Annotated in this window: 115 protein-coding genes (2 of these 115 running past the window's edge); 66 read left to right on the forward strand and 49 right to left on the reverse strand. The window is 69.1% G+C overall.

All coding sequences use genetic code 11. The features are described 5' to 3' along the window. On the forward strand, positions 1-37 hold the end of the coding sequence (locus ACFXOO_RS00975; protein WP_394562524.1) for an SDR family NAD(P)-dependent oxidoreductase. Its footprint begins 644 nt before the window's first position; 37 of the gene's 681 nt are visible here — the last part of the coding sequence; the start codon falls outside the window, past its left edge; its stop codon occupies positions 35-37. Positions 38-604: 567 nt separating this feature from the next. After that, positions 605-2,395: a S16 family serine protease gene (locus ACFXOO_RS00980; protein ID WP_378852241.1), complete on the forward strand. Its 1,791-nt coding sequence runs from the start codon at positions 605-607 to the stop codon at positions 2,393-2,395. A gap of 167 nt (positions 2,396-2,562) precedes the next feature. On the opposite strand, the gene ACFXOO_RS00985 is transcribed toward ACFXOO_RS00980, so the two are convergent. Both ACFXOO_RS00985 and ACFXOO_RS00990 read right to left on the reverse strand, forming a co-directional pair. Then, the gene (locus ACFXOO_RS00985) at positions 2,563-3,225 is read right to left on the reverse strand and encodes an SRPBCC domain-containing protein (RefSeq protein WP_378852239.1); all 663 of its coding nucleotides are present in this window, start codon (positions 3,223-3,225) and stop codon (positions 2,563-2,565) included. Position 3,226: 1 nt separating this feature from the next. Continuing rightward, positions 3,227-3,628, reverse strand: a complete 402-nt coding sequence (locus ACFXOO_RS00990) for an ArsR/SmtB family transcription factor (RefSeq protein ID WP_378852237.1) — start codon at positions 3,626-3,628, stop codon at positions 3,227-3,229. Between the two features lie 362 nt (positions 3,629-3,990). Here ACFXOO_RS00990 and ACFXOO_RS00995 point away from each other — a divergent pair, with 362 nt between their 5' ends. From ACFXOO_RS00995 to ACFXOO_RS01015, 5 genes are all read left to right on the forward strand, one after another. Further along, positions 3,991-4,623, forward strand: coding sequence for a GAF and ANTAR domain-containing protein (locus ACFXOO_RS00995; protein ID WP_378836853.1), 633 nt, complete (start codon positions 3,991-3,993; stop codon positions 4,621-4,623). Positions 4,624-4,651: 28 nt separating this feature from the next. Beyond that, positions 4,652-5,392 (forward strand): GAF and ANTAR domain-containing protein, encoded by a 741-nt coding sequence (locus ACFXOO_RS01000; RefSeq protein ID WP_394562527.1) that lies wholly within the window; start codon positions 4,652-4,654, stop codon positions 5,390-5,392. Positions 5,393-5,447: 55 nt separating this feature from the next. Next, on the forward strand, positions 5,448-5,780 hold the full coding sequence (locus ACFXOO_RS01005; protein ID WP_378836858.1) for a hypothetical protein: 333 nt from the start codon (positions 5,448-5,450) through the stop codon (positions 5,778-5,780). 185 nt (positions 5,781-5,965) lie between these two features. Continuing rightward, positions 5,966-6,175, forward strand: coding sequence for a hypothetical protein (locus ACFXOO_RS01010; protein WP_378836860.1), 210 nt, complete (start codon positions 5,966-5,968; stop codon positions 6,173-6,175). A gap of 192 nt (positions 6,176-6,367) precedes the next feature. Continuing rightward, positions 6,368-6,586, forward strand: coding sequence for a hypothetical protein (locus tag ACFXOO_RS01015; protein WP_394562529.1), 219 nt, complete (start codon positions 6,368-6,370; stop codon positions 6,584-6,586). A 49-nt stretch (positions 6,587-6,635) separates the two neighbouring features. Here ACFXOO_RS01015 and ACFXOO_RS01020 read toward each other — a convergent pair whose 3' ends face one another. After that, the gene (locus ACFXOO_RS01020) at positions 6,636-7,430 is read right to left on the reverse strand and encodes a hypothetical protein (protein WP_378836865.1); all 795 of its coding nucleotides are present in this window, start codon (positions 7,428-7,430) and stop codon (positions 6,636-6,638) included. Positions 7,431-7,542: 112 nt separating this feature from the next. Between ACFXOO_RS01020 and ACFXOO_RS01025 the strand changes: the two genes are divergently transcribed. From ACFXOO_RS01025 to ACFXOO_RS01035, 3 genes are all read left to right on the forward strand, one after another. Next, on the forward strand, positions 7,543-11,721 hold the full coding sequence (locus ACFXOO_RS01025; RefSeq protein WP_394562531.1) for a BTAD domain-containing putative transcriptional regulator: 4,179 nt from the start codon (positions 7,543-7,545) through the stop codon (positions 11,719-11,721). A gap of 104 nt (positions 11,722-11,825) precedes the next feature. Further along, positions 11,826-13,136, forward strand: a complete 1,311-nt coding sequence (locus tag ACFXOO_RS01030; protein WP_378836869.1) for an MFS transporter — start codon at positions 11,826-11,828, stop codon at positions 13,134-13,136. A 266-nt stretch (positions 13,137-13,402) separates the two neighbouring features. Further along, positions 13,403-14,776 carry a hypothetical protein gene (locus tag ACFXOO_RS01035; RefSeq protein WP_394562533.1) on the forward strand — a complete coding sequence of 458 codons (1,374 nt, stop codon included), beginning with the start codon at positions 13,403-13,405 and terminating at the stop codon, positions 14,774-14,776. 81 nt (positions 14,777-14,857) lie between these two features. Here the strand turns inward: ACFXOO_RS01035 and ACFXOO_RS01040 are convergent, their stop codons facing one another. From ACFXOO_RS01040 to ACFXOO_RS01055, 4 genes are read right to left on the reverse strand one after another with little or no spacing between them, the layout of a single operon-like run. Beyond that, a complete protein-coding gene (locus tag ACFXOO_RS01040; RefSeq protein ID WP_394562535.1) occupies positions 14,858-15,907 on the reverse strand; it encodes an ABC transporter ATP-binding protein in 1,050 nt (349 codons plus the stop codon). Beyond that, a complete protein-coding gene (locus ACFXOO_RS01045; protein ID WP_394562537.1) occupies positions 15,904-16,794 on the reverse strand; it encodes an ABC transporter permease in 891 nt (296 codons plus the stop codon). The genes ACFXOO_RS01040 and ACFXOO_RS01045 overlap by 4 nt, the downstream gene beginning before the upstream one ends. Further along, positions 16,791-17,666 carry an ABC transporter permease gene (locus tag ACFXOO_RS01050; protein ID WP_378852219.1) on the reverse strand — a complete coding sequence of 292 codons (876 nt, stop codon included), beginning with the start codon at positions 17,664-17,666 and terminating at the stop codon, positions 16,791-16,793. The genes ACFXOO_RS01045 and ACFXOO_RS01050 overlap by 4 nt, the downstream gene beginning before the upstream one ends. Beyond that, a complete protein-coding gene (locus tag ACFXOO_RS01055) occupies positions 17,663-18,865 on the reverse strand; it encodes an ABC transporter substrate-binding protein (protein ID WP_394562539.1) in 1,203 nt (400 codons plus the stop codon). Before ACFXOO_RS01055 ends, ACFXOO_RS01050 begins: the two co-directional genes overlap by 4 nt. 120 nt (positions 18,866-18,985) lie before the next feature. Between ACFXOO_RS01055 and ACFXOO_RS01060 the strand changes: the two genes are divergently transcribed. Together ACFXOO_RS01060 and ACFXOO_RS01065 are read left to right on the forward strand one after the other, a co-directional pair. Next, the gene (locus tag ACFXOO_RS01060; protein ID WP_394562541.1) at positions 18,986-19,702 is read left to right on the forward strand and encodes a TVP38/TMEM64 family protein; all 717 of its coding nucleotides are present in this window, start codon (positions 18,986-18,988) and stop codon (positions 19,700-19,702) included. After that, positions 19,695-20,336, forward strand: coding sequence for a CDP-alcohol phosphatidyltransferase family protein (locus tag ACFXOO_RS01065; protein ID WP_394562543.1), 642 nt, complete (start codon positions 19,695-19,697; stop codon positions 20,334-20,336). The genes ACFXOO_RS01060 and ACFXOO_RS01065 overlap by 8 nt, the downstream gene beginning before the upstream one ends. Positions 20,337-20,361: 25 nt before the next feature. On the opposite strand, the gene ACFXOO_RS01070 is transcribed toward ACFXOO_RS01065, so the two are convergent. Then, positions 20,362-21,852 (reverse strand): dihydrolipoyl dehydrogenase family protein, encoded by a 1,491-nt coding sequence (locus ACFXOO_RS01070; protein WP_394562545.1) that lies wholly within the window; start codon positions 21,850-21,852, stop codon positions 20,362-20,364. Between the two features lie 37 nt (positions 21,853-21,889). Here ACFXOO_RS01070 and ACFXOO_RS01075 point away from each other — a divergent pair, with 37 nt between their 5' ends. After that, positions 21,890-22,534, forward strand: coding sequence for a class I SAM-dependent methyltransferase (locus tag ACFXOO_RS01075; protein ID WP_394562546.1), 645 nt, complete (start codon positions 21,890-21,892; stop codon positions 22,532-22,534). A gap of 35 nt (positions 22,535-22,569) precedes the next feature. On the opposite strand, the gene ACFXOO_RS01080 is transcribed toward ACFXOO_RS01075, so the two are convergent. Beyond that, entirely contained in the window at positions 22,570-23,295 is a 726-nt protein-coding gene (locus tag ACFXOO_RS01080) for an SDR family oxidoreductase (RefSeq protein WP_394562548.1), read from the reverse strand. Positions 23,296-23,344: 49 nt separating this feature from the next. Beyond that, complete coding sequence (locus ACFXOO_RS01085; RefSeq protein WP_394562550.1) at positions 23,345-24,460, reverse strand: SDR family oxidoreductase; 1,116 nt, start codon at positions 24,458-24,460, stop codon at positions 23,345-23,347. Between the two features lie 266 nt (positions 24,461-24,726). On the opposite strand from ACFXOO_RS01085, the gene ACFXOO_RS01090 reads away from it, so the two are divergent. Further along, positions 24,727-25,071 carry a sugar ABC transporter ATPase gene (locus ACFXOO_RS01090; RefSeq protein ID WP_378852213.1) on the forward strand — a complete coding sequence of 115 codons (345 nt, stop codon included), beginning with the start codon at positions 24,727-24,729 and terminating at the stop codon, positions 25,069-25,071. A 1-nt stretch (position 25,072) separates the two neighbouring features. On the opposite strand, the gene ACFXOO_RS01095 is transcribed toward ACFXOO_RS01090, so the two are convergent. Next, positions 25,073-25,471 carry a winged helix-turn-helix transcriptional regulator gene (locus ACFXOO_RS01095; protein WP_394562552.1) on the reverse strand — a complete coding sequence of 133 codons (399 nt, stop codon included), beginning with the start codon at positions 25,469-25,471 and terminating at the stop codon, positions 25,073-25,075. 76 nt (positions 25,472-25,547) lie between these two features. On the opposite strand from ACFXOO_RS01095, the gene ACFXOO_RS01100 reads away from it, so the two are divergent. Further along, positions 25,548-26,198: an NAD(P)-dependent oxidoreductase gene (locus tag ACFXOO_RS01100; RefSeq protein ID WP_378836902.1), complete on the forward strand. Its 651-nt coding sequence runs from the start codon at positions 25,548-25,550 to the stop codon at positions 26,196-26,198. Positions 26,199-26,248: 50 nt separating this feature from the next. On the opposite strand, the gene ACFXOO_RS01105 is transcribed toward ACFXOO_RS01100, so the two are convergent. From ACFXOO_RS01105 to ACFXOO_RS01165, 13 genes are all read right to left on the reverse strand, one after another. Next, on the reverse strand, positions 26,249-27,187 hold the full coding sequence (locus tag ACFXOO_RS01105; RefSeq protein WP_394562553.1) for a sucrase ferredoxin: 939 nt from the start codon (positions 27,185-27,187) through the stop codon (positions 26,249-26,251). A gap of 10 nt (positions 27,188-27,197) precedes the next feature. After that, a complete protein-coding gene (locus ACFXOO_RS01110; RefSeq protein WP_394562554.1) occupies positions 27,198-28,421 on the reverse strand; it encodes a cupin domain-containing protein in 1,224 nt (407 codons plus the stop codon). Next, positions 28,418-28,675: a BatC protein gene (locus tag ACFXOO_RS01115; RefSeq protein ID WP_394562555.1), complete on the reverse strand. Its 258-nt coding sequence runs from the start codon at positions 28,673-28,675 to the stop codon at positions 28,418-28,420. The genes ACFXOO_RS01110 and ACFXOO_RS01115 overlap by 4 nt, the downstream gene beginning before the upstream one ends. A gap of 110 nt (positions 28,676-28,785) precedes the next feature. After that, positions 28,786-29,970: a MalY/PatB family protein gene (locus ACFXOO_RS01120; protein ID WP_394562556.1), complete on the reverse strand. Its 1,185-nt coding sequence runs from the start codon at positions 29,968-29,970 to the stop codon at positions 28,786-28,788. Between the two features lie 141 nt (positions 29,971-30,111). After that, entirely contained in the window at positions 30,112-30,351 is a 240-nt protein-coding gene (locus ACFXOO_RS01125) for a DUF3072 domain-containing protein (RefSeq protein WP_378836913.1), read from the reverse strand. A gap of 183 nt (positions 30,352-30,534) precedes the next feature. After that, entirely contained in the window at positions 30,535-32,442 is a 1,908-nt protein-coding gene (locus ACFXOO_RS01130) for an alpha-amylase family protein (RefSeq protein WP_394562557.1), read from the reverse strand. A gap of 102 nt (positions 32,443-32,544) precedes the next feature. Continuing rightward, a complete protein-coding gene (locus ACFXOO_RS01135) occupies positions 32,545-32,724 on the reverse strand; it encodes a CsbD family protein (protein WP_378836918.1) in 180 nt (59 codons plus the stop codon). A gap of 82 nt (positions 32,725-32,806) precedes the next feature. Next, a complete protein-coding gene (locus ACFXOO_RS01140; protein WP_378836920.1) occupies positions 32,807-33,001 on the reverse strand; it encodes a hypothetical protein in 195 nt (64 codons plus the stop codon). A 22-nt stretch (positions 33,002-33,023) separates the two neighbouring features. Beyond that, entirely contained in the window at positions 33,024-33,650 is a 627-nt protein-coding gene (locus tag ACFXOO_RS01145) for a hypothetical protein (protein WP_378836923.1), read from the reverse strand. Next, the gene (locus ACFXOO_RS01150) at positions 33,638-34,222 is read right to left on the reverse strand and encodes a DNA/RNA endonuclease G (protein ID WP_378836925.1); all 585 of its coding nucleotides are present in this window, start codon (positions 34,220-34,222) and stop codon (positions 33,638-33,640) included. Before ACFXOO_RS01150 ends, ACFXOO_RS01145 begins: the two co-directional genes overlap by 13 nt. Next, positions 34,219-34,614, reverse strand: coding sequence for a hypothetical protein (locus ACFXOO_RS01155; RefSeq protein ID WP_394562558.1), 396 nt, complete (start codon positions 34,612-34,614; stop codon positions 34,219-34,221). Before ACFXOO_RS01155 ends, ACFXOO_RS01150 begins: the two co-directional genes overlap by 4 nt. Then, positions 34,614-34,802 carry a DUF2273 domain-containing protein gene (locus ACFXOO_RS01160; RefSeq protein ID WP_378836929.1) on the reverse strand — a complete coding sequence of 63 codons (189 nt, stop codon included), beginning with the start codon at positions 34,800-34,802 and terminating at the stop codon, positions 34,614-34,616. Before ACFXOO_RS01160 ends, ACFXOO_RS01155 begins: the two co-directional genes overlap by 1 nt. Then, complete coding sequence (locus ACFXOO_RS01165) at positions 34,799-35,323, reverse strand: Asp23/Gls24 family envelope stress response protein (protein ID WP_378836932.1); 525 nt, start codon at positions 35,321-35,323, stop codon at positions 34,799-34,801. The genes ACFXOO_RS01160 and ACFXOO_RS01165 overlap by 4 nt, the downstream gene beginning before the upstream one ends. 143 nt (positions 35,324-35,466) lie before the next feature. Between ACFXOO_RS01165 and ACFXOO_RS01170 the strand changes: the two genes are divergently transcribed. From ACFXOO_RS01170 to ACFXOO_RS01205, 8 genes are all read left to right on the forward strand, one after another. Continuing rightward, entirely contained in the window at positions 35,467-36,039 is a 573-nt protein-coding gene (locus ACFXOO_RS01170) for an RNA polymerase sigma factor (RefSeq protein WP_394562559.1), read from the forward strand. Continuing rightward, positions 36,036-36,626: an Asp23/Gls24 family envelope stress response protein gene (locus ACFXOO_RS01175; protein ID WP_378836937.1), complete on the forward strand. Its 591-nt coding sequence runs from the start codon at positions 36,036-36,038 to the stop codon at positions 36,624-36,626. The genes ACFXOO_RS01170 and ACFXOO_RS01175 overlap by 4 nt, the downstream gene beginning before the upstream one ends. Continuing rightward, positions 36,623-36,940 (forward strand): hypothetical protein, encoded by a 318-nt coding sequence (locus tag ACFXOO_RS01180; protein WP_378836939.1) that lies wholly within the window; start codon positions 36,623-36,625, stop codon positions 36,938-36,940. Before ACFXOO_RS01175 ends, ACFXOO_RS01180 begins: the two co-directional genes overlap by 4 nt. Before the next feature lie 27 nt (positions 36,941-36,967). Further along, the gene (locus ACFXOO_RS01185) at positions 36,968-38,524 is read left to right on the forward strand and encodes an L-serine ammonia-lyase, iron-sulfur-dependent, subunit alpha (RefSeq protein WP_394562560.1); all 1,557 of its coding nucleotides are present in this window, start codon (positions 36,968-36,970) and stop codon (positions 38,522-38,524) included. Positions 38,525-38,595: 71 nt separating this feature from the next. Further along, positions 38,596-39,204, forward strand: coding sequence for a TetR family transcriptional regulator (locus ACFXOO_RS01190; RefSeq protein WP_394562561.1), 609 nt, complete (start codon positions 38,596-38,598; stop codon positions 39,202-39,204). Between the two features lie 33 nt (positions 39,205-39,237). Further along, positions 39,238-39,528, forward strand: a complete 291-nt coding sequence (locus ACFXOO_RS01195; protein ID WP_394562562.1) for a DUF4287 domain-containing protein — start codon at positions 39,238-39,240, stop codon at positions 39,526-39,528. A gap of 50 nt (positions 39,529-39,578) precedes the next feature. Continuing rightward, positions 39,579-40,298 (forward strand): ABC transporter ATP-binding protein, encoded by a 720-nt coding sequence (locus ACFXOO_RS01200; RefSeq protein ID WP_394563169.1) that lies wholly within the window; start codon positions 39,579-39,581, stop codon positions 40,296-40,298. Beyond that, positions 40,295-41,029 carry an ABC transporter permease gene (locus ACFXOO_RS01205; RefSeq protein WP_378836947.1) on the forward strand — a complete coding sequence of 245 codons (735 nt, stop codon included), beginning with the start codon at positions 40,295-40,297 and terminating at the stop codon, positions 41,027-41,029. The genes ACFXOO_RS01200 and ACFXOO_RS01205 overlap by 4 nt, the downstream gene beginning before the upstream one ends. Before the next feature lie 16 nt (positions 41,030-41,045). On the opposite strand, the gene ACFXOO_RS01210 is transcribed toward ACFXOO_RS01205, so the two are convergent. Next, the gene (locus tag ACFXOO_RS01210) at positions 41,046-41,483 is read right to left on the reverse strand and encodes a MarR family winged helix-turn-helix transcriptional regulator (RefSeq protein ID WP_378836950.1); all 438 of its coding nucleotides are present in this window, start codon (positions 41,481-41,483) and stop codon (positions 41,046-41,048) included. Positions 41,484-41,558: 75 nt separating this feature from the next. On the opposite strand from ACFXOO_RS01210, the gene ACFXOO_RS01215 reads away from it, so the two are divergent. The 5 genes from ACFXOO_RS01215 to ACFXOO_RS01235 all read left to right on the forward strand — a co-directional run bounded on the left by ACFXOO_RS01215 (position 41,559) and on the right by ACFXOO_RS01235 (position 47,813). Further along, entirely contained in the window at positions 41,559-43,421 is a 1,863-nt protein-coding gene (locus ACFXOO_RS01215) for a DUF2207 domain-containing protein (RefSeq protein WP_394562563.1), read from the forward strand. Between the two features lie 23 nt (positions 43,422-43,444). Next, positions 43,445-44,071, forward strand: coding sequence for a DUF1684 domain-containing protein (locus tag ACFXOO_RS01220; RefSeq protein ID WP_394562564.1), 627 nt, complete (start codon positions 43,445-43,447; stop codon positions 44,069-44,071). Positions 44,072-44,372: 301 nt separating this feature from the next. Beyond that, complete coding sequence (locus ACFXOO_RS01225; RefSeq protein ID WP_378836957.1) at positions 44,373-45,110, forward strand: YqjF family protein; 738 nt, start codon at positions 44,373-44,375, stop codon at positions 45,108-45,110. Between the two features lie 218 nt (positions 45,111-45,328). After that, a complete protein-coding gene (locus tag ACFXOO_RS01230) occupies positions 45,329-45,892 on the forward strand; it encodes a CGNR zinc finger domain-containing protein (RefSeq protein ID WP_394562565.1) in 564 nt (187 codons plus the stop codon). A 178-nt stretch (positions 45,893-46,070) separates the two neighbouring features. Continuing rightward, on the forward strand, positions 46,071-47,813 hold the full coding sequence (locus ACFXOO_RS01235; protein ID WP_378852184.1) for a long-chain-fatty-acid--CoA ligase: 1,743 nt from the start codon (positions 46,071-46,073) through the stop codon (positions 47,811-47,813). A 12-nt stretch (positions 47,814-47,825) separates the two neighbouring features. Here the strand turns inward: ACFXOO_RS01235 and ACFXOO_RS01240 are convergent, their stop codons facing one another. Further along, positions 47,826-48,635, reverse strand: a complete 810-nt coding sequence (locus ACFXOO_RS01240) for a hypothetical protein (RefSeq protein ID WP_378852182.1) — start codon at positions 48,633-48,635, stop codon at positions 47,826-47,828. 99 nt (positions 48,636-48,734) lie between these two features. On the opposite strand from ACFXOO_RS01240, the gene ACFXOO_RS01245 reads away from it, so the two are divergent. The 5 genes from ACFXOO_RS01245 to ACFXOO_RS01265 all read left to right on the forward strand — a co-directional run bounded on the left by ACFXOO_RS01245 (position 48,735) and on the right by ACFXOO_RS01265 (position 54,007). After that, positions 48,735-49,568, forward strand: coding sequence for an SDR family oxidoreductase (locus tag ACFXOO_RS01245; protein WP_394562566.1), 834 nt, complete (start codon positions 48,735-48,737; stop codon positions 49,566-49,568). Positions 49,569-49,635: 67 nt separating this feature from the next. Further along, positions 49,636-50,472 carry a Cof-type HAD-IIB family hydrolase gene (locus ACFXOO_RS01250; protein WP_394562567.1) on the forward strand — a complete coding sequence of 279 codons (837 nt, stop codon included), beginning with the start codon at positions 49,636-49,638 and terminating at the stop codon, positions 50,470-50,472. A 4-nt stretch (positions 50,473-50,476) separates the two neighbouring features. Further along, positions 50,477-51,199, forward strand: a complete 723-nt coding sequence (locus tag ACFXOO_RS01255) for a DUF1361 domain-containing protein (RefSeq protein ID WP_394562568.1) — start codon at positions 50,477-50,479, stop codon at positions 51,197-51,199. A 118-nt stretch (positions 51,200-51,317) separates the two neighbouring features. Beyond that, complete coding sequence (locus tag ACFXOO_RS01260) at positions 51,318-52,889, forward strand: MFS transporter (RefSeq protein WP_394562569.1); 1,572 nt, start codon at positions 51,318-51,320, stop codon at positions 52,887-52,889. Between the two features lie 125 nt (positions 52,890-53,014). Beyond that, on the forward strand, positions 53,015-54,007 hold the full coding sequence (locus tag ACFXOO_RS01265; protein WP_394562570.1) for a nucleoside hydrolase: 993 nt from the start codon (positions 53,015-53,017) through the stop codon (positions 54,005-54,007). A gap of 10 nt (positions 54,008-54,017) precedes the next feature. On the opposite strand, the gene pgi is transcribed toward ACFXOO_RS01265, so the two are convergent. Continuing rightward, complete coding sequence (pgi, locus tag ACFXOO_RS01270; RefSeq protein ID WP_394562571.1) at positions 54,018-55,697, reverse strand: glucose-6-phosphate isomerase; 1,680 nt, start codon at positions 55,695-55,697, stop codon at positions 54,018-54,020. A gap of 37 nt (positions 55,698-55,734) precedes the next feature. Here pgi and ACFXOO_RS01275 point away from each other — a divergent pair, with 37 nt between their 5' ends. After that, the gene (locus tag ACFXOO_RS01275; protein ID WP_394562572.1) at positions 55,735-56,556 is read left to right on the forward strand and encodes a DNA alkylation repair protein; all 822 of its coding nucleotides are present in this window, start codon (positions 55,735-55,737) and stop codon (positions 56,554-56,556) included. Here the strand turns inward: ACFXOO_RS01275 and coaBC are convergent. Further along, positions 56,537-57,748, reverse strand: coding sequence for a bifunctional phosphopantothenoylcysteine decarboxylase/phosphopantothenate--cysteine ligase CoaBC (coaBC, locus tag ACFXOO_RS01280; protein ID WP_394562573.1), 1,212 nt, complete (start codon positions 57,746-57,748; stop codon positions 56,537-56,539). The genes ACFXOO_RS01275 and coaBC overlap by 20 nt on opposite strands. A 28-nt stretch (positions 57,749-57,776) precedes the next feature. Between coaBC and ACFXOO_RS01285 the strand changes: the two genes are divergently transcribed. Further along, positions 57,777-58,532, forward strand: a complete 756-nt coding sequence (locus ACFXOO_RS01285; protein WP_394562574.1) for an NRDE family protein — start codon at positions 57,777-57,779, stop codon at positions 58,530-58,532. Between the two features lie 230 nt (positions 58,533-58,762). Here ACFXOO_RS01285 and ACFXOO_RS01290 read toward each other — a convergent pair whose 3' ends face one another. Then, complete coding sequence (locus ACFXOO_RS01290) at positions 58,763-59,725, reverse strand: SDR family oxidoreductase (protein ID WP_378852165.1); 963 nt, start codon at positions 59,723-59,725, stop codon at positions 58,763-58,765. Between the two features lie 175 nt (positions 59,726-59,900). Between ACFXOO_RS01290 and ACFXOO_RS01295 the strand changes: the two genes are divergently transcribed. After that, a complete protein-coding gene (locus ACFXOO_RS01295) occupies positions 59,901-60,746 on the forward strand; it encodes a helix-turn-helix transcriptional regulator (RefSeq protein ID WP_394562575.1) in 846 nt (281 codons plus the stop codon). Between the two features lie 58 nt (positions 60,747-60,804). Here the strand turns inward: ACFXOO_RS01295 and ACFXOO_RS01300 are convergent, their stop codons facing one another. After that, the gene (locus tag ACFXOO_RS01300; protein ID WP_378836991.1) at positions 60,805-61,128 is read right to left on the reverse strand and encodes a hypothetical protein; all 324 of its coding nucleotides are present in this window, start codon (positions 61,126-61,128) and stop codon (positions 60,805-60,807) included. A gap of 98 nt (positions 61,129-61,226) precedes the next feature. Between ACFXOO_RS01300 and ACFXOO_RS01305 the strand changes: the two genes are divergently transcribed. Continuing rightward, positions 61,227-64,586 (forward strand): SNF2-related protein, encoded by a 3,360-nt coding sequence (locus tag ACFXOO_RS01305; protein WP_394562576.1) that lies wholly within the window; start codon positions 61,227-61,229, stop codon positions 64,584-64,586. Between the two features lie 31 nt (positions 64,587-64,617). Here the strand turns inward: ACFXOO_RS01305 and ACFXOO_RS01310 are convergent, their stop codons facing one another. Then, positions 64,618-65,793, reverse strand: a complete 1,176-nt coding sequence (locus tag ACFXOO_RS01310; RefSeq protein WP_394562577.1) for an alcohol dehydrogenase catalytic domain-containing protein — start codon at positions 65,791-65,793, stop codon at positions 64,618-64,620. A 229-nt stretch (positions 65,794-66,022) separates the two neighbouring features. Between ACFXOO_RS01310 and ACFXOO_RS01315 the strand changes: the two genes are divergently transcribed. Both ACFXOO_RS01315 and ACFXOO_RS01320 read left to right on the forward strand, forming a co-directional pair. After that, entirely contained in the window at positions 66,023-67,717 is a 1,695-nt protein-coding gene (locus ACFXOO_RS01315) for an alpha-amylase family glycosyl hydrolase (RefSeq protein ID WP_394562578.1), read from the forward strand. Between the two features lie 17 nt (positions 67,718-67,734). Continuing rightward, positions 67,735-69,309: a cation:proton antiporter gene (locus ACFXOO_RS01320; RefSeq protein WP_394562579.1), complete on the forward strand. Its 1,575-nt coding sequence runs from the start codon at positions 67,735-67,737 to the stop codon at positions 69,307-69,309. A 44-nt stretch (positions 69,310-69,353) separates the two neighbouring features. Here ACFXOO_RS01320 and ACFXOO_RS01325 read toward each other — a convergent pair whose 3' ends face one another. From ACFXOO_RS01325 to ACFXOO_RS01335, 3 genes are all read right to left on the reverse strand, one after another. Further along, positions 69,354-69,590, reverse strand: coding sequence for a hypothetical protein (locus ACFXOO_RS01325; protein ID WP_378837002.1), 237 nt, complete (start codon positions 69,588-69,590; stop codon positions 69,354-69,356). 24 nt (positions 69,591-69,614) lie between these two features. Beyond that, a complete protein-coding gene (locus ACFXOO_RS01330; protein ID WP_394562580.1) occupies positions 69,615-70,580 on the reverse strand; it encodes a DNA-3-methyladenine glycosylase family protein in 966 nt (321 codons plus the stop codon). A gap of 73 nt (positions 70,581-70,653) precedes the next feature. After that, positions 70,654-71,427, reverse strand: coding sequence for a winged helix-turn-helix domain-containing protein (locus tag ACFXOO_RS01335; RefSeq protein ID WP_394562581.1), 774 nt, complete (start codon positions 71,425-71,427; stop codon positions 70,654-70,656). Positions 71,428-71,863: 436 nt separating this feature from the next. Between ACFXOO_RS01335 and ACFXOO_RS01340 the strand changes: the two genes are divergently transcribed. The 5 genes from ACFXOO_RS01340 to ACFXOO_RS01360 all read left to right on the forward strand — a co-directional run bounded on the left by ACFXOO_RS01340 (position 71,864) and on the right by ACFXOO_RS01360 (position 73,611). Continuing rightward, positions 71,864-72,163, forward strand: a complete 300-nt coding sequence (locus ACFXOO_RS01340) for a GNAT family N-acetyltransferase (protein ID WP_394562582.1) — start codon at positions 71,864-71,866, stop codon at positions 72,161-72,163. Between the two features lie 60 nt (positions 72,164-72,223). Further along, positions 72,224-72,682 carry a DUF1622 domain-containing protein gene (locus tag ACFXOO_RS01345; protein ID WP_394563171.1) on the forward strand — a complete coding sequence of 153 codons (459 nt, stop codon included), beginning with the start codon at positions 72,224-72,226 and terminating at the stop codon, positions 72,680-72,682. 79 nt (positions 72,683-72,761) lie between these two features. Next, positions 72,762-72,962: a hypothetical protein gene (locus tag ACFXOO_RS01350; protein WP_394562583.1), complete on the forward strand. Its 201-nt coding sequence runs from the start codon at positions 72,762-72,764 to the stop codon at positions 72,960-72,962. Next, complete coding sequence (locus ACFXOO_RS01355; protein ID WP_394562584.1) at positions 72,962-73,222, forward strand: hypothetical protein; 261 nt, start codon at positions 72,962-72,964, stop codon at positions 73,220-73,222. Before ACFXOO_RS01350 ends, ACFXOO_RS01355 begins: the two co-directional genes overlap by 1 nt. Positions 73,223-73,299: 77 nt before the next feature. Further along, positions 73,300-73,611, forward strand: a complete 312-nt coding sequence (locus ACFXOO_RS01360; RefSeq protein WP_378837010.1) for a DUF2277 domain-containing protein — start codon at positions 73,300-73,302, stop codon at positions 73,609-73,611. On the opposite strand, the gene ACFXOO_RS01365 is transcribed toward ACFXOO_RS01360, so the two are convergent. The 3 genes from ACFXOO_RS01365 to ACFXOO_RS01375 form a co-directional block, all read right to left on the reverse strand. After that, positions 73,563-74,573: a hypothetical protein gene (locus ACFXOO_RS01365; RefSeq protein WP_378837011.1), complete on the reverse strand. Its 1,011-nt coding sequence runs from the start codon at positions 74,571-74,573 to the stop codon at positions 73,563-73,565. The genes ACFXOO_RS01360 and ACFXOO_RS01365 overlap by 49 nt on opposite strands. Positions 74,574-74,587: 14 nt before the next feature. Continuing rightward, positions 74,588-75,463 (reverse strand): hypothetical protein, encoded by an 876-nt coding sequence (locus tag ACFXOO_RS01370; RefSeq protein ID WP_378837013.1) that lies wholly within the window; start codon positions 75,461-75,463, stop codon positions 74,588-74,590. 127 nt (positions 75,464-75,590) lie between these two features. Next, complete coding sequence (locus ACFXOO_RS01375) at positions 75,591-76,076, reverse strand: 8-oxo-dGTP diphosphatase (protein WP_378837016.1); 486 nt, start codon at positions 76,074-76,076, stop codon at positions 75,591-75,593. A 122-nt stretch (positions 76,077-76,198) separates the two neighbouring features. Here ACFXOO_RS01375 and ACFXOO_RS01380 point away from each other — a divergent pair, with 122 nt between their 5' ends. Genes ACFXOO_RS01380 through ACFXOO_RS01395 form a run of 4 tightly spaced genes read left to right on the forward strand, consistent with a single transcriptional unit; the run spans position 76,199 to position 82,280 of the window. Beyond that, positions 76,199-77,353, forward strand: coding sequence for an exonuclease SbcCD subunit D (locus ACFXOO_RS01380; RefSeq protein ID WP_394562585.1), 1,155 nt, complete (start codon positions 76,199-76,201; stop codon positions 77,351-77,353). 16 nt (positions 77,354-77,369) lie between these two features. Continuing rightward, positions 77,370-80,507, forward strand: a complete 3,138-nt coding sequence (locus tag ACFXOO_RS01385; RefSeq protein ID WP_394562586.1) for an AAA family ATPase — start codon at positions 77,370-77,372, stop codon at positions 80,505-80,507. A 4-nt stretch (positions 80,508-80,511) separates the two neighbouring features. Beyond that, complete coding sequence (locus ACFXOO_RS01390; RefSeq protein ID WP_378837023.1) at positions 80,512-80,700, forward strand: hypothetical protein; 189 nt, start codon at positions 80,512-80,514, stop codon at positions 80,698-80,700. A 53-nt stretch (positions 80,701-80,753) separates the two neighbouring features. Continuing rightward, positions 80,754-82,280: an MFS transporter gene (locus ACFXOO_RS01395; protein WP_378837026.1), complete on the forward strand. Its 1,527-nt coding sequence runs from the start codon at positions 80,754-80,756 to the stop codon at positions 82,278-82,280. Here the strand turns inward: ACFXOO_RS01395 and ACFXOO_RS01400 are convergent. Beyond that, positions 82,268-82,825, reverse strand: coding sequence for a nucleoside phosphorylase (locus tag ACFXOO_RS01400; RefSeq protein ID WP_378837028.1), 558 nt, complete (start codon positions 82,823-82,825; stop codon positions 82,268-82,270). The genes ACFXOO_RS01395 and ACFXOO_RS01400 overlap by 13 nt on opposite strands. Before the next feature lie 171 nt (positions 82,826-82,996). On the opposite strand from ACFXOO_RS01400, the gene ACFXOO_RS01405 reads away from it, so the two are divergent. The 7 genes from ACFXOO_RS01405 to ACFXOO_RS01435 all read left to right on the forward strand — a co-directional run bounded on the left by ACFXOO_RS01405 (position 82,997) and on the right by ACFXOO_RS01435 (position 91,123). Beyond that, positions 82,997-84,019, forward strand: coding sequence for a LacI family DNA-binding transcriptional regulator (locus ACFXOO_RS01405; RefSeq protein WP_394562587.1), 1,023 nt, complete (start codon positions 82,997-82,999; stop codon positions 84,017-84,019). 125 nt (positions 84,020-84,144) lie between these two features. Next, positions 84,145-85,464 (forward strand): ABC transporter substrate-binding protein, encoded by a 1,320-nt coding sequence (locus tag ACFXOO_RS01410; protein WP_378837033.1) that lies wholly within the window; start codon positions 84,145-84,147, stop codon positions 85,462-85,464. A gap of 112 nt (positions 85,465-85,576) precedes the next feature. Then, positions 85,577-86,569, forward strand: a complete 993-nt coding sequence (locus ACFXOO_RS01415; RefSeq protein WP_378837036.1) for a carbohydrate ABC transporter permease — start codon at positions 85,577-85,579, stop codon at positions 86,567-86,569. After that, positions 86,569-87,495 carry a carbohydrate ABC transporter permease gene (locus ACFXOO_RS01420; RefSeq protein ID WP_378852395.1) on the forward strand — a complete coding sequence of 309 codons (927 nt, stop codon included), beginning with the start codon at positions 86,569-86,571 and terminating at the stop codon, positions 87,493-87,495. The genes ACFXOO_RS01415 and ACFXOO_RS01420 overlap by 1 nt, the downstream gene beginning before the upstream one ends. Next, on the forward strand, positions 87,495-89,846 hold the full coding sequence (gene yicI / locus ACFXOO_RS01425; RefSeq protein WP_394562588.1) for an alpha-xylosidase: 2,352 nt from the start codon (positions 87,495-87,497) through the stop codon (positions 89,844-89,846). The genes ACFXOO_RS01420 and yicI overlap by 1 nt, the downstream gene beginning before the upstream one ends. 81 nt (positions 89,847-89,927) lie before the next feature. Beyond that, positions 89,928-90,494: a hypothetical protein gene (locus tag ACFXOO_RS01430; RefSeq protein WP_378837041.1), complete on the forward strand. Its 567-nt coding sequence runs from the start codon at positions 89,928-89,930 to the stop codon at positions 90,492-90,494. 50 nt (positions 90,495-90,544) lie between these two features. Then, on the forward strand, positions 90,545-91,123 hold the full coding sequence (locus tag ACFXOO_RS01435; RefSeq protein WP_378837043.1) for a hypothetical protein: 579 nt from the start codon (positions 90,545-90,547) through the stop codon (positions 91,121-91,123). Positions 91,124-91,133: 10 nt separating this feature from the next. On the opposite strand, the gene ACFXOO_RS01440 is transcribed toward ACFXOO_RS01435, so the two are convergent. Further along, positions 91,134-93,203, reverse strand: coding sequence for an NAD(+) synthase (locus ACFXOO_RS01440; protein ID WP_394562589.1), 2,070 nt, complete (start codon positions 93,201-93,203; stop codon positions 91,134-91,136). 103 nt (positions 93,204-93,306) lie between these two features. Between ACFXOO_RS01440 and ACFXOO_RS01445 the strand changes: the two genes are divergently transcribed. The 3 genes from ACFXOO_RS01445 to ACFXOO_RS01455 all read left to right on the forward strand — a co-directional run bounded on the left by ACFXOO_RS01445 (position 93,307) and on the right by ACFXOO_RS01455 (position 98,762). After that, positions 93,307-96,915, forward strand: a complete 3,609-nt coding sequence (locus ACFXOO_RS01445; protein WP_394562590.1) for a TM0106 family RecB-like putative nuclease — start codon at positions 93,307-93,309, stop codon at positions 96,913-96,915. A gap of 65 nt (positions 96,916-96,980) precedes the next feature. Then, complete coding sequence (locus ACFXOO_RS01450) at positions 96,981-97,307, forward strand: DUF3467 domain-containing protein (protein WP_378837051.1); 327 nt, start codon at positions 96,981-96,983, stop codon at positions 97,305-97,307. 207 nt (positions 97,308-97,514) lie between these two features. After that, on the forward strand, positions 97,515-98,762 hold the full coding sequence (locus tag ACFXOO_RS01455) for a type III PLP-dependent enzyme (protein WP_394562591.1): 1,248 nt from the start codon (positions 97,515-97,517) through the stop codon (positions 98,760-98,762). On the opposite strand, the gene upp is transcribed toward ACFXOO_RS01455, so the two are convergent. Further along, positions 98,747-99,379, reverse strand: a complete 633-nt coding sequence (upp, locus tag ACFXOO_RS01460) for a uracil phosphoribosyltransferase (protein ID WP_378837056.1) — start codon at positions 99,377-99,379, stop codon at positions 98,747-98,749. The two genes, ACFXOO_RS01455 and upp, sit on opposite strands and share 16 nt — an antisense overlap. Before the next feature lie 57 nt (positions 99,380-99,436). Here upp and tadA point away from each other — a divergent pair, with 57 nt between their 5' ends. After that, positions 99,437-99,904 (forward strand): tRNA adenosine(34) deaminase TadA, encoded by a 468-nt coding sequence (tadA, locus tag ACFXOO_RS01465; RefSeq protein WP_378837058.1) that lies wholly within the window; start codon positions 99,437-99,439, stop codon positions 99,902-99,904. A gap of 111 nt (positions 99,905-100,015) precedes the next feature. Here tadA and ACFXOO_RS01470 read toward each other — a convergent pair whose 3' ends face one another. From ACFXOO_RS01470 to ACFXOO_RS01480, 3 genes are read right to left on the reverse strand one after another with little or no spacing between them, the layout of a single operon-like run. Beyond that, on the reverse strand, positions 100,016-100,945 hold the full coding sequence (locus ACFXOO_RS01470) for an LLM class F420-dependent oxidoreductase (protein ID WP_394562592.1): 930 nt from the start codon (positions 100,943-100,945) through the stop codon (positions 100,016-100,018). Positions 100,946-100,953: 8 nt separating this feature from the next. Further along, complete coding sequence (locus ACFXOO_RS01475) at positions 100,954-101,916, reverse strand: cation diffusion facilitator family transporter (RefSeq protein ID WP_378837062.1); 963 nt, start codon at positions 101,914-101,916, stop codon at positions 100,954-100,956. A gap of 42 nt (positions 101,917-101,958) precedes the next feature. Beyond that, entirely contained in the window at positions 101,959-103,071 is a 1,113-nt protein-coding gene (locus ACFXOO_RS01480; protein WP_394562593.1) for an alpha/beta fold hydrolase, read from the reverse strand. Between the two features lie 91 nt (positions 103,072-103,162). Here ACFXOO_RS01480 and proC point away from each other — a divergent pair, with 91 nt between their 5' ends. Then, complete coding sequence (gene proC, locus ACFXOO_RS01485; RefSeq protein WP_394562594.1) at positions 103,163-104,008, forward strand: pyrroline-5-carboxylate reductase; 846 nt, start codon at positions 103,163-103,165, stop codon at positions 104,006-104,008. Between the two features lie 22 nt (positions 104,009-104,030). Here the strand turns inward: proC and ACFXOO_RS01490 are convergent, their stop codons facing one another. Next, entirely contained in the window at positions 104,031-104,516 is a 486-nt protein-coding gene (locus ACFXOO_RS01490) for a MarR family winged helix-turn-helix transcriptional regulator (RefSeq protein WP_378837069.1), read from the reverse strand. A gap of 139 nt (positions 104,517-104,655) precedes the next feature. On the opposite strand from ACFXOO_RS01490, the gene ACFXOO_RS01495 reads away from it, so the two are divergent. Further along, the gene (locus ACFXOO_RS01495; protein ID WP_378837072.1) at positions 104,656-105,480 is read left to right on the forward strand and encodes a bacteriorhodopsin; all 825 of its coding nucleotides are present in this window, start codon (positions 104,656-104,658) and stop codon (positions 105,478-105,480) included. Positions 105,481-105,489: 9 nt separating this feature from the next. Here the strand turns inward: ACFXOO_RS01495 and ACFXOO_RS01500 are convergent, their stop codons facing one another. Together ACFXOO_RS01500 and ACFXOO_RS01505 are read right to left on the reverse strand one after the other, a co-directional pair. Next, a complete protein-coding gene (locus tag ACFXOO_RS01500) occupies positions 105,490-106,161 on the reverse strand; it encodes a potassium channel family protein (RefSeq protein ID WP_378837074.1) in 672 nt (223 codons plus the stop codon). Continuing rightward, positions 106,154-107,596, reverse strand: coding sequence for a TrkH family potassium uptake protein (locus ACFXOO_RS01505; RefSeq protein WP_378852102.1), 1,443 nt, complete (start codon positions 107,594-107,596; stop codon positions 106,154-106,156). The genes ACFXOO_RS01500 and ACFXOO_RS01505 overlap by 8 nt, the downstream gene beginning before the upstream one ends. Before the next feature lie 68 nt (positions 107,597-107,664). Here ACFXOO_RS01505 and ACFXOO_RS01510 point away from each other — a divergent pair, with 68 nt between their 5' ends. The 5 genes from ACFXOO_RS01510 (at position 107,665) to ACFXOO_RS01530 (ending at position 109,385) form a co-directional block, all read left to right on the forward strand. Next, a complete protein-coding gene (locus ACFXOO_RS01510) occupies positions 107,665-108,075 on the forward strand; it encodes an ArsR/SmtB family transcription factor (RefSeq protein WP_378837079.1) in 411 nt (136 codons plus the stop codon). A gap of 151 nt (positions 108,076-108,226) precedes the next feature. Continuing rightward, a complete protein-coding gene (locus ACFXOO_RS01515; RefSeq protein ID WP_378837082.1) occupies positions 108,227-108,418 on the forward strand; it encodes a helix-turn-helix domain-containing protein in 192 nt (63 codons plus the stop codon). A gap of 150 nt (positions 108,419-108,568) precedes the next feature. Next, entirely contained in the window at positions 108,569-108,667 is a 99-nt protein-coding gene (locus ACFXOO_RS01520) for a 30S ribosomal protein bS22 (protein ID WP_003792170.1), read from the forward strand. Between the two features lie 108 nt (positions 108,668-108,775). Next, positions 108,776-109,069: a rhodanese-like domain-containing protein gene (locus tag ACFXOO_RS01525; RefSeq protein WP_394562595.1), complete on the forward strand. Its 294-nt coding sequence runs from the start codon at positions 108,776-108,778 to the stop codon at positions 109,067-109,069. Positions 109,070-109,115: 46 nt separating this feature from the next. Next, positions 109,116-109,385, forward strand: a complete 270-nt coding sequence (locus tag ACFXOO_RS01530) for a glutaredoxin family protein (RefSeq protein ID WP_378837086.1) — start codon at positions 109,116-109,118, stop codon at positions 109,383-109,385. Here ACFXOO_RS01530 and ACFXOO_RS01535 read toward each other — a convergent pair. The 3 genes in view from ACFXOO_RS01535 to ACFXOO_RS01545 are tightly spaced (each overlapping or abutting the next) and all read right to left on the reverse strand, a layout consistent with a single transcriptional unit that may run on beyond the window. Beyond that, positions 109,382-110,488 (reverse strand): ABC transporter ATP-binding protein, encoded by a 1,107-nt coding sequence (locus tag ACFXOO_RS01535; RefSeq protein ID WP_378852099.1) that lies wholly within the window; start codon positions 110,486-110,488, stop codon positions 109,382-109,384. The genes ACFXOO_RS01530 and ACFXOO_RS01535 overlap by 4 nt on opposite strands. Further along, positions 110,485-111,279: an ABC transporter permease gene (locus ACFXOO_RS01540; RefSeq protein WP_378837091.1), complete on the reverse strand. Its 795-nt coding sequence runs from the start codon at positions 111,277-111,279 to the stop codon at positions 110,485-110,487. The genes ACFXOO_RS01535 and ACFXOO_RS01540 overlap by 4 nt, the downstream gene beginning before the upstream one ends. Next, positions 111,276-111,360, reverse strand: the end of a protein-coding gene (locus tag ACFXOO_RS01545; RefSeq protein ID WP_394563173.1) for an ABC transporter permease. The gene runs 743 nt beyond the window's last position; the window shows 85 of its 828 coding nt (coding positions 744-828); its start codon lies off the right edge, out of view; its stop codon occupies positions 111,276-111,278. Before ACFXOO_RS01545 ends, ACFXOO_RS01540 begins: the two co-directional genes overlap by 4 nt.

Genomic DNA, 111,360 nt, shown 5'->3' on the forward strand with positions numbered 1-111,360 from the left:
GGAGTTTCACAACCGGAACGGTCGAATCGACTACTGAAGCGCAAGCCACGCTCAGACGTGAGCAGCCCGACCTCAACCGCTCGAGTGCGAGTTCGGACTCAGCGCCCTACCGGGCGGGTGCGCCGCCCCGTCGCGGTGGCGGGCAAGGTCTTCTGAGCGACGCATCAGAAGGTTGAGAACTCGGAGATGTACCCGCATGGAGGGGCTGGCATCTACCCAGCCAGCGACCGTAAGAGCGAGACACGATGTCGGGACCACTACGCCCGCGGGTCGGCGACGCAGACGCATTCGTGCAGGCCGTCCGCCATCGCATTCCCTGGTCTGCCGGGTTCACCGATCGTTCTGTTGACATCGGGGGACCCACGCCCGATGATCAGGGATCTGACCCCCGACCCCAACGCATGCTGAGGATCCCTTGAACAGCCGCGCCATCCCCGCCAAGATCCCGTTGTCGCGCCGCCGTCGCCGGAGGAGAAGCAACGCGGCTATCGCCGCGGTGCTCGTGCTGGCACTTTCGGGATGTACTTTCTCGCTACCTATCCCGGTGGGAACAGATGGGGCCCAGGAGTCCGAAGGAACCGGCTTCAAGTCCTCGGAGACGGAGTTGCAGGTCCTGTACGCTGCGGGCGATACCGGCGGTGTGGCTGCGCAGCGCATCTCGGTGAAGCCGTCCGACGACGGCGACCTCTCGATCGACATTTCGGAGGACGAGGTCTCCGGAGTAGGTGAGATGACGCAGGCGGCATCATGGAACGCCGTCTCGGTTGCGACGCTTCTGACCGGAGCACCCCTGGACGTCGCCTACCGCTTCGCCTTCGACGGGATGATTGACGGTCCAAGTGCCGGGGCGATCACGACCGTGGGGCTGCTGTCGCTTTACTACGGGCACAAGATCAGTGACACCGTCACGATGACGGGAACCATCAACCCGATGGGCACGATCGGGACTGTCGGGGGAATTCCACAGAAGATACAGGGGGTCATAGACCAGGGCGACATCAAGACGGTCCTCATTCCCGCCGGACAGCGGAATGTGCCCGACTCCTCGGGCCAACTCGTCGACGTTGTGCAGCTCGGCGCCCAGAACGACGTCGAGGTGAAGGAGGTCGCGGACCTCTACCAGGCGTATCCGCTGTTGACGGGGGAAGAACTGCCGCGGCCGGAGTCGCCGTCCAACCCCGCGATCACCGACGACGCGTACACGAAGTTCAAGAGCCAGACCGACACCATGCTGGCCGCTTACGATCGCGCAGCGGCCGATTTCCTCGCCCTCGACCCGAGTCTTCAGACGGCGGCCGGCACGACCGTGCAGCAGGCTGCGGACTCTGCAGCGCGCGCTCGCGACCTGCAGGTGCAGGGCCTTCAGGGCGGCGCTTTCTTCGAGGCATCGCAGGCAGCCGTGCTGATGGAGGCGTTGACGAGCACATTCCGCACCGTTCAGGACCTCATCACCACCGGTGGCACGGCGATCGACGCGCGTATCGCGGGAGCGTCGAGCGCGGAGAGCGAGTTCACGGCGTTTCTCGATCAGCTCGGTACGTACGATCCGCAGTCGCTCGGCGACGTGGAGGCGCTGACCGCCGCGTACGGGAATGGCTTCGATTCCTACTCGCTGCTGCAGTACGCGACCGGGGCGCTGCAGAATGTCGCGGATTCGATCGCTGCAGCCTCGTACACCTCTTTCGAGCAGCTACTGACGGATGTATTGCTTCCCCTGATCTACTACGACTTCGCCCGGGGCAACCTTGCCTTCTCCAAGGCCGTGTTCGAGATCGGCCGTGACAACGGGGGCGCGCCGATCGCGAAAGACGCGGATCTCGCGGCGATCGGATCGTTCTTCCGCCGGGCCGCGAACGCCGACTGGGCTGCCTTCGAGACCGGCGTGATCCAACCTGCCGCCGAATCGCGCGGCCAATCGAACGATGTGTTCCGCACCGCCCTCGCGGGTGTCGACTTCGACGTCGCCCTCGCCTACACCGCGCAGCAATCGGTGCCATCCATCGAGGCGTATATCGGCGCGGGCGACAACGCCGCCTTTGCCGCGATGGGGTACGGCTATGTCAACTACGCGCGTAATGCCGTCCTGCTGGAGAAGTATTACAACAACGGCGTGCTCGGCGATGACCTCCAACTGATCGACGTCGCGAGCGACACGATCCTCAGCAGCGCCCTTGACATCGGGCGTGAGCAGACCGCGCGGGGTCTTGGGCTGCTCGGTACGAAAGACACCGACGCCGTCCTCGCAACGGGTGCCTACGAGCAGGCGGGCGTCGCACGGGAGGGGGACATCACCGACAAGTTCCAGGCGATCTCGCAATACGCGGGTGCCTTCACGCTCTCCCGGGCCCTGGCCTACGTCGGAGGGTTCCCGCAGGACGGGTGGAACGCGGATTGATGCTCAACGGCCGGGAGTTCTGCGGAATGACAGGCCGCCGTCCCGCCCCTGAGGCCCCGGGCCGGTCTCGAACGGCAGGTCTCTTCGCGCCCTGATCGTGGAGACACCCGGCGCATCGAGCATCCGTTCACGAGGGCGTCATCGGCGAGCGGAATTAGCTTTCGCGTTCACTCGGTCATCGTGGCGCCCGTATAGAACCCGTACGTTGCATCCGCCGCCCGAGCGGCATCATCGGCGGCTGTGCCTGCCGCGATGTGCGCGTCGCGCCAGCCGTCCGCCGCACCCCGATAGAACGCACGGCCCTCGTCGGTGAAGGCCCAGTCCGGCGCGGCCTCAGGATTGTGATCCGACTTCCTGGACAGGTGCAGCGCGAGGCCGAGCAGGCCGCCGTCCCACCCGACACCAGTCGCCCCGGGTCCGAACTGTTCCCAGAATCCCGGCGGGATGTCGGACTCCCGAGACGTGTGCTCGAGCGCGAGGGTGGTCGTCTCAGCGGCGACCGCGGTCAGGCGCACCGTCAGCCAGGTCACGCCGCCGCCGTACTCCCAGGTCACCCGGTAGTGCGCGCTACCGTCCTGCGGTTGCGCGCACTCCAGCACCTCGCCGCCCGCGTTGCCCTCGAGCTGATAACGGCCCCCCAGCCGCAGGTCACCTGAGATCGGCAGGAACCATCGAGGGATCCGCTCAGCGCTCGTGACGGCATCCCAGACGTCGTCGATCGGACTGGGATAGCTCTGCGACAGCGTCTGAGTGAAGAGGCTTTCGCCATCGACTCGTTCGTCACGCAGGCTCCGCGTCACAGCCGCTACCTGGGCATCGACATCCACCATGTCAGTTCTCCTTGTCGGGATTGTCGTCAACGGACACCCCGGCCGGGGCATCTGCCTCGGCCGCATCCGCAGCCGACGTCCTTCGTGTACGGCGCCCTCGGGCCAGCTCGGTGCCGAGCGCATCGAGGCGCGGCTGCCAGAGCCGCCGGAACGGGTCGAACCAGGCGTCGGCTGCGGCGAGCGGTGAGGGGTTGACGGCATACAGCCGGCGCGCCCCCTCGGGGCGGACGCTGGCGAATCCCGACTCTCGCAGGACACGCAGATGCTGCGAGACAGCGGGCTGAGAGATCTGGAACTCCCGCTGAATGACTTCTCCGATATCGCCCGCGCTGAGTTCGCCGTCGGCGATCAGTTCGAGCACGCGACGCCTCACCGGATCGCCGAGGACGTCGAGTGCGTGCATGCTTCATGCTTGCATGAGCACTTATATAAGTCAATATCGATATGAGGGAGCGGTGGACCACCGATTCGCAGAGGAGAACGCACATCCCGGCGAGCTCGTGGTGCGCTTCGTCACCGATCCCGCGGAGCGCGGGCAGGGCCGGAGTCTCGGCGATCGAGCTCATCACGGCCACCGGCTACACGGTCTGGCCACGGAAGGCAGCGACCAGCCGGTAGAGTCAGGCCCACGACGCCCAGCCCCCGCGTCCCGGCACCAGGCGTAACCGCCTCTGCCGACAGGGAAACGAGGGGGTCATGGTCGGAGCGGGGAGCGGTACCGGCGGCGTCGACCAGCCGGGTTCGGTTGAATTGCACGCTGGTTTCGTGACGCGCCTCCCCGTCGATGGAGCGTCGGTATCCGTGGTGACCATCGCAGGCAGCCATTCCACGGTGTCTTCCAGCGATCCGTTGGCCGCCCGTCTCGAGCAGCTTCAATACGACCTCGGAGAAGGACCGCATTTCCGGGTGCTGGACGTGGGCAAGCCCGTGCTGGTGCCCGATGTGCACACCGCCGATCACTCAGGGTGGCCGATGTTCGGACACGCCGTCGTGGACACCGAGGCGAGGGCGCTGTTCTCCTTCCCGTTGCGTATCGGCGCGGCGACCGTCGGAGTCGTCGACATGTACCGCCTCGCGCCGGGTGGTCTTTCCGACCTCGATGTCGCCCACGCACTTGCTCTCAGCGGGGCTGCCGCAGGAAAGGCGGCGGCGTACGCGGTTGCGGATGCGGAGAGCGATGAACGGCAGGATTCGGAGCTGGTGGCGGGCACGCGCCGGCACGTCCACCAGGCGACCGGCATGATGTCCGTCCAACTCGACACGTCGATGACGGACGCGTTCGCCCGGCTTCGCGGGCATGCGTACGTGGTCGGACGGAGCGTGGATGACGTGGCTCGTGACGTGGTCGGACGGACCCTGGACTTCTCCGAGCCCTCGGCAGGTAGCGAGACAGCGTGATCCGCAGGACACTGGACGAAGGAAAGAGATGATGGCCAAGAAATCGCGGGACGCCCGGCTCAGCGAAGCTTTTGTGAAGCTTGCCGACACGTTGGTCGATGACTACGACGTGGTCGACCTGCTCGACACGCTGGTGCAACAGTGCACCGTCCTGGTCGATTCCGATGCGGGCGGGTTGCTGATCGCCGATACGGATGGGTGGTTGCAGCTGATCGCCTCCACCAATGAAGACGCCGAGTTCGTGGAGATCATTCAGCTGAACGCGGGCGAAGGGCCGTGCGTAGACGCATTCGAGACCGGCAAGGGCGTGACGGTCGCGGACATCTCCGAGGAGGATCGGTGGCCGGCGTTCTGTGACGCGGCGACCAAACACGGATTTCAGTCGATGCACGCATTCCCGTTGCGGTTGCGTGGTCAAACCATCGGCGCGATGGGCCTCTTCAGCGTGACCACCGGGGAGCTCAGCGAGCCGGATCTCGCGATCGCTCAGGCGCTGGCCGATGTTGCCACCATCGGTATCCTCCAGGAGCGTTCGCTGCGTGACAGCACCATCGTCACGGACCAGCTGCAACGTGCCCTGGACAGCCGGGTCACCATCGAGCAGGCCAAGGGCGTCATCGCCGCGCAGACCGGCGCTGACATGCACACCTCGTTCACGATCCTCCGCGACTACGCACGCCGCAATCAACTCAAGCTCAGCATCGTCGCCGAAGACGTCGCCGAACGCACGCTCATCATTCCGGCACTCGCTCCCGCGTCCACCGCGTAACCCGCGCGGTCGGTGGTCCGCTCGCAGACTGATCACCCTGCGGTACCGTCGACGAATGACAGGGATGCCCCGTTCCGAGACACCCGACTCTGCGTCGTCGCGTCGCTCGGATGTGCTGGGCGTCGTCGCGGTAGCCATCGGACTCATCGCGTTGCTGCCGTCTTTGGCGATCTTCCTCATCGGGCTGTTGCCCGACATGCAGGCGATCTTCTGGCTCCTCATCGTGACGATCCCGATCCTCGGCATCGGCGGCGTGACGGGACTGCTCTTGGGCGCGATCGGGATCATCGTCGGCGTGAGGCGTCGGTCTCGCTATGTGTGGTCACTCATCGCCGTCGTGCTGGGTGCCCTGATGCTGGTACCCCTCGGACTTCTGTACTTCGGTTAGTCCGATTGGTCGCCACCTCGGGGATGGCGCTCACCTCCACGACCCTCGCCGCTGGATCCGTCGTGGCTCTCGCCCGAAACGAGCGCTCGGAATCTGCGCGTCTCATCGCGTTAACACTGGTGTCGTAGCATCGCCGAAGTACGGCGGCTTCTGAGAGTTCACCCCCGAGAAGAGGAGAAGGTGGCGTGGCGACACCGGGGTACGAGATCAGCGTCTGGGAGCGCTACGCCACGGAACTCGCGCTTGCCTTCTCCGACAACCCCGCGCGCATCCAAGCAGTGCGCGTGGCCTACTTCGGTCATGGGTTCGATGTCGACCTGATCGCGCAACTCAGCGGCTTTCCGATCTGGAGGATCCGTCAGGCACTGCGCGACGGGCCGCATCGAACGGACTGACAGCGTTGCCGGATGTCTGACGGTGACCCTGTGGGCGGGATTCGGACGAGCCATCTCCCTCGCGTGGCGTAATGACGCGCGAGGCGGAGACATGGCATACGCCGGATGGTGTCCGCCGAAATGGGGACAGATGTTTTGACGGTATGTCTGTAGCGTCGATATTGCACAACCCCCTTGTGATCGAGGGGGCACGTGCAGTATGCGGGCGGTTTCCGCCGGGAGGATGCAGAAATGGCGAGCTACATCATCAACGATGACAGTTGCTGCCCGTTCGAGCTCGCGGGCGCGAACACCGTCCGCGATTCCGAGGGCGTGCTCTACTTCACCAACGAGAAAGCCGGAAAATCCGAGACGGTGTTCATCATGAGTGCAAGCGCGGTGCGAAAGATCGTGCGGGTGGACGACGCGTGACAGCTTGCCATGTCGCCGAGCCTCGATGTGCCCGGGACAGGCCGGTTGTTCACGGCGTGACGAAGGTCAGGGTCGCGATCAGCTGCTGAGCGTGGGGAAGGAGAGCGTCGAAGTCCGCGGCGGGAGCGTCGATGATGACGGCGGCGGTGTGGCCCCCTCCGAGATCGAGGGGATAGAAGTGCATCCGCTCTCCGCCACTGATGCCCCACATGTACGCGTCCTCGGCGCCTGCGCGTCCCGCGATGAGAGGCACGAACGGGCCCCATGAACACGATGGGGCCGTGTCGGGATCCAGCTCGAGTTCGATTCCTGCGACGGAGAGATCCCCGATCGCGGCTTCCGTGAGGGAAGCGGTCGTGACACCCGGCAATGCGGATATCCAGGCGATGAGTCCTGCGGCGTCGGTGGGGGCACTCGGGTCGGCCTCCTCCGGACAAGCAGGAAATTCTTGGAGCGCCCCGGCGATGTCCGCCCAGACGTAAACGCCCGGCAAGAAGTCATCGCCGGTGCCGGCGGCATACGGGTCCGCGGGTTGGAACCAGTACGCCGGCGAGTGGTCGAGCGCGTTCGCCCAGTATCCGTCGGCGACGGTGTACGTGAGCTGGCCGGGGGACGACTCGCCGGAGATGGTGAATTGCTCACTGGCATACGTTCCCGGCGCCAGCACGCCGAGGCAACCGCCATCATCTCTCAGGCATCCTTCCGCTGCCGGCTCGGCGGACGTGGACCGGGAAGCGGGCGGCGCGGTGGTCTGTGAAGGAGCGGCGCAGCCTGCAGCGAGAGCCAGGACGGCGGAGGCGACGATGATCTGAGAGGCGGTGCGATGACGGTGTGTTCTGTTCATACCTCGACTCTCGTGCGGGACGATACGCGCCCGATTGCGCACCGATACGCGTGCGATACGCGGCGTCGGCGCTCCGGTTGACCTGGATACCGCGGAGATTCACACTTCTTCCATGGCAGTCGGTGTGCTCGGGCTGCTCCAGGTCGGCGACGTCACGCTCCGACCGCAGGAGCGTCGACTGTTGTGCGCTCTCGTTCTCAAGCGGGGCGCCGCCGCGTCGCCGGGTGAACTCGCCGACGCCTGCTGGGGCGAGTCGCCGCCGGCGACGTGGTATCAGCAGCTGAAGACGTCGGTTGCGCGGATCCGCCGAGCTCTGGGCGGCAACGCGATCTTGACCGATTCGGCGGGCTACTCATTCGGGTGGGAACTCGACAGCGTGGACGCCGTGCGATTCGAACGGCTCGTGAATCGTGCCCGGGAGCACGCGATCCGCGGAGAGGACGACCGCGCGGCCCATGCGTTCGAGCTGGCGTTGGCCCTGTGGCGCGGGAGGGCGTTCGAGGACCTGGAGGACTGGGCTCTCGCTTCGATCGAGGCCGACCGGTTGGCCGAGATACGCGCCACCGCCGAAGAGGAGCACCTGGTGGTGCGATTGCGCCTCGGCCATGCTGCCGACGTTCTTCCCGATGCCCAACGCCTCGTGCGCCGGGAACCGCTCCGGGAAGAGCGGTGGCGGTTGTTGGCCCTCGCCAATTATCAGAGCGACCGCCAAGCAGAAGCGCTGGCGGTGCTGCGTGCGGGACGAGACCGCCTGCGGGCGGAGCTCGGCATCGACCCCGGCAGTCGTCATCGCGAACTCGAGGCGGCGATTCTCCGCCACTCGCCTGACATCGCCGCCCCTGCGTCGCAGATCCGGACGAGCGAGATGTGTCCGTATCCGGGGCTACGCGCCTTCACTGTCGACGACGCCGACATGTTCTTCGGACGCGAAAGTGAGATCGACCTTCTGGTGGACCGCCTCGCGCCCGGGGAGATCACCACAGTCGCGGGTCCCTCGGGCTCGGGGAAGTCATCTCTTGTGCGCGCAGGAGTACTGCCTCGGATCGTCGGGGACGACCGGGCGGTCACCGTGCTCCAGCCCTCGCGGGAGTCGCTGACCACTTTGCGGTCCTGGGATCGGACTGACGCGCTCGCCGACGTGCTCGTGATCGACCAGTTCGAGGAGCTGTGGCGGGAGGAGAAGCTCTTCGTCGACGCGTTCTGCGCAGCGTTGCAGACGGTCAGTGACCGCCGCGCGACACTCATCGTCACAGTCCGCTCCGACTTCCTCGACAGGGCGACCGCGCTGCCCCATATCGGCGGAGGGATCGGACGTAACGTGTTCGCTGTGGGCCCGCTGACCAACAGCGACTTTCGGCGAGCCGTGGAACTGCCGGCGGAACGGGCGGGGCTCCGCGTCGAGCCTGGGCTGACCGAGCTCATGCTTCGAGACGGCGGAAGTCTGGCCACGTCGCTTCCGTATCTGTCTCATGCACTTTCGGAGACGTGGGCCCGGCGCGAGGGCAACACACTCACGGTCGCGGGGTACGAGGCCGCAGGCGGTATCGCCGGCGCGATCGCACAGTCGGCTGAAGATCTCTACACCGAGCTGCCCGCCACCGACAGGTCGATCTGCCAGTCCGTGCTGCTCAGGCTCGTCGAGCGAACAGTCGAAGGCGCATCCGTCCGCCGTGACGCCGAGATCGGTCCGCTGGTCGAAGATCCGCGACGCCGCGAGATCATCGATCTGCTGGTCTCGGCGCGGCTGCTGTCGGTCGACGGCTCGACGATCACACTCACTCATGAGGCGATCGCACAAGCGTGGCCGCGTCTGGATCGCTGGTTGCAGGACAACGCAGACGGCGACCGGATGCTTCGAGATCTCCAGGCGTCCACTGCACGATGGGTGGAGAGTGCGCGGTCGGACGATGAGGTCGCCCGGGGCGCGCGGCTGCACGCCTATCTCGCGTGGCAGCAATCCGCTCGTCCCGACCTGACAGCCACGGAACGGGATTTCCTGGATGCCGGTTCGGCTCGAGAACAAGATGCGATGCGTGTCCTCACCGATCGAGCTGCTCGTGACCGTCGGCGTGTTCGCTCTTTGCAATGGGCGCTCGGCGGAGCGGCGGCATCGCTCATCGTTGCCCTCGTATCGGGCGGAATGGCTCTTGTCCGCGGCAGTGATGCGCTGGCGGCGGAGCGCGACGCGCGTACGACTGCCGTCGCGGCGAGCGCGCGTTCCCTCGTGGAAACCGACCGGGATGTCGGCGCTCTCCTGGCGGCCGAACTGTATCGCCGGGATCCGGACGACCCGCGCGCTCGTGCGGCACTGATGGACGTGCTGGGGGCGCCGACGCTGCCGACGACCAAGATCAGTTTCGCCGGAGACGAGCGACTCTCCGCGACGGCCGTTCCCGGGACCTCGTTGATGCTGGTCGTGATAGATCCGGTCCCCGAGACCGGGGGTGGCACCGCGACACCGCGTGTGGAGATATGGGACGCGGTGAAAGGAACGCGTGAACGATCGCTCGACGCGCCCCTCCCGGTCAACGCGACACAGGTCGACCGCAACATCTTCATCGACCCCCGCGGTGAGCGTGCCATCGTCATCACGCCGGCGTGGTGGGAGGACTATCCCGGTGACTGCTGCATAGCCACGGTATCCGCGATGGATCTCCGCACAGGTGAGGTGACGCGTCCGACAGATGAGCTCGGACTCGCACTCTCGCGGGACGCGGCCATGGCGCCCGACGGCAGTCGCCTGACCCTCCTCGATCGATACTCGGGCGAGCCCGTGTGGGTCGACGCCGTCACTCTCGAAACCGAGACGGCCGCGATGCCCGCGGGCCATGACAACGCGCCGTTCGTTTCGGACGCCATCGCCGCGCTTCCGGGCGGTGACGTCGCGATCGGCGAGCGGGCCGGCATCCGCATCTACGACGATCGGTCCCACGCGACGATCGCCCTCATTCCCCTTCGCGCCGACCTCGCGACGTCGTCGATGGCGGATGCCGGTGACGGACGTCTGCTCGCCGCCGGCCCCGACGGGCTCGCTCTCGTAGACGTCACCACGCGAGCAATCGTCTGGCAACAAGGTTCCGTTCCCAGCAGACCGTGCTCACGCGTTCGGGCGGTTTCACCCGATACGGCATTGTGTGTCGGCAACACCAGTTGGGAACTGCGGTTGAGTGACGGGCTCCCCACAGGTCGATCTTTCGACACGCAAGGCGGATGGACGGCGAATCTCGACGAATTGTCCGACGGTTCGGTGGTCGCGGTCAACCAGCGGGATGCACCCTCTCTGGTTCGGTTCCCACTGGACGGCACCGGACCGCTGACGCGACTCGTCGCGGAAGGGCAACAGGCGGCGGGCGACTTCATCGACGCGCACACCATCATCACCAGCCCCGGCAACGGAGAACTGACCCGCTGGGACATCGCTCTGGATGCTGCCGGGCCAACCCAGGACGGCGACCTCTTCGTCGTCAGCCAAGGGCGCGCGCATCTGTGGACGACCGACCTTGCGGCTACCGTCCTCGCCGACGTGCAGGCGGAGGGAGGCTGGCCGATCACGGGAGACTTCGATGAGCCAGGGGATCAACTGGTTCCCGTCTCCGGGGGTGCAGGCGAACGATCCTTCGCGATCGCGAACGACTGGATCGTGCCCTACGACCCGCGCACGGGCCACATCACCGGGCCGCCCATCGATTTCGAAGGCAAACAGCTTCACTGGCGGTGGGTGATGGTTCACGAGGTGCCGGGCATGGACCGTGCCGTCATCACCTGGTGGGACCGGGAGGACTCGCAGCTGCACACGGCGTCCTTCGACCTCACCACCGGCGAGGAGCTCGATCGCGGGCTGACCGGCGACGTAGCGTCCATTCCTCTGCCCGACACGAACATCCTCAGCGTGAACTACTCCAGTCTCACGCTCAACAACCTCGATCTGGAACCGCTGAAGGTGTTCGCCAAACCCGAGAACTCCGCCAACGTCTTCGAACTCTCGGATGACGGTCGAACGCTGCTCGTCGAAGCTTGGAACGGCGACGCGGCGATCTACGACCTGCCGACGTTCACAAAGATGGGAAAGGACATCGTGGTCGCATCGCCTGATTGGGAATCCGCTCACCTCAGTCCCGACGGCAGCACGCTTGTGACCAATGCGCTGAACGGGGTGTTGGTGTGGGACCTCGATCCCGCGGCGATGCTGAAGGCCGCGTGCCGCATCGCGGGGCGGTCGCTCACATCCGCTGAGTGGGCGACGCACTTCGCCGACGAGCCGTACGCCGATGCCTGTGCCGACCGGCCGTGAAGCCGCCCTCGGCGGGAGACGCTTGACCGGACGGAGTGCCCGGTAGACGTCGCTGAACCCGCGCCGATGAGCGGATCATGCCCACCGTCGGCCAGTCTGTACACATGACACCCGCACCCGCCGGTCCGGCATCGGCGATCGACGACGCCGGGCACGGAGCGGGCGCCGTCATCGTCGCCCAGCTGCTTCTGCGGACCGCATCGGCCGCAGGGGCCTTGGCGCTGGGATCGTACTTCGTCGAGCTGTCCCGCAACGGTGCCCCTGTGGGCGCTCTCCTGCTGGGCGTCCTGTCGGGGTTGAGCTTTCTCGCCGAGCTGATCCTCGCCCCGGCAGCAGGCTCGGCCAGCGACCGCCGCGGACGGCGGGTCTTCCTCGTCGCCGCTCCGCTTCTCGCGGCAGTCGGCATTCTGCTCGCCCCCGGCGCATCCGTGCTCGCCGCCGTCCCCTCGATCGCGCTCGTCGTCGTCGTCGTCGGTACGTCGCGACTGCTCGACGGGGCCGGTGCCGCGATCTCCGCGCCGGCCACGCTGGGACTTCTCGCCGACGCGAGCGACGGCGACAGGATGCGACGCGGTCGGGTCACGAGCCTGTACGAGCTGTCCTCGTCGGGCGGGATCGCGCTCGGCGCCGTGGCCGGACCGCTTCTGTATGCCGGTCTCGGACTGTGGTCGTTCGTCGCGTTGGCCGGGGTCTACATCGTCGCATCAGTACTCGTGCTCGTCTTCGTCCGTCCCAGGGCCGTGACCCGGACCTCGAGGGAGTCCGCATCGGTGCGCGATCGCGTTCGGGTGCTCGCGCAGCCACGATTGCTCGCTTTCCTGCCGGCGTGGATCGCCGTCAACGCGATCCTCGGGACGTGGGTCACATCACAGATCACTTTCGTTCTGGCGGGCGATCGGCGCGCCGCCGGCCAACTGTTCCCCGGCGCGTTCGTCGACAATGAGGGAGGTCTGTCAGCCGTTCTCGGCGTCTACGTGCTCGCTTTCAGTGTCTGCATCGTTGCCTGGTCGTTCTTCATCGGGCGCCTACCCACCGTGCCGGTCCTCTTCGTCACGGTGATCGGTGCGATCATCGCCTCCGTCGGTCTGTTGCTGGCGAACCGCGGGCTGCCCCTCGTCATCGCCCTCCCGATCGTGCTGGTGGGCGTGTTCCTCGAAGCAGGCTTCACTCCGGCGGCACTCACGCACCTCAGCGACATCTCGGCCGAGTATCGCGAGAATCGCGGGCTCATCATGGGTGTCTACTCCGTCGTCGTGGGCGCGGGATACCTCCTCGGCAACGTTCTCGGCGGAGTGTTCGCCGAATGGCTCCTCTTCGACGGGCTTGCACTGCTCACCATCCTGCTGGCAGGAGTCGCGCTGGTGTCGATCGCGACGATGTTCGTGGTGGAAAGACGTCTCCGCGCGCGCGGGTGACCTTTGATCGTCCGCCGCAGGCCAGGTCGGCGCCGATCGGGCTGACGTAGGGCAGAATGCAGAGACATCCGCACTCGTCATCCATCGACGGGCGCGCGAGCGCCGAACCGCCTGCAACGCCGCGGGGCCGGAAGCCCTCCACCTCGGTACGGAAGGACGCCATGCACCTGGCCACGACGCTCAGACGGCTCGAACTCGAGACACGACCCATTCATCCGGATACTCGGCGCGCGCTGGACCTGCGCTGGGCGGAGCTGCCAGACCACGTGAAGACTCCGAATCAGCTGCTCGGCCGCTGCGCCGTGGGTTGCGAGGGAACACACGGCGTGTTCCCCAAATGCGACCTGACGTGCTCGCCCTGCTACCACTCGGCTGATGCCAACAAGGTGCGGATCGACGGTGACCACACGGTCGAGAACGTCAAGAAGCAGATGGACTACCTGCGGCAGGTGAGGGGGCCGCGCGCGCATGCACAATTGATCGGCGGCGAGGTCAGTCTCCTGTCCGCCGAAGACCATGCGCAGGCCCTGCTCGCGATGCGGGCGGTCGGCCGTGAGCCCATGTCGATGACGCACGGCGACTTCGACGACGAGTACCTGCGCGACCTCGTCCTGGACGAGCACGGGAAGCCACGTTTTCAGAAAGTGTCGTTCGCGGCGCACTTCGACTCGCTGATGCGCGGACGGCGCGGGGCCGTCCGGCCACGGAGCGAGGCCGAGCTCAATCCGTTCCGCGAGAAGTTCGCGCAGATGTTCGTCGATCTGAAGCGCGACCACGGGGTCGAGCGATACCTCGCACATAACATGACCGTCACGCCGTCCAATGTCGACGAGGTGGAGCAGGTCACCCGTGATGTTCTGAAGATGCCGTACGACATGATGTCGTTCCAGCCTGCGGCGTTCATCGGAGACGATCGCCGCTGGCGGGAGGATTTCGGCGAGGTGACCATCGACGCGGTCTGGGAGCGAGTCGAGCGCGGCGCGGGTCACAAGCTCCCGTGGCAGGCGACGCAGTTCGGCGACCCCCGGTGCAACCGCTCGACCGTCGGCATCCGCGTCGGGGGCGGGTTCGCCGCGCTCCTGGACCCGGAGGAGCCGAAGGACATCGCGGCCCGGGATCGCTTCCTCGACCACTTCGGCGGGATGATCTTCGGCGACATTCCCCGGCGGATCCTGTTCGTCAAAGTCGTGCGTGCCCTCGCGGCGCACCCGGCTGACATCGTCCCGCTCGTCGGTCTCGCCCGCCGCGTTCTGCGGCGGGCGGGCGGTCTGCCGCGAGTGCTGCGCGAGGCGCGGAGGGGGGAGGTCTCGTTCAAGACCTTCGTCGTCCACAACTTCATGGACGCCGCACAAGTCGATCCCGCGTGGAAACTCATGGAGCAGGGCGTCGTCGCCACCGACCCCCTCCTCAAGGAGACGCAGGAGCGGCTCGGGTCCTGCATGTACGCGATGGCGCACCCCGAGAGCGGGCGCCTCGTCCCCGCGTGCGTGCAGCACTCCGTCCTCGACCCGATCGAGAATGTGGAGCTGCGCCGCCTGCTGCCGTTGCCGTCGCTGAGAGACGGGGCTGCCGCCCAGGTGGTCGCGCGCCCCTCGGGTCTGAGCCCTGTGCGCCAGACCGGCCCCGCGCGCGCCACCTGAACCGGGGGACGCGCGCGCAGCCCGGGGGCGTCACACCACACGACGCCCGTGGCACGTCGGCCGCGCTCGGGTGTCCGGTTCTCAGATCGATACGACGTGCACGGCGTCGGCGGGCAGCGACAGGGTCACGCGGTCGCCGACCACGCACGGCTGCGTCGGCGAGATCTCCGCGCTCAGCAGCACCTCACCGCAGCGGACGCCCACCTCGATGCGGGCTCCCGAGACCCGTGCAGATTCCACGACGCCGGGGACGGATGCTGCGGGAACGTCCGCTGCCGAGCCGCGATGGAGGACGACGTCCTCTTGACGGATGACGAGGATGCCGGCGCCCTCGCATGCACCCGAGCCGAAGGGCACGTCGCCCAGAGCGCTGTGGTGCACGGCGCCCCGAACGGTGCCCGGTACCTCGTTGCGCCCACCCATCAGCTGCGCCGCGCGCAGGCTGCGCGGCCGGCGGTACGCCTCGGACACGGTCCCCTCGGTGAGGAGGACACCGTTCTCGATGAGGGCGATTCGATCCGACACGCGCGACGCCTCGTCCCGGTCATGAGTCACGAGGACGATCGTGGGCGACGCGACGGCCCGCACCGATTCGAGCAGATCGTGCATGTCGCCGCGGAGCGCAGCGTCAAGGGCGCTGAAGGGTTCGTCGAGCAGCAGCACCGCAGGCTCGGCGGCCAGCGCACGCGCGATCGCGACGCGCTGCTCCTGGCCTCCGGACAGCTCGTGCACCCGACGGTTGCCGAACCCGTCGAGCTGCACCATCGCCAGATATTCCGCGGCACGGGCGCGGGCTGCGGCCCGTCCCACGCCCGAGACCCTGCCCGAGAAGGCGATGTTGTCCAGAACCGAGAGATGCGGGAAGAGGAGGGACCGCTGGAAGACCATGCCGACGCGTCTGCGCTCGGCGGCGACGGCGACCATGTCGTGACCCCCGATCCGGACGGTCCCTGCGTCCGCTGTCTCGAGTCCGGCGATGACGCGCAACAGCGTGCTCTTGCCCGATCCGCTCGGGCCGAGGATGGCCGTGCAGGTGCCGGCAGCGACAGTGAGGGAGAAGTCCCGGAGCACCGGCGCACCTGTGTCGGCGAACGTCTTGTCGATGCCCTGGAGGACGAGGTCGGCGCTCATGCGGCGATTCCTCCGCGCGCGCGTCCGGCAGAGGACTCGACGATCGGAACGCCGGAGCGCGCTCGCCGCGTGCGCGACGGGCGCGGCCCGCGGAGCCCCAGCACTGCGACCAGCAGTACGACGGGAGGCACGGTCGCTGCGAGTGACATCACCGCGACGGCCGAATCGTTGCCCAGCCCTGCTGCTGCGCCTGCCACGACCAGCGGAAGAGTGACGAGTTCGCCGCCGCCCACGATCAGGGTGACGATGTAGTCGCTCCAGGCAACGAGGAATGCCAGGAATGCCGCCCGCGCCAATGCCGGCGCGATCATCGGAAGGTGCACGCGGCGCATCACCTGAGCGCGGCCCGCGCCGAGCAGTCGAGCCTCCTCCTCGAACGACAGGTCGTAGGAGCCGTACGCGGCGCGCAGGACGAACGCGGTGTAGGGCAGGGCCATCACCACCAGCACGAGAACCACCCCCGCGATGGAGGGGACATGCACGCGCAGGAGGACGACATTCACGCCCAGCACCGCCGCGAACGGCGGGAGCGCGATCGGCGCGAGGAGCAGCGCCGACACCGTGCGAGGGAACGGCACGGCGCCGAAGGTGAGCGCGCGGGCAGCGAGCGCACCCAGTGGCGTCGCAATGGCCGCGACCACCAGACCGAGGAGAACGGAGCGGCCGAACGCGGGCAGCGCGCCGAACCCGGCGGCATCCTGCAATCCCGCCACACCCCACATGGTCGGCACCGGCGACGGGTAGGACCATGCGTCGGCGAAGGACCACATCGCCAGAGGGAGGAACGGGAGTGCGAACCACACGACGAGGGCGGTCGTCGCCGCGAGGCGGATGATCCGTCCAGGGCCCCGAGGTGAGGTGAGCGTGCTCGCATTCGCACCGGTCACCGCCAGACCGCCGTACGGCGCAAGGCCATGAACGTGCACGCGACGAAGACCAGGGCGATCGCGCTGGTGATGATCGCGACCGCCGCCGCCTCCGGCCGAGACGCCAGCGACACGCCCTGGAACAGCCGCACCGCGAGAACCGGCAGCGGCTCGGGGTAGGTGCGCCCGAGCAGCCAGGAGACCTCGTACGACCCGAGGGCGTAGACGAAGCTGAGGGCTGCGCAGATCACGATGGACGGCGTGGTCAGGGGAAGCAGCACGTGACGGAAGCGACGCCACCGACCCGCGCCCAGCAGCGCGGCCGTTTCGTCATACGTCGCGACACGCGTGGCGAGCGTACCCGTCACGACGAGGGCGACGAAGGCGGACTCCTTCCACGCGAATTCGGCGATGACCGCACCCCAGAGGGGCCCACCCACCCAGGCCGGCCATGCTTCGGGAGCGATGCCGAGCAGCCGCGGGAGAACCCCGGCGTCAGAGAGCAGGAGGCCGATCGTCGCGGCGCCGACGAGGTGCGGCACGGTGACCGTCGTCGCACCCAGAGCGGCGACGAGGCGACTCCCCGCCCGACTCGAGACGATGACGACAGCCGCCGCGGTTCCGACCACGACGGCGATGGATGTGGAAACGGTCGCGATGGCTACCGACACGACGATGGCGGCACCGAGGTCACGAGGATGCGCGAGGAATGCATCGAGGCTCGGTGCCACAGGTCCCGCGATGGGCATCAGGCCGAAGGCCTGCAGCATCGTCGCGATGACCCCGCCGGCCACCACGAACAGCGTCACGAGCACCGCCGGGAGCACGAGCATCGCTCCGCGCAGTCGCTCGGCGGTGGTGCCACCGCGCCGCTCGACGGGCGCGAAGCTCATCGATCGAGGACGCCGGCGCGCCAGCCTTCGTCCAGTGCGGGCACCCACTCGGCGGCGAGCTCGCCGTGGGCATTGCGGGACAGGACGTCATAGCCCGGGACGACGGGGGAGTCGGGCAGATCGTCGAACTGCGCGCGATCGGATTCCGGCAATCCGTCGATGTCGAGGACGGTGAACTGACCCCAGACATCCGGCTGGGCTTTCGCGACCTGCTGATCCACGGAGAGTGCCGTGTTCGCGACGACCATCGCACCGGCGATGGAGTCGGAGTTGGCGGGCAGGCCGAGGAAGCTCGCGTTTCCGACGGTCCCGTCCTCGAGCGTGAGCACCGTGGTCGCCGGGGGGTAGGTGCCGTCAGCGACGAGGTCGGTCAACGTCGCCGGCCCGTAGGTCATGGTGATGTCGATCTGACGGTCGGCGAACAACTGCCCGAGTTCCGCCTCGTTCGCGGGGTAGGTGTCACCCCCGCGCCACAGGCTGGGAGCGAGAGTGCCCAGTCGTTCGTACAGCCGGGGTGCGAGCTCGCTGAATGCCTCGTCGGAGTACGCGGCGGGGACGTTGTCAGCGCCGCCGGACACACTCGCGAGCACCTCGCGCAGGAAGACCGAGCCGGTGAAGTCGGGCGGGGCCGGATATGTGAACCGGCCCGGGTGGGCCTCCGCCCATTCGAGCACTCCTTCGAGAGTGGTCGGCGGATCGGGAATGGCCTCGGCGTTGTACGCGAGCGTGAATTGCGCCTTATGCCAGGGGGCCTCGCATCCATCGACGGGCGTGCCGAAGTCCGACGTGAGCAGCGGGTCGTCGGGGTCGGTGCCGAGGGTCGAAGGCATCAGGTCCGTCCACCCGCACAGCCACGCGTCGGCTTCCTTTCCGGTGCGGAAGTTGTCTCCGTTGACCCAGATGAGGTCGACTGTTCCATCGGAGCGGCCCGCCTGCAGCTCGGTGAACACGCGATTCAGTGCGTCCCTGGTGTCGGTCACGGGAACCCGCTCCAGAGTGACGCCGTACTCGGCGACGGCGGGGGCGAGGATGTCGTCGACGTACGCGTTGCCTTGGTTATCGCCGCCGTACATCCACAGCTGAACCGTCTGCCCTTCGGCATCGGCCAGCACGCTCTCCCAGTCGTCGTAGGTAGTGGCGGAGCTGGTCTCCGGCGCCGCGCACCCGGCGAGGGTGAGGAGCGAAACGCCGACTGCCACAACGGAGGCGCAGCGGGATCGAGGTCCAGATCGGGGCATTGCTTCCTCTATTCAGGACGGCGACCGGCGGTGTCACGTCGGACTAGGGTATGGGATGTCGGAGAGGATGCGTGAACGCTGATGGTGCGCGTGTTCCGTGACGTCTCCTCCGTGCGATGGGCCTGGATCAGGCTGGCCTTCTTCGTACTCTTCGTGGCGCTTGCGGCCGTGGTCGGACTTCTTCTCGTCCCCACCGACCTGAACGAGATACGGGAGTGGGTCGAGGGTCTGGGGCCGGGCGCGCAGGTCGTCTTCGTCCTCGGCTATGCAGCGCTGACACTGACGCCCGCTCCGAAGAACGTGCTCACCATCGCTGCAGGTCTGGTCTGGGGCTTCTGGCCGGCGCTGGGGATGGTGTACGTCGGTGCGCTGCTGGGCGCGGCCGCTTCCTTCGTGATCGGGCGGTGGGCGGGGCGCGAAGCCGTGGAGCGGCTGACGGGTGCGCGGGTCGCGCGTCTGGATGCCGCCCTCGCGAATCGCGGCTTTCTCGCGGTGCTGGGAGCTCGGCTGGTGCCGATCATCCCCTTCACCCTCATCAACTACGGTGCCGGGCTGACGGCAGTGCGCCCGCGAGATTACGCGGTCGGGACGGCTTTGGGCATCATCCCCGGGTCTGTCGCCTACGTCGCCCTCGGCGCGTTCGGCGTCGAGTTCGGACCGCCCTTCTGGATCGCGCTCTCGGTGCTGGGAGTGCTCGCGCTGGCCGGAGTCATCACCGGAGTCATCGTCCGCCGTCGCGGACATCGCGCGGCGGGAAGCTCATCGGATGCTGCTTCCGTGGAGGCCGACGATGCTTGACCGGGCCCTTCGATCATTCCTCGCGCGACCTCTCGGGGCGGCGGCGGCGGCGATCGACCGCCCGGGCGTCACCCCCGACGGTCTGACGATCGCAGGGCTCGTGCTCGGCGTCGCGTCGGCGACGACGGCGGCGCTGCAGCTGTGGGCGGTGGCGCTCGCGCTCTGGCTCATCTCCCGGGTTCTGGACGGTCTCGACGGCACGCTCGCGCGGCGCCGGCGCGGACGTGCACAGCTTCAGGGCGCGCCATCCCCGCCCTCGGAGGCGGGAGGATTCCTTGACATCACGGCCGACTTCGTCGTCTACGGAGCATCGGTGGTCGGGATCGCGATCGGGGCGACCGCGCAGTTCGACGGGCCGTGGTGGCCGTTCCTGCTGGTCCTGTTCGCGTACTACGTCAATGGAACGGCGTTTCTGGCGTTCTCGTCGATCGCCGAGAGGACAGGACGCACGATCGACGACGGGCGCTCGCTGTCCTTCCTCGGTCGCCTCGCCGAGGGGACCGAGACGATCGTGGTGCACGCCCTCTGGCTGATCCTGCCCTTCTGGGCGTGGCAGATCGCTCTCGTGTGGTCTGCCTTCGTCGCGGTGAGCGCCGTTCAGCGCATCGTTGCGGGGTACCTGCGCCTCCGCTGATCCGCGGACGGTGCGGGTCGACGACCTAGCCGCGCCGACGGCGTGCCGCAGAGAGCCCGCGGACGCCGAGACGCACGATGCCCGTGGTCAGCGCGTGCTGCGCATCTTTCACGACAGCGTTCCATCCCGCGTCCGAGTACGTCGGGTAAGCGTGGATCGTCGTGGCGAGGGTGCGCACCGGCGTCCGAAGACGCGTCGCGGTGGTGAACTCCGCGAGCGACTCGCCCGCCCTCGGACCGACGATCACGGCGCCTCGCACCCGTCCGCGACCATCGACGACCACCTTCGTGAAGCCATCGGTATGCCCGTCGGCGATCGCACGGTCGACGTGGGCGTGCTGCTGCACGAGCACCCGCATCTTCCGCCGGTCGGCGTCAGCCGGTGCGACGCCGACCGCGCCGACCTCCGGTGAGGTGAACGTCACCCGGGGTACGACCTCCAGGTCGGCCTTGCGCGACAGTCCGAGCACGGCGTTCGTCGCGGCGACGCTGGCGAACATCCCCGCGGTGTGGGTGAATCGGGGCAACGGCGTCACATCCCCGGCGGCTCGGATCCGTGGGTTCGACGTCCGCAATGCATCGTCGACGACCACGTCGCCGCGCTCGTCGAGCTGCACGCCTGCCGCATCCAGTCCCAGCCCCTCCGTTCTCGCGCTACGCCCGAGCGCCACGAGCGCACGGTCGAAGGCGATGACCGAGCCGTCGCTGAGCAGCGCCGTGCCCGAGTGGGACGAGGCCGCGGGGGTCGCGTCGGAGGTGAAGGACGACACGGTGGCGCTGAGGTGGACGTCGACGCCGTCGGCCTGCAGGGCTGCCACGACCACTCGGGCGGCATCCGGGTCTTCTTTCGGCAGCAGTCGTTCACCACGGTGCACGAGGGTGACGGCGCTCCCCAGGCGTGCCATCGCCTGCGCGATCTCGCATCCGATCGCGCCCCCTCCCTGGATGAGCAATCGCGGCGGCAGCTCCTCCAGATCCCAGAAGGTCTCGTTCGTGAGCATGTCGATGGATGCCGAGCCGTCGGCGTCGCTGCGCACAGGCGTGCTCCCCGAAGCGAGAAGCGCATCGCGGAACTCGATCCGCTGCCCGTTCACGAGAAGAGAGCGCGGACCGTCGAACCGGGCTCGACCCACGAGAGCATGGACGCCGTCTCGGGCGAGCGACTCGGGCGAGTCGACCGGTTCGATGCGATGGATCGCCGTGCGCACGTGCCGCATGACACCCGGGAAGTCCACGTCGATGCCCTGGGTTCGCACGCCGAAGGCCGACCCCTGCCGGGCGGCGTGGGCGGTTGCGGCCGCCGCGATGAGCGCTTTCGAGGGCACGCATCCGGTGTGCAGACACTCGCCGCCGAAGCGTCCTGCCTCGATCAGCAGCACACTCGCGCCCAGTGCCGCTGCCGTGCGGGACCCGACGAGCCCGGCGCTTCCCGCTCCGATCACGACGAGGTCCCATGCGCGACCTGCCGCTTCTTCGGCGTCGAGGGTGAAGCCGGAGCTGCTCGGGGAAGGGATCATCCTCGAAGCCTAGAGTGGAAGCGGAACGGGGGGTCCGATGGCGGCACTGCTGCGACGGTACGGCGTCGGCGCCCGCTGGTACGACGTCCTCTCGGGCGAACGGTGGGTGTACCGGGCCGGACGCCGGGCGGGGGTCGCCTTGCTCGACCCGCGGCCGGGGGAGGTCATCGTGGATCTGGGATGCGGGACGGGCCTCAACTTCCCCGTCCTGAGTGAAGCCGTGGGGCCGACTGGTCTGATCGTAGGAATCGACCGCAGCCCCGACATGCTGGAGATGGCACGCCGTCGCGTCGAACGCGCGGGCTGGGGCGGACGGGTGCGCATCCTCCAGGCGGACGCGACTGCGCTGCGCCCTTCAGACGTCGCTGCGCTCGCCGGTGCCTCGCCCGATGCGTTGCTGGCCACTTATTCGCTGAGTGTCATCGACGGACGTGAGGAGGCATGGCGTCGCGCGTCCGCCAGCCTGCGGCCGGGCGGTCGAGCCTGCATCGTCGACATGCAGCCCCCACGGGGCACGTGGAGAGTTCTCTCGCCCCTGGCGCGGCTTGCGTGCTCAGCCGGTGGAGCCGACATCACCGCCCATCCGTGGCAGATGCTCGAGCGGGACGCCGAGCCGGGCAGCCTGCGCAGGTCGGAGCGGAAGGGCGGCCACATCGTCGCCGTCGCAGGTCGGCTCGCGTAGCCCGCCGAGCGCACCGTCGCCTCATCTGCGCGATGTCACCGCAGTTCCGTCCGCGGGCGGACGACGACGTCCGTCAGATGGACGTCGGGGCTCGCATCCACGACGAACCGCACTGCGCGGGCGACCGACTCCACGGTGATGTACCGCTCGGGCTCGTACGCCGCGCCGGCGGCAGCGATCGACCGCTGCAGCATGGGGGTGTCGGTCTGCCCGGGTGCCACGGTGGCGACGCGGATGCCGTGCGGCGCCTCGTCGATGCGCAGGACGTCGGCGAATCCGCGCAGGGCGTGCTTGGACGCCGTGTAGACGGCGCTTCCCGGCACCGCCTTCGTGCTCGCCCCCGAGCCGATGAAGATCACGGTGCCGCGCGCACGCCGCAGGGGAGCGAGCAGCAGTCGCGTGAGGTCGGCGGGCGCGATCACATTCAGCTCGAGATACGACCGCCACACCTCGGGCGTCGCTTCGTCGATGGAGAGTCCTTGTCCGACGGCGGCGCAATGCACCACGACGTCGACGCGGTCCACCGACGCCGCAAGGGCGGCGCGCGCACCGTCGTCGGTCAGGTCGACCGCAACGGCCGTGATCCCGGGGAGGCGAAGTGCCTCGACCGAGGCGGCCGTACGCCCGACGGCGACCACGTCGTGCGTCGTGGCGAGATCGAGAGCGATGGCAAGACCCATCCCGCTGGTCGCGCCGGCGACGATCGCCACGGGACGCTCCGAGGGCGGCGTCGGGTCGGACGGGTTCGAAGTGTGAGGCATCCGGATCTCTCCTGTCGAAGGCGGGCGCAACCGATCGTAAGGGGCCGACTCAGCCCGCGGGGATCAGGCGTTCGGCGCGGTAGCGGTCGAAGAGCGCGGTGAACGAGTCGATCGTGCGGTGGTACGACGTGAAGCCTGCGAGACGCGACTTGCTGATGTCGGTCACGACCTCGATCTGTCGGCCCAGGTCGGCATCTGTGTGCCACCACGACGCGAGACGGTCGAGCTCCGGCCCGACGAGACCGTGCTCGTCCACGAGGCGCTGCCACGTCGGCGAGGCGTTCGCCATCTGCTGCTCGAGAGGCTGCAGATCGCCGCCCGGACCGACCGGCTCCACGCCGAAGTACTCGGCGATGCGCGCCCACATCCACCGCCAGCGGAAGACATCGCCGTTGACGACGTTGAAGGCCTCGTCCCGCCCCTCAGGAGCCGTGGCCGCCCACAGCATCTGATCGGCCAGGATCGTGGCATCCGTCATGTCCGTCAGCCCGTTCCACTGCGTGAGCGAGCCCGGGAAGACGAAGGGCGTGCCCAGTGCACGGCAGATCGACGCGTAGACGGCGATCGTCAGGCCCATGTTCATCGCGTTGCCGACGGCGTGACCGATCACCGTGTGCGAACGATGGACCGACCAGTGGAACCCGCCGCGACCGGCCGCGGCGAAGAGCTCGTCCTCCTGCGCGTAGTAGAAGTTGGGGGCGTCCAGGCGGGCTTCGTCCTCGTGGAACGGGGTATCGGGCATGCCGCCCTGCCCGTACGCCTCGAACGGACCCAGATAGTGTTTGAGTCCCGTGACGAGGGCGACGTGCTCGAGCGGCGCATGCGACAGGGCGGCCAGGAGATCACGGACCATGCCGCCGTTCACGACGATGTTCTCCTGCTCGGTCGGCTGACGCGACCACGCGGTGAAGAACACGTGCGTGGGGCGCTCGTCGGCGAGTGCGCGCGTGAGGTCCTCGGCGGAGCGCAGATCGGCGGAGAGGGGGCGCACCCCGGAACGTGCGACGCCGGGCTGCCGCGAGAGCGCGATCACGTCCCATCCGTCCGCGGCGAGAAGATCCACCAGCGCGGAACCGCCGATACCCGTCGCGCCGACGACGAGGGCCGTGCGTTCGCCAGGATCGACCCCGGTGCCGGAAGAACCAGATCGGGTTTTGTCGGACATGTCGGGTGCGGGAGCCATGCCCACCCCAACGTGCTCGTCCGGCGTCCATTCCCTGCCGAGCAGATGAGAGCGCGTCCATCTGCAGGAAAGGTGGGACGGCCGTCGCCTCGGGCGGCCGCCGAGGAGACTCCAGCCCCACTGTTCCGGCGAATGACGAGGAACCAGCCTGCGGATTCGCGCCTCGGGCTTGGGGACAGCTCATAGCCTCTCGGCCCCGTGCGGGCAATGGGGCAGCGGAAAGAGACACGGCCCCCCAGACTCGGAAGATGAGCAGCGACGTGGGCGACCAGAGCATCCGAGTGACCGAAGACGCGGAGGCGCTGCAGCCGCTGCGCGACGGCGACACGTCGATCGAGCCGGATGCGGCGGCGGACCCGGCCCAGGCGGAGTGGGATCGCACGACGGCGATCGACGAGGGTGCCGATCCGGAGGATCTCGACATCGAGACCGCCACCGGCGATGACCCGGCTCAGCTCCCCGCCGACGACGACGATGTTCCGGCCTTCGATCTTCCCGGCGACGGACTGCAGCCCGAGACGCAGGGTGCCGGCCCACTGGACGCCGAGCTCGGCGATGACGGACAGGGCGATCTCGCGCCGGAAGACCTTTGAGCTACGCCTGCGCGAGCGTCCCGTCGTAGCGCTCCCGGGATGCGGCCACCTGGCCGAAGTGATCGATCGACCATCGCTCGAGGGCCTTGAGGGGCTCGCGCAAGGTCTGGCCGGCTTCCGTCAAGGTGTACTCGACACGGGGCGGCACCTCCGCGAAGACCGCACGCGACACCAGACCGTCGCGCTCCAGACCCCGGAGCGTCTGAGTGAGCATCTTCTGCGAGATGCCGTCGACCTCACGTCGGATCTCTGAGAAGCGGCGAGGTCCGTCGCTGAGCGTCCCGATGATCAGCACGGTCCAGCGATCGCCGATCCGGTCCAGAAGGCGGCGGCTCGGACATCCCGCCGCGTACGGATCGAGGTCGTCCGCGCGGAATGCGGCGGTGGTCTTGGTTACCAAAAGGTGCCTACTTCCCGAAAGTGACCTTTGCGAATAGCGTAGCGTCCGCACATCGAAAGCACTACGGAGGAACGTCATGACCCGCATCACCGTCATCGGAGGAACCGGCTACGCCGGTAGCAACATCGTCAGAGAGGCTGCGTCTCGTGGCCACGAGGTCGTCTCGTACAGCAGGAATGAGCCGGATGCCGCGACCCGCGTGAACGCGGTCGCCTACGAGACCGGATCCATGCTCGACGCAGACGTGCGCGACCGAGCGGTCGCCGGCGCGGAGGTGGTCGTCTCCGCGCTTTCTCCCCGCGGGGAGCTCGACGGACGACTGGTCGAGGTGGATCGTGAGCTGGCCGCTCTTGCGGAGCAGCGCGGCGTGCGCATCGCCGTGGTGGGTGGCTTCAGCTCGCTCCGCCTCGAGGAGGGCGGCCCGCGGATGGCCGACGGCGACGACATCCCGCCGCAGTTCGCCGACGAGGCGAAGCAGATGAACACCATCCTCACGGAACTGCTCGAGGCGCCGGCATCCGTGGACTGGGTGTTCTTCTCCCCGGCACAGCAGTTCGGCGCCTACGTTCCCGGCGAGGCGCTCGGGCGCTATCGCACCGGCGGCGACGTGGTGTTCACCGACGACGAGGGCGTGTCTGCCATCAGCGGTGCGGACTTCGCGCGGGCGGTCGTCGATGAGATCGAACGGCCCGCCCACCGGCGCGAGCACATGAGCGTCGCGTACTGATCGGCAGAGCACCTCGCATGCGCCGACGCCGCCGGAAGCCTGCGTCGTGATCAGACCGCGGCGGTGCGACGCGTCAGCGTCTCGAGCGTGAATTCCCGCACGGATGCCGGACGCGTCGCACCGCACGTGCTCAGCAGCGGCTCCGAGGCCTGCTCGCGCATGGTCACGGCCACCACGTCGGCACCGTGCCCGAGGTCGACGCGCCAGCGGCCGTCGGCCGCGCGTTCCTCGTGCAGCGGCGGGAAGGCCTCGATCCGCCGGTCGCCGGTGTCGGCCAGGGCGAACGACTGCGCGGCCTGCACGACATTCGTGAGGGAGCTCCGGCCACGGAAGAAGTCGGGGACGATCTCGCCGTTCCGGTAGCGGTCGACGATCGTCGCGGCATCGCTCGCCGGAACGCGCCCGTAGTAGAGGCCGTGGGGAAGCAGGATCATCGTCGCCGCGAACCGATCTCCGCCGAGGTGCGAGCTCTCCCACGTCTCGTCGGTGAACGCGCGCGAGAGCGTCTGCGCCACGGGCCTGCCCCGGACCGCACAGCACTGGTCGTGTCGCGCGTGCGTGCACACGAGCACGACGGGCTGATCGGTCGGCGTGCCCGCGCTGCCGTCCAGGGGGAGGTCGAGCAGGCGCGAAGGGTCGTCGACGACGCCCCAGCGCAGGGACTCGCGACCGGGGCGCGCGTCGGCCAGCGCCCACCGCCACGTCGACTGCGAGCGCCGTTCATCGCCGCGGCGGCCGAACCGACGGATGGCCACCGGTCGGATGCCGGCCGACTCGGCGCGGCGGACGAGCGCGTGCCCGATCTCGGGGTCGAGGCGCGACTGGAAGAACGCATGCGTGCCCCAGGCGCCGTCGATCTCGACGAGGAGCCAGCGCGCACCGAAGCCGCCCGTGCCCGCCAGCGGGTCGCCCCGCTCGAGTGAGCGGTCGCTGCAGGGTTCCCACCCGTCGACAGGACCCGAAGTCGACGGCAGAGCGGTCGCACTCACGCTCGTCGACTCATCTCGGCACCAGCACCCCTTCGCGGAGCAGGCGGCGCGAGATGACGAGCGAGGACTCGGGGTCGAGCCCGGGCAGCCGCCCCGCGGGATGGTCGCTCGTCGTCAGGGTATGGACGGCGGTCGACGCCTCGGCGGGAAGCGCGACGGTCTTCCGTGCCATGACGATCCGCACGGTGCGCTCATCGTCCTCGATGCGCGCGGACAGCTCACCGCGCCAGCCGACGACGGTCTCGGGGTCGAGCCTCGCCATGAGATCCACCGTCGCCAGCGGCCGCACGGGGGCGGGGCGCGTGGCGCGGCGGAGGTCCCGCTCGAGGGATACGCCCACGCGCCCGTCGCGGGCCGCACCGTTCAACAGAGCACCGGCTGCGACGACCGTCGCGGCCAGGTCGTCCGCGAACGACGCGCCGTCGGTGTAGTCCACTCCCAGCGGCAGCGGCGCACGAAGTCGGGCGTCAGCGCCCGCGTCGGCGAGCAGCTGCATCAGCAGATCGTGCCGGGTCGCCGCCCGCACTCCGATCGTCAGATGGATCGAGGTGCCGCCCTGCGCGACCGCCGAGTGGATCCACCCCCGCGGCAGGTAGAGGACGTCGCCCGGTTCGAACACCGCGTCGATGACCGGGGCGGTCGTTGCGCGCTCGGCGACGGCGTCGCGGTGGTCGGTCCACGGCTGGTCGGCGAGCGGATGCGTGTGCACGGGCTCGTGGATCGTCCATCGCTTCGCACCCGCGATCTGGATGACGAAGACGTCGTGCGTGTCGTAGTGCGGGTCGAAACCCCGCGACGACGCGGGCGTGATGTAGGCGTTGACCTGGGCGGGGTGACCGAGATCGCCCACGAGCTGCCGCGTGAACGCCGCGATCGGCTCCCACGTGCGGTGGAGCCCCTGCAGCACGATGGTCGCACCGCCGGCGAACTGCTCGAGCACCTTGGCGGAATCCACCTGATCGCCGATCTCGGCGCCGAACCCGCCTGATCCGGTGAAGAGGGACGGGGAGAGCACCGAGCCTTCGGCGGCCATGCGCACGAACGGGGTGCGCAGACCGCGGTCGGCGATCAGCTCATCCGCGGCTGCCGGGCTGAACAGGTCGTCGAAGCCGCCCGCGTTGCGCGTCAGGAGCGGTCGTTCCCCCCAGTATGCGCGGAAGTCGGTGGTCGAGATGCCCGCGAGACGGGCGAGCGCGGGTCGATCGCTCGACCCGCGCCCGGTGTCGTGGCTCAAGCGGATCCGTCGGCGCCGCCGTCGTGACCGCCGGGGTTGGCGCCGCCGTCAGCGGCGCCCTCGCCGGCGTCGGCCGAGCCGTCGGCGCCGCCGTCGTGGCCGTCCGCGTTGGCACCGCCGTCTGCGGTGCCCTCGCCCGCCGAGGCGGATCCGTCGGCGCCGCCGTCGTGACCGCCGGGGTTGGCGCCGCCGTCGGCCGGGCCTTCGCCGCCGGTCGAGCTCGTCGTGGTGATGTCGTCGTCGTTGATGCTCATGGCAACCTCCGGAGGTGTCGGGTGGCGCGGATGCGCCGACCTCGACGATACTCGCGAGGACGGGCGCGGACGAGACCTTGACACCGTCTGTTCACGCGCTCGTGCGCCGATCAGGTGGGCGTCGCCGTGGCTGCCCGTGCGGCGAGCGCCGCGCCCATGCGCTCGATGGCCTCGCGCATGATGGGACGGGGGAGCGCGAACACGAAACGGGTGTGACCGATGCCGGCTTCGCCGCAGGCCGCGCCGTCCGTCATCGCCACGTGTGCGTTATCGCGGAACCATTCACCCAGGTCGCCGTCGAGGCCGTAGGCGCGGAAGTCGATCAGCGCGATGTAGGTGGCCTCCGGGAGGGACATCCTGGCGTCGGGAAGGTGCTCGGCGACGAGCTCCGCCAGGAGGAGGCGGTTGCCGTCGAGGTACTCGGTGACCTCGTCGAGCCACGGGCGCCCGGCCGAATACGCCGCGGTGTTCGCCAGGACCCCGAGGGTGGCCGTGCCGTGGCCCGCCCAGAAGCCGAACTCCTCCCATGCGGCCGCATCGGCGTCGTTGGAGAGGATGACCTGCGCGCACTTGAGCCCGGCGAGGTTCCAGGCTTTCGAAGCCGAGACGGCGGTGATGGTGTGGGATGCCGCGGCTGCGGAGACCGAGGCGTAGGGGATGTGCCGAGCAGGGGCGTACACGATCGGCGCATGGATCTCGTCCGAGAACACGCGCCCGCCCTTCTGCGCGACGAGATCGGACACCGCCGAGAGTTCCGCGCGCGTGAAAACGGTGCCGAGGGGATTGTGCGGGTTGCAGAGCACCAACATGCCGGCGCCCGCGTCGAAGGCGCGGGCAATGCCCTCGAGGTCCATCCCCATGCGCCCGTCGCGCTCGATGCTCGGTACCTCGATCACCTCCCGCCCGTGCATGGGCGGCACGACGAGGAACGGCATGTAGGCGGGGGTCGGCACGATCACGGCGGACCCGGGAGCCGTGAACCGGTCGATCGCCAGTTCGAAGGCCGCGATCACGTCGGGGACGTGGTGGACGCGCTCGGCCGGCACGTGCCATCCGTAGGTCTCGGCGCTCCACGCGGCGGTCGCGGCGGAGAGTTCGTCGGCGAGCCGCGCGGGGAGATACCCCGTCGCGCCCTGGTCGACGGCCTTCGTGAGGGCGTCACGGATCGGAGGAGCGAGCCCGAAGTCCATCTCGGCGACGAAGGCTCCGATCGTGTCGGGGAACATCGACCACTTGACGCTCCCGATGCCCCGCAGCTGCTCCTGCGTGATCTGGTCGTACTCTGTTCCCGTCATCACCCTCACCCTCGCCCTCGATCTCGCCCTGCCAGGCCGTGTCGCGACCATCCGGAGTCACCATCCGGAGTCATCGACGGTACACGTACAGGAGGGGCACCCATCGGGTGCCCCTCCTGTACGCCGCCGGCCGCGCCGAGCTCAGTCGCTTGCGCGGCCGGTCTTCTCCTGCAGGCGGTCGATCTCCTGGGATGCCTCGCCCTTGGTGATGTCGGCGGAGATCTCCTCGCCGGCCTCCCGTGCCAGGGTGTCGAGGTAGCTCCGCTGCGGGGCGGTCATGGGCTCGTCGCCGGTGACCCAGTCGGACGGGTCTTTGACGGCGGGGTCATCGGACGGGGTGGTTGCTCCGAGCATTTCGCCGGACGTGTTGGATTCAGACATGTGTTCGATGGTAGTGACCGGGCGTCCGCCGGCAGAGGGGTTGACAGAGGTCGGCTGGCTGCTCCTGAATACACGTCGCGCAGAACTCCTCAGGTCTCGGGCTCGTGGGCGCGGTACCCGGCAGAATCCGGACGTCGCCGGTCGGATCTCCGGAGTTCGGCCCACGGTGCCGCGGGCCCACGGTCACGACGATGGGGGAGCGGTCACCCGCAGCCACGCGAAGCCGTGTGCGGGCAGCTGCACTCCGGCCCCGAGGTCGATCGCCGAGCCGGTCAGAATGTCGTGCGCCTCTCCGGCGAATCCCGACAGCGTGAGCGCATCGATGTGCACGGGCTCGTCGCCGACGTTCGCCAGCACCAGGACGCCCGCCCCGCCGACTCCCGGTCGCTGGAACGAGAGCACTGACGCGATGCCGGTGAAGAAGTCGATCAGCTCGTTCCCCGCGAACTCCGGCGTCGCCTGGCGCACGGCGATGAGTTCGGTCATCCGCGCGAAGACACGGCCGGCGGTGGTCGCGGCATCCGTCCGCTGCGCGTAGCGTGCGACCGAGCGGCGCGGGCGGTGCACCCACCGGGTGTCGCCCGCCTCGTGCGGATCGTCCCGGAACGCGTAGTCGTTCGGCTGCGCGACTTCGTCCCCGAGGTAGATCAGCGGGATCCCGCCGGTCGACATGGCGATGGCGTGCGCGAGGATGACGCGGTCCTCCCCGGCCGGGTCGCCGGCCTCGATACCGGCGAGCGACGCGGTGGTTCCGGTCACGCGGGCGTCTCCGGTCTTGGGGTTCTCCTGGAACGGCACGCCGCGCGCGAAAGTGCCCGGCGCCCGGCCGACGTAGAACTCGTTCAGGAACCTGCGGTGGTCGTACGCCGCGAGGCCCAGCTCCGCCGCATCCTCGTCGGCGAACGTCCAGCCGATGTCGTCGTGGCTGCGCACGTAGTTGACCCAGGCGGTCCCCGGCGGCAGCCCGTGGCGGCGCTCGAGGGCCTGCTGCAGCATCCGCGCGTCCCTCGTCGCGAGAGCCTCCCACGTGAGCGCCATCTGCAGCGGGTTGTAGGAGAGCTGGCATTCTTCGGGCGATATGTACTGGATCACCTCGTCGGGGTGGACGATCGCTTCCGATTTGAAAAGCAGGGAGGGCGCACCCATGCGCAGCACGGCGTTGAAGGCACGTAGCAGCAGGTGGGCCTCGGGCAGCGATTCGCTCGGCGTCCCGAGTTGCTTCCAGATGAACGCGACGGCGTCCATGCGCAGGATCTCCACACCCTGATTGGCGAGGAACAGCATCTCTCCCGCCATCGCGCGGAAGACGGCGGGGTTGGCGTAGTTCAGATCCCACTGGAAATGGTAGAAGGTCGCCCAGATCCAGCGCCCGTCTGGGAGCTGAACGAAGCTGCCCGGGTGATCGTCGGGAAAGATTTCGCGGACGGTCTTCTCGTAGGCATCGGGCATCGTGCGGTCGGGGAAGATCAGGTAGAAGTCCTCGAACCCCGGCTCGCCCGCGACGGCCTTGCGGGCCCACTCGTGCTCGTTGCTCGTGTGGTTGAAGATGAAGTCCACCACGAGGGAGATGCCGGCGAGCCGCAGGTCCGCCGCGAGAGCGCCGAGTTCGTCCATGGAGCCGAGGGCGGGGTCGACCCGCCGATAGCTCGAGACGGCGTACCCCCCGTCGCTGTTGCCCTCTGGGCTCTCGAACAGGGGCATCAGATGGAGGTACGTGAGACCGAGCTCCTGGAAGTACGGGATCTGTTCGCGCACTCCCGCGAGCGTGCCGGCGAAGCGATCGACGTAGCAGACGGCGCCGAGCATCCGCTCGCTGAGGAACCAATCCGGGGCGGCTTCGCGCTGGGCGTCGCGGGCCTTGAGTTCGACAGGGCGTGCGTTCCAGGATGCCGCGGCCAGCGCGACCACGTCGGCGAGGGCCTCTCGTCCGTTCGTGTGCTCGCCGTACAGCTCGCAGAAGAGACGGTGAAGCGTGGGGAAATGCACGGCGAACCGGCTCTCGAAGTCGTCGTCGAGCGCCCCCGCCACTTCTCCTGCGACGGTCCTGACGAAGGCCATGTCTGCGGCGGTGTCGTCACTCAGCTGGGTCATGCGTGCTCCTCCGCGGCGGCGTTTCTCCGCCGAGACTAGTGGGTCCGCTGCGGACGCGAAGAAGCCCCGCCCTGGTCGGGGCGGGGCTTCTGCACGGACGGCCTACTTGTCGCCGGTGAGCTTGTCCTTGACGTTGTCCGCCGTCTGCTTGACGTCGGCCTTCGCCTGGTCTGCCTTGCCCTCGGCAACGAGCTTGTCGTTGTTGGTGACCTTGCCAGCGGCTTCCTTCGCCTTGCCGGCGAGTTCTTCCGCGGTGTGCTTGATGCTGTCTCCGATGCCCATGGCATCTCCTTTCTCAGGGTGACCCGGTCGGGTCGTGGTGGGTGGTGCGGGGTCCTGCGTGACCTGACAGGCGTGAGGCGGCTCAGCGCTGTGCGGCGCGAACCAGCTTCTTCGCCGTGCGGCGGGTGGTCTTGCGTGCGCCGCGGACTTCTGAGGATCCCCAGAAGCGCTTGGCGTTCTTCTTGATGTGTCGGTAGCGCGCCCGCCCGGCGCGAGCGCCGAGGAGGTACGCGGCGAAGGCGATCGCCGCGATGAACAGGATGCGTAGGAATGTCATGAGTTTCCTCGGGGGGTGCGGATCAGGCCAGCCGGCGCTGATCGTGTGCGAGCTTCGCCCGCAGTCCGCTGTGGATGGAGATATAGGTCGGAACATCGCTGCCGGTGAGGGTGGCGAGGTTCGTGACCAGGTGATCGACGTCTGCGACGACCTCGCGCGGCGACGTGTTCTGCCGCGGAGTGACGCTGACGTGCATGACCGGCTGACGACGGATGTCGTTCGCCGTCACGTGCGTGACGAGGATGTCCTCGCGACCCGAGAGCGAGTGCGTGATCGCATCCGACGCGAAGGACTCGTTGACGGTCACACGGCCGATCGGGTTCTCGGACCCGCTGGAGCGCAGAACCGTCTTCGAGCGACGTCCCGCCACCGACCGCACGACGGCGACGATGAGCAGCACGATCAGCAGGATGATGAGCGCGAGGACGCCGAGCGCGAGTCCGCTGACGGCGGCCGCCCCCATGGCGGTGGCCGACGCGGCCTGCTCGAGCCAGGACTGGCCGGCTTCGCCCGCTCCGGTCCACACGTCCACGGCCGCCGGCCACACGGTGACGGTGATCAGCGCCGCGCCGATGGCGAGGATGATCAGCCCGATCACGAACAGGAGGATCCTGTTGGCGGCTCGATTGGTGTTGTTCACTTCTCCCACTCGCTTTCCTTGGGTCGATCGACCCGGACGCGCGTCTTGACGGACGGCACGAGCCGGTACTCGGCGATCTCGGCGTCGGCGATGCTCCGCACCTTCGACTCGTCGAGCGGGATTCCCGCTCCCGGCCGCACCGTGACATCGACGCTGCGGTGGGCGACGCCCACCGAGATCTGGTCTCGGGGCAGCCCCGTCTCGTCGCTCAGATGCTGCGCCAGCGCGGCGGCGATGACGCCGTTGTCGACCACGACGGCGCGGTTGTCCCACGTCATCTCGTGCTTCGACAGGCGTCCCGGGGTGATGGCGAGCACCACGAAGATCAGTCCGATGACGGCCAGCACGGCGCCGGCGGTCGCGAGGACCCCGCCGGGCGTAGCCGTGGGAAGGCCCACGAGCCACGCGAGGCCGGCTCCGGGCCCCAGCAGGAGTGCAGGCTGCCCGAGGAGGCGCAGCACGATCTCGAGCCCGACGTAGGCGAGCGCGAGGATCAGGATGATGACGGCCACGAACATCGCGACCGTGCGCGGGGAGTGCGTTTCGCGTCGCACGACGCGGGCCAGTGCAGGACTGGTCATTTCACTCTCCTTCGTTTCGGGGTGGTCGCCCCGGTGATCGTGATGTTGATGCGGTGGATCTCTTTGCCGAACAGATGCGAGAGGCGCTGCTGCAACTGCTCCTGCAGCGCACTCGCACGGTCGAGCACCTTGGGGCCGGCGTTGATCGCCGCGGTGTCTTCCAGATCGGGGATCGGCAGTTTCGTCGACAGGCGCACGGCCATGCCACCGCGATAGTCCGCGACCTCGACGGAGACGTCGCTGCGGCTCACGCCGATCACGGACGCGGATGCCTCTTCCGCGACTTTCCGGAACACCCGCTCCTCGACATCGATTCGTCCGGGGTACGTGGGCTCCCCGGCGGCGGCCCCCGAGGGGCCGCCACCGGCGGATCCGATCTGGTCGACGCGCATTATGACGTGCGCCGACCTGAGAACGCGTTCGCGACGCCACGGACGTCGAGCTCGCCCGAGAGGATGCGACCCACGACCGCGCCGATGGCCATGAACAGGGCGACCAGAAGGAAGCCCCAGAACCCGAACAGGAGCGCGGCCACCGCGAGGACGGCGCCGATCAGGGCGCCGGTGACGGTGGTGCTCACGAGACGCGCGACTCGGTGTCGTCGGTGTTGTCGTCGCTGGGCAGGTGCACGTCGTTGACGGCGACGTTGACCTCGACGACCTCCAGGCCCACCAGGCGCGTGATGGCGCCGGCGACGGCGGCACGCACGTTGGCCGCGACCTCCTGGATCGGGGCCGGGTACTCGACGACGATGGTGACGTCGGCGGCGGCCTGGGTCTCTCCGACCTCGACCTTGACGCCCTGCGTCAGGTCGGTGGCGTTCACCGCGTCGCGGATGGCGCCGAACGCACGAGCGCCGCCACCACCGAGCGCGTAGACACCGGCCACCTCACGGGCGGCGATGCCGGCGACCTTGGCGACGACGCCATCGGCGATCGTGGTGCTGCCGGCGGCGTTCTCGTCCGCGGGGATGCGCGACGACGAGAAGCTGCGGTCGACGCGCGAGTTCGAAGGAGCCTTCGCCGCGGCCGCTGCGGGCGTCGACGAGGGGGTTCCGGTGGCCGGAGCTGCGGGCGTGGTGTTCTGGGCTTCGTTAGCCATGATTGATCCTTTACCTCGTATGTTGGGCCGAGATCAACCGCTCGCGCGGCCGGTCTCGGAAGCGTTACGTTCGCTCTACAGATGAGAGGCGCTGAGGCGCCGATGTGTCACGAAAAAGTCGCGAAAAAGTTTCAGGAGCGTCGATGAGCGAGGATCGCACCGCAGAGGAAGGCTCTCTGGCGCAGGTTCCCGACCGCATCCTCGTCGAACGCGCTCTCGATCAGGACACCCAGGCGTTCGGCGAGATCGTCCGTCGGCACTCGCCTCTCATGCGTGCCTACGTCTCTCGAATAGTCGGTTCGCTGAGCGAAGCCGACGACGTTGTGCAAGAGTCGTTCGTGCAGGCGTGGCGACAGCTGCCGGGTCTGCGGGATCACACCGCGGTGCGCGCCTGGTTGATGAGGATCGCGAGCCGCGAGGCGTTCTCCTTCCTCAGGAAGCGCCCCGACAACGCCCCGCTCGACGGCTACGACGGATACGTGTCCGCCGATGCCCAGCCCGAGGCGCGCGCGATCCGCAACGCACAACTGCACGCCCTGTCCCTCGCTCTGGACAACCTGCCCGAGAACCAACGCCGATGCTGGCTGCTGCGAGAAGTGGCGGATCTCAGCTACACCGAGATTGCGGAAGAAATGGACCTACCCACCAGCACCGTTCGCGGGAACCTCGCGAGGGCGCGGGCGAGCATCGCGACGCAGATGGAGGGATGGCGATGACCGACGACGACTCCACGGTCCTGGACTGCGGGAAGACGATCGACGAACTCAGCGACTACCTCGACCGCGGACGCGAGCCGTGGGATGCCTCGATCGAGACATGCCCGGTGTGCTTGAACGCCCTCGACGCGTTGGCGCGCGTCGCACGACTCTCACGCGACCTGATAGACGACGACGCGACGCAGCTCCCGCCGCCCCCGGAGGGTTGGCTCAAGTCGATCATGGACTCCGTGCACGCGGAACTGCGGGCAGGCCGGGAGCTGCCGCTGCGCCATCCCGATCCGCGCGTTCGCATCACGGTCACGGAGGGTGCCGTGCGCTCCCTCCTGCGCGCGACCGGCGATGCGATCGACGGCCTCTTCATAGGTCGGACCGAGATCATCGGAGACGCCGAGATCGCCGGTGCCCCGATCGAGATCCGCCTCACCGCGACCGTCGGATGGGGCACGTCGATCCCGGAAGTCGCCGACACGCTGCGCGCCCACATCTTCAGCGTGCTCGAAGAACATACTGAACTGAACGTCATATCCGTCGACGTGACCGTGGAGGACATCCACGGTTACGACCACACGAAGGACCGAGCATGAGCATCGTCGTCGACCCCGCAGGCGCCAGCCTGGACGCCACCGTGCTCGCCGTCCCCGGCGTGACGGGACTGTTCCCCGCCCACGGGACGCTGCCGCAGATCCCCGCACGGGTCGCCGCCGTCGTCACGAGCGCCGAGGCTCCGAGCGATGTCTCCCTCGTCACGCGGGGAGACTCGACCCTGATCACCGCGCGGATCTCGGCATCGATGGACACTCCCGTGCGTGAGACGGCCTATCTCGTGGGCGAGCGGCTCGCCGAGATGTTTCCCGATCCCTCCGTGAAGATCGAGATCCGCGTCGCGCGCATCCAGTAACGGCGACCTCGCGGTTAGCCTGGCAGTATGAGCGCCTACATCTCGGCGTTCGAGCTGTTCTCCATCGGCATAGGACCCTCGAGCTCCCACACCGTCGGCCCGATGAGGGCTGCGCACGACTTCGCGGCGCGTCTCGACGCCGACGGCATCCTCGGACGCGTCGCCCGGATCACCTGCACCCTCTACGGATCGCTCGGTGCGACGGGGATCGGGCACGGTACTCCTGACGCGGTCGTCGCCGGGTTGCAGGGGCTGCACCCCGAGACGGTCGATCCGGATGCCGTGCGCGAGGCCTGGACCCTGTGGATCCCCGGCGCCGAGCTGCGTCTGAACGGCCGGCACGACGTGCCCTTTTCGAAGACGGACGTCGTCTTCGCACCCCGGACGCGACTGCCGGGGCATCCGAACGCGATGACTCTCGAGGCCTGGGCTGCTCCTGCTCTCGAGTCGGATCCGGCCGTCGAGCGAGCGCAGCGAGACGAAACGCCCGCGCTGCTCCTCGCAGAGACCTACTATTCGGTCGGCGGAGGGTTCATTCGCCGCGAGGGCGAGGTCTCCGCTCCCGGGTCTCGGCCGTTCCCCCTCGGCTTCCACGACGCCGCGTCCCTGCTGGCACTGTGCGACGAACGCCACATCACGATCGCGGAGGCCGCGCGCCGGAATGAGGAGGCGCTGAGGACTCCCGAGGAGATCGCCGCGGGCCTCGACGCGATCTGGGACGCCATGGCCTCGAGTATCGACGAGGGGCTGCATCACGAGGGCGTCCTTCCCGGCATGCTGCGCGTGAAGCGTCGGGCCGGCGTCATCCGGGCACAGCTCGAGGAGGCCGAGGCCGGCGGTCACCGCGAGTTGCCCGGGGAGTGGTTGGGCGCATTCGCCCTCGCGGTGAACGAGCAGAACGCTTCGGGCGGCCGCGTCGTCACCGCGCCCACGAACGGCGCGGCGGGGATCCTGCCCGCCGTGGCGATGTACTGGTGGCGGTTCCTCGCCGATTCCGGGCTGGGCGAGGGCAACGCCGTCACCCCCCACGGCGAGCTGGTCGGCAGCGCGCTCCTCGGATTCGGCGGCTCCGTCGACGTCTCCTCCGGCGCGCTCGCGAGCGGTGAGCCCGAAGACGAGGATGCGATCGCCGAGGCGAACCGCCGGCGAGGCATCCGTCGCTTCCTGCTCACAGCCACCGCGCTGGGGTCGCTGTTCAAGGCGAACGCCTCGATCTCGGGCGCGGAGGGCGGCTGCCAGGCGGAGGTCGGGTCGGCCTGCGCGATGGCGGCCGGCGGGCTGACCGCGGTGATGGGCGGTACCAATCGCCAGATCGAGAACGCCGCCGAGATCGCGATGGAGCACCATCTCGGCCTCACGTGCGACCCGGTGGGCGGGCTCGTGCAGATCCCGTGCATCGAACGCAACGCGATCGCGGCGTCGACGGCGGTGACGGCCGCCCGGCTCGCGCTGCGAGGTGACGGGTCGCACTTCGTCTCGCTCGACATGGTGGTCGAGACCATGCGGCAGACCGGCATCGACATGTCGACCAAGTACAAGGAGACCAGCGAGGGCGGGCTCGCGGTCAACGTCATCGAGTGCTGACGGCGGCGGGCGAGAACCCGCGGATCACCGAGCACCTCACCCGGATGCGGGCCGCGGTCTAGGCTGACCGCATGCCGGAGTACGCCGTCCCCACTCCGCCGCGACGGCGGGGGCGGCCGAAGGCGGGGGAGTCCGATGCCCAGGCGCGCATCGGCGCCGCTGCGATCGACGAATTCGGCGAGCTCGGCTACGACGGCGCCACGATGCGGGGCATCGCGGTGCGGGCGGGCGTCGATTCCGCGCTCGTGCACCATTACTTCGGCACCAAGGCGGACCTCTTCGCCCACACGGTGGGTGCCCCGATGCGTCCCGAGGTCGACATCCCCGCCCTGCTCGACGGGCCCGACGACGGGCTCGGGGAGCGCTTCGTACGCTACATCCTCGAATCGTGGGAGCGCCCTGAAGTGAGCAAGCGCGGGGTCGTGCTGCTGCGGGCCGCGCTGGGGAACCGGATGACCACGCCGCTCATGGCCGCCTTCCTGCAACGGGAGCTGATCGGCCGCATCGCCGCGCGCGTGGAAGCGCCGGATGCTGCGTTCCGCTCGTCCCTCGTCGCGAGCCAGATCGCGGGCCTGCTGATCGCCCGCTACGTCCTGCAGCTTCCGGCGCTGGCGGAGGCCACCGTCGACGACCTCGTGGAGCGGGTCGGCCAGACGGTGCAGCGCTACCTGTTCGATTGATCGCACGTGCCGCAGAGCGGCGGAAGGAGTCTCATGTCGTTCCAGGCATATCTCGACAACATCGAGGGCAAGACGGGTCTGACGCCTCGGCAGTTCATCGATCTGGCCACGGAGAGGGGATTCGGGCCGGGAACCAAGGCGGGCGAGATCATCGCCTGGCTCGCCGATGATTACGGCCTCGGGCGCGGCCACGCCATGGCGCTCGTCCATGTCATCACGAAAGGTCCCCAGATCGGCGCGACGCACGTCGACTCGGGACGGGCGCACAGCGACCCGTCCGACACGCTGTGGCTCGACGGCACGGCGACGAACCCGGGGACGTGAGGCCGGGTCCCTTGACCTGACCTGGCGGCATCCGGATAATTCATCGCGTGATGAATAAATTCGCGGTCGAGATCGCCGGCCTTACCGTGCGACGAGGGCCGCGGACGGTCTTCGACGGCGTGGATCTCTCCCTGCCGGCCGGCCGGATCACCGGGCTCCTCGGCCCGAGCGGCGGGGGCAAGACCACCCTCATGCGCGCGATCGTGGGCGTGCAGAAGGTCGACGGGGGCAGCGTCACCGTGCTCGGCGAACCGGCAGGATCACGAGGCCTCCGCCGCGACGTCGGGTACGCCACGCAGGCCGCGTCGGTCTACGACGACCTCACGGTCGAGCAGAATCTGCACTACTTCGCCACGGTGCTGTCGGTCCCGCGCCGCGACGTGGCGCGCGTGATAGACGCGGTCGATCTCGGGGACGCCCGGCGCCAGCTCGTCTCGTCGCTCAGCGGAGGCCAGCGCGGGCGGGTGTCGCTCGCGACCGCGATGCTGGGCCGCCCCCGACTCCTCGTTCTCGACGAGCCCACCGTCGGGCTCGATCCCGTGCTGCGCGAGAGTCTCTGGGCGATCTTCCGTGCCCTGGCCGACGACGCGACCACGCTGCTGGTCTCGAGTCACGTCATGGACGAGGCGCAGCGGTGCGATGAGATCGTGCTGATCCACGGTGGAGCGGTCATCGCGCAGACGACTCCGCGCGGTCTCCTCGAATCGACGGGGACGGCCGACGCGGATGCCGCGTTCCTCGCGCTCCTCCAGGGCGGGGTGGGGCGGTGAACCCCGGGCGCACCCTGGCCACGGCCGGTCGTGTGCTCCGTCAGCTGAGCCACGATCCCCGCTCCCTCGCGCTCATGCTGCTGGTCCCGAGCCTGCTGATCGGGCTCTTCGCGTGGCTCTTCGTCGATCAGGAGGGTGTGTTCGACCGATTCGGCGCCGCGATCCTCGCGCTCTTCCCGTTCATCGTGATGTTCCTCGTCACGTCGATCACCACGCTGCGGGAACGGCGGTCGGGCACCCTCGAACGACTTCTGTCCACGCCACTCGGAAAACCGGACTTCATCGTGGGCTACGCGTGCGCCTTCGCGGTGGTGGCGGCGGTGCAGGCACTGGTGACGGTGGCGTTCGCGGTCGGCGTCTGCGGACTGGCCGTCGACGGTCCGCTGTGGCAGCTGGGGCTCGTCGCGGTCGCCGATGCGATCCTCGGCACCGCCTTGGGGCTCCTGGCGAGCGCGTTCGCCCGCACGGAGTTCCAGGCGGTGCAGTTCATGCCGGTCCTGATCTTCCCGCAGATCATCCTCGGCGGGCTGTTCGTACCGCGCGATCAGATGCCCGACGTGCTCCGGGCCGTCTCCGATGTCCTGCCGCTCAGCTACGGGATCGACGCGATCAACGCGGTCACCGCGGGCGAGGGTGGTGCAGAGGTCTCGGGCCCGCTCCTGATCGTCTTCGCGTTCGCGATCGGCGCCCTCATCCTCGCCTCGCTCACCCTGCGTCGCCGCACTGCCTGACGGCGCAGGTCGGCGCTCAGCAGGAACGCGGGGTGCGCAGCTTCGCGGTGAGATCGCGCAGATGCTCGAGTTCGTCGTCGCTGAGCTGCGACATCCGCTCGGCGATCGCCTTGCCGTGGGCGGTGGCGATGCGACGGAACGCGGTGGCCCCGACATCCGTCGCCCGCACGATCGATCCGCGGCCGTCGTCGGGGTCGGCGCACTTCGAGATGAGGCCCCGCGAGACCATTCGATCGACGAGGCGCGAGACGCTCGGCTGGCTGATGAGCATGTTGGCCGTCACGTCACGCAGCCGCGCGGTCATGTCGGGTCCGCGGGTCACCGTGAGGAGCACGTCGTACTCGGCCTGCGACAGCTCGGTGCCGTCGAAGTCGCTGCTGATCTCGTTGAACACCTCGTGCTGAGCGCGGAAAAGACTCTCCCACGCATCCACGGCGAGGCGTCGATCGGTCATGCCACAAGAATATGCCGCGCAGGGCTTCTGCGGCAGGCGCGGGACCCCGCGTCGACCCCGCCTAGGGTGGGAGGCATGAGACGGATGCTGCGACGTCTGGGTCTGGCGATGGCTACCGGTGCGGCATCCGCACTGCTGCTCGCGGGTCCCGCCCTGGCCACGGTCGCGCCGGAGGCGCCCCGCCAGACCGGTTCCACTGCGGCCGCGGTGACCGCGGTCGGCCCGGGGGGTGCGCCCGCGTCCGTCGAGGACTTCACGTTCCAGAGCATGGACGCCGACTACACCCTGGGCCGAGCCGACGACGGGTCGAGCACCTTGACCGTCGTCGAGACCTTCGTCGCCGACTTCCCCGACAGCGACCAGAATCGCGGCATGCGTCGCGCGATCCCCGACACCTACAACGGCCAGCCCCTTTTTCCGCGTCTGGTGTCGATCACCGACGAGAGCGGCGATGCCCGGCCCGCCGAGACGGACTCCGAGGACGGCACCTTCCAGATGACGTCGCGCGCCGACGACTACGTGCATGGGGCGCAGACCTATGTCTTCACCTACACGCTCGAGAACGTCACGTGGACTTTCGACGACACCGAAGCCGAGGAGTTCTACTGGGATGTCAACGGTGTCCAGTGGCCCCAGCCGTTCGGCCGGGTGACAGCCCGATTGCACGTGCCCGCCGATCTCGAAGGCTCCCTCACCGGGAACACGGCCTGCTATGCGGGTTCACAGGGGTCGAACGACCCGTGCGAGATCGGCACGAGCTCCGACGCCGATGGGGGGACCGTGGTCGAGGCATCCGCCACCGGGCTTGCGGCGTATCAGACCGTGACGATGGCCGTCGCCTTCACGCGGGGGACGTTCACGCCCTTCGACTCGTCGTACCTGGCCTCGCCGTGGGGCTGGGTGCAGGCCCTCACCGGGCTGGGCGCCGCCGCCGTCGTCGTGCTCGCCGCCATCACGCGCTCGCGGAAGCTCCGCGATGCGGCGGGGCGACCGACGATCATCGCCGAGTACACGCCGCCGTCGGGCGTGGACGCCCTCGAGAGCGCGGTGCTGCTCGGCAAGCCGGCCAAGGCGATCCCCGCCGAGGTGCTCGAGCAGGCGGTGGTGGGCAGCATCCGCATCGTCGAGGGCGACAAGCGCTGGTACGGCGGCGCTCCGCTGCGCGCCGAGCTGATCGATCCGTCGCGGGCGGACGGTGACGGGCGGATGCTGCTCGACGGGCTGTTCCCCGACCTCGCGCCCGGTGCCGTCTTCGAGTTCGGCCGCTCGGATACGCGCTTCTCGAAGGCCGCGCAGGCGATCCTCGCCGAGGCCGGCACGGAGATCTATGCGCGCGGACTGCGCCGCAAGGTGGGCGCGGGGCCTCGCATGCTGCCGATCGTCCTCTCCATACTTCTGGCGATCGGGGCGGGGGTCTTCGCGATGGTGGCGATCTTCGGCGGAGTGTCGCCGCTCTTCCCCGTCCTCGTGCTGGTCTTCGCGGTCATCGCGGCGTTCGTCGCCATCGGTCTCGTCTCGAACACCCCGCTGACACCGCGCGGCGCAGAGACGCGAGACCACCTTCAGGGTCTGAAGGTCTTCATGGAGTGGGCCGAAGCCGACCGGATCCGGATGCTGCAATCCCCGGCGGGAGCGGAACGCCGACCCGTCGACACCGGTGACCCGCGACAGATGCTCGACCTGTACGAGACCCTGCTGCCGTACGCGGTCGTGTTCGGCCTGGAGAAGCAGTGGGCGGAGCGCCTGGCGGTGCTCTACGGGCCGGATTACACGCCGACATGGTACTACGGCACCGGCGGGTTCAGCGCCGCCGCGTTCTCGAGCGGGATCGGCACGCTGTCGGCGACGGCGTCCTCCTCTTCGTCGACGTCAGGAGGTTCCTCCGGTGGCGGCGGGGCAGGCGGGGGCGGCGGCGGGGGCGGCGGGGGCGGTGTGTGACCGCCGGCGCATAGCCTGAACCCATGGCTCACGCATCCGCTCGCACTGCTCTGGAGACCGCGGACTGGCGCCGCCGCGTCTTCGCGCTCTACGCGGCCGTCCGCGCCGAGGTCGACCCCGAAGACGCGCATGAGCTCTGGCGCATCGAGCGGGATGACCTGATGTCGCGGCATCCGGCATCTCCCATGCTCGCCGACGATCGGCTGCTTTTCGAGGGGCTGCCGATCGCGCCCTACGACCCCGAATGGCGATTCGAGCTGCCCCTCGTCCCGGCTGAGCCGGGCGGTTTCGAGTTCGCGACCGGCACGGACGGCATCGTGCCCTTCGAGCGGATCGGCGTGGTGGAACTGCCGGGCGCTGGCTCGCTCGACGTCTGGCGGCTGATGACGTACGGGGGCGGCATCTTCCTGCCGGTGCGGGATGCGCTCGCCGGTCGCGAGGATGGCACGTACGGCGGCGGTCGCTACGTGCTCGACACCGTCAAAGGCTCGGATCTCGGGGCGGATGCGGCAGCCGGGAGGATCGTCGTCGACTTCAACTTCGCCTACAACCCGTCGTGCGCCTACGATCCGGCCTGGGCCTGCCCGCTCGCGCCGCCGGGCGATGTGCTCGACATCGAGGTGCCGGTGGGGGAGTTCTTCCGCAGCTGAGCGCATGCCGGTGACGACGCCGGTGCGGCTGGGGGTGCGGACGGTGTCGGGAATGGTGAAGGGCCGGTCGGAGAGGCATCCGGCCGGCCCTTTTCCCTTTGCACCAAGAGTGTCCTGCAATCACATGTCCGGTCTCTGCCACAGCAAAACATCGACCGTTCCTGAACTGTATAACGAGAAGATAACGACGGCAAGGGTTTTTCCGTTATCCGTTCGTGATCATCGAAAACCCATAAGATTCGGGTTCTTCCGACGGCCGCGGACGGAGCCATCGACCTCGGCGACGCCCAGACTGGACGTCGTGGACATCTCGAGGACAGCGCCCCCGCTGGGGGGCTCGATCGTAGCGGCGCAGGAGTGGCGACAGGTGGCCTTCGTGCACTGGCGTGCGGCGGTCGAGGACGTGGCCCCGTTGCTCCCGCCCGGGGTCGTCCCCGATGTGTGGGGAGGATCGACGTGGGTCGGGCTCATCGCGTTCCGGCTCGGCGACGCCCGGATCGGACCGCTGCCGCCTTCACCGATCGGCGGGTCGTTCACGGAGGTGAACGTGCGCCTCTACGGCGTGGATGACGAGGGACGCCGGGGAGTGGTGTTCCGGTCGCTCGAGGCATCGAGCCTGCCGGCCGTCCTCGCCGCCCGTGCCCTGTTCTCGCTCCCCTACATGTGGGCGCGCACCGCGCAGCGCCCACGCGTGGACGGGTGGGAGTACGCCGCTCGCCGCATGTCGGCTTCGCCCTCTCGGCGGGGCCCGGGCTTCCGTCTCGGTGTCGCGGTCGATGGGTCGCAGACCGTGGATGACGGGCTCTCGCAGTTCCTCACCGCCCGATGGGGCCTGTTCCAGCGTCGCTTCGGGCGAACACAGTGGTTGCCGAACGAGCACGAGCCGTGGGTGCTGCATCCTGCGTCCGTGACGTCCCTCCACGACGAGCTCTGCGCGGCCGCGGGCCTCCCGGGCATCGTGGACCGCGCGCCGGACTCGGTGCTGTTCAGCCCCGGAGTCGATGCCCGATTCGGCCGGGGGACTCTGCTCGACCGATGATTTCGCTGAGAGCGAACGGGGCGATATCCGTGGCGCCCTGCATGTCGACGCGTCGACATCCGCAGCTGGCGCACTTCGCGTAGACGACAGAGCCGGAGCTCACGCGATGGCGCGATTCGGTCGTCCACGCGTGCTTCGAGCACTCGGCGTGCTCGGTGGGGCGAGGGGAGGACTGCTGCTCGATCGGGCTCACATGTCCACGATGATGTAATGGCCTTATGCACCTCAACCCTTACGGCGAATACGCGGTACTGCTCGCCGCGTCGCTGGCGAACGACTGGCCCGTCGACCGGGCGGGCATCGAGCGGCGCGCGCGCGACTTCGGGATGACCATGGCCTTCCAGCCCGACGGCCGCGATCACGAGCGCACCCGGCGTGTGGTCGACCGGTGGCTCGCGGTCGTCGATGCGGGTGACGGGCGGACGAAGGCCGCCCTGCTGAACGACCTCATGGCTGAAGTCGGCGCGTATCCGCGGATGACGGACCACGACGGCGAGGGGTGGCATCTGCACTACCGCGACGAGGGGCGGGCCCTGCCCGATGTGCTCCTCGCCGTGTTCAGCGTGGGAACGGCGCTCCACCTGACGACGCGGGGAATGAGCCGCCTGGCACGCTGCGAGGCCGGCGCGGCGCCGGGGGACACCTGCCGCGATGTCTTCGTGGATGTGACGCGCAACGGCCGCCAGCGGTACTGCTCGGTCCGATGCGCGAACCGTGCGGCGGTGCGGCGGCATCGCGCGCGCCGACCGACGCAGGGGACCGGGGCGTCGCCCGCCGGGTGACGGGGATCTGCTGAAGAGCGGATGCCTCGACCCGACGTGCTCCGAAATACGGCATCTCTCCGCGTGCCGGCAAGGGTCGATCGCAGCGGCGCGATTCGCGGGCGGCGTGCCGCCGTTCACAGGTCGAGCCCCGCCCGCGGCGTAGGTTGGAGATCCCCGAATACTGAGGAGCCTGCGCATGGATCACCCGGACCCCTCGAACGAACCCGGCGACGTGTCCGCCACCCCGGGCGGCGATGTGTCCCTGGCGGACCGGCCGTGGATCGCGGCCTACGCGGAGGGCGTGCCGGCCGACATCACCCCCGTCGACGAGACCCTCGTGGACATGTTGGACTCCGCCGTCGCGCGCTACGACGGCCAGGTCGCCCTCGAGTTCTTCGGGGCGGAGACGACCTATGCAGAACTCGGCGAGCAGGTCGCGCGAGCCGCGAACGGTCTGCGCAAGCTGGGCGTCGTGGCCGGCGACCGCGTCGCTCTGGTGCTGCCCAACTGTCCGCAGCACGTCGTCGCGTTCTATGCGGCGCTGCGCCTCGGCGCCATCGTGGTCGAGCACAACCCGCTCTACACCCCACGCGAGCTGCGTCACCAGTTCGAGGAGCACGGCGCCGTGGTCGCGATCGTCTGGGACAAGGTCGCCGACGTCGTCGCGGGTCTTCCGGCCGATGCCGCGCCGGGAGCCGTCGTATCGGTGCGAATGACCGACGCGCTGCCGCTGGGCAAGCGCCTCGCGCTGAGGCTGCCGGTCGCGAAGGCGCGCGCGTCCCGCGACGCGATGACCGCCACCCCGAAGGTGAAGTCGGTGATCGAGTGGTCGCGCATCTCCGACGCGCGCCGCCTGCCCAAGAAGTGGGCGCGTCCCTCGCTCGACGACATCGCCCTGCTGCAGCTGACGAGTGGGACCACGGGGCAGCCCAAGGCCGCCATCCTGACGCACCGCAATCTGCGTTCGAACGCCGCGCAGGGACGCGCCTGGGTTCCCGGCCTGGAGGAGGGCAAGGAGGTCTTCGCGGCCGTGCTCCCGCTCTTCCACGCGTACGGGCTGACGCTCTGCCTCACCTTCGCCATCTCCATCGGCGCGCGGGTCGTGCTCTTCCCGAAATTCGACGTGGACCTGTTCCTCCGGGCGGCCCGCGGCACGCCGCCGACCTTCCTGCCTGCCGTCCCCCCGATCTACGACGCCCTGTCGCGCGCGAACGCCGACCTGCGCAGCATCCGGTTCTCCATCTCGGGGGCGATGAGTCTTCCGGTCGCGACGGTCTCGCGGTGGGAGCAGCAGAACGGCGGTCTGCTCGTCGAGGGCTACGGCATGACCGAGACGTCGCCGGTCGCTCTGGGCAACCCCATCGGGCCGACCCGCCGCCCGGGCACGGTCGGCATCCCGTTCCCGAGTACCGAGATCCGCGTCGTCGACCCCGAGAACCCGTCCGAGGATCGCGCGATCGGTGAGGCGGGCGAGCTGCTCATCCGGGGTCCGCAGGTGTTCCAGGGGTACTGGAACCGTCCCTCCGAGACGGCCGAAGTGCTGCTCCCCGGCGGCTGGCTGCGCAGCGGCGACATCGTGACGGTATCGCAGGACGGTTTCGTCACGGTGATCGACCGGGTCAAGGAGCTCATCATCACGGGCGGCTTCAACGTCAGTCCCACCGAGGTCGAGCACGTGCTGACGATGCATCCCGACATCGAGTCGGCTGCCGTCATCGGGCTCCCGCGCTCGTCCGGCGGCGAGCAGGTCGTCGCCGCCGTGACGGTGCGATCGGGTGCGAGGTTCGACGAGGATGCGCTGCGCGATTTCGCCCGGTCGCACCTCGCCGCCTACAAGATCCCCCGCCGGGTCGTGCAGATCGACGACCTCCCCCGATCGCAGATCGGCAAGGTGCTGCGCCGGATCGTCCGCGAGCGACTGATGGACGAGAGCGCGTGACGGCGGCGCCGGCTATCCGCCGGTGAGCAGGGCGACGCCGTCGATCACCGCGCGGTGCGTGAGCGACGAGCCCAGCACGCGGAAATGACCGACGGCCGCCACCTCGACGTTCGTCGCGCCGGTGAGCGCGCTCCCCTCGGGGATGTGCGGGTCGTAGCGCCCGTAGACCGACACGATGCGTCCGTTCACCGACGTCGACCGACCGAGCATCACGATCGTCTCGTCGGTGGGTCGGAACGCCTGGATGCTCGGGACCCGCACCCATTTGGCGAGCCCTGAGCCGCTGAAGGGTGTGCACACGGCCACCATGCCGAGCACACCGAGGGGGCGAGCGGATGCCGCATCCCGTGCGGTCGCGGGCGTCGCGCTCGCGGCGGCGACAGCGGGGTCTTCGCCCGAGGCCGCCGCGCGCGCCGCATCCTGAGCCGCGCCCGTCGTGACCAGCAGATGCTTGCCGATGAGTCCGCCCTTGCTGTGTGCGACGAGGACACGGCCGGCGGGCGGCGCGGGCGATGCGGCCAGGGCCTTCTCGAGCTTCGCCGCGGTGGCCCCGACCGGCAGACGGTTTGTGCGCAGTCCGTGCACGACGCGCACACGGTGGCCCGCGGCGTTGAGCGCGTCGCCCAGCGGCCGGAGGAACGACCAGTGCTCGTACACGCCGGGCAGCAGGACGATCTCGGGGAGGCGCGACGCACCCTCGTTCCAGGCCGTCGGCGCTCGACGGGGCCCGCGCGTCCAGGGCGGCGCGAAGATCGCGAGCTGGCGGGTGCCGGCGTAGAGATAATCCAGGGCCCACCACCACGCATGTACGAGCCACGGCATACGGCGCAGTCTACGTCGCGACCGGAGGCGGGTCGCCTTCAGCGGGAATATCCTCCGCCCGCCCGCGCTATCACCCGTACGTCGTCGAAAGGAAAAATCATGACGAGCAAGGTCTGGTTCATCACAGGGACATCGCGCGGGTTCGGTCGCGAGTGGGCGATCGCAGCCCTCGAGCGAGGAGACAAGGTCGCGGCCACGGCACGCAGCCTCGACGCCCTCGACGATCTCGTCGCACGGTTCGGCGACGCCATCCTGCCGATCGAGCTCGACGTCACGGACCGGGATGCGGACTTCGCGGCCGTACGGCTCGCGCACGAGACGTTCGGCCGACTCGACGTCGTCGTCAACAACGCCGGGTACGGGCAGTTCGGCTTCGTCGAGGAGCTGAGCGAGGCCGATCTTCGCGATCAGCTCGAGACCAACGTGTTCGGCGCGTTCTGGGTGACCCAGGCCGCGCTCCCCTTCCTGCGTGAGCAGGGCGCCGGTCACATCCTGCAGGTGTCGTCGATCGGCGGCATCAGCGCGTTCCCCGGGATCGGCGCGTATCACGCATCGAAGTGGGCGCTCGAGGGCTTCTCGCAGGCGCTCGCCGGCGAGGTGGCGGCGTTCGGCATCCACGTCACGCTCATCGAGCCCGGCGGGTTCTCCACCGACTGGGGCGGATCGAGCGCGCGTCACGCCGACCCTCTCGCGGCGTACGACGACGCCCGCGACGCCATGCAGAAGTCGCGCGCGCAGCGTTCGGCACAGCCCGGCGATCCCGAGGCATCCGCGGCCGCCGTCTTGAAGATCGTGGACGCGGACGAGCCGCCCCTGCGGGTGTTCTTCGGCTCGGCCCCCCTCGCGATCGCGAAGGCCGACTACGCCGGTCGCATCGAGACCTGGGAGAAGTGGAACGACGTCTCGCTGCTGGCCCAGGGCGGCGCCCGCTAGCGACGCGCGCCGGGGAGTGGTCCGGCGCCGGTCCGGCGCGATGTCGGGCCTCTGTGAGGATGGTCTGATGACTCCGAGGCCCGACATCCGCCTGATCGCCGCAGACATGGACGGCACGCTGCTGGACGGTGACGGCGAGGTCCCCGACACCCTGTGGCCGCTGCTCGAGCGCTTGAGCGCTGCGGGGGTGGAGTTCGTGCCCGCTTCGGGCCGGCAGCTGGCGACGCTGCGGAGGACGTTCGGCGCAGCATCCGACCGCATGTCCTTCATCGCTGAGAACGGCACGTTCGTCGTGCGCGGCCACGAAGAGGTCAGCGTCGACGCGATGGACCCGGTCTTCGTCGATGCGCTGGTGCGACGACTCCGGGAGCTCGCGCTCGGTGGCCTCGACATCGGGGTGGTCGTGTGCGGGAAGGAGTCCGCCTACATCGAGAGGGCGGATGCCGCATTCCTCGGTGAGGCCGAGAAGTACTACGCCAGGCTCGCCGTCGTCGACGACCTGCTCGCCCCCGACGACGCCATCCTCAAGATCGCGATCTACGACTTCGGGTCGGCGGAGGAACGGACGGCGCCGGCGCTCGCCGACCTTGCGGAGAGCCACCAGGTGGTGGTCTCGGGACACCACTGGATCGACGTCATGGAGCTCGGCGTCAACAAAGGGGTGGCGCTGCAGACCCTGCAGCGCGCTCTCGGCGTGACGCGATCGCAGACCGCCGCGTTCGGCGATTACCTGAACGATCTCGAGCTCCTCGATGCGGCGGAGTGGTCGTTCGCGATGGAGAACGCGCACGAGCAGGTCGCTGCGCGGGCGGCGCACCGTGCACCGTCGAACCTGGAGCACGGCGTGATCACCACGATCGAGCGGCTCGTCTTCGGGGGTGACGGCGCTCGCGTGAAAAGCTGACGGGGTGATCCTCGTGGCCGTCAGCAGCGTCGTCGTGCTCAACCTCTATGCCGCGGCGCTGATCCTGCTGCGCTCGTGGGTCTACAAGGTGTCCCTGTACCGCCCCATGCTGCTGAACATCGGCTTGTCGTTCGCTCCGGTGCTGCTCGCGCTGACGGCGATCGGCGGGCTGTTCCTGCTCGGCGCCGCCCTCGACCGCCTCGCGGTGATCCCCGGACTGATCGCGGCGACCTTCGTCTGGGGCTACATCGCGGTCGGGACGCTGCTGTGGCTGCTGTTCTTCCCCAATTCGGTCTACCTCATCACCGAGCTGAACTTCAGCCATCGAGCCGAAGAGACACCTGTGCCGCTCTGGTACGACATCGTGCAGACGCTGGCGCTCACGCTGTCGGGCATCGGCAACGCCGTGCTGAGCCTCGCGGTGATCCAGACCGGGGTGATCCTGGTCGTGCTCGACCCCGATGACGCCGGCGCGCCGGCCGCGTCGTGGGTGTTCGCGGGCGTCGTGATCGTCCTCGGCGCCGTCGGGGTCTACATGGGGAGGTACCTGCGCGTGAACAGCTGGGATGTGCGGCACCCCTCATCGATGATCGCGAAGATCACGGGCCACCTGCGGCAGCGCGGCAAAGCGCTCGAGGCCTTCGGTTTCGTCCTGACCCACGCGATCCTGATCGCGCTCATCTACGTCCCGCTCTCCCTGCTCGGGTTCGGGGCACTGCGCGGCTGAGCGCAGCTGCTCGTCGTCGGCTGCCCCTGGCCGAATGTCGGGGGGTCGTGGGACCCTGGAACCGTCACCAGATCCAGCTGTGCCAGACCGAGCTGTGCCGAACCGGGAGTGACCCACGATGTCCGATACGCCCCGCAATGCCTCGACGAGCGAGCCTGACCAGTTCGCGCCGGGGCCGTCGACCCTGCGCAGCTTCTACGGGGTGTTGCTGAACACCGCGATCGCCAACGTCACATCGAGCTATCTGTGGTGGGCGCTCACGTTCTGGGTCTACCTCGAGACGCGTTCGGTGCTGGCGACCGCGATCATCGGCGGCTCGTACATGCTGCTGGTCGCGCTTCTGGGCGTGGTGTTCGGCGTGATCGTCGACCGCACCAAGAAGAAGGCGGTCATGGTCCTCTCGAGCGTCATCACGCTCGCTGCCTATCTCCTCGCCGGGGCGCTCTACCTCGCCTTCCCCGAATCGGTGCTCGTCGATTGGGGCGGTCCGTGGTTCTGGGTGTTCGCCGCGGTCATCCTCGTCGGCGGGGTGGTCGAGAACATGCGCAACATCGCGCTGTCGACGACCGTGACGCTGCTGGTGCCCGGCGACCGCCGCGACCGGGCGAACGGGCTGGTCGGCACGGTGCAGGGCATCGCGTTCATGGTCACGAGCGTGTTCTCGGGTTTGTCGATCGGGCTGCTCGGCATGGGATGGACCGTCGTGATCGCGATCGTCGCGACCGCCCTCGCGCTGACGCATCTGATGTTCGTTCCGATCCCCGAGCGCACCATCGCCCACGTCGAGGGCGCGACGACGTCGTTCGACTTCCGGGGCGTGATCCCCGCGATCGTCGCTGTTCCGGGGCTGCTCGCCCTCCTCCTGTTCAGCACGTTCAACAATCTGGTCGGCGGCATCTTCATGGCGCTGATGGACCCGTACGGGCTCACGCTGTTCTCGGTCGAGCTCTGGGGGGTGGTGCTCGGCGTCACGAGCACGGGGTTCATCATCGGTGGACTTCTGGTCGCCAAGTTCGGGCTCGGCAAGAATCCGGTGCGGACGATGCTGCTGGTCAACGTCGGCATCGCGGTGCTCGGCATGACGTTCGCGATCCGAGAACTGTGGTGGGTCTACGCGCTGGGCATTCTCGTGTTCATGTGCCTGATGCCCATCGCCGAGGCATCCGAGCAGACCATCATCCAGCGGGTCGTGCCGTTCCAGAAGCAGGGGCGCGTGTTCGGATTCGCGGCGAGCATCGAGTCGGCGGCCGCGCCGGTGTCGTCGTTCATCATCGGCCCGATCGCGGAGTTCTGGCTGATCCCGTATATGCGGACCGACGCCGGCGACGACGCCTTCGGATGGCTGCTCGGCCAGGGGGAGGCTCGCGGCATCGCCCTCGCGTTCACCGCGGCGAGTCTCGTGCTTCTCGTGGTCGTGCTGCTCGCGTTCGTGTCGCGGCCGTACCGCCGTCTCTCCGCGGCGTACGCCGCGGCGCCTGCGACGGCGCCGGACGAAGAAGCCGGCGCTGCGGTCGACGGCGAGGAAGCCGGCGCTGCGGTCGACGGCGAGGATTCCGCGTTCGAGGACACTCGCGAGATCCGCGATTCTCGCGGGACCGCCGGCGAGAAGGCGATGGATGCTGCGTCCGAGGGCGCGACCGCGGCCGGGCGCAGCGCCCCCCGCCGCAGCGCCGAGTCCGTCGATCAGTGACCGGCGACGGCCTCACGCCGGTCGCTGCCGCGTCTTCCCTTACCCGAAGGTCTCTTCGTTCGCCCCATCCGGCCGTTCAACGTGCAGCAGCGAGTCGAAACGCGCACCACCTGTAAAGATCGAGCGTGCCCATCCCTCTCGTCATCGACACCGATACCGCCGCCGACGACTGTTTCGCGCTGCTGCTCGGACTGCTCGACCCCCGCGCAGACCTCAAGGCCATCACGATCGTCGCGGGGAACGTGGGGTTCGCGCAGCAGGTCGACAACGCCTTCCTGACCCTCGAGCTCGCCGGTCGCCTCGGCGACGTCCCGGTGCACGCCGGGGCCCACGTGCCGCTCGTCAGCGAGTGGGTCGGCGCGACCGAGGTGCACGGACTCGACGGTGTCGGCGGACAGCGTCGCACCAACGCCGAGCCCGCGTCTGAGGAGCACGCGGTCGATGCCCTCGTCCGCCTCGCGCGCCGCCACGCCGGTGAGCTCACCATCGTCGCCATCGGGCCGCTCACCAATATCGCGCTCGCGGTGCGCCGCGACCCCGCTTTCGCCGCCAACGTCCGTGAGCTCGTCGTGATGGGCGGTTCCCTCAACGGCCGAGGCAATGTCACCCCCGCCGCGGAATACAACATCTTCGTCGACCCGGAGGCCGCGAACATCGTCGTGAGCGCCGGCTTCCCGAGCCTGCGCTTCGTCACGTGGGATCCGCTCACCATCGCATCCACGGTCTTCGGACCCGAGCGCATCGCTCAGATCGAGGCCCTCGACACACCCCTCAGCAGGTTCTTCGTCCGAGCGAACCGGGCGACGTTCGCCTTCGATCACGCCGCAGGTCTCGGTGGGTCGACGCACCCGGACTCGCTGTCGGTGGCCATCGCCCTCGCGCCCGAACTCACCCGCAGAGAACGGCCCTACCGCGTGGCCGTCGAACTGCGCGGCGAGCACACCCGCGGTGCCACGGTCTTCGATTGGCGAGCGGACGCCGTGCCCAACGCCACCGCGATCGAAGAGGTCGACTCCGCCGCGTTCTTCACACTGATGCGCGACCTCCTCGCCCAGCGACCTCACGTTCGGCGCGGACCCGAGGTTCAGCCCGGCTCGGGCGGCTTCGCACGCGCGTGAGGCCGCTCGCCTAGGCCCGGTGCGCGGTGTAGTACTCGAGCAGTGCGCGGGTCGAGGCATCCTGCGAAGCCAGCGCATCGGCGTCACCCTCGATCGCCGGAGCGATCTGCAGGGCGAGCTGCTTGCCGAGTTCGACACCCCACTGATCGAACGAGTTGATGCCCCAGATCGTGCCCTGCGTGAACGTGATGTGCTCGTACAGCGCCACCAGCTCGCCCAGCACCCGCGGCGTGAGCGAAGCCGCGAAGATCGATGTCGTCGGACGATTGCCCGGGAAGGTGCGCGCCGCCACGAGTGCACCCGTCGTCCCCTCGGCCTCCACTTCCTCGGCCGTCTTGCCGAAGGCGAGGGCCTTCGTCTGCGCGAGGAAGTTCGCCAGGAACAGACCGTGCACGTCGCGCCCGGCGTCCTCGAGCGGATACGCGGGATTCACGAAGGCGATGAAGTCGGCGGGGATCAACCGCGTTCCCTGGTGGATGAGCTGGTAGAACGCGTGTTGGCCGTTCGTGCCCGGCTCGCCCCAGAACACCTCACCGGTGTCGGTGGTGACCGGTGAGCCGTCCCACCGGACCGATTTGCCGTTCGACTCCATCGTGAGCTGCTGCAGGTATGCCGCGAATCGGTGCAGCTGCTGCGCGTAGGGCAGCACGGCATGCGACTGCGACCCGAGGAAGTTGTTGTACCAGACGTTGAGCAGCCCCATCAGGACCGGTACGTTCTGCGCCAACGGTGTCGTGCGGACATGCTCGTCGACGGCGTGGAATCCGCCGAGCAGCTCGCGGAACGCGTCAGGACCCAGCGTGATCGCCAGCGAGAGGCCGATCGCCGAATCCACCGAATAGCGTCCGCCCACCCAGTCCCAGAACCCGAACGCGTTCTTCGGATCGATGCCGAATGCCGCCACCTTGTCGAGAGCCGTCGAGACGGCGACGAAGTGGTGCGCCACGGCATCGGTGCGGGATGCCTCGTCCGACCCGATCGCGCCGGAGGACTCGAGCTGCGCCCACAGCCAGTCGCGCGCGAGCCGCGCGTTCGTCAGGGTCTCGAGGGTCGTGAAGGTCTTGGACGCGACGATGAAGAGTGTGGTCTCGGGGTCGAGCCCTTCCGTCTTCTGGGCGATGTCGGTGGGGTCGATGTTCGAGACGAAGATCGCGTGAATGCCGGCGTCGGCGTAGGGCCTGAGTCCTTCGTAGATCATGACCGGACCGAGGTCGGAGCCGCCGATGCCGATGTTCACGACGTGCGTGACCTTCTTGCCGGTGATGCCCCGCCACTCGCCCGATCGCACGCGATCGGCGAAGGCCGACAGCGCATCGAGCACCTCCTGCACATCGTGATCGACGTTCTGCCCGTCCACGACGAGGGCGGGGGATGATCCGGCCGGCCGCCGCAGCGCGGTGTGCAGCACGGCACGGTTCTCACTGGTGTTCAAATGGGCGCCGGCCAGCATGTCCGCGTAACGCTCAGCCACCCCGGTCTGCTCGGCGAGCCGCACGAGCGAGGCGAGGATCTCATCGGTCACGAGGTTCTTCGACAGATCGACGTGCAGGTCCGCAAGGGGGAAGCTGAAGCGCTCGACCCGCCCGGAGTCCTCGGCGAACCACGCGCGCAGATCAGGGGTGAACGAGCTTCGAAGAGCGTCGAGCTCCGACCAGGCAGCGGTGGACGTGGGGTCGATCGGAGAGGTCATGCATCCACGCTAGCGCCGTGCGGCGTAACCTGCACTCGTGTCGATCGAGCTGACCGCAGCGCACCTCGCCGCCCGCCTCGATGCGCTCGGTGACCCTGCCCACGCGGAGATCCTGCAGCGCTTCTTCCAGACGGGGCCGGGCGGATACGCCGAGGGCGACGAGTTCATCGGCGTCCGCGTGCCGGCGACGAGAACCGTTGTCAAGGAGTTCGCGGCCCTGCCCGCGGCGGAGGCCACCGCGCTGCTCGCGAGCCCGGTCCACGAGCACCGGCTCGCGGCGCTGCTCGTGCTCGTCGCCCAGGCCGAACGCGCCGCACGGACGGGCGACGACGACGCCCGTCGCAAGATCTTCGACCTCTACCTGGCGGCCGTCTCGCGGGGGGAGGTCGACAACTGGGACCTCGTCGACTCGACCGCCGAACAGATCGTCGGGCGATGGTTGCGGGAGCAGGATGACGTCGAAGCCTTCGCCCGACTCGATCGGTTGGCCGCGGGACCGCTGTGGGAGCGTCGTGTCGCCGTCATCGCCACCTTCGCGTGGATCAAGGCGGGCGACGCCGAACCGACGCTGCGGCTCGCCGAGACGCTGCTCGGAGACCGCGAGCCGCTGATCCACAAGGCCGTCGGATGGATGCTGCGCGAGGTCGGGAAACGGGTGGACCGCGGCGAACTGCTGGCGTTCCTCGAGGAGAATGCCGGACGGATGCCGCGCACGATGCTCTCCTATGCCGTCGAGCACCTCGCTCCCTCGGAGCGGGCTCGCCTGCGCGCGATTCCGCGCCGACCCGTGCGTTCGACGGGTGAGGCAGGGCAGGCGATCCAGGGGAGGAGTGCGCGCGTCAGCGCTCCCGGACGCTGAGCACGGCGTCCCACAGTGCATCCGAGACCGCCCGCTTGTGACCGCCGGCATCGGCGAGCACTTCGCCGCCCGGCCCGATGATCGTCAGCTCGTTCTCTGTGGACTCGAAGCCCCGTGTCCATCCGACCTCGTTCACGGCGAGCAGGTCGACGCCCTTGCGTGCCTGCTTGCGCCGGGCGCGTGCCAGGAGATCAGCCTGATCGGACGACGTCTCGGCGGCGAAACCGACGATCGTCTGCCCCGCCGGACGCTCCCGCACGAGTGCCGCGACCACGTCCTCCGTCTCGACGAGCTCCAGCGTGAGCCGACCGTCGGGGGACGACTCTTTCGTGAGCTTGCGCTCCGACACCTCGGCTGGGCGGTAGTCGGCCACGGCCGCAGCCATCACGATGACGTCGGCATCGACCGCAGCCGTCCGCGCGGCGGTGGCGAGCTCAGCGGCCGTGCCGACGGTCTCGATCTCGATCGAGGGCAGAGCGGATGCCTCGGCCAGCACTCCCGCGTCGACATGCGCGACGATCAGTCGCACGTCGGCGCCGCGTGCGGCGGCGGTGACGGCGACCGCCGCGCCCTGTCGGCCGCTGGAGCGGTTGCCGAGGAACCGCACGGGATCGAGGGGTTCGCGGGTGCCTCCGGCCGTGACGACCACGCGGAGTCCCGCCAGGTCCCGGCGATGGACGACGGACGCCGCCTCGAGGATCGTCTCGGGTTCCGACATTCGTCCCGGCCCGCTGTCGCCACCGGTGAGCTCGCCCGTCTCCGGCCCCACGATGCGGACCCCCCGCGAACGCAGCACCTCGATGTTGTGCGCGGTGGCGGGATGGCGCCACATCTCGGTGTGCATGGCCGGTGCCACGATCACCGGCGCGGTGGTCGCCAGTAGGCTGGTTCCGAGGAGATCGTCGGCAAGCCCGGCGGTCATCTTGGCCAGGAAGTTCGCCGTCGCGGGTGCGACGATCACGAGATCCGCCGACCGTCCGAGCGCGACATGCCGCACCTTCGCGACATCGTCGTGCACGGACGTCGTCACCGGGTTGCGGCTGATCGCCTCCCACGTCGGCAGACCCACGAAGCGGAGGGCGTCTTCGGTGGGGATGACATGCACGTCGTGCCCGGATCGCACCAGCAGGCGCACGAGATGCACGGTCTTGTAGGCCGCGATCCCACCGGTGACTCCCACGACGACGAACATGCCTCGATCTTGTCAGGAGATTTCTGCAGTGTGCACGGTGATCATCCACGTTCCTGTCTCGAGCGACGAGCCGACGCGGGTCCTCGCGATCCGAGACGAGGACCCGGGCCGGGCATGGGACCCGCTGGGGCGACGGTGGCCGGAAGAGCACCCCGATGTCGTGGGGGTGCGCGATCAACGGTCGGGCGGCGCATGGCTGGCGGCGGACTCCTCGACGGGCCGGTTCGCCGTGCTGCTGAACCGCGCCGACGTCACCGAGCTGCCCGCCGAGGGGCTGCGGTCGCGCGGAGAGGTCGTGCTGGACTCGGTTGCCGGACGGTCGGTCGCTGGACGGCCGCGCATGCACGGATTCAACCTCGTCGAGGTGGCCCGCACCTCTCCCGGTACCGCAGCAGGCACCTCCCCTGACATCGTGGCCGCGATCGTGACCTGGGACGGTGATGTGGTCCGGCGGACTCCGCTCGCGCCGGGCACGCACATGATCGCTCACGACGACATCGACGACCCCGAGACCGCGCGCATCGTCGAATGGCTTCCCGCCTTCGAAGCGCAGGTTCCGGATGCCGCGAGCGCGGAGTGGTGGCGGCCCTGGCTCGAGATCCTCGCGCGGAGCTCCGCCCTCGACCCCACGGACGAGCGGGCGATCGTGCGGGACAACCGGCCGTACGGCTACCCGACGCTCTCGCTGCTGGTCTGCGCCGCGACGATCGCGTCGACGGGCGTGGATGTGCGTTACGGCGAACTCACCGAGCCCGGCCGGTGGAACGCCCTCGAGCTCGGGTGAGACGGTGCGGACGGTGTCGGGGATGGTGAAGGGCCGGTCGGAGAGGCATCCGGCCGGCCCTTTTCCCTTTGCACCAAGAGTGTCCTGCAATCACATGTCCGGTCTCTGCCACAGCAAAACATCGACCGTTCCTGAACTGTATAACGAGAAGATAACGACGGCAAGGGTTTTTCCGTTATCCGTTCGTGATCATCGAAAACCCACAGATCGGCGGCGGCGGACCCGTCCGTCTACCGCCGTACGGGGGACGGCACGACGCCGCTGAGGGTCTCCGACAGCTGCCACAGGCGGGCGGCGTCGTCGACGTCGCGCAGCGGCCGATAGAGGTCCTGCTGAGCGGGAGACCCACCGATGTGTCCGGGACCGTTCGGTCCGTACAGGGTGCCGCCTTGCGCGTCGGGCGCCGTCGCCGCCGCGAGGGCCGGAAGCGCTGCGGTGTCGACCGTGCCCACCAGGATCCCGCGCGCTGACAGCCAACGGATCACACGCACCTGCGGGGTGTCTCCGTCGCGCTGAAGCTCCGGCCGGGCGGCGAGAAGACTGGTCGGCGCGACTCCCGGATGCGAGAGATTGCTCGTGATGCCCCAGCCCTCGGTTCGGCTGCGCCGGTCGAGCTCGAGACCGAACAGCCCGAACGCGATCTTGGACTGCGCGTACGCCTGCATGGCGTTGTAGCGGCGTTCGCTGTTGATGTCGTCCCATCGGATGACCCCGGAGCGCGCGGCGATGCTGATCTGCGACGTGACACGGGCCCGTCCCGCGCTCAGGAGCGGGAGAAGGTGGCCCACCAGCGCGAAGTGACCGAGATGGTTCGTGCCGAACTGGAGCTCGAAGCCGTCAGCGGTCGTCTGCCGGCTCGGTGGGGTCATGACACCCGCGTTGTTGATCAGGATGTGGATGGGCAGGCCCTCCTCGCGCAGAGCGTCGCCGAGGGTCGCCACCGATTGCAGCGAGGACAGATCGAGGTCGCGCACGTGCACGGCGGCGGTCGGCACGGCGGCGCGTATCGACGCGGCGGCGCTTTCGCCCTTCCGGCGGTTGCGCACGGGCATGATGACGTGTGCGCCGGCGGCGGCCAGACGCCGCGCGATGACGAGCCCCATTCCGTCGCTGGCTCCGGTCACGAGTGCCCGGGTGCCGTTGAGGTCGGGTAACCGGATGTCGGCGGTACGAGGTGATCGTGCGGGTGTCATGTCTGCTCCTTGCGGGAAACCGCTGCTGGCGCGGGTCTGCCACCAGCGTGCGGCGGGAGGACGCAGACAACCAGGGCCTGTCGATCCGTGGATTCGGCATCCCCGGATGCGACACCGTGATCGGGGGATCGGCAGGCCGTGGCATCCGCTCACGGAAGAAGGGTAGACAGGAGGAATGAGCACCATCGATCGTCCGGGGCTGGCGGCGTTCCTGCGGAACCGGCGCGAGGCGTTGCAGCCGGAGGACGTCGGTCTGCCGCGTGGCGCGCGTCGCCGGACCGCGGGCTTGCGACGGGAGGAGGTCGCCATGCTCTCCCATATGTCGATCGACTACTACGCCCGTCTCGAGCGCGAACGGGGTCCGCAGCCCTCCGAGCAGATGCTGGGGTCGATCGCCCAAGGGCTGCACCTGACCCATGAGGAGCGCGACCATCTCTTCCTGCTGGCCGGTCACCCGCCGCCCGTGCGCGGTGCGGCCAGCGACCACATCAGCCCAGGTCTGCTGCGTGTGCTGGACAGACTCGATGACACGCCGGCGGAGATCGTCACCGAACTCGGCGAGACGCTGAGGCAGTCACGGCTGGGGGTCGCGCTCACCGGTGACGGTGCGGGTCGCGTCGGACCAGAGCGCAGCATCGGCTTCCGATGGTTCACCGACGCCGACTCGCGTCGGCTCTACGCGCCGGAGGAACACGACTTCCTGAGTCGTCTGTACGCGTCCGGTCTGCGGGAGGTCGCCGCCCGGCGCGGGCCCGACTCCCACGCGGTCCGGCTGTCGCAGCTCCTCCTCGATCGCAGCGAGGAGTTCCGACGCATCTGGGCGCTGCACGAAGTCGGCCTGCGGCCGCACGACGTCAAGCGTTTCGTCCACCCGGAGGTCGGCGCACTCGAGCTCTACTGCCAGAGACTCGTCGACCCGGGTAACGCGCACTCCCTCCTCGTGTACACCGCCATTCCGGGGAGCGAAAGCCACGGGCGGCTGCAGCTGCTGTCCGTCATCGGAGCGCAGCCGCTGCGATGACGACGCCGTCTCAGCGGAACCGCACGGCCGAAGGGACGGGTCCCCGCCGATCGAACGGCTAGCCCATCGACGGCCGATCCGGGCGCGCGCTCCAACCGACACGCTCGAGCCCGAGTTGCAGGCGAGCGGCCTCGGCGGTGGCGGTTGCGAGGGAGACGTGCGAGTAGATGTCGATGGCGAGCGGCGGCGGGTCGGCGAACTTGGGGATCTCGACCTCGGCCCACGCGTGCGCCCCGATCCTCACCCGGGGATGCGCTGTTCCGGCCCCCTCGATCGCGCTGTCGGCGACGAAGGCGACGACGTCGAGGGCGTCGAGCTTCGTGATCGGCGCATCGACGATGATCGAGACGACGTAGAGCGGCTCATCGGTGTTCGCGGTCACGCCCCCATTCTCCCGCGCGGTCGAGGGGGAGGGGCGAGAAGCCGTCACTGCGCCGATGCGTGCGCACGCGCCCCGTCCGGTCGTGAAACGATGGAAGGATGCCCGATCCGCTCGTCCCTCTCGTCGAAGAGCTGACGATCGCCCGCCTGGTCGGGCCCCTGTCGCACAGCCGGGGCAAGGCCTACGCCAGCGGCGGGCGCGTCCATCACCTTCACTGGGACGCGCCCGATCAGCGCTTCACCGCGGACGTGCAGGGCTCGGAGCCGTCGCCCTACCGCGTCTCGGTCACGCTGGCGGGCGCGAACACCACCCGCGTGATGGTGCGCAGGGCGGTCTGCTCCTGCCCGATCGGCATCAACTGCAAGCACGTCGCGGCGGTGCTCTTCGCCGGCAACGAACTGCACCGCGCCGGAGTCGCCGCCCGCGCAACCGCCGATCAGCACGAAGCGGCCGAACCGGGCTGGCGAGGGCTCGTCGCCGCGCTCGACCGGGTGCCGGCGGCTTTCGGCGAGCCGACCAGGCCGCTCGCGCTGCAGTTCGAGCTGCGCCGGCGAGGTGGGGCGCGCCGCCCCGGTCGCGGCGGCCTGACTGCGGGCTCGCCCGCACGCGACGAGACCGCGAAGGACGCGGCATCCGTCGACCGCCTCGCCGTCCGACCCGTGACGACCGGCACGCGCGGCGGATGGGTGAAGGGCGATCTGACCTGGCAGAACGTGGGATACCAGGGCACCGCGGGCGGCTACGACCCCGCGCATGCGCGGTGGTTCGCTCAGCTGAACATGCTGAAGGGGGCGTCGCTCGGCGGCTTCATCGAGTACGGCGCCGACTGGATCACCCTCGACACGTTCGAATCGAGCCTGCTCTGGGCGCTGCTGACCGACGCGCAGGCGCTCGGCATCCCCCTCGTGGGCTCGGGCGGGACGTCGAGGGCGCGAGCCGGGCTCATCACGATCGCAGATGCCGCGATCATCGGGTTCGACGCCCATCGGGGGAGCGACGGGCTGCGACTGACGCCGAGCGTCACGATCGACGGGGTCGCGCGGGATGCCCGGAACGTCGGTCTGATCGGCGCGCACGGCGTCTACGCCTACGAGTTCGGAACGGAAGGATCCGACGTGGTGCTCGCCCGTCTGGCGACACCGCTCACCCGGGCGCAGCGCGTGATCATCGAGCATCCGAGCACCGTGCAGATCGCCGAGGAGGAGGTCGACGAGTTCGTCGGCGAGCACTTCCCGACGCTGGCGAGGTCGGTTCGGGTGACCAGCGCAGACGACAGTTTCTCGCCGCCTCCCGTGCCGCCGGCCACCCTGCTGCTCACGGCCAGGTTCGAACCGTCGCAGCTGCTGCGTTTCGATGCGCAGTGGGAGCTCGCCGACGGGCGACGGCTTCCGCTGAGCATTCCCGACACGGCGTTCCTCGACCCGGTGGAGGAACGGACACCCGCCGCCGCCGTGGCGGAGGCGCTGCGGAGTGACCCGGCCGGCTCCCCGGCGCTGACCTCGGGCGGAGCGCTGCGCGCGACCACCCTCATGCGGGCGCTGGAGGCCGCCGAGTTCACGGCGAGGGTGCTCCCTGCGCTGGACGAGCTCGACCGCGTACGCGTGGAGATCGTCGGCGAGAAGCCGGATTACCGGGAGGTGGTCGAAGCGCCGGTCCTCAAGGTGAGCGCCGTCGAATCCGAGCGCAACGACTGGTTCGATCTGGGAGTCATGGTGACTGTGGAGGGGCGGACGATCCCGTTCGGACCGCTTTTCAAGGCTCTCTCCCGCGGAGCGAAGAAGCTGCTGCTGATCGACCACAGCTATCTGCGCCTCGACCAGCCGGTGTTCGAACCGCTTCGCGAGCTCATCGAAGAGGCGGGCACTCTGCAGGAGTGGGAGGCCGGCATGCAGATCAGCCGGTACCAGACCGCGCTGTGGAGTGACTTCGAGGATCTCGCCGACGAGAGCGAGGCCGCCGTGGCGTGGCGTGCGACCGTCGACGGCCTACGGCGCGTCGGGGAACGCGCCGAGGGTGCGGACGCGGCCGAGGAGTCGGCGCCCCTGCCCGACGGGTTCGTGGGCGAACTGCGCCCCTACCAGCGGGAGGGATTCGCGTGGCTCGCCTTCCTGCACGATCACGGGCTCGGCGGCATCCTCGCCGATGACATGGGCCTCGGCAAGACCGCGCAGACGCTCGCCCTGATCGCGCATGCCCGTGCCCGTGCGGGCGCCCAGGGCGCCCCCTTCCTCGTGGTGGCGCCGACCTCGGTGGTGTCGAACTGGACCCGCGAAGCCGCACGCTTCACGCCCGGCTTGTCGGTCGCGGAAGTGACCGAGACCAGGGCGAAGGGCGGGAGGAGCATGGCGGATGCCGCGGCCGGCGCCGACATCGTCCTCACGACGTACGCGATCCTGCGTCTGGACGCCGACGACTTCGCCGGACGCGCCTGGGCGGGCCTGGTCCTGGACGAGGCCCAGTTCGCCAAGAACCCCGCCTCGAAGGTGCATGAAGCGGCACGGGGCATCCGCGCGCCCTTCCGGCTGGCCGTGACCGGCACGCCGATCGAGAACAACCTGTCGGAGCTGTGGGCGCTCTTCCAGATCGTCGCGCCCGGGCTCTTCCCGTCGGCGCGCGACTTCGCGGAGAAGTACCGACGCCCGATCGAGGTGAATCAGGACGTCGAGCGGCTCGCACGTCTGCGTCGCCGCGTGCGCCCGTTCATGATGCGGCGCACGAAGGAAGCGGTCGCGCCGGAGCTGCCCCCGAAGCAGGAGCAGGTGCTGGAGATCCCCCTCGAGCCTCAGCATCGCCGCATCTACGACACGCACCTGCAACGGGAGCGGCAGAAGATCCTGGGGCTCGTCGATGATCTGGACCGCAACAGGTTCATCGTCTTCCGCTCGCTCACCCTCCTGCGGATGCTGAGCCTCGACGCGGGACTCATCGACCCGGTCGCGTACGCCGACGTGCCCTCGGCGAAGCTCGACGCCCTGCTCGAGCAGCTCGACGATGTCATCGGTGAGGGACATCAGGCGCTCGTCTTCAGCCAGTTCACCTCGTTCCTCCGGCGGGCCGCCGCGCGGCTCGATGCGGCCGGCATCCCGTACGCGTATCTCGACGGCGCGACGCGCAAGCGCGACGCCGCGATCGACGGGTTCCGGGACGGCGACGCGAAAGTCTTCCTCATCAGCCTGAAGGCGGGCGGCTTCGGTCTCAACCTCACCGAAGCCGACTACGTCTTCCTACTCGATCCGTGGTGGAACCCCGCCAGCGAAGCGCAGGCCGTCGACCGGACCCACCGCATCGGTCAGACCAGGCAGGTCATGGTCTACCGCATGGTCGCGGCCGGGACGATCGAGGAGAAGGTCATGGCGTTGAAGGCGAAGAAGGCCGAGTTGGTCTCGGCGGTGCTCGATGATGATGCATTCTTCAGCGAGTCGCTCACCGCCGAGGACATCCGCAGCCTTCTCGCGTGACGGAGGCGGTCGGGTCGGGCGCGTCCTCCTGCTAGGTGATCACGCCCGCGCTCACGCCCACCCGATTGGGAGCGAGGGATGCGGCCGCCGCGAGTGCGGCATCCAGGTCCTCCAGGGCGAAGAAGTCGCTGACCAGCTCCGCGAACGGGTGATCATCGCCGTGCCGCTGCAGGAAGTCGACGGCGGTCACCAGATGCTCGGGACGGTAGCCCTCCACTCCCCGGATCGTCAGCAGCCGCCGCGCGACGCCCGCCGGATCGACCGCCGGCAGGATGATCGGCACGTTTCCCGCGTCCGGTGCAAGTCCGCCGCCGACGAGCACGACGACGCCCCCGACCGCTGCGGAATCCAGCGCGAGCTGGGTCGATGAAGACGTGCCGGATGCCTCGATCACGATGCTCGGGCCGTCGCAGCGGCGTGCCGGCGACAGCGCGGAGGCCACCACGTCGGGGAAGGGTTTCACCGCGCGCGTCGCGCCGAATCGCAGCCCGAGATCACGTTGCCCCGGGTCGCCGTCGGCGAAGATGACGCGCGCGCCCGACCGGGAGGCGAGCGCGACCGCCGTGAGCGCGGTCGGCCCGCCGCCGGTGACGAGGACGTTCGCCCCTCGGAGCGGCACGACCTGCGCCGCGGCATCCACCGCGGCGACCGCCGTCGCGCCGCTGCAGCACGCCAGCGCGATCACCGGCGCGGGCGTCTCGGCGTCGACGGCGACCACCGTCGTCCCGGCACGCACGTGCACATGCGATGCGAAGCCGCCGCTCAGCTCCCAGCCTCGCGCCATCCGCTCCCGGCCGTACGACGCGAGGGCGCGGCAGCGCTGACGCATCCCCGACCGACAGCGGTCGCACGACCCGCAGGAGATGGTCGACGACCACACGACGCGGTCTCCGATCCCGAGAGCGGTCCCGTCCGAGCGCCGCGCCGCCCCGCCGACCGCGACGACGCGACCGACCTGCTCATGACCGAGCACCAGCGGAGCGGGGACGGCTCGTCGGCCGGACACCGCCTCGACGTCCGATCCGCAGATGAGCGCGAGCTCGACCTCGACAAGTGCATCACCGGGTGCGAGCACGATGCCGGGCACGGCGATCGGCTCGTGAGCGGCCCGCGGCTTCTCCCACACCATCGCGGTCGGCGCGGGAGAGATCAGCGCATCGTCGCCGCGTCTGCGCACGACGCTCTGCGGACGTGCGATCGAGGTCATGCCTCGACGATGCCAGCGTCCGCCGTACACGGACGGGCCCCCGGTCCGCCATTCACGGGATGTTCACCGCACGGCTCGCGGGCCGAAACCGGTCGCTTCCCGATCAGACGGCGGGGTCCCCTCGCCGCCGTCCACGCCGCCGCCCGAGGCCACGACACGCGAGGCGATGACACGCGAGGGCGGGAGACGCTGCTGATCCCGCAGTCGAGGATCCCTCAGACTGATGAGCATGACCATCGAACCCAGCGTCGAGACCGATGACCGTGACGTGCACCTCGCCGGCGACGCCACCTGGTGGCGCCAGGCGGCCGTCTACCAGATCTATCCCCGCAGTTTCGCCGACGCCGACGGCGACGGGATCGGCGACATCGCCGGCATCACCGATCGCGTGCCGTACCTCCGTGACCTCGGCATCGACGCGGTGTGGCTCAGCCCGTTCTACCCGTCCGAACTCGCCGACGGCGGCTACGACGTCGCCGACTATCGCGACGTCGACCCGCGTCTCGGCACGCTCGCGGATTTCGATCGGATGCTGCGGGCGCTCCATCGCGTGGGCGTCCGCGTCATCGTGGACATCGTGCCGAACCACTCGTCCGATCGGCACGAGTGGTTCCAGGCCGCACTGGCGGCGGCCCCCGGTTCTCCGGAGCGGGCGCGCTACATCTTCCGTGACGGTCGCGGACCCGACGGAGCCGAGCCGCCCACGGACTGGGAGTCGGCGTTCGGAGGTCCTGCGTGGGAGCGCGTGGCGGACGGCCAGTGGTACTTCCACAACTTCGCCGTCGAACAGCCCGACTTCGACTGGAGCAACCGCGAGGTGCGCGAGGACTTCCTCACCACGCTGCGCTTCTGGTCGGATCGAGGGGTGGACGGATTCCGCATCGACGTCGCACACATGCTGACGAAGGACTTGACCGAACCGCTGCCCATGCGTGCCGAGCTCGCCGAGATCCCGATCGACGGACGGCACCCCATCACCGACCGCGATGACGTGCACGAGGTCTACGCCGAGTGGCGCCAGGTTTTCGATTCGTACGACCCGCCACGGACCGCCGTCGCCGAGGCCTGGGTCGCGCGGGACCGCCGTCAGCGCTACGCGAGCGCCGAAGGGCTCGGCCAGGCGTTCAACTTCGACCTGCTCGAGGCCGATTTCGACGCTGCACAGTTCCGGGCGATCGTCGCCGACAACATCGACCTGGCCGAGTCCAGCGGATCGTCGACCACGTGGGTGCTTTCCAACCACGACGTCGTCCGGCACGCCACACGCTACGGCCTGCCCGACCCCGACCGGGCGCCGGACGGGCGACCCACGCTCAAGCACGGCAACGAATGGCTGCTTTCGAAGGGGAAGTCGCCGAGACTCGACCGGGAGCAGGGCCTGCGTCGCGCCAGGGCGGCGACACTGTTCGTGCTCGGGCTCCCCGGCTCCGCCTATCTCTACCAGGGCGAGGAGCTGGGCCTGCACGAAGTCGTCGAGATCGACGGTCGCGACCGCCAGGACCCGACCTACTTCCGCAGCCCCGGGGTCGACATCGGTCGGGACGGATGCCGCGTACCGCTGCCGTGGACGCGGGAGGGCGAGTCGTTCGGCTTCGGCGCCGGTGGCGCGCACCTGCCGCAGCCCGCGTGGTTCGGCGCCGCGTCCGTCGAGGCGGAGGAGGAGGACCCGCACTCGACGCTCGTGCTGTACCGGGCGGCACTCGCTCTCCGCCACGAGCTGCAGAGCGCAGAGCACCTCGAATGGATCGAGACCGGCGATGACGACGTCCTGAGCTTCTCCCGCCCCGGCGGCTGGGAGATCGTCACGAACTTCGGCGACCAGTCGTACGATCTGCGCGGGGCGGAGGTGCTGATCGCCAGCGCCGAGATCGTGGGCGGGTCGCTGCCGCCCGCCGCGACGGCGTGGATCGCACGGAAGGAGTAGCCCGCAATACTGGCTGCATGGATCCCATCGAGATCATCGCCTGGTCGGTCGCGTTCGTCCTGGTCACGGTCATCGTCACGGGCCTGGTCGGCCGCATCGGCTTCTCGGCACCCGTGGCCCTCGTCGTGGTCGGCGGGGTCGCGTCGTTCATCCCCGGGGTGCCCGAAGTGCACGTCGAACCCGACGTGATCCTTTACGCGATCCTTCCGCCGCTTCTGTTCGCGACCGCGATCCGCACGTCGCTCATCGACATCCGCGCCCGACGCGACAGCATCCTGCTGCTGTCCGTCGGGCTCGTCGCCTTCACCGTCGTCGCGGTCGGCTTCACCACCTGGGCGCTCGTGCCCTCCATCACCCTGGCTGCCGCTTTCGCATTCGCTTCGGTCGTCGCTCCGACCGATGCGGTCGCCGTCACCGCGATCACGGGCAAGGTCGGCTTGCCCCGACGCGTCGTCACCATCCTCGAGGGCGAGAGCCTGCTCAACGACGCGACCGCGCTCGTCGCCCTGAACGCATCGATCGCGGCGATCGTGAGCGTCGTCGACCCGATCACGATCCCGATCGACTTCGCGATCGCGATCATCGTCGGGGTGGGGGTGGGGATCGGCGCCGGCTGGCTCATCTCGCTCGTGCGCCAGCACCTCCGTGCCCCCGTCCTCGACACGAGCCTGGTGCTGGTCGTGCCGTGGGCGGTGTTCCTGGTCGCCCAGACCCTGCACGGCTCGGGCGTGATCGCGGTCGTCGTGGTCGGGATCTACATGGCTTACCGGTCGCCCACGGTGGCGTCGGCCGAATCCCGGGTCACCGTCAGGCTCAATTGGCGGACGATCCAGTTCCTGCTCGAGAACGCCGTCTTCTTGTTCATCGGCCTGAATCTGGCGGGCATCCTCAACGGTGCGGTGGATGCGGGGCCGGGGTTCTGGCCGTCGGTCCTGATCGTGGCTGGCATCCTCGCGATGCTGGTCGCGTCGCGCTTCGCCTGGGTCATGGCCACGACCGTGATCTACCGGCACGGCCCTCAGCGCATGCGCGAGCGCAGCTGGACATACCCGAACGGCGTGGCCGTGGCATCCGCCGGCGTGCGTGGTGTCGTGACGCTCGCGGCGGTCTTCCTCCTCCCGGAGAGCACGCCCGAGCGGTCGTACCTGCAGTTGCTGGCGTTCATCGTCGTCGTGGCGAGCCTCCTCGGCGGGTTGGCACTGCCGGCCATCATCCGCGCGCTCAAACTGCCGCCGCCCAATCGCCAGCAGGAGCGCACCGAACTGAAGATGCTCATGGCCGAAGCGCGCCGTGCGGGAATCGAGCGCCTCGATGAGGTCGCCACCCCTGCAGACGAAACCCGCGTCGTCGAACTGCTGCGGGCGGATGCCGCGTTCCTGGGCGACACGATCGACGCCTATGAGCCGGCCGCCGCGTGGCCGCAGCTGGAATCGCAGATGCGTCTGCGCAAGGCGATGCTCGCCGCCCAGCGGGAGGCGATCCTTCGCGCCCGTCGAGAGGGGCGCTACCAGGAGCCGGCGATCGTCTCCGCGTTGAAGGCCATCGACGCGGAGGAGACGTCGCTCGGAGCGCACGAACCAGAGGACGGCTGAGTCATCGGCGCGGAGGTGCAGGTGAGCGCCGTGCGCCTGCCCTCCTAGATCTGTGCGCCGTCGTCGTGCGGGTCGTCGAGACCGACGGTCCGTCCACGCCAGGACTCGTAGGCGATCAGCCATCCGATCGACACGATCGCGGCGAGGAACAGCCCGAGCCACACGCTGCCGAGCGCCATGCCCACCAGGGCACCGACGCCGAACAGGACGACGGTCCCGACGATCCAGCCGAGTCGTCCTCGGGGGAAGCCGGTGCGGGACCGTGACGGGGGAGTGCTCATGGACTCAGCTTATGGTCCAGGCTCTCAGCGATCGCGGTGATCCTCCGGATGGAGCCGCGGCCCCCGCCGCGGCTCGCGGACTCCCGTCGTCTCGATGAGGCGGATCACGCGCTGACGATGACCCGGCCACATCGCCAGGAGCCGGACCATGCCGTCGTCGTCGGTGCGCTCCCCGGTGAGGGCGTAGCCGACCTCGTGCGCGAGGTGGAAGTCGCCGACGCTCACGGCGTCAGGATCGCCGAACGCCCGGATGCGCGTCTCGGCCGACGTCCACGCTCCCACGCCCTTCAGCGAGATCAGCACGCGGTCGCGGGCCTCGCCGTCCTCCGCTCGCTGGGTCGCCCGGACGATGACGTCGCCGCGACGCGCAGCCGCGACGATGGTCCGGGACTGCGGCGGTTCGAGGCCCGCACGGTGCCACGCCCACGACGGCACATGGCGCCACCCCTCGATCGACGGCGGTGCGAACATCGCGCGCGGGGTCGGGCCCGGTGCCCTCTCGCCGTACCACGACACGATGCGCCGCCATGCACCGAAAGCCTGCACGGAGGTGACCTTCTGCTCGGTGATCGCGCTGGCGAGCGCGTCGAACACCAGATCGGTGCGCCCGATCCGCAGGCCCGGATGCCGATGGTGGGCATCGGCGATGAGCGGGTGCGCCGACGGGTCGAACCCCGACGGGTCATCCTGTGCCCCGCACAGGGCAGGCAGCTGGTCGAGTGCCCACGCCGCTCCCGGTCCCCATGCGGCGCCACGGATGACCCCGGGCGTGCTCTCGCGGATGGCGAGGGTCGCGACCCCGAGCGGCGTGCGGCTGGCACGCCAGATCACGCCGGCGTGCTCGAACATCGTCGGGTCGCCTGCACCGTGTCGCTGGTACATCACCGCCCGCCGCATCTCGAGGGGATGCCGCGGTCGGTACTCCGTCTCGAGTCGAGAGCTGTCCCCTCGCCCGGTCTCGGTGCGCGGGGCCTCGGTGTGCGAGGTCATGCCGACACCCTACGCGGGACCCGCGACATCCCACGCGACGTCGTCCCCCGCCGGCGCCCTCTGCGAGGGCCTGTCAGAAGCGGTCGGGCGAGGGGGTGCCGTGTCCGTACCGGATCGCCACGTCGGCATGCCGATCGAACCGATACCCGACGCCTCGCACCGTCCGCACGATGTCCTCGTACCGACCGAGCTTCGCGCGCAGCCGGCGCACGTGCACGTCGATCGTGCGCTCGCCTGGTGCGTCCTCGTCGCCGGCCTGCCAGAGCGACGAGACCAGCTCGCCGCGCTCGATCGTGCGGCCCTCGCGCAGCACCAGGTACTGCAGGAGCTCGAACTCCTTGAAGGTGAACGCGGCCGAATCGCCGTCGATCAGCACGCGCTTGCGCGAGATGTCCACGACGACGCCTTCTCCGGCGCGGTCCTCCTCCGCGGGCTCGTCCTTGGTGCGGGCGACAGCCGACGGCTCGTGGAGGGCGAGACGGACCACGTCCACGTCCCGACCGCCGGCGCCGACCGGGGCGAGCGCGACGGTCGCGTACGTCTCGGCGTCGGGGGCGATCTCGGCGAGCGTACGGCGAAGCGCGTCGACCAGGACGCCGAGATTCACTCCGGATGCCGCGGCCTTCGTCTCGTCGATGCCGACGTACAGCGCGAAGCCGCGCGGCGCGGTCCCCGGGGGGAGGTGGCGGGCGGCGGGCGCGGCGGGCGCCGCATCCGCGAGTGGAGGCACCGCACGCAGATGTGCGGGACGCGCCGAACCGGTGGGAGCGGCGGCGGAAGCGGCTGGGGCGGGGGAAGCCGCCCCCGCGGAGCGGAGCGGACGTTCGAGGAGGGCGGTGTTCGACATGATGATGGTGTCCTTGCGGAGGGAACCCCACGGGGGTTCGAGGGTGCGACGGTGTCTGCCCGGAAAGGGCGGGGACGAGGCATCCGGCGCGCGATCTCGCGCTTCAGATCCGGAGAGCTCGGGGGTGTGCGGAGTCGTATTCAGAAACGACGCGGCAACCGGCGTGACAGCTGGTCAGCGGCACATTCGACAACACATGACGACGCTGCCGGGCATCATCATGCCGGCAGTCCCGTTCGCCTCCAGGGCGGACAGAGAGCGTGCGGTGTCAGTCATGAGGCTGATTATGACCGAATACGTCTCCTTGCGTCAAATCGCCCTGTTGCAGAGGTCCTTTCCTCCCCACGCTGCGCACTTTGCTCAGTCTGCGGTAAGGGTTCGCTGAGGGTGCGGGTCGCGCCACGCGGGGTGTCCGCGCCCGGCGTAGCCTTAACGGATGAACGAGCTCCGCTTCGCCGATGAGAAGGACGCCTCCCGCTACACCCTGCACTGCGGCGACGACCTCGTGAGCGTGCTGGACTACCGGGATGACGGCCACACGGTGGCGATGACGCGGGCGTACACGATCCCCACGTTCCGCGGGTCGGGCTACGCGGGCGAGCTCGTCGATCGTGCGGTCGCCGACCTCGAGCAGAAGGGCGGCCGTCAGGTCAGTCCCGTCTGCTGGTACGTGGCCGACTGGTTCGCCACGCACCCCGACCGCGCCGCCATCCTGCAGCACCGTCGCTCGGCCTGACGATCGGCGGATCAGGCGGAACGGCGCCGTGTGCGACCGCCCTACACTGACGTCGTGGACATGGAGCCTGGTTTCACCGCGATCGCGGTCGGATTCGAGGCGATCGGCGCCCTGACCATGGTCATCGGCTTCATCCTCGCGGTCGTCCTGGGCGCCCGCGCCCTCTCCCGCGGCGAGGGCGGTGCGTCGGCGTTCGGTACCCTCCGCAATACCCTGGGCGGAGCCATCCTGCTCGGTCTCGAGGTGCTGGTCGCCGCCGATCTGATCCGCACGATCACGTCGAAGCCGTCGATCGAGGACGCCCTGATCCTGGGCATCATCGTCTTGATCCGGACGATCCTGTCGATGTCCATCCAGATCGAGATCGAGGGCGTGCTGCCGTGGCGCCGCGCCCTCTTGACGAGCGGCGGGCAGGTCGTCGGGGCCGCGATCGAGACGGATCGCGCGAAGGCGCGCGCCGCCCGCACGCGCTCGGGCACGTCGTCCGACGCGGCGCCGGATCTCTCGGACGCGCCCTAGTCGCGGCATCCGGGGTCGTCAAGCCCTGGCACCGCCGCGGTCTCACGCGCCAGAGTGGTCGAAGACGAGGGGAGCTCTCATGAGCGACGACAAGAACCTGACAGCGGATTCCGCGGTCGACGCCGCGATGGCCGACGCGATCGGATCCACCCGCCTCACCGAGGTCAAGGGCGGGGATGCGCCCGCGACCGAGGATGACGGCACCGTGGAGGGCGCAGAGGCCACGGCCGGGCTCGATGCCGACCTGGTCACCGACGAGGAACACGAGGAGCAGTCCTGATGTCGGACTCGGCGAGCACAGGAAGCGCGGCAGCCGCGAACCAGCAGACGGAGCCGATGATGGACATGCATGACGCGTCCATCGACGACAAATTGGCCGGCATCGTCGCGCAGACACGTCAAGACGTCGCCGACGGCGACCATAAGCGGGTCGAGGAGGTACTCCGCCAGCGGCTGCGCGACACGGGTATCGATGTCACCGATGAGCAGCGCACGGCGCTGGTGCACGAAGTGCGCGGAACGACGCCCGAGTCCTCCTGAGCGCTGACGGACCCGCCCGCGCGGTGCGCCACGCACCCGCCCTGTTCTCGGGCGCGGTGTCGGCGTACCGTCGACGTATGTGCCGGAACATCCACACCCTTCACAACTTCGAGCCCGCGGCGTCGAACGACGAGATCCAGGCCGCCGCATTGCAGTACGTGCGGAAGATCGCCGGAACCACCAAGCCGTCCAAAGCCAACCAGGCGGCCTTCGATCACGCGGTGGCCGAGATCGCCCACATCACCGGACATCTCCTCCAGGATCTCGTGGCCGTCGCTCCGCCGAAGAACCGCGAAGAGGAGGCCGCGAAGGCCCGGGCGCGGGCAGAGGCGTCCGGCCGCTACGCGCCGCGCGTCGGCGCAGCCGTGGACGTGGCAGCCGCGAGCTGAGCGGCTCGTCGCCGTCCGAGCATGAAGAACACGGCGTAGGACAGGGCCGCCGCAACGACAGCCGCGATGATCGGCCGGGCAGCCAGTTCGGGGATGAACAACGCCGTGACGAAGATCTGCACGCCGTAGTCGGCCATCCCGGCCAGATCGCTCGCGAGGACGCGCGTCCCCGTCGCACTCGCCAGCCCGGTCACGAGCGCCGGTGCGACCCACACGAGTGCCAGAGCCACCAGGGACGACAGCATCCGGCCCACGGTGTTCAGTCCGGTCCACCCGATGGCGATGCCGGTCAGCACAGGCGTGATCCACTGCGCACCCGCGAGCACCCACACGACGACGTCGGAGGGGACCGTGCCGAACGGTGACACCAGCTGCGTGAGCCACGGGCTCACGGCGATGGCCGCGACGGTCAGGCCGAGCAGCGCACCCGCCCGCGGCGCGCGGGCGATGAGCCAGAATGCGACGACCCCCGCCGCCATCGAACAGACGGTGCCGACCACGAGCGCCGTGAGGTAGAAGGCCGACTCGGTACGGTCCTGCAGGCCGTCGCCCACCACCGCGGCGGTCTGGACGACGGCGATCAGCTGGACGGAGATCACGCCGACCATCACGAGGGCGCGGCCGCCGACGGGCATGCGAGCGCTCAACGGCCGCGCGCAGAGACCCGCGAGGGCGGCTCCGACGACGATGATGCTGAAGAGCAGGATGACGGCGTACTGGCTGAACGGAAGCAGCACCAGCGGCATGTCGTCGGGTGACGTGGCGTCCTCCCACAGATTCTGCAGGGGCAGCCGCATGCCGGTGACCAGCCACGGGGCGAGTCCCGCGATCGCGGCCCCCGCACCGATGAGGAAGCATGCCCATCGCGCGAGCGGCGCGGATCGCGCCAGCTCCGCAGGAACGGTGGGCGTGACGGCGGGAGTGCTCCGGAGAGGATCGGGGGGTGTGCCGGGGGACGTCATCGAGCGCCTTTCGATCAGAACGTGCCGGCGACCAGCGAGAGCGCGATGTTCTGCTGAATGATCCCCAGCGTCTGATCGGCGAGGTCATCGGACGGGCAGCGGCTGAGGACGAGCACGGCCTGCGCGTTCGCGGTGCTCGCGCGGCTGACGTAGAACTCCGAGAACCCGGCACCGGAGACCGCGATCACGACGGCGTCCGCGATCAGTCCGGTGTCGGTCGCCGCAGGTGCGTAGTGGAGTTGGACGTCGGTGGCGTCGGCCTCGTCGAACGCGGTGCCCAGGTAGCCGGCGATGGCCTGGACGCTGGCCGCGCGGTCGCCGGCCCCGAGCGCGTCGTCGGGTACCTGGAGACGCCCGAACTGCACCGTGCAGCCGGTACTCGCGTTCGTCCAGTTCTCGGTGTCGGACGACGCGGAGCGCGTCCATTCGGGGAGGGTCGCGAAGGAGTCGAGGGTGGACAGCGTGCTGTCCGTGGGCACATCGAGCCCCCCTTCCCACGTGAGGGGCTGCGTCAGCCACGCATCACCTGTCGCGCTCGGCCGGGGGCCGGCCGACGCGGTCGGGCCGGGGGCGGAGGCGTCGATGGTTTCTCCGGCGCGCGCGCCCGCCACGCCGCCGACGACGATGGTGGCGACCACGAGCAGGCCGGCGATCAGCGACAGCACGATGCCCGCTCGGAACACCCCCCGCAGGCTCAGCACGAACGCGACGATCCCGAGCGCCAGGGGAACACTCGTGGCGATCGAGGCGACGGTGCTCACCGCCCGCGCGTTCTCGAGGGCATCCGCCGACAGCTCGCCGCCGAGCGCGCCGATCAGAGCGAGGACGGACGTGCCGAGGGCGAGGAGCGCCCAAACGATGGCGACGATCGAGAGGATCAGCGCTGCCACACGACTCCCACGACCCGCCGGTCGTCGGGGTGCGACGGTGGGCGGGGATTGCTCGGGCGACTCACCCACAACACTCATCACGCCGCCCCTCCGACTCCGCTGCTCCCATCTTGCGGCATCCGGATCTTCACGCGGTGCGGCGCTCCTCCTGAACGACGGTGGCGAGGTCGTCCCCGAAGATGAACGTCGCCGCGATCGAGCCGCCCCGCAGCACCGACGGGAGCCACCGGGACGCGTCGTCCCACATGCGGTCGTAGGGAACGTCGTCGAGCGTGAACCACCGCGGCACGATCTCGTCCGTCTCGCGCGGCTCTCCGCTCCAGGTCGTGCACGTGAAGACGTGCGAGCGCTGCGACCACGACGGCTGCGCGGGAAAGAGGTATTCGAGCACGCCGACGGGCTCGAGATCGGATGCCTCGATGTGCAGGCCGGTCTCTTCGTGCATCTCGCGGACGGCGCCCCCGCGGATCGTCTCGCCCTCCTCGACCTTGCCGCCGATGCCGACGACCCGGCCCAGTCCCATTCCCATGCGCTTGTACCCCAGCAGCACGTCGGTGCCCCCGTCCGCCCGCGGGCGGAGCAGGTAGACGACGGTCACGTCGGGCAGCTCCATCCCGGCAGGCTACGCGGCGCGTGTTACGGATTCGTGTCCCGACATGCCGTCCCGTCATCGCTGTGGGCGAACCCGCCGCACGCCTCGCCGGCGATGTCGGCGGTGTCTCGTAGCGTGTGAGCATGCGCATCCTGCACACCTCCGACTGGCACATCGGGCGGACCTTCCACGGTCACTCCACGCTCGACGCGCTCCGTGGTGTGCTCGAGGCGCTCGTGGTGCAGGTCGGAGAGAACGACGTCGACGTCGTCGTGATCGCCGGCGACGTCTTCGACTCCGCCACCCCCGCCGCGGGGTGCTACACACTGCTCAGCGATGCGCTCGGCGCGCTGCGCGACGCGGGTGCGCGGGTGATCGTCACGAGCGGCAATCATGACTCGACGGCACGGCTCGGCTTCCAATCGCGCCTCCTGCGCGAAGGCATCCACGTGCTGACCGACCCGCAGGGCGTCGGCACACCGATCACGATCGCCGATGACCACGGCGAGGTGCAGTTCTACGGCATCCCCTACCTCGAGCCGGCCATCGTGCGGCACGTATGGGCGCCGATCGACCTCCGCAGCCAGGCGCAGACGATGGCGCATGCGATGTCGCTCGTCCGCGCCGATCTGGCTGCCCGGGGCGGGCGCTCCGTCGCCATCGCCCACTGCTTCGCGGCGGGTGTCGAACCGACGCCGCACCTCGAGCGCGACATCCAGCAGGGCGGTCTCGATGTCGTGCCCCTGTCGGTGTTCGAGGGGATGGACTACATGGCGCTGGGTCACATCCACGGCCGGCAGCGGCTGTCGGATGCGGTCCGCTACGCCGGCGCGCCGTTGCACTACAACTTCGGCGAGGGGGGCAAACCCCGTGGCTCGTGGCTCGTCGACCTCGACGCCGACGGCCTGGCCCGCGTGGAATGGCTCGATCTTCCGGTGCCGCGCGCGGTGGTCACGCTGCGCGCCACCCTCGATGAGCTGCTGCACGACTCGCGATTCGCCTCGTTCGAGGACGCCTGGGTGTTCGCGCGCTACACCGATACGGCCGCGCAGCCCGATCCGATGCGTCGGCTGCAGGCGCGCTTCCCTCACTGCGCGATCGTGGCTCACAGCCCCGCCGTCCTGCATACGCGGGAAGGGGCGACGTACGCCGACCGAGTGCGCGAGGCGCACGACGACGTGCAGCTCATCGACGGATTCCTCGCCCACGTCCGCAACGGCGTCGGTGCGACGGTCGCCGAGCGCGATCTGATCCGCACGATCGTCGACGAGAGCGTCGCCACGGCCGTCGTCGTGTGAGCGCGCGGGTGAGCTCGTGAAACTGCACCGCCTGGAACTCGAGGGGTTCGGTCCGTTCGCCGCGCGTCAGACGGTCGACTTCGACGCGTTCGACGACGACGGGATCTTCCTGATCTCCGGGCGCACGGGTGCCGGTAAGTCGAGCGTGCTCGACGGGGTGAGCTTCGCGCTCTTCGGGAGCGTGCCGCGGTATGCCGGCGGCGAGAAGCGTCTTCGCAGCGACTACTGCACACCGGAGGACGTCACCGAAGTGCGCCTCGAGTTCAGCGTGGCCGGTACGCACTGGCGCGTCACCCGCTCACCCGAGTACGAGCGCGCCCGCGCGCGGGGGACGGGCCTGACGAAGGTGGCTCCCTCCGCCCTGCTCGAGGAGGCGGTGTCGGGGGAGTGGGTGGGGCGCGCAGCGCGTGCCCGGGAGGTCGCCCACCTGCTCGAAGAGATCCTCGGACTCACCCACCAGCAGTTCCTGCAGGTGATCCTGCTCGCCCAGAACCGCTTCGCGGATTTTCTGCTGGCGGGCAACGACGATCGCCAGGCACTGCTGCGGACCCTCTTCGGCTCCCGTACCTACGTCGACTACCGCACGGCGGTCGAAGCCCGTCGGAAGGAGGGCGAGCAGATCCTCGCTCGCGCGGGGCACGGCGTCGAGATCCTTCTCGACGAGGCGGAATCCCTGATCGATGCGGAGGGTCTGCAGGGTCGCTCGCGCCCCGTCGGCGAAGGGGACGCCGACACGGATGCCCGCTCGGATGCCGGCGCGCAGACCCGCGAAGAGGCGGACGTCCCCGACTCTCCCCGCTCGGCGCACGACGTCGGCGCGCGGATCGCACGGGGCGAGCGCGCCGTCGATCGAGCCCGCTATCGAGCACAGACCCTCGCGCAGGAGCGCGATCGTGCCGAAGATGATCACGCGCGTGCGGCGGCAGAGCACTCGGCCCTGACCGCGCTGCGGGCGCGTCAGTCGGATCGCGCGCGTGCGCGCGCGTCGCTGGCCGGCCTGGAGGCGGACGAGCCCGCGATCGCCCTCGAGCGTGATCGACTGGCCGCCGCTCGTCGCGCCGAGAATCTGCGCGATCCGATCCGGGCCGCCGAACGCGCAGCGCGCGCGCTCGCGGAGGCCGCGGAGCACGAGGCCGCGGCAGCGGCATCGTGGTCGGAGGCCGGGGAGGAGATGGACGCGGAGTTCGGTGGGGGCTTCGACGCGGAGGCGCCGGATCCCGCGTCGCTGGAACGGGTGATCGACCGTCTGACGGGAGACATCGCGACCGCCGGGGCCGCCGCCGACCAGGAGCGCGAGCTGGTCCGCCTCGAGGACGACGCCGCCCTGCGGTCCGCAGAAGTCGACACAGCGACGTCACGTCTGTCCGAGGTCGTCGCGCGCCGCGAGATCATCCCCGAGCGTCTCGCCGAGGTGGCGCGTGCGCTCGCGCCTCTCGAGGGTGCGGACGGAACTCTCGAGTCTGCGCGCTCGGGGGCGGCGGCAGCGCAGGCGGCGCACGCGGCGGCGACCGAGGCACGCACCCTGCACGAGAGTCTTCGCGACCTCGAGCGCATTTACGCCGAGCGGATCAGGGCGTCGGAGCACGCCGGGCACACCGTGACCTCTCTGCTGCGCCGCCGCCTCGACGGCTATGCCGGAGAACTCGCATCGACCCTGATCGACGGCGAACCATGCCCGGTCTGCGGAGGGGTCGACCACCCCCACCCGGCAGCACCGAACCTCGAGCCCGTCACCGACGCCGATCTCGCGCGAAGCGAGAACGAGCGCAGCGCCGCGGTCGAGGCGGAGGGCGCGGCGGCCGACGCCGCACGCGCCGCCCGAGAGGCCCACGCCGCGGCGGTGCTCCGCGCCGGAGGCGACGATCTCGAGCAGGCGGCCGACCGCCTCTCTGCGGCGCACCGCGCCGTCGAGGAGGCCGAGCGGCGCGCGGTCGAGCGCTCGCGCCTCGAGGCCGATCGTGTCGCACTCGAGGCGGAACGACTCGAGTGCGAAAGGGAGCACGACCTCCTCCGCACGTCACTCGCCGATGCGGCACGCGCTGACGCCGTCACCGCCGAGCGCCTCGCCGCCGCCCGACAGGCCGTCGATGCCGCCCGTGGGGAGTTCCCTTCGGTGAGCGCGCGGATCGGAGACCTGACCGCCCGACGAGCTCTCGGAAGGGAGCTCGTTGCGGCGGTGCAGAAGAGACGGGCTTCCGACGACGTGCTGCGCGACGCCGTCGCGCTGCGCGACGCGCGGGTCGCGGCATCCGATTTCGACGACACCGCCGCAGCGTCGGCCGCGCTCCTCGCCGAGGAGACGCGGGCGCAGATCGACCGTCGCGTCCGCGCTCACGAGATCCTGCTCGCGACGGAGCGGGACAGACTGCGGGAGCTCGAAGTCGAGCTCGCGGGCGTGCCGGACGAGCTGGTAGACCTCGACGGCTCGCAATCCCTCGTCGACGTGGTGCGTTCGCGCTGGAACGCGACGGTCATCGCTGCGCAGTCCGCTGTGCAGGTCGCCGAGACGCTGGCGGCGCTGATCGCCCGGGCGAAGACGGATCACGCATCCACGGCGGCGCTCGCTGCAGATCATGCCGTGGTCGCGAGCCTCGCCGATGCCGTCAGCGGCCGTAATGCCGCGCGCATGGATCTCGAGACGTACGTCCTCGCGGCAGAACTCGAAGAGATCGTGGCGGCGGCGAACCTCCGACTCGACGACATGTCGGCGGGCCGCTACCGCCTCGCCCACAGTGACGCCCGCGCCGCGCGCAACGCGGCCTCGGGACTGGGTCTTGAGATCCTCGACGCCTACACGGGCAGGGCACGACCAGCCCAGTCCCTCTCCGGCGGTGAGACGTTCCTCGCGTCATTGGCGCTCGCGCTGGGACTCGCCGAGGTCGTCACCGCGCGGGCCGGCGGCGTGCGTCTGGACACGCTCTTCGTCGACGAGGGGTTCGGCTCGCTCGACTCCGACACCCTCGAATTGGCGATGCGCACCCTCGACGAGCTCCGCCAGGGCGGTCGGACGGTCGGCGTCATCAGCCACGTGGAAGCGATGAAGGAGCAGATTCCGGCTCAGCTCCTCATCTCCGCGACGCGCAACGGGCCGAGCGTCATCCAGCAGGCGGGAGCAGGCACCGTCGAGAGCGGCGTTCCCGGCCGCGTAAACTGACACCGTGAAGAACACCAGCACTCTGTGGACCATCGTCGGCGTGGTCGTCGCGATCGTCGTCGCGTGGTTTCTCGTGAACGTCCTGTTCTCGGTCATCGCGTTCGTCTTCAAGCTCCTCATCGTCGCCGTCGTCGCGCTGGTCGTCTTCTTCCTCTTGCGGTCGTTGGTCAGCGGCCGGTCCGACCGCTCCTGAGCCCGAGGCGACCCGAAGAGCGCAGATCGTCGCACGGCGATACTCTGAGGGTGATGTCGAACTCACGGGATACCGCCTCAGCCGCTCCGCAGACGCTCACGATCGAGCTCTCTCCCGCCAAGCGATGGCGTGCCTTCTGGGTCTGCGTCACGGTCGCCGCGATCACGATCCTCGACCTGTCGAAGGTCAACGTCGCGTTGCCGTCCATCGAGCAGGCTTTCGACGCAGGCTCGACGGAGCTGCAGCTCATCGTCTCCGGCTACGTCCTCACCTTCGGTCTTTTCCTCGTTCCGATGGGGCGCTTGGGTGATCAGCGCTCACGACGCATGCTGTTCATCGTCGGCCTCTCGCTCTTCACGCTCGCGAGTCTCGCCTGCGCGCTCGCCCCGAACACGACCGTGCTGCTGGTTTCACGGCTCATCCAGGGCATCGCGGCGGGCATCCAGATGCCGCAGGTGCTCGGTCTCATCCAGCAGCTCTTCCAAGGCAAAGAGCGCGGGAAGGCATTCGGTCTGTTCGGCGCGACGATCGGTGTCGCCACCGCATTCGGTCCGACGCTGGGCGGGCTCATGATCGCGCTGGGGGGCGCGAGCGACGGATGGCGCTATATCTTCTGGATGAACATCCCGCTCGGACTCGCCGCGATCGGACTCGCGGCCTGGGTGCTGCCGAGCACGCGGGCGGCGGGGAAGAAGAAGAAGATCGAGCTCGACCCCGTCGGTGTCCTGCTGTTCGGGCTGACGATCATCGCCCTGATGTGGCCGTTCCTGTTCACGACCGGCTCACCCGCCGACAACCCCCAGCGGTGGTGGCTGCTTGTGGCCTTCGTGCTGTTCGCGGCCGGTTTCGTCGCGTGGGAACGCCGGTACGCGGCATCCGGCCGTCAGCCTCTCATCCCGTTCGGTCTGTTCGACGTGTCCTCGTTCCGCAACGGCACGCTGCTGCAGGCCATGTACTTCGCCGCCGCGCCGTCGCTCTTCCTGCTCACGACGCTCTACCTTCAGAGCGGCCTCGGGATCGAGCCCGTCTTCGCCGGCATGGTGACCATCGGATTCGCGCTGGCAAGCGCCATCTCGTCGTGGGTGGGTGGCAATATCGTCATCAAGTACGGTCGCCCCGTCGTGGTGTGGGGGTTGGTGCTCGTGCTCGTCTGCATCGCCGGGCTGGTCCTGACGGCGCTGTACGTGCCCGATTCGATCACGCCCTTCGTGATGGCCGGGGTGATGGTGATCGGCGGGATCGGCGGTGGCCTCGTGATCGCGCCGAACCAGACCCTGACCCTCGCCGACATCCCGGTCAAGCAGGGTGGGCTCGCGGGTTCTGTCGGACAGCTCGGCCAACGCATCGGCACTGCCATCGGCACCGCGGTCGCGCTCGCGCTCTTCTACGCGACGATCTACCGCGAGAACGGGGCGACCGGCGATGCCATCGTCTACCACGACGCCTACGGGTTCGGGATGATCTCGGTCGGACTCTTCATCGCCGGCGCGTTCATCATCTCGGTCGTCGACCTGTCGGCTCGTCGCCGTTCGGGCAAGGCCGGGAAGAAGCCGAAGACCGCCGCGGCTCAGACTCCGTAGAGGTCGAGCACGCGCTGTCGCAGCTGCGCGCTGCAGGCCGTCACCGTGTCGTGCCAGTCCGTGTGCGCGTCGTCCTGGGCGCGATCCGACACCGACTTGAGGACGCGGATCGGAACACCGAACTGCTCGGCGACCCAGATGTAGGCGTACGTCTCCATGTCGACCATGCCCGCTCCGAGCGGGCGGATCGCCTGGGCGGCCACCGCGTCGTCGACGAAGTGGTCGCCGGTCGCGATCGTGACGCCCGGCCGGCCGGTCTCCACGCGACGGGGGAGCGACACGTGCTGTCCGACGATGCCGTCGATGTCGGTGACGTCATGCTGAATGGCTGCCTCGATGTCATAGACGGATGCCTCGAGCTGCGGGTCGATCGCTCCGGCGGTGCCGACGACCAGGATCTCGTCGTAGTTCGCGGCGTCGAGGGCTCTCGTCAGCGCGTAGGCGGCCTGCAGCTTTCCGGGGCCGGTCACGAGGCGGTCGAAACCCGCGAGATCGTTCGGGAAGGCGACGAGTTCCGCGTCGAGGGCGGCAACGAGAAGTTTCACCCGTCTATTCTCCGTGACGCCGAGGAGAGGAGCGGACCGGGATAAGTTGCGAGTATCCACATACCCGTTGCATTCGCGGTCGAGAATGCCTACAGTGGCTGTCGAAGCGTTTCGCGAAGCGCTTCGACGAATCCGCATCCGCCGGAACACTCATACGACGATGGAGTCACCATGGTGAAGATCGACGAAGTGGCCACCGCCGCCGGCGTCTCGATCAGCACCGTCTCGTACGCACTCAGCGGCAAGCGCCCGGTGTCGGACTCGACCAGGCTCCGGGTGGAGGCCGCGGTGCAGGAGCTCGGCTACCGGGCGAACGCCGGCGCCCGGATGCTCGCGGGAAATCGCACCAACATCTTCGCCCTCACCGAGCCGTTCCGGCTCGACACGCACGCCCCCACGCACATGGCTTTCGTCCTCGCGACTTCCATTGCCGCGCGGCGCCAGGACTACGACGTCCTGCTCCTGACAGAAGAGGAAGCCGCGGCGGGGATGCGGCGCGTGGCCGACAGCGGTCTCGTGGACGCGATCCTCGTCCTGGACGTCGCGCCGCGCGACCGGCGCGTCGATCTCGCGCGTCAGCTCGAGATCCCGACGATCTTCATCGGTGTCCCCGACGACCGTGATGGGCTCATCTGCGTCGACCTCGACTTCGAGGCCGCCGCTGCACTCGCGGTGGATCGACTCGCATCGGCGGGGCATGAGAATCTCGGCCTGATCGGACACCCCGCGGCCGCCTACGAGCACTCGAACTTCCCCCCGCGCGTCCGTGCCGGGTTCGTCCAGCGTGCCGCCGAGCTGCACATGGACGCGTCGTTTCGCACGACCGGCGACGCCCTCGTCTCGGCCGCGGCCACGAGGGCCGCCGTCGGTCAGCTCGTGGATGCAGGGGTCACAGGCTTCGTGCTGCACTGCGGCGATGATGCGCACATCACGGTGCTCGCCGAGCTCGCCGAGCGCGGTCTCGAGGTTCCGGGAGATGTCTCGGTCGTTTCCGTGGGTGGCACCTTCGACACCACTCGGTTCGCGATCGCCCTGGACTGCGTGCCGCTCGTGCCCACGGCATCCTGCGATCTGGCTGTCGACCTCGCCATGCGGGCCCTGGGCGACACGGCACCCGCCCCGGGCGTGTACCTCATCGCCCCGATTTACCAACATCACGGATCCGTCGGCCGGGTCGCTGCGGCGGAGGACTGACCCTCATGACGGATCCCCTGCCGTTCGCGCATCATCGAAGCGCTTCGACAAATTCCCCGGACTGCACCACCGCACCACCACCCCACCCACGACCAGAGTTGGTCACCAGGAAAGGAATGCCGAAGATGGCACAGCTACACACCCGGAAAACCCGCGCGCGGCTCACGGCGGCGGCCGGCCTCCTCACCGTCGGCGCGCTCGCTCTCGCCGGTTGCTCCGGAAGCGGCGGCGCCGCCGAGAGCGGCGACGGGAACTCCCTCACCCTCTGGCACTACGAGTCCGAGACCAGCGCGATGGGCATCGCGTGGGATCAGGCCATCAAGACCTTCGAAGAGGAGACCGGCGCCACCGTCGAATTCGAGGAGAAGAGCTTCGAGCAGATCCGCTCGACCGCAAGTCAGGTGCTGAACTCCGACGAGGCGCCCGACATCCTCGAATACAACAAGGGCAACGCCACCGCGGGGCTCTTGGCCAGTCAAGGCCTGCTGACCAACATGACCGAGGCCGTCGAAGAGTACGGCTGGGCCGACAAACTCGCACCCGCTCTGCAGACGACGGCGAAGTACAGCGACGACGGCATCATGGGCTCGGGTGAGTGGTACGGAGTGCCGAACTACGGCGAGTTCGTCACGGTCTACTACAACAAGGACATGTTCGCCGCTGCCGGTCTTGAGATCCCGACCACCTACGACGAATTCGTCGACGTGCTCGACGCCTTCGTCGCCCAGGGTGTCACGCCCCTGGCGGAGGCCGGCCTGGAGTACCCGCTCGGACAGCTCTGGTATCAGCTCGCACTCAGCCAGGCGGACCGCGGCTTCGTGGACGACTACCAGCTCTACAAGAACCCGGTGGACTGGCAGGGCGACGAGATCAGCTACGCGACCGAGACGTTGAAGGACTACGTCGACGCCGGGTACATCTCGAAGGACGTCTCCGGCCAGAAGGCAGAGGATGCCGGCGTGTCGTTCATCAACGGCTCCGCACCGATCTTCGTGTCCGGCAGCTGGTGGTACGGCCGCTTCGTGAACGAGATCACGGACTTCGACTTCGGCATCTTCCCCTTCCCCGGCAGCGACCTCAGCCTGGGCTCCGCCGGCAACATGTGGGTGGTTCCGGAGAGCGCGAAGAACAAGGACCTCGCCTATGAGTTCATCGACATCACGATGCGTCCCGAGATCCAGGCGCTGATCGGCAACAACGGCGGCCTGCCGGTGGCCGCGGACGAGGCCGACATCACCGACGCCAAGAGCCTCGAACTCATCCAGGCGTTCAACGCCGTCAACGAGAAGGACGGTCTCGCGTTCTACCCCGACTGGCCGACCCCCACGTTCTACGACACGATCGTCGCCGAACTGCAGGAGCTCGTGAACGGCACGAAGTCGCCGGCCGACGTGCAGCAGGCGCTGGGCGACGAGTACGAGTCGTACGTGGCGGACTTCCGCTGATCATCTCGATTCGGCGTTCGGCCGTATCGACTCGGGATGCCGCGCCCCGCGCGGTCGCGGCATCCCGAGCTCCCTTCCGCATCCCTTTCGCGATTCTCCTCAGGAGCCGGTCATGACCGCTGTCCCGTTCGTGCGAGCCCCCCGAGCTCCTCAGAGGGCGCGCACGCCGCTGCCCCCCGATGAACCGCTGATCCCGCAACGCGGCCGTGGCGGGTCCGCCGGCTACTGGCTGTATCTGGTGCCCGGTCTCGTGCTGCTGAGCGCGGTGGTACTCGTCCCGCTCGTCTGGAACGTCTACCTCAGCTTCACCGAGTACCGCGGCATCCGGCCGCCCGAGTTCATCGGACTCGAGAACTGGGCCGAACTCATGGGCGATGCCAAGTTCTGGACCTCCTTCGGAAACAGCATCTGGATGATCATCGCGATGGTGATCGTGCCCACCGTGGTGGGGCTGCTGCTCGCCGCCCTGCTGTTCGACCTCGTGGGGCGCAAGTTCGGCGGCAGATTCGCGAGCTTCCTGCGTGCCACCTACTACCTGCCGCAGATCCTCCCCGCCGCCATCGCAGGAATCGTGATCGGGTGGATCCTGCGGCCGCAGGACGGCGCTCTGAACGAGATCCTCGAGAACATCGGTCTCGGCGCCCTGACGCACAACTGGCTCGGCAGCCCCGACACCGCACTCGCGAGCATCATGGTCGTCCTGATCTGGATCCAGATCGGGTATCCGGTCGTGGTGTTCATGGCCGCGCTGCAGCGGGTCGACCCCGAGCTGTACGAGGCCGCTGAGCTCGACGGTGCGAACTGGTTCCAGCGATTCCGCGCGATCACGGTGAGCATCATCCGACCCGAGATCTACGTCGTCACGCTCACCTGTACGATCGCGGCGCTGAAAGTCTTCGGCCCCGTCTACGTCCTGACCCGCGGCGGCCCCGGGACGTCGACGATCGTGCCGGCTTACTACGCCTACAGCGAGTTCTTCCAGGCCCAGCAGGTGGGGTACGGCGCCACCATCGCCACAGCCCTGACCATCGTGATCGCGGTCGTCTCGGTCCTGTTCATCCGTGCCCAGAACAGCGCGGAACGCAAAGAAAGGGCGGGACTGTGATGGTCGACGCGACCTCCACCGACGTGCTCACCACTCGCGCCGTGACCACGGCGGACGGCCCGAAGAACCGCGTCATCCGCCCGCGGCCTCGCGGGGGGATGAGCCGGCCCAAGGGCGTCGACTGGCTGATGCTCGCCTTCGCCGTCGTCGCGGCGATCCTCATCATCGCGCCCTTCTACCTCATCCTCGTCAACTCGTTCAAGTCGCCCACGGACTACTCCAACGGGGGGCCGCTGTCTCTGCCCACGAGCCTGTACTTCGACGGCATCGCGGCGTTCTGGGAACGCGTGAATTTCCCCGAGAAGGTGTGGAACTCGTTCTTCATATCGGGAATGGTCGCCGTTCTGGCGGTGCTGATCTCGGTGCTCAACGCCTTCGCGATCGGTATCGGGCGCATCAAGGGGCGCAGTTGGATCGTGCTGCTGTTCCTGCTCGCGAACCTTCTGCCGCAGGAAGCGCTGTTGTACCCGCTGTACTTCATCTTCAAGAGCGTGGGTCTCTACAACAACGTCTGGTCGGTGATCATCGTCTTCACGGTCATCCAGGCGGCCTTCGGCACCTACCTCCTGTCGTCCGTCTACGGCACATTCCCGAAAGAGATCCTCGAGGCCGCGTCGATCGACGGGGCCAGCCGGTGGCAGATCCTCTGGCGCGTGATCTTCCCGATCAGCCGGCCCACCCTCTCGGTGCTGCTCATCTTCTTCTTCATCTGGACGTGGAACGAGTTCCTGATCCCGCTCACGTTCCTCGTCTCCAATGCGAATCAGACGGTCCCGGTCGCCATCAGCGTCCTGCAAGGCGACCGCCTGATGGATGTCACGACGACGAGCGCATCGGCCCTCCTGGGACTCATCCCCACCCTGTTGTTCTTCCTCATCTTCCAGCGCACCCTCACGCGCGGCATCACCGCAGGAGCAGTCAAGTAATGAAGTTCACCGACGGATTCTGGCAGCTGCGACCCGGCGTATCGGCGCTCTACGCCCAAGAGGCGTACGACATCGACATGACGGATGCCACGCCGGACGGCGCGGGCCTCGTCATCACGGCCCCGACAGCGGTGATCCGCGGCCGGGGCGACACGCTCAATCGCGCCGTACTCACCACGACGTTGTCCTCGCCGCGTGAAGGCATCGTCCGCGTGCGGATCGTGCATCACGACGGCGGGCCGCACGACTCCGGCTTCGAGCTCCCGGGCGCCGACGGAGGGGGCGCGGGCGAAGCATCCGTTTCCGAAGAAGGCGGCGTTCTGCGTGCCGGAGCGCTGACCGCCCGCATCGCGAAGGGTGCCCCGTGGGCGCTCGACTTCGAGATCGACGGGATCCGGGTGACGGGCAGCGGCCCGCGTTCGCAGGGATACGTGCAGCTCGAGGCCGACGCGCAGGTCGACCCCGGCATCGTCGGGAACGCCCGCGCGGGTACGCCGGCGCGGACAGCCCGATCGTACGTGCACGAACAGCTCGATCTCGGGGTCGGTGAGCTGATCTACGGGCTCGGAGAGCGGTTCGGTCCTCTCGTGAAGAACGGTCAGACCGTCGACGTCTGGAACGCCGACGGGGGGACCTCGAGCGAGCAGGCGTACAAGAACGTCCCCTTCCACCTCTCCAGCCGCGGCTACGGGGTCTTCGTGAACGATCCCGGTCACGTGTCCTACGAGGTCGGATCGGAGACCGTCGAGCGCGTGCAGTTCTCGGTCGCCGGTGAAGCGCTGGAGTACTTCGTGATCGCGGGGCCGACGCCGAAAGACGTCCTCGACCGTTACACGGCGCTCACCGGCCGTCCGCCCGTCGTGCCCGCCTGGTCGTACGGACTGTGGCTGTCCACGAGCTTCACGACCGACTACGACGAAGCCACCGTCACGTCGTTCATCGACGAGATGGCTCGACGCGAGCTGCCCGTCTCGGTGTTCCACTTCGACTGCTTCTGGATGCGCGAGTTCAACTGGTGCGACTTCGAGTGGGATGCCCGCGTGTTCCCCGACCCGGAGGGCATGCTGGCGCGACTGCACGACAAGGACCTGCGGGTCTGCGTGTGGATCAACCCGTACATCGGCCAGCGGTCCCCGCTCTTCGCCGAGGCGGCGGCCCGCGGCTTCCTCCTGAAGCGCCCCGATGGGTCGGTGTGGCAGTGGGACCTCTGGCAGGCGGGTATGGGTCTCGTGGACTTCACGAATCCCGACGCCACGGCGTGGTACCAGACGCATCTGCGCCGACTGATCGCCCAAGGCGTCGACTGCTTCAAGACCGACTTCGGCGAGCGCATCCCGGTGGACGTCGAGTACTTCGACGGCTCGAGCCCCGAGCGCATGCACAACCTCTACACGCAGCGGTACAACCGGGCGGTGCACGACGTGCTCGTGCAGGAGCGCGGCGAGGGCGACGCCGTGCTGTTCGCACGATCGGCGACCGCGGGCGGGCAGAGCATGCCCGTTCATTGGGGCGGCGACTCCACGTCGACTTTCGTGTCGATGGCCGAGACGCTGCGCGGCGGGCTCTCGCTCGCGCTGAGCGGGTTCGCGTTCTGGAGCCACGACATCGGCGGGTTCGAGGGCACGCCGGATGCTGCGGTCTTCAAGCGCTGGACGGCGTTCGGCCTCCTCGGCAGTCACAGCCGTTTCCACGGCTCGACGTCCTACCGCGTGCCGTGGATCTTCGACGACGAAGCGGTCGAGGTGACGCGCCGGTTCACGCAGCTCAAACTGTCGCTCATGCCGTACCTGTGGCAGGCCGGGATCGAGGCGTCGCGGTCGGGAACGCCGGTGCTCCGGCCGATGGTGCTGGAGTTCCCCGACGACCCTGCGGTGGGCTACCTCGACCGCCAGTACATGCTCGGTCGCGACATCCTGGTCGCCCCGGTGTTCTCGGAGCGCGGTGACGTGGACTTCTACCTCCCTGCGGGGGAGTGGACCCACCTCCTGACGGGCGAGACGGTGACCGGCGGTGGATGGCGGCGTGAGACGCACGACGTCACCAGCCTGCCGATCTACGTGCGCCCGGGCGCGGTCCTGCCCGTCGGAGCGCGCCAGGACAGGCCCGAGTACGACTACCTCGACGGTGTCACGCTGCGGGTGTACCCCGGCGGATCGGGGCCGACGTCGACGACGGTCACGGCGCTGGACGGGCGGGAGGTCGTCTTCGAGGTCGTCCAGAGCGGCGGAGGCACGCGGATCGAGGCGGGCGCCGCGCCATCGGCGTGGAGCGCACAGCCCGGCGCCGTGCCCTGGACGGTCGTCGACGGACGCGTCCAGGCCCGGGACGGAGTCGCCGAGCTGATGATCTGACCACCCGCGTGGTGCGGTGCCGATACGCATTCGATGCGCGCGTGTCACCCGCGGGAAACGGATCGCGTCGTAGCCTGAGCTATGGCGCACCTTTCTCAAACCGGAACAGTCGTGGCCGTCGTCGGACCGTCGTCGGGCGAGGCGCTCGCGGCCCTGGGCGCATTGCCCGGCGTGGAGGCCCTGTCCCTTCGCGACGCGGACCCGTCCGTCGCCGCCCGCCGTATCGCGGCTGCGGGGACGCCGTGGGTCGTGCACGACGCCGACCCGCTCGAACACGTCGCGGCGGCCTGGGTCGAACTGTACGAGGAACGCTCGACGCTCGGAACACTCGAACTCGAGGTCGAGACCGCGCTCGCACAGTTCGAGGCGGGCGACGCGATCATGCCGGACTACTACATCGTGCTCGACCCCGATCAGGCGGACTCGACATGGCGGCACTGGTGGTGCGGGGCGCTCGGACACCGCGCGCCGCGGCGTGTGCTGCCGTCCCATGCTCCGTCGAACCCGGGCGACCGGACATTGCGCGCCGTGCTGACGAGACTGCCGTCCTCTCGTCCCTGGCCGAGCCCGGCGAGCTGGCTCCCGGGCCTCCCGTTCGACATCCCCGATCGGATCGGTCTGCAGGACAGGCCGTTCCCCCGGTCGTGACGGTGCGAGAGGATGAGGTGCGGCGCGCGCCGCGGATCGCGGGGTAGGTCATGGAATCGGTACTGCTGGACGCACCGGAGGGCATCAGCGCACGTCTGGGGTGGGACCCGAAGCTGAGTGTGCACGATCGGCGGCGCTTCCTGGCGCGAGAGCTGGTCGCTGCCCAGCTCGGAGCCGAGTACAAGGACGTGCGGGTCGACCGGGAGGCTCCGCAGCACTTCGGCTATCACACGCGGCTGCTGGCGACACGGGCCGACGTCGAGCTGCCCATCCTGATCAAGACGGCGAGCTTCCGCTCCGCGACGGTGGTGGCGATCTGCGATCCTGCGATTCCGCTCGGTCTCGACATCCGCGACACGCACCCCGACGACGCTCTGCTCCACGACATGCAGCGCCACTCGCACCTGTTCGACGAGAACGATGTGCCGGCGCTCATCTCGCACTGGACCAAGGTGCAGGCGGTTCTGGAGGCCGACGGCCGCGGAGTGCGGGTGAAGCCCGAGTACGTGAAGCTCGACAACGCCCGCCACCGCGGATGGGTACGAGACCGCTCGGTGCAGTACACGCTCGCCGACCTGTCGCGCGACGCCTGGGTCATCACGCTCGCGTACGGGGCGATGCCCGTCTGATCCTCGCGGGTCAGCCCTTCGCCACGTCAGGCAGCGCGGCATCCAGTTCTGCGAGCCACGCGGCGGCATTGCCGTCGGACGGCGCGCGCCAGTCGCCCCGCGGCGACAACGACCCCGCCGCCGAGACCTTGGGACCGTTCGGGGTGGCGGAGCGCTTGAACTGCGCGAACGCGAAGAAGCGCTGCAGGAAGATGCGGAGCCACTTCGCCACCGTCGGCAGATCGTAGGCGAAGCGGTCGTCGACCGGGAAGCCGGGCGGCCAGGCCCCTGCGTCCTCGTCGCGCCACGCGTGGAAGGCGAGGAAGGCGATCTTGGACGGCCGCAGCCCGTAGCGCAGCACGTGGAAGAGCGTGAAGTCGTGCAACGCGTACGGACCGATGCGATCCTCGGTCGACTGCATCCGGCCGTCCTGCCCCGCGGGCACGAGTTCGGGGCTGATCTCGGTGTCGAGTACCGACTGCAGCACGTCCTTCGCGCGGGCATCGAGATCGGTCGAGCTGCCTTCGTCGGCGATCACCCAGCGGATGAGGTGCTGGATGAGCGTCTTCGGAACCCCCGGGTTGACGGCGTAGTGGCTCATCTGGTCGCCCACGCCATACGTCGACCAGCCGAGCGCGAGCTCCGACAGGTCGGAGGTGCCGACCACGATGCCCCCGTGGTGGTTGGCGAGGCGGAACAGATAGTCGGTGCGCAGACCCGCCTGGACGTTCTCGAACGTCACGTCGTGCACGGGCCGACCGTCGGCGAACGGATGGCCCATGCGCGTCAGCATCTCGGTGGCCGCGGGTCGGATGTCGATCGTCTCGATCGAGGCGCCGAGCGACTCGGCGAGGGCGATGGCGTTCGCCTTGGTGTGCTCCGAGGTGGCGAATCCGGGCATCGTGTAGGCGAGGATGTCGCTCCGCGGCCGGCCCATGCGGTCCATGGCGCGGGCGATGACCAGCAGTGCATGAGTCGAATCCAGTCCGCCGCTCACGCCGATCACGGGCTTCGGGTCGCCGATCGCTCGCAGGCGCTGCTCGAGGCCCGACACCTGGATGCTGAACGCCTCGTAGCAGTCCTGGGCGAGGCGGGCCGGGTCGTCGGGGACGAACGGGAATCGGTCGAGCGTCCGTCGAAGGCCGATGTCACCCGAGGGCGGGTCGAGCTGGAAGTACACGGTGCGGAACTGCGGGTCGTACGTGCGGCGGTTGTCGTCGAACGTCCCCTGCCGGAGCCGATCCTGCCGCAGGCGGTCGAGATCGACGTCGGCGACGCTCCGCCGCGGGCCATCGGGGAAGCGCTCCGTCTCGGCGAGCAGCATCCCGCCCTCGTAGATCATCGTCTGGCCGTCCCACGACACGTCGTTGGTCGACTCGCCGGCCCCCGCCGCCGCATACGCGTACGCCGCGAGGCATCGGAGCGACTGCGACTGGCAGAGGTCCTTGCGATCCTCTGCGCGGGCGATCGTGATCGGACTGCCGCTGAGATTGAGCAGCACCGTCGCGCCGGCCAGCGCAGCCCCGGCCGACGGGGGGATCGGCACCCAGACGTCCTCGCACACCTCGGCGTGCACGATCAGCCCGGGCACATCCAGCGCCTCGAACAGCAGATCGGGTCCGAACGGTGCCTCCAGCTCGCCCACCCTGATGTCCTGACCGGCCTGATCGTCCCCGGGTGCGTACCAGCGCCGCTCGTAGAACTCCCGGTAGGTCGGAACGTACGACTTCGGGACGACACCGAGCAGCTCGCCCCGGTGGATCACGACGGCGCAGTTGTAGAGGCGGTTGCGGTGCCGGAGCGGGGCGCCGACGACGAGCACGGGCAGGAGCGATTCGGATGCCTCGACGAGGCGCTCGACGGCCGCCACGGTGGCATCGAGGACGGCATCCTGCAGGACGAGATCGTCGATGGCGTATCCCGTGAGGCACAGCTCCGGGAACACGGCGACGGAGACGGCATCGGCGTCGCACGCGCCGGCCGCCGCGAGCACGGCGTCGGCGTTGCGGACGGGATCGGCGATCGCGACGGGGATCGTGCAGGCGGCGACACGCGCGAAACCGTGCCGATAGGCGCTCTCGAAGGGGAGGCTGCTGATCACGTGTCCAGTCTGTCAGGCGACGCGTCGCGGCGCCGCGTGCCGGCGCATTCCTGCGCGGGTGCTGTCGGTGGCCGCGGGTAGTGTCGCTCGCGGAGGGCATCACATGCGTTACATCCCCGAGGCCGGTCGGGTGGTCTTCAGTGCGAGCGATCTGAAGGCGGCCGCCGAGTGCGAGTTCGCCTGGCTGCGTCTCCTCGACGCGCGGCTGGGGCGCACGGAGCGCGTGGACGAGCCCGACGACGCGATGCTGAAGCGCGCGATCTCGCTGGGGTTCCGTCACGAGGGGCGCCGCCTCGCGGCGTACCGCGAGACATTCGGCGAGCGCGTGGTCGAGATCGCAGAGGTCTCCTCAGCCGACGCCCCCCAGGTCGCGGCGGCGGTCGCGGCCACCAACGCCGCCCTGGCGTCTCCCGAGGTCGAGGTCGTCTACCAGGCGGCGTTCGCCCACGACGATTTCATCGGGTTCGCCGACTTCCTGGTCCGCGACGGCGAGCGGCGGTGGATGGTGCAGGACACGAAGCTCGCCCGTCGGGCGAAGGTCACCGCGCTCATGCAGCTGGCCGCGTACGTCGACCAGCTGGACCGGCTCGACGTCCCGCGATCCGATCGGGTGGAGCTCATCCTCGGCGACGGGTCGATCAGCTCGCACGCGGTCGACGACCTGCTCCCCGTCTTCCACCTGCGGCGGCGACGCCTGCGCCGTCTGATCTCCGAGCGCGACGTCCCGGCCGGCGAGACCGGTGGCATCGTCGCGTGGGGCGACGAGCGCTACACGGCGTGCGGGCGCTGCGCCACGTGCGAGATCGAGGTCGAGCGCCACCGCGACCTCCTCCTGGTCGCCGGCATGCGTCCGACGCAGAGGCAGAAGCTCCGAGAAGCGGGGGTACGGACCATCGAGGCGCTCGCCGGAGCGCATGAGCCGCCGGAGTCGCTGCGTGCCGACGCTTTCGAGAGGCTCCGCCTGCAGGCGCGGCTTCAGCTCGACAGCGCGGTCGATGCGGTTCCACTCTTCCAGGTCCTGACACCGGAAGCCCTCGCTGCGATCCCGACGCCGAGCGAAGGAGACCTGTTCTTCGATTTCGAGGGAGACCCGCTCTACACCGAACCCGATGACGGACGCGCGGGCCTGGACTACCTGTTCGGCTGGATCGACGTGCGGGAACGCTACGACTTCCTCTGGGCCGACGGTTTCGCCGAGGAACGCGATGCGCTGCTGCGGTTCCTCGGCTTCGTGGCCGAGCGTCGGCGGCAGCATCCGGACCTGCACATCTTCCATTACGCACCGTACGAGCCGACCCATCTGGCCGCGATGGCCGCGCGCTACGGGGTCGGGGAGGCCGATGTCGACACGCTGCTGCGCGACGGCGTCTTCGTCGACCTCTATCCGATCGTCACCCGGGCACTGCGGGTGGGGTCGCGTTCGTACTCGATCAAGAAGCTCGAACCGCTCTACATGGGCGACGACAACCGCGACGACATGGCCGTGGCCGCGGGCGGCGATTCGATCGAAGAGTATGTGCGGGCACGCGTGGCGCACGACGACGGCGACCTCGAGACCTTCGAGGAGATCCGCCGCGAGCTGCTCGACTACAACCGATACGACTGCGTCTCCACCCTTCGACTGCGCGACTTCCTGCGCGGCCTCGCCGCGGAACACGGCATCGCACCGTCCTCCACCGACGACGAGCCGGGAGCCGAGGCCTACCGGGCCTCCCCGCTGGCCGAAGAACTGTCTGCGGCCGCACGCGTCATGGCCGAAGGCCGTGAGGCACAGCGCCGTGAGCTGCAGGAGGCTGCGACCCGCGCGGCCGGCCCGGTGGAGGCATCAGTCCTCGCGGCGCACATCGCGGCACTCGAGGAGCCGACCGGTGATGAGACGGCCGTCCGACTCGCCGGGGCGGCCATCGACTACCACCGGCGTGAGCGGAAGAGCTTCTGGGGGGCGCACTTCCTCCGACTGCGGGAGCCGGTGAGCGTATGGGAGAACGTCCGCGACGTCATCGTCGTCGACCCCGATCGGTCCGAGGTGCGACGAGCGTGGAGTCAGGAGGACCGCGAACGCACACCCCATCGCCACGTCGCGCTCCGCGGAGACGTCGCGCCCGGGACGAAGCTGTCGGCGTCAGGCGAGCCGTTCCTCATCTATGCCCTCCCCGCGCCGTTCGACGTGCCTGTCTCGCCACGGTGGATACACGTTGCGCGCGCCGCGAAGGTCGTCGACACCGTCGAGGACGGGGTCGTGGTCGACGAGACCCTCAAGGGCGGCGAGGAGTGGCTCGACCTGCCCATCGCCATCGCGCCGGGCAGCCCGCCTCCGCCGCGCGCGCAGGAGCCGGCCGTCGAGGAGTGGGCCACCGCGCTGCTCGAGGCGCTGCCGGACCTTCCGCGCGACCCCGCGACCGACATCCTGCGTCGAATCCCGCCGCGCACCCGCTCGGGCGAGCTCCCCGGGGTGCAGGGCGACGATTATCGGAGCGCCGTCGTGGCGGCCGTGCTCGACCTCGATGACAGCTACCTGGCCGTGCAGGGTCCCCCCGGTACCGGCAAGACCTACGTCGGCGCGCACGTCATCGCCGCGCTCGTGCGCGAGCACGGATTCCGCATCGGGGTGGTGGCGCAGTCGCACGCGGTCGTCGAGAACATCCTCGACAAGATCGTGACCGACGGCGGGCTGCCGCCCGAGCGGGTCCGGAAGAAGCCGCAGCGGCCCGACGAGGAGCACGCCTTCCTCGACTTCCCACCCGGAGGGATCGTCGCGTTCACGCACGGCGCCGAGGGCGGCTACGTCGTCGGCGGCACCGCGTGGACGTTCAGCGACCCGACCAGGGTGCCCCGGCGCAGTCTCGACCTGCTCGTGATCGACGAGGCCGGACAGTACTCGCTCGCGCCGACGATCGCCTCGTCGGTGTCCGCCCGCAACCTGCTCCTGCTCGGCGACCCGCAGCAGTTGCCGCAGGTGAGTCAGGGAATCCACCCCGAGCCGGTCGACACCTCGGCGCTCGGCTGGGTGCTCGGCGAGCATGCCGTCATCCCGGCCGACCGCGGCTACTTCCTGGCGCAGACCCGGCGCATGCATCCCGATGTCGCGCAGCCGGTGTCGGTGCTCTCCTACGAGGGCCAGCTGGCCGCGCACGAGGCGACCGAACTGCGGCACCTCGAGGGCGTCACTTCCGGGCTGCACCTCGAACCGGTGATCCCGCCCGAGCCGACGACGAGCAGCTCGCCCGCCGAGGCCGATCGGGTGGTGCGCATCGTGCGCGACCTGCTCCATCACGATCGCCGGGAGCCGGATGCCGCGGCCGACGGCCGCCCGTGGACCGACGTCGACCTCGACACGGGCGAGCTCCGAGAGCCCCGCGCCCTCGCCCCGCACGACATCATCGTGGTGACGCCGTACAACGCGCAGCTCGCCCTCATCGAGGACTCGTTGGCCGCTGTCGGGCTCGCCGACGTGCGCGTCGGCACCGTCGATCGCTTTCAGGGCCAGGAGGCGGCCGTCGCCATCCTCTCGCTCGCCGCGTCGTCCGCAGCCGGCGCCCCCCGCGGGCTCGAGTTCGTGCTGATGCGCAATCGGCTGAACGTCGCGATCTCACGGGCGAAGTACGCCGCGTACGTCGTCTACTCGCCCGATCTGCTCGAGGACCTGCCCTACACCCCCGAGGGCGTGGCCCGCTTGAGCGCGTTCGCGCGACTCGTCGGTGATGTCGAGTGAGCGGGCCACGAGCCTAGACTGGCGCCGTGGTGGCGACACCCGTCCGTACGGCAGAGGGGAATCATATGGCCGACGATCCGCAGCGCCAGTTCGAGATCGACCTTCCACCTGAGCTCATCGGGGGCGCATACGCCGACTTCGCGAACGTCTGGCACACACCGACCGTGTTCGTGATGGACTTCGTCACGCTGGCCCAGCCGCCCCGCGAGGAGGTCGATGCCGAGACGGGCGAGCACCGCACCGTCGTGCCGGCGCGTGTCGTCAGCCGCATCCGTATTCCGCCGGAGCAGGTGTTCGAGCTCGCGAAGGCCCTCACCCAGCAGCTCGAGTTCTGGGAGCAGGAGACGGGGCGACGCCAACCCGCGAACCCGCTCCTCGACACGGAGGACTGACGAGCGTCCCATCGCTAACCCGGCGCCTCCGTCCCTGTCAACCCCGTCTGCGAAATTCTTCAACCGCCCTAACCTGAATCCAGTCGCGGCATCCGTTCGGCGAGGGACGGATGCCGCGACCATTTCGTCACCGGACGGGTCGCATCACGGCATCAGGGCCGGTATCAGCAGCCCCACTCCTCACTCTCTGCAGGGGAGGGGAGTGCCATGACCATCACGATCGCGCCGGAGGTGCTCCGCTCTTCTGCGCGCACACCGATCGACCCGCTGACCGACGGCCGGGAGTCGTGCTCCCGCCTGCTCTCGACCGACGCCGCGCGTGCGGCGCTCGCTCGCGAGGGCACCCCCCTGATGCTGCTCGACCTCGCGCCGGTGCGGCGCTGCTACCGACGCCTTCGCGCAGCGCTGCCCCGTGTGCGCTTCCACTACGCGGTCAAGGCGCTGTCACACGACGCCGTCATCGCGGCGCTCGGCGACGAGGGATGCTCGTTCGACATCGCGACCGCGCAGGAACTGCACCAGGTCCTCCGCGCCGGGATCTCGCACACGCGGGTCATCCACACCCATCCGATCAAGAAGCCGAGCGAGATCGCCGAAGCGCTCCGCCGCGGGGTGCGCATGTTCGTGGTCGACAATGAGAGCGAGATCGACAAGTTCACGGGGGCGCCGCCCGATACGCGGCTGCTCATCCGGCTGGCCTATCGCAGTCCTTCCGCGAAGAGCGATCTGTCGGGCAAGTTCGGCGTCAGCGGGGCCGAGGCTTCGGAACTTCTCGGGCACGCGCAACGCCGCGGCATCCGCATCGCAGGCTTCAGCTACCACGTGGGCAGCCAGCTGGACGATCCCGGCCGATTCGCGCGAGCGCTCACAGACACGCTCGATCTGATGGAGCGGCTGGAGAAGACGGCCGCTGCACGGTTCGACACCCTCGACATCGGCGGCGGCTTCCCCGTCGCCTACGACGAGCAGGTGCGTCCGCTCGAAGACTTCGCCGGGGTCCTCGCCCCGATCCTCGACGAGCGGGCGCGGCACCTGGACGTGATCGCGGAGCCCGGCCGGATCCTCGTCGCCGACGCGATGAGCCTCGTCACCAGCGTCGTCGGGATCGCCGACCGCGACGACGGCAGGTGGTACTACATCGACGACGGAGTGTACGGGTCGTACTCGAATATCGTCGCCGAAGACGTCCACCCGCTGGTGTTCGGGGTCGACGAGGTGCTCCAGGACGAGGAACCCGTCGCGCAGGCCGGGAACACCCGAAGACGCGTCACCCTCGGTGGTCCGACGTGCGACTCCGCCGACGTGATCGCCCGCGTCGTGCCGCTCCCCGATCTGCGGGTCGGCGACCTGCTGGTCAGTCCGGCGATGGGCGCCTACACGTCGGTGACGGCGACGACATTCAACGGGCGTCCGGTCACTCCGATCGTGGTGATCGGTGGTCAGACCGTGCCGTAGAGGCGGTCGCCCGCGTCGCCGAGTCCGGGCACGATGTAGCCCTTCTCGTTCAATCGCTCATCGAGAGCCCCGAGGACCAGCGTGACGTCGCGACCCTCGACCTGCTTCTCGATGGCGGCCACGCCCTCCGGGGCCGCCAGGAGGCAGATGGCGGTCACGTCGCGCGCCCCGCGCCTGAAGAGGAACTCCATCGCCGCGCCGAGTGACCCGCCGGTCGCGAGCATCGGATCGAGAACGAAGCATTCGCGATCGCTGAGGTCTTCGGGCAGGCGCTCGGCATAGGTGGTCGGCTCGAGGGTCTCCTCGTTGCGAGCCATCCCCAGGAAGCCCACTTCGGCGCTCGGCAGCAGCTTGACCATTCCGTCGAGCATTCCGAGGCCGGCACGCAGGATGGGCACCACGAGCGGGCGTGGTTCGCCGATGCGCACACCCATCGTCGTGGTGACGGGTGTCTGGATCTCGATGGGCACGACCCGCACGTTGCGCGTGGCCTCGTAGGCGAGCAGAGTCACGAGTTCTTCCGTCAGCTGGCGGAAGACCGGCGACGGTGTGCTCTGATCACGCAGGACGGTGAGCTTGTGGGTGATCAGGGGGTGATCGGCGACGTGGACACGCATGTCAGTCAGGCTACTGCGTGCGGGGCCCGACGCAGGAGCGCCCGGTACCGTGAACGCATGAGTCTGCCCACGCCCGCGACGTACGACACATGGATGGCGAGGGCGCTCGAGCTCGCCGACGTCGCGGCGCTCGAGAACGAGGTGCCGGTCGGCGCCCTGGTGACGGATGCTGCGGGCGCGGTGGTCGGCGAAGGCCGGAACCTCCGCGCGCACACCCACGACCCGACCGCGCACGCCGAGATCGTCGCGATCCGTCAGGCTGCGGCATCCGTCGGGTCATGGAATCTCGACGGCTGCACCCTGGTGGTGACTCTCGAACCGTGCCTGATGTGCGCCGGCGCGCTGCTGCAGGCGCGCATCACGCGCCTCGTGTTCGGAGCGTGGGATGCGAAGGCCGGTGCGACCGGGTCGATGTACGACGTCGTCCGTGATCGCCGGCTGCCCTACCGCGCCGAGGTCGTCGGCGGCGTCCGCGCAGCGGAGTCGGAGGCCCTGCTGGGGTCCTTCTTCGAGACACGCCGCTGAGCGCGCGGCCGGTTCCTCGGCGAAGGCCCGCGCACCTCGTGTCGGTGTCCGGGTTGAGCAGGTCGGTGCCGGCCGAAGCCTGCGCACCGTGGACATGAGCCGCTGGGAAGGTCAGCGGGGCAGGCCGGGCAGCACTTCCGCGCCGAGGTAGTCGACCTGTTCGGCGTCTCGCAGATCCATGAGCTGGAAGTAGACGCGGTCGGCACCGAGGGCGGCCAGACGCTGCACCTTCTCGGCGATCTCGTCCGGACCACCGCAGATGTTCGTCTCGCCGCGGAATTCGGCGAGATCGGAACCGACGGCCGCCGCCCGCCGGACGAGGTCGGTTTCGGAGCCCCCTGCCAGCGTGGGCAGCGCCACCGACAGCTTCAGGGTGTCGGGATCGCGACCGATGCGCTCGCAGGCCGCGCGCACCGTGGCGAACTTCTCGGCGATCACGGACTCGGGCTGGAATCCGATGTTGAACTCCGTCGCGAACCTGGCCGCGATCGCGGGAGTGCGTTTCGGGCCGCCCCCGCCGACGATGATCGGCACCTGCGCCTGCCGGGGCTTGGGCAGCGCGGGCGCGTCCGTGAGCACGTAATGCTCACCGGCGAAGCTGTAGGTCTCTCCGACCGGCGTCGCCCACAGGCCCGTCACGACCTCCAGCTGCTCCTCGAAGATGTCGAAGCGCCGCTGCGGGAACGGGATCCCGTAGGCGCGGTGCTCCGCCTCGAACCACCCGGTGCCGAGCCCGAGCTCGACGCGCCCATTCGACATCGCGTCGACCTCGGCGACCTGGATCGCGAGGATGGCCGGAACGCGGTGGGTGGCGGAGGAGACCAGGGTGCCGAGCCGGATCCGCGAGGTCTCGCGGGCGAGCCCTGCCAGCGTCGTCCAGGCGTCGGTGGGACCGGGGAGCGGGTCGCCGGGACCCATGCGCATGTAGTGGTCGGAGCGGAAGAAGCCGTCGAAGCCGCCCCGCTCCGTCGCCTGCGCGAACGCGAGCTGGTCGGCGTAGCTGAAGCCCTGCTGGGGCTCGGTGAAGGTGCAATATTCCATGATGCCGCTCAGTCCGCGGAGGTGATGACGATGGCCTCGGTGGGCGGCGGGGGAGCGTCGCTGCGATAGAGATCGGGCTCGAGGTAGATCACGCGCGCGGCGGGAACCGCGGCACGGATGCGGGACTCGATCGTGTCGATGTCGGCGGCGACGGCGGCGAGCTGCTGATCGGAGGCGAAGCCGAGCTTCGCCGCGACGAGCATCTCATCGGGTCCGAGGTAGAGCGTCTTGATGTGGATGAGCTTCTGCACCTCCGGGCCGTCCTCGATCGCTGCGACGATCCGATCGTGGTCGGCGTCGGTGGCGCCTTCGCCGACGAGGAGGCTCTTCGTCTCGACGCCGAGGATGATCGCGACGAGGATCAGCAGGGTGCCGATGGCCAGGGTGCCGACAGCGTCCCAGACCGAGTCACCAGTGACGACCGTGAGCGTGATGCCGGCGAGGGCGAACACGAGACCCGTGAGTGCTGCGACGTCCTCGAGCAGCACGACGGGCAGTTCCGGCGCTTTGGCGCGACGGACGAAGGAGACCCACGACTGGCCCTTCTCCCGCGTGTGGTTGCTCTCCCGGACCGCGGTGCGCAGAGAGAAGCTCTCGAGGCCGATGGCGATGATCAGCACCGTGATCGGCACCCACACCATCTCCAGCTCGTGCGGGTGCGTGATCTTGTCGACGCCCTCGTAGATCGAGAACACGCCGCCGACCGAGAACAGGATGATCGCGACCACGAAGGCATAGACATATCGCTCCCGTCCGTGGCCGAACGGGTGCTCGCGATCGGCCTCCTTGGCGGCCTTGCGCCCACCCAGCAGCAGCAGCAGCTGGTTGCCCGAATCCGCGACCGAGTGGATCGCCTCGGCGAGCATCGATGCCGAGCCCGACACGATCCAGGCGAGGAATTTCGCCACCGCGATGCCGAGGTTCGCGAGGAACGCCGCGATGATCGCCTTCTTGCCGCCGGATGCACTCATGACGACGAGTTTACGGATGCCGCGGCATCCGCCCGGACCTCTTCAGTCCGCGGACCGCAGGATGATGGCCTCGGTCGGCGGAGCGGGGTCTGCCGGAGCCCCCACGTAGCCGATCACCTGGAGGAGAGCGTGGCGGAACGCGGCGGGGTCTTCGAGGTGGGGCGAGTGCCCCACGCCTTCGAGCGCGAGTTCCGTCACCTCGCCGCCGGCGGCGGCGTAGGCGCCCAGCACGTCGCGGGTCTGCGACACCATCTCCTGCGCGGGGGCGACGTCCGCACCGGGCCACCCGGTGATGATGCCGAGCTGCCCCAGGTGGTTCAGGTCGTAGAAGGACGCGTCCGAGACGATGGCGTCGGCGGTGCCGTGGATCCAGAGGATCCGCGGCTTGTCGGCGAGCTGCACGATGCCGGAGGTGTCGAAGTACTTCGGAGCCATCGTGTTCAGCACCCCGATCGTGCCGACGCCGAAACCCGGCCAGTTCTCACTCGGTGTCCCGTCGCCCGGGTAGTTCCCTTCGGCGGTGGAGGTGGTGAGCATCGACTGCACCCACGCGTCCTCGTGGTCGGTCGTGTAGGAGGCGGCCACGTACCCCGACCGGAAGACCGAGCGCGGCGATGTCTGCGCGTCGGCGGTCGTGTCCTTGGTGGTGAGACGATCGACGAAGTCGGGATTAGCCCCGCCGCCGCCGCATCCCGCGTCGTCGTCGGTGAGGCGGGTGCCGTCGCGACGTGTTCCTCCGAAGCCGTAGGGCGAGACCGGAGCCTGCAGAGTGAGGCTCAGCACCGGGTGGTCGAGCGCGTACTGCATGACCACGCCGCCACCCATCGACCATCCGACGAGGTGCGCGGGGGGTACGTCCAGTGCCTGGAGCGCGGCATGGATGTCGTCGCTGAAGTCCCGCACTCCCCGGGTCGCGTCGATGGGTGCGTGCTCCGACCCTCCGAAACCGCGCAGATCGATCGCGATCACCCGCAGGTCGCTCGGGAGATCCTGCATGATCTCCTGCCAGAACAGCGCCGACGACACGTTCCCGTGCACGAGCACGACGGTGCGGTCGGCGGGTGTCGTGGGGTCGTCGCCCGCCCGCTCCAGAATCCCGACGGCGATCCGATCGGTGTCGATCACTCGCGAGGTGATGCCGTCGAAAAGTGCCATCGGTGGCCTCCAGTCAGTGCGGGTGGTTCGACTATACCGGCGCCTTCCACCCGGGCTCGGGGCTGCTCGGGGCCCGGCCTAGGATGGCCGCATGAGTGCAGCCGAAAGCCCCGCCCTTCCCCCGATCGCCATCCTCGGAGCGGGCTCGATGGGCGGCGCGATCCTGCACGGACTGGTCGGCTCCGGCCTTGCCGCCGGCGGCATCGTCGCGACCAACCGCACCCCGGCGAAGGCGGTTTCCCTCGCTCATCTCGCGGGTGTGACCTCGGTCGATCTGGCGTCGCATCCTGAGGGGAACAGGGACGCCGCGGCATCCGCTCGCATCGTGCTCGTGGGCGTCAAACCCGCCATGGTGCCCGACCTGCTGCGCGAGATCGCGCCCGCGCTGCGACCCGGCACGATCGTGGTCTCGCTCGCGGCGGGGGTGACGATCGAGACGTTCACCTCGATCCTCGGGCCGGATGTCGCCGTGCTCCGCTCGATGCCGAACACCCCCGCCATCGTCGGCGAGGCGGTGACGGGGCTGGCGCCCGCCCCCGGGGTGTCGACGGAGGATCGGCAGCTGGTGCGCCGCCTCTTCGAGACGTGCGGAGTGGTCGTGGAGGTGGGGGAGGACCAGATCGACGCGCTCTCGACCATCTCCGGCTCCGGGCCCGCCTACGTGTTCCTGCTCGTCGAGGAGCTGACGAAGGCCGCGGTCGGCAAGGGCTTCACCGATGCCGAGGCGCGCATCATGGCGGAGCAGACCTTCATCGGCGCGGCAGCCCTCCTCCAGGCTTCGGGTGAGGACCCCGCGGAGCTGCGACGGCGTGTCACCAGCCCGAAGGGCACGACCGAGCGGGCGATCGCGGTTCTGCAGGATGCGCACCTCGACGTGGTGTTCGCCGAGGCCACGGATGCCGCGCTGGCGCGCGCACGCGAACTCGCCGCGGGCTGATCACGCTCGCGCGACGAGGACTCTAGAGCGCCGCGGCTCGCCGGGAGCCCGCGACCCGTGCCGTGTGCTCGGCGATCGTCGCCGCCACGGTGCCGAGGTGGGCGGTGAACTCCTCCACCTCGCCGGCTTCCAGGTGCGCCGTCGCCCCGGCCACCATCTCGTGGAACTCGCTGTGGATGCGCTCCATCGTGGCGTGGGCCTTGGGTGTCAGCTCGAGGTAGAGGCTGCGTCGGTCATCGGGGTGGTCGATGCGCTGCAGCATGTCGGTGTCCACGAGGCGACGCGAGATGAAGGTGACGGCCGCGGTGGTGACGTGCATGTGATCGGCGAGTTGCTTGGGTGTCACCCGCACGTGCTCGGCGATGTAGAACAGCGTGCGCAGCTCGCTCGCCGAGAGTCCCTCGTCCGCGGCGATCTGCTCCCGGTTGCGATCGAGCGCGCGCGAGAACCGTATCGCCGCCGCAGGAAATGCGTCGAGATGGTGCGATCGTCCCTCGTGCTGTGTCATGTGTCCCCTCGCCAGATTGCGATCTTAGCGCGTGCAATCGGAAAGACTCTGTGGCAGGGTGTAACTCAGTTACTAACTAAGTTAGTATCTGAAGTGAGACGGCGTCCAGCCCGCCCACCCGATGATGAAGGAGTCAGACGTGATACCCGACCTCTTGACCGCCGCACAATTCTCGACGGTCTACAACTCGCTCTCGCTGGTGATCGCCGCACAGCTCTTCACGGCCATCTTCCTGCTCGTGTCGCTGAAGCGGGTGCTCCCGCGTTACCGACCCGCCATCACGATCGCATTGATCGTGTGCGGGATCGCCGCCTACCACTATTTCCGCATCTTCGATTCGTTCAACGAGGCCTTCACGACGGAGGCCGTCGGGGGAGCGGGCGACTACACCGAGACCGCGGGTGCCGCGTTCAACGAGGGCTACCGCTACGTCGACTGGCTGCTCACCGTGCCGCTTCTCCTCGTAGAGCTGGTCGCGGTGCTCGCTCTGGCCCGCGCGATGCAGAACCGCCTGCTGCTGCAGCTCGTGCCCGCCGCCATCCTGATGATCGTCCTGGGCTACCCCGGCGAGGTCAGCGAAGACCTCGGAGTGCGGACCGTCTTCGGAATCCTGTCCACGATTCCGTTCCTGTTCATCCTGTACGTGCTGTTCGTGCAGCTGAGCAAGTCGCTCGCATCGCAGCCCGTCGAGGTGCGCGGGACGCTGAGTCGGCTGCGCTACCTTCTTCTGCTGAGCTGGGGCGTGTACCCGATCGCCTATCTGCTGCCGGCTCTGGACCTCGGCGCCGACGGCTGGGTGTGGAAGCAGGTGGGCTATTCGATCGCCGACATCGTGGCCAAGGCCGTCTACGCGATCATCATCTTCCAGGTCGCCAAGACGAAGTCGTGGCTCGAGGACCCCGAGTTCGCCGCTGTCGAGCGGCCGCACGCGGACGCGGTCCCGCAGAAGGCGGGCCGCCGGTAAAGATGTATGTCAGCGATCGAGCGATGCGAATCTCTCGATGTCGCTATTCGTGCCCGACACGATGATCAGGTCGTGGTTGGTCACGACGGTGTTGGCCTCGGCGTAGCGGAAAGGCTTGCCGGGGCTCTTCACACCGACCACCGTGACGTTGTACTTCGTCCGCACGCCCGAGTCGTTCAGGCCCGTGCCCCGGATGAACTTCGGCGGATACATCTTGGCGAGCACGAAATCATCGTCGAAGCGGATGAAGTCCAGCATCCGTCCGCTGACGAGGTGGGCGACGCGTTCGCCGGCCTCGCGCTCGGGATAGATGACGTGGTTGGCGCCGACGCGCGCGAGGATCTTGCCGTGCGACTGCGACACGGCCTTCGCCCAGATCTGCGGCACCTTCAGGTCGACCAGGTTGGCGGTGATGAGGACGGATGCCTCGATGCTCGAGCCGACGGCTACGACGGCGACCTGGAAGTCCTGCGCGCCGATCTGCCGGAGGGCGTCGATGTTCTTCGCGTCCGCCTGCACGGCATGGGTCACGCGCTCCGACCACTTCTGGACGAGGTCGAGGTTGCCGTCGATCGCCAGGACGTCGCGGTCCAGCCGGTCGAGTTCGCCGGCGCACGCCGCACCGAAGCGCCCGAGGCCGATGACGAGGACGGGCGCGTCTCCGCGGATCTGCTCAACCAACGATCGGCCTTTCCACCGGCAGCGAGTAGAGCTGCGAACGGTTCGACGCGGCCACCGCCGCGGCGAGTGTCACTGTACCAACGCGTCCCATGAACATCGTCAGGGCCATGACGTAGATCGCAGGATCCGGCAGCTCCGCCGTCAGGCCGGTGGAGAGGCCGACCGTGGCGAACCCCGAGATGACGTCGAAGAGCACCATCTCGACGTGAGCGCCCGTGATCTGCGTGATCGTGATCGTCGAGATGGCGACGATCGTCGCGCCCCATGCCACCACCGACAGCGCCACGCGCTGGACATCGCTCGGGATGCGGCGACCGAAGGCCTGCACGGAGGGGCGGCCCTTGGCCTCGGAGAACACCGCGAGGGCGAGCACGGCCAGCGTGGTGACCTTGATGCCTCCGGCCGTCGACGCCGAGCCTCCGCCGATGAACATCAGCATGGATCCGACGACGAGCGACGACCCGTAGAAGTCGCCCATGTCGACGACCGAGAAGCCGCCCGACCGCGTCATCGCCGAGACGAAGAAGGACTGGAAGACCGTGTCCCAGGCGTCCATGCTTCCGTACGTCCGCGGATTGCTGTGCTCGAGCAGGAGGAACATCGCGGCGCCCGCGAAGAACAGGATCACGGTCGTGATCAGCGTCAGCTTGGCGTGCAGCGACCAGCGGCGGACGTGCCAGCGGTGCCGTGCGAGCGTGTAGATGACGGGGAACCCGATCGACCCGAGGAACACCCCGGCCATGATGACCGTCAGGAAGTAGTAGTCGTGCGCGAAGGGCGCGAGGCCTTCGGGATTCGGTGTGAAGCCGGTGTTCGTGAAGGACATCGCCGCGTAATACGGGGCCTCCCACAGCGCCGACAGCGGGTCGACGCCGCCGAGGAGCAGCGCCGGGTAGAGCAGCACCGCGAGTACCGCCTCGATGATGAGGGTCGACAGGGCGACGGTCGCGAGCAGGCTTCCGACTTCGCCGAGGCGCACCGTCTGCCCCTCGTTGACCGGGCCGCCGTGGGCGCGCATCGGGTTCGAGTCGCCGGCGGCGATGAGCTTCGCGCGCAGACCGAGCCGGCGCGAGATGACGAGTCCGAGGATCGAGGCGAGGGTCAGCACCCCCAGAGCTCCGACGTTGACGCCGATGTAGATGATCACCTGTCCGATGGGCGACCAGTGGCTACCCATGTCGACCGTGGACAGTCCCGTGACGCAGATCGTGGAGACCGCGGTGAAGAGCGCGTCCGCGAAGGCGGTGCGCCGTCCGTCGGCGGCGGCGATCGGCAGCGAAAGCAGCGCCGTGAAGAGCATGATCAGGATGACGAAGACGCTCACGGCGAAGCGCGCGGGCGACGCGGTCGTGAGATCGCGGAGGCGATCGAAGAGCTCCGCCCATCGTCGGCGCACCGAGAGTCGCTCGCGGCGTGAGGCGGGGTCGCCCGTCATGCGGTCGCCCCCTTCGTCCGGAGACCCCTGTCATGGTACTCCGGGCCTCGCGCCACTAGCCTAAGCACATGGCGGACATCTTCGACGTGATCGCGGACGGCACGCGTCGCGACATCCTGCAATTGCTTCTGGATCGCTCGGATGCGAACGGCCGCGGAACGAGTGTGTCGCACATCGTGCAGGACCTGGGTGTGAGTCAGCCGACGGTGTCCAAGCACCTCAAGGTGCTGCGGGAGGCGGAGCTCGTCTCGGTGCGCGAAGAGGGCCAGCACCGCTACTACAGCCTCTTGCGCGCGCCGCTGGACGAGATCGACGACTGGCTCGTGCCGTTCCTGGTGGACGACGCCGACGTGCAGAGCGCGATGGCGACCTCCGCCCTGCCGGATGGCGCCGCGCACGCGGCCGACGTGGTCGGCCGGGCTGCGGCCTCCGCGAAGCACGCCGTGGCGAGCGCCTTCAAGAAGCTGCCCGGACGCTGAACGCCGGCGCGCGCCCGTCACACGCGTCACACTCCTCACAGGTCCCTCATGCCGCCCAGTGATCACACGGGTTTACACGCGTCCCGCGCGGGCCATAGAGTGTGTCGCACTGGGACATGCAACAGCACATCTGGATCGTATGGAGGGGACCATGCCCGAACTGCCGGACGTGAGATTCCTCACCGTCGCCGAGGTCGCTGACATCATGCGCGTCTCGAAGATGACCGTGTATCGCCTCGTGCACTCGGGCGAGCTGCCTGCCGTGCGCTTCGGGCGCAGCTACCGGGTGCCCGAAACCGCGGTCACGGCAGCGCTGCAGCGCCCCATCGCCGACGTCGGCTGAGCCGGTCGCCCGCGCAGACCGCCCGCGCGCAGTTCTGGGCGCGGCGGGTGGGATAGACTGATCCGAGGTGTTTTCCGTAAAACTCCGTTCCCGGATGTAGCGGACCAGGCCGGTCCGCTCGTCCAGACCCCAGACATAGTGAGGTTTTCCGTGGGTTCAGTCATCAAGAAGCGCCGCAAGCGTATGGCGAAGAAGAAGCATCGCAAGCTGCTTCGCAAGACTCGCCACCAGCGTCGCAACAAGAAGTAGAGACGTGGCGCCGCGATCGCGAGCGCTGCACTGCACCGAGCGCCTGTCCACCGGACGGGCGCTTCGTGTCTGTCCACCCATCCGGACCGAGTCATCGAGGAGCCACCCGTGAAGTCGATCACCGTGCAGCAGCTCAGTGAGCGCGAGGGTGTTCCCCTCATCGACGTGCGTGAGCCGGATGAGTATGCGGCCGGCCACGTCCCCGGAGCCGTGAACCTCCCGATGTCCACCATCGGTGAGCGCCTCGACGATCTCCCCGACGGCGCGTTCGATGTCATCTGCCAGGTCGGCGGTCGTTCCGGCCGCGTCGTGCAGGCGCTCGAAGCGCGCGGATACGACGTGACGAACGTCGACGGCGGAACCGGCGAGTGGATCCAGTCGGGGTACCCGCTCGAGAGCTGAGCGCCGCGGCCGTCCTCGGGCTGCTCCGTGTCCTTAGGCTGGTCCGGTGACGACATTGACTCTCATCGGCAAGCCGGACTGTCATCTCTGCGACGTCGCGCACGACGTGGTCGACGCGGTGCTCGCTGACCTGCCGGACGACATCGCCGACGGCATCGACGTGCGGGAATCGTCGATCGCCGCGGATCCGGCGCTGTACGAGCTCTGGTGGGAGAAGATCCCCGTCGTTCTGATCGACGGCGGTCTGCACGCCCACTGGCGGGTGTCTCCCGCTCGACTGCGTGAGGCCCTGATCGCCGCGCAGCGGAGCGACTAGCTCCGGGGTCGGACGATGACCTCCCGCGGAAGGAGCGCGATCCGCACCCGCTCGTCGTACTCCACACGTTCGTCGGCGGGATGCTGCAGCCGGACCAGCGTGCCGTCGGGGGTGCGCACGAGCGTGCGGCGGAAGCTGCCCAGAAAAGTGCTCTCCTGCACGATGGCGTCCACGCCCGGCTCGGTCTCGGTCGCGAATCGCACGTTCTCGGGACGCACGAACACGTCCACCTCGCCGTCGCGCTGGGCATCCTGCAGCGGGAGACCGATGCCCCACACCGTGAGCGCGCCCCCGGAGACGACGCCCGGCACCACGCTGGAGACGCCGACGAACGCCGCGACATCCGCCGTCCGCGGACGAAGGTAGAGGTCTTCGGGTGTACCGATCTGCTGGATCGTGCCGGCGCTCATGACGGCGATGCGGTCCGAGACCGCCAGGGCCTCCTCCTGGTCGTGGGTGACGAACACCGTCGTGATCCCGAGGCGCAGCTGAATGCGGCGGATCTCGTCGCGGAGCTGAACGCGTACCTTTGCGTCGAGTGCCGAGAGCGGCTCGTCCAGGAGAAGCACCCGGGGCTCCGTGACCAGAGCCCGTGCCAGCGCCACGCGCTGCTGCTGCCCGCCAGACAGCTCGTGCGGGTACCGCTCGGCGAGATGAGCGAGTCCGACGAGGTCGAGCGCGTCGGCGGCGCGGGCGTTGGCCTTCACCCTGCCGACGCCGCGACGGCGCAGACCGAATGCCGTGTTGTCGGCGACGCGGAGGTGTGGGAAGAGCGAGTACGACTGGAAGACCATTCCGATGTCGCGCTTGTTGGTGGGGACGCGCGATACGTCCCGTCCGCCGAGGAGGACGGATCCGCTGGTGGCGACTTCCAGGCCGGCCAGGACGCGCAACGCCGTCGTCTTGCCGCAGCCCGAGGGGCCGAGCAGGGACACGAACTCGCCGGGAGCGACATCCAGATCCACGCCGTGGAGGACGCGCGTCGTGCCGTAGTCCTTGACGACGCCCTCGAACTGCACGCGGGTGCCTTCTCCGGCCTCCGCCAGGAGGGCGTTGTCGGTGGTCCGGGGCAGGGCGCGGGGAGGCAGATCGGCGGTGGTCATGAGGTCTTCCTTCCGGGGCGCGGCCGAACGGCCCGCCCGATGACGAGGAGCAGCGCCAGTGCGAAGGCGAGTGCCATGAGGGTGAACATCGCGGCGGCATAGGCGTCGATCTTGTTGACCACGACGAGCGCGGTCTGCAGCACCTGCCTGTTGAGCAGCGACGCGATGGTGAATTCGCCGAGCACGACCGCGACCGAGATGAGGGATGCCGCGAGCAGCCCCGGCCGCAGGTTGGGAACGAGCACCCGCAGGAACACGGTGAGCCATCCCGCGCCGAGACTGCGGGCGGCCTCGGACAGCGTGCGGATGTCGACCGCGTCGATCGATGCCTGGATCGAACGGTATGCGAACGGAAGCACCGTGATGCCGTACGCGAATGCGAGCGTCCACGCGCCGGTGCCGAAGGTGCGCCCGATCTGCAGATAGATCGGGGCGAGCCCCACCACGAGCACGATCGCCGGGATCGAGATCGGGAGCAGCACGAGGAACTCGAACGGGCGGCGGAGCGCGGGGAAGCGCAGGGCGACGAACACCATCGTGGGGGCGAGCAGGAGCAGGACGATCGCGACCGTCACGATCGCGAGCACGAGCGAGTTGGACAGTCCCACCCAGATCGGGGCGAACACGGAGCGCTTCGCGGGGTCGAACAGGCTCGCCCAGTGCACGAGCGACACTCCGTCACCGTCGCGGAACGTGTAGAGCAGTGTCGAGACGAGCGGCAGGGCGAACAGGACGCCCACGACGACGCCGACGATCCATCGGACGGTACGCGACGGGGCCAGACCCTTCACGACTGCCACCGTGCGGCGCGACGCTGGATCAGCGAATACGCGAACATGACGACCGCCACCACGACGATCATCCCGAGCGCG

The sequence above is a fragment of the Microbacterium sp. P03 genome, from assembly GCF_043556235.1.
In the GTDB taxonomy this organism is placed as follows: Bacteria; Actinomycetota; Actinomycetes; order Actinomycetales; family Microbacteriaceae; genus Microbacterium.

Excerpts from the sequence above, each read along its gene's own strand:
- ACFXOO_RS00985 (WP_378852239.1), bottom strand. The coding sequence starts at position 3,225 with ATGGTGGATGTCGATGCCCAGGTAGCGGCTGTGACGCGGAGCCTGCGT.
- ACFXOO_RS00990 (WP_378852237.1), bottom strand. The coding sequence starts at position 3,628 with ATGCACGCACTCGACGTCCTCGGCGATCCGGTGAGGCGTCGCGTGCTC.
- ACFXOO_RS01000 (WP_394562527.1), top strand. The coding sequence starts at position 4,652 with ATGATGGCCAAGAAATCGCGGGACGCCCGGCTCAGCGAAGCTTTTGTG.
- ACFXOO_RS01005 (WP_378836858.1), top strand. The coding sequence starts at position 5,448 with ATGACAGGGATGCCCCGTTCCGAGACACCCGACTCTGCGTCGTCGCGT.
- ACFXOO_RS01020 (WP_378836865.1), bottom strand. The coding sequence starts at position 7,430 with ATGAACAGAACACACCGTCATCGCACCGCCTCTCAGATCATCGTCGCC.
- ACFXOO_RS01025 (WP_394562531.1), top strand. The coding sequence starts at position 7,543 with ATGGCAGTCGGTGTGCTCGGGCTGCTCCAGGTCGGCGACGTCACGCTC.
- ACFXOO_RS01030 (WP_378836869.1), top strand. The coding sequence starts at position 11,826 with ATGACACCCGCACCCGCCGGTCCGGCATCGGCGATCGACGACGCCGGG.
- ACFXOO_RS01040 (WP_394562535.1), bottom strand. The coding sequence starts at position 15,907 with ATGAGCGCCGACCTCGTCCTCCAGGGCATCGACAAGACGTTCGCCGAC.
- ACFXOO_RS01050 (WP_378852219.1), bottom strand. The coding sequence starts at position 17,666 with ATGAGCTTCGCGCCCGTCGAGCGGCGCGGTGGCACCACCGCCGAGCGA.
- ACFXOO_RS01060 (WP_394562541.1), top strand. The coding sequence starts at position 18,986 with ATGGTGCGCGTGTTCCGTGACGTCTCCTCCGTGCGATGGGCCTGGATC.
- ACFXOO_RS01065 (WP_394562543.1), top strand. The coding sequence starts at position 19,695 with ATGCTTGACCGGGCCCTTCGATCATTCCTCGCGCGACCTCTCGGGGCG.
- ACFXOO_RS01070 (WP_394562545.1), bottom strand. The coding sequence starts at position 21,852 with ATGATCCCTTCCCCGAGCAGCTCCGGCTTCACCCTCGACGCCGAAGAA.
- ACFXOO_RS01075 (WP_394562546.1), top strand. The coding sequence starts at position 21,890 with ATGGCGGCACTGCTGCGACGGTACGGCGTCGGCGCCCGCTGGTACGAC.
- ACFXOO_RS01080 (WP_394562548.1), bottom strand. The coding sequence starts at position 23,295 with ATGCCTCACACTTCGAACCCGTCCGACCCGACGCCGCCCTCGGAGCGT.
- ACFXOO_RS01085 (WP_394562550.1), bottom strand. The coding sequence starts at position 24,460 with ATGTCCGACAAAACCCGATCTGGTTCTTCCGGCACCGGGGTCGATCCT.
- ACFXOO_RS01090 (WP_378852213.1), top strand. The coding sequence starts at position 24,727 with ATGAGCAGCGACGTGGGCGACCAGAGCATCCGAGTGACCGAAGACGCG.
- ACFXOO_RS01100 (WP_378836902.1), top strand. The coding sequence starts at position 25,548 with ATGACCCGCATCACCGTCATCGGAGGAACCGGCTACGCCGGTAGCAAC.
- ACFXOO_RS01115 (WP_394562555.1), bottom strand. The coding sequence starts at position 28,675 with ATGAGCATCAACGACGACGACATCACCACGACGAGCTCGACCGGCGGC.
- ACFXOO_RS01120 (WP_394562556.1), bottom strand. The coding sequence starts at position 29,970 with ATGACGGGAACAGAGTACGACCAGATCACGCAGGAGCAGCTGCGGGGC.
- ACFXOO_RS01125 (WP_378836913.1), bottom strand. The coding sequence starts at position 30,351 with ATGTCTGAATCCAACACGTCCGGCGAAATGCTCGGAGCAACCACCCCG.
- ACFXOO_RS01130 (WP_394562557.1), bottom strand. The coding sequence starts at position 32,442 with ATGACCCAGCTGAGTGACGACACCGCCGCAGACATGGCCTTCGTCAGG.
- ACFXOO_RS01135 (WP_378836918.1), bottom strand. The coding sequence starts at position 32,724 with ATGGGCATCGGAGACAGCATCAAGCACACCGCGGAAGAACTCGCCGGC.
- ACFXOO_RS01140 (WP_378836920.1), bottom strand. The coding sequence starts at position 33,001 with ATGACATTCCTACGCATCCTGTTCATCGCGGCGATCGCCTTCGCCGCG.
- ACFXOO_RS01150 (WP_378836925.1), bottom strand. The coding sequence starts at position 34,222 with ATGACCAGTCCTGCACTGGCCCGCGTCGTGCGACGCGAAACGCACTCC.
- ACFXOO_RS01155 (WP_394562558.1), bottom strand. The coding sequence starts at position 34,614 with ATGCGCGTCGACCAGATCGGATCCGCCGGTGGCGGCCCCTCGGGGGCC.
- ACFXOO_RS01165 (WP_378836932.1), bottom strand. The coding sequence starts at position 35,323 with ATGGCTAACGAAGCCCAGAACACCACGCCCGCAGCTCCGGCCACCGGA.
- ACFXOO_RS01170 (WP_394562559.1), top strand. The coding sequence starts at position 35,467 with ATGAGCGAGGATCGCACCGCAGAGGAAGGCTCTCTGGCGCAGGTTCCC.
- ACFXOO_RS01175 (WP_378836937.1), top strand. The coding sequence starts at position 36,036 with ATGACCGACGACGACTCCACGGTCCTGGACTGCGGGAAGACGATCGAC.
- ACFXOO_RS01180 (WP_378836939.1), top strand. The coding sequence starts at position 36,623 with ATGAGCATCGTCGTCGACCCCGCAGGCGCCAGCCTGGACGCCACCGTG.
- ACFXOO_RS01185 (WP_394562560.1), top strand. The coding sequence starts at position 36,968 with ATGAGCGCCTACATCTCGGCGTTCGAGCTGTTCTCCATCGGCATAGGA.
- ACFXOO_RS01190 (WP_394562561.1), top strand. The coding sequence starts at position 38,596 with ATGCCGGAGTACGCCGTCCCCACTCCGCCGCGACGGCGGGGGCGGCCG.
- ACFXOO_RS01195 (WP_394562562.1), top strand. The coding sequence starts at position 39,238 with ATGTCGTTCCAGGCATATCTCGACAACATCGAGGGCAAGACGGGTCTG.
- ACFXOO_RS01200 (WP_394563169.1), top strand. The coding sequence starts at position 39,579 with ATGAATAAATTCGCGGTCGAGATCGCCGGCCTTACCGTGCGACGAGGG.
- ACFXOO_RS01210 (WP_378836950.1), bottom strand. The coding sequence starts at position 41,483 with ATGACCGATCGACGCCTCGCCGTGGATGCGTGGGAGAGTCTTTTCCGC.
- ACFXOO_RS01215 (WP_394562563.1), top strand. The coding sequence starts at position 41,559 with ATGAGACGGATGCTGCGACGTCTGGGTCTGGCGATGGCTACCGGTGCG.
- ACFXOO_RS01220 (WP_394562564.1), top strand. The coding sequence starts at position 43,445 with ATGGCTCACGCATCCGCTCGCACTGCTCTGGAGACCGCGGACTGGCGC.
- ACFXOO_RS01230 (WP_394562565.1), top strand. The coding sequence starts at position 45,329 with ATGCACCTCAACCCTTACGGCGAATACGCGGTACTGCTCGCCGCGTCG.
- ACFXOO_RS01235 (WP_378852184.1), top strand. The coding sequence starts at position 46,071 with ATGGATCACCCGGACCCCTCGAACGAACCCGGCGACGTGTCCGCCACC.
- ACFXOO_RS01240 (WP_378852182.1), bottom strand. The coding sequence starts at position 48,635 with ATGCCGTGGCTCGTACATGCGTGGTGGTGGGCCCTGGATTATCTCTAC.
- ACFXOO_RS01245 (WP_394562566.1), top strand. The coding sequence starts at position 48,735 with ATGACGAGCAAGGTCTGGTTCATCACAGGGACATCGCGCGGGTTCGGT.
- ACFXOO_RS01250 (WP_394562567.1), top strand. The coding sequence starts at position 49,636 with ATGACTCCGAGGCCCGACATCCGCCTGATCGCCGCAGACATGGACGGC.
- ACFXOO_RS01260 (WP_394562569.1), top strand. The coding sequence starts at position 51,318 with ATGTCCGATACGCCCCGCAATGCCTCGACGAGCGAGCCTGACCAGTTC.
- pgi (WP_394562571.1), bottom strand. The coding sequence starts at position 55,697 with ATGACCTCTCCGATCGACCCCACGTCCACCGCTGCCTGGTCGGAGCTC.
- coaBC (WP_394562573.1), bottom strand. The coding sequence starts at position 57,748 with ATGTTCGTCGTCGTGGGAGTCACCGGTGGGATCGCGGCCTACAAGACC.
- ACFXOO_RS01290 (WP_378852165.1), bottom strand. The coding sequence starts at position 59,725 with ATGACACCCGCACGATCACCTCGTACCGCCGACATCCGGTTACCCGAC.
- ACFXOO_RS01295 (WP_394562575.1), top strand. The coding sequence starts at position 59,901 with ATGAGCACCATCGATCGTCCGGGGCTGGCGGCGTTCCTGCGGAACCGG.
- ACFXOO_RS01305 (WP_394562576.1), top strand. The coding sequence starts at position 61,227 with ATGCCCGATCCGCTCGTCCCTCTCGTCGAAGAGCTGACGATCGCCCGC.
- ACFXOO_RS01310 (WP_394562577.1), bottom strand. The coding sequence starts at position 65,793 with ATGACCTCGATCGCACGTCCGCAGAGCGTCGTGCGCAGACGCGGCGAC.
- ACFXOO_RS01315 (WP_394562578.1), top strand. The coding sequence starts at position 66,023 with ATGACCATCGAACCCAGCGTCGAGACCGATGACCGTGACGTGCACCTC.
- ACFXOO_RS01320 (WP_394562579.1), top strand. The coding sequence starts at position 67,735 with ATGGATCCCATCGAGATCATCGCCTGGTCGGTCGCGTTCGTCCTGGTC.
- ACFXOO_RS01325 (WP_378837002.1), bottom strand. The coding sequence starts at position 69,590 with ATGAGCACTCCCCCGTCACGGTCCCGCACCGGCTTCCCCCGAGGACGA.
- ACFXOO_RS01330 (WP_394562580.1), bottom strand. The coding sequence starts at position 70,580 with ATGACCTCGCACACCGAGGCCCCGCGCACCGAGACCGGGCGAGGGGAC.
- ACFXOO_RS01335 (WP_394562581.1), bottom strand. The coding sequence starts at position 71,427 with ATGTCGAACACCGCCCTCCTCGAACGTCCGCTCCGCTCCGCGGGGGCG.
- ACFXOO_RS01340 (WP_394562582.1), top strand. The coding sequence starts at position 71,864 with ATGAACGAGCTCCGCTTCGCCGATGAGAAGGACGCCTCCCGCTACACC.
- ACFXOO_RS01345 (WP_394563171.1), top strand. The coding sequence starts at position 72,224 with ATGGAGCCTGGTTTCACCGCGATCGCGGTCGGATTCGAGGCGATCGGC.
- ACFXOO_RS01350 (WP_394562583.1), top strand. The coding sequence starts at position 72,762 with ATGAGCGACGACAAGAACCTGACAGCGGATTCCGCGGTCGACGCCGCG.
- ACFXOO_RS01355 (WP_394562584.1), top strand. The coding sequence starts at position 72,962 with ATGTCGGACTCGGCGAGCACAGGAAGCGCGGCAGCCGCGAACCAGCAG.
- ACFXOO_RS01360 (WP_378837010.1), top strand. The coding sequence starts at position 73,300 with ATGTGCCGGAACATCCACACCCTTCACAACTTCGAGCCCGCGGCGTCG.
- ACFXOO_RS01365 (WP_378837011.1), bottom strand. The coding sequence starts at position 74,573 with ATGACGTCCCCCGGCACACCCCCCGATCCTCTCCGGAGCACTCCCGCC.
- ACFXOO_RS01375 (WP_378837016.1), bottom strand. The coding sequence starts at position 76,076 with ATGGAGCTGCCCGACGTGACCGTCGTCTACCTGCTCCGCCCGCGGGCG.
- ACFXOO_RS01380 (WP_394562585.1), top strand. The coding sequence starts at position 76,199 with ATGCGCATCCTGCACACCTCCGACTGGCACATCGGGCGGACCTTCCAC.
- ACFXOO_RS01395 (WP_378837026.1), top strand. The coding sequence starts at position 80,754 with ATGTCGAACTCACGGGATACCGCCTCAGCCGCTCCGCAGACGCTCACG.
- ACFXOO_RS01405 (WP_394562587.1), top strand. The coding sequence starts at position 82,997 with ATGGTGAAGATCGACGAAGTGGCCACCGCCGCCGGCGTCTCGATCAGC.
- ACFXOO_RS01410 (WP_378837033.1), top strand. The coding sequence starts at position 84,145 with ATGGCACAGCTACACACCCGGAAAACCCGCGCGCGGCTCACGGCGGCG.
- ACFXOO_RS01415 (WP_378837036.1), top strand. The coding sequence starts at position 85,577 with ATGACCGCTGTCCCGTTCGTGCGAGCCCCCCGAGCTCCTCAGAGGGCG.
- ACFXOO_RS01420 (WP_378852395.1), top strand. The coding sequence starts at position 86,569 with ATGGTCGACGCGACCTCCACCGACGTGCTCACCACTCGCGCCGTGACC.
- yicI (WP_394562588.1), top strand. The coding sequence starts at position 87,495 with ATGAAGTTCACCGACGGATTCTGGCAGCTGCGACCCGGCGTATCGGCG.
- ACFXOO_RS01430 (WP_378837041.1), top strand. The coding sequence starts at position 89,928 with ATGGCGCACCTTTCTCAAACCGGAACAGTCGTGGCCGTCGTCGGACCG.
- ACFXOO_RS01435 (WP_378837043.1), top strand. The coding sequence starts at position 90,545 with ATGGAATCGGTACTGCTGGACGCACCGGAGGGCATCAGCGCACGTCTG.
- ACFXOO_RS01445 (WP_394562590.1), top strand. The coding sequence starts at position 93,307 with ATGCGTTACATCCCCGAGGCCGGTCGGGTGGTCTTCAGTGCGAGCGAT.
- ACFXOO_RS01450 (WP_378837051.1), top strand. The coding sequence starts at position 96,981 with ATGGCCGACGATCCGCAGCGCCAGTTCGAGATCGACCTTCCACCTGAG.
- ACFXOO_RS01455 (WP_394562591.1), top strand. The coding sequence starts at position 97,515 with ATGACCATCACGATCGCGCCGGAGGTGCTCCGCTCTTCTGCGCGCACA.
- upp (WP_378837056.1), bottom strand. The coding sequence starts at position 99,379 with ATGCGTGTCCACGTCGCCGATCACCCCCTGATCACCCACAAGCTCACC.
- tadA (WP_378837058.1), top strand. The coding sequence starts at position 99,437 with ATGAGTCTGCCCACGCCCGCGACGTACGACACATGGATGGCGAGGGCG.
- ACFXOO_RS01470 (WP_394562592.1), bottom strand. The coding sequence starts at position 100,945 with ATGGAATATTGCACCTTCACCGAGCCCCAGCAGGGCTTCAGCTACGCC.
- ACFXOO_RS01475 (WP_378837062.1), bottom strand. The coding sequence starts at position 101,916 with ATGAGTGCATCCGGCGGCAAGAAGGCGATCATCGCGGCGTTCCTCGCG.
- ACFXOO_RS01480 (WP_394562593.1), bottom strand. The coding sequence starts at position 103,071 with ATGGCACTTTTCGACGGCATCACCTCGCGAGTGATCGACACCGATCGG.
- proC (WP_394562594.1), top strand. The coding sequence starts at position 103,163 with ATGAGTGCAGCCGAAAGCCCCGCCCTTCCCCCGATCGCCATCCTCGGA.
- ACFXOO_RS01490 (WP_378837069.1), bottom strand. The coding sequence starts at position 104,516 with ATGACACAGCACGAGGGACGATCGCACCATCTCGACGCATTTCCTGCG.
- ACFXOO_RS01505 (WP_378852102.1), bottom strand. The coding sequence starts at position 107,596 with ATGACGGGCGACCCCGCCTCACGCCGCGAGCGACTCTCGGTGCGCCGA.
- ACFXOO_RS01510 (WP_378837079.1), top strand. The coding sequence starts at position 107,665 with ATGGCGGACATCTTCGACGTGATCGCGGACGGCACGCGTCGCGACATC.
- ACFXOO_RS01515 (WP_378837082.1), top strand. The coding sequence starts at position 108,227 with ATGCCCGAACTGCCGGACGTGAGATTCCTCACCGTCGCCGAGGTCGCT.
- ACFXOO_RS01535 (WP_378852099.1), bottom strand. The coding sequence starts at position 110,488 with ATGACCACCGCCGATCTGCCTCCCCGCGCCCTGCCCCGGACCACCGAC.